Raw genomic sequence first — 115343 nt, forward strand, 5'->3', positions numbered from 1 at the left:
ATTAATCACTTCATTTAAAAATAGAAATCCTTTTGTTTTTTAGCGATTTATTACCTTAACATAAGAAAACCTTTGGAAAAAAGGTAGTTTAACCTCGTTTTATTCCGTTTAACTAATATTTTTTTTAAAATATGGTAACCCATCATATATTTGCCTTACCATAACATAAGTAGGTTAAGTTCATGGTAGATTTGGGGCAAAAAGGTGAACTTAATAGGTTCGCCTTTTTCATTTTCTATAGTTTCTAACAAAAAAAATCGGACTATAAGAATATAGCCCGATTTCAATATAAAATATATTTCGTCTTATTTTGCTTCAGCGTAACGACGTTCAACTTCATTCCAGTTAATTACATTAAAAAATGCATTAATATAGTCTGGTCTTCTGTTTTGGTAGTTTAAATAATAAGCATGTTCCCAAACGTCTAATCCTAAAATTGGAGTTCCTTCGCAATCAACACCTGGCATTAATGGGTTGTCTTGGTTTGGAGTAGAACATACAGATACTTTTCCTCCTTTATGTACACATAACCAAGCCCATCCAGAACCAAATTGTGTTGCAGCTGCATTACTAAAAGCTTGTTTAAAAGCATCTACAGATTCAAAAGCATCTTCAATAGCTGTTTTTAATTCTCCAGATAAACGTCCTTTACCTTCTGGATTCATTACTTCCCAGAATAATGAGTGATTGTAAAATCCACCACCGTTATTTCTAACTGCACTGTTACTCATGTCTAAACCTGTAAGAATATCTTCAATAGATTTTCCTGCTAAGTCTGTTCCTTCAATAGCGCCGTTTAATTTGGTAGTATATCCTTGGTGGTGTTTTGTGTGATGTATTTCCATTGTACGTGCATCGATATTTGGTTCTAATGCATCGTAAGCATATTGTAATTTCGGTAATTCGAAAGCCATAATATTATTGTATTTATGATTAATAAAAATTCCTTTTTCAAATTTAAGTATAATACACGTCAATTAAAAATAATTAATAGTTATCAAATCATCGATAGTTTTTATCTTGTCTTAAATTTTTAATGAAGTATGGAGCCTAGTACAACTTTTTCTATTTATGATGCCTCTGCAGGGAGTGGAAAAACTTTTACACTTGTAAAAGCTTATCTAACAATCTTATTTAAATCTAAGAGTCACTTTCAGTTTAAAAATATTTTAGCTATAACCTTTACCAATAAGGCTGTGTTTGAGATGAAAGAGCGTATTGTAAATACGCTTAAAGAGTTCTCCAACGAAGATGTGCTTAATGGTGGTAATGATATGTTTGGTTTGTTATGTGAAGAGTTGCAAATGGAACCCGAAGCATTACATAGTAAATCTAAAATGTTGCTGCATACTATTATTCATAATTATGCAGCGTTCGAGATTTCTACTATAGATGGATTTACACATAGAATTATTAGGACGTTTGCTCACGATTTAAAGCTGCCTTTAAATTTTGAAGTCGATTTAGATTCAGAAAGTCTTCTAAATAAAGCGGTAGATAGATTAATTGCAAAAGCAGGAACAAATAAAGAAATTACAGAGGTCTTAGTACAATTTGCACTCGAGAAAGCAGACGATGATAAAAGTTGGAATATTGCTTTAGATCTTAACCAGATTGCAAAACTACTTATTTTTGAAAATGATATTCCGTATTTAGCCGAGTTAAAAGACAAAACATTGTCTGATTTTAATACCCTTAAAAAACAATTAAGGACAGAAATAAAATCTTTCGAAACAGAACTTGTTCAGGTTGGTGTTGCGTTTTTAGAACTTATAAAAAATAATGGTATCGAATTTGCCGATTTTTCAGGAAAATATGCTCCAAAATATTTTGAAAAATTAAGTGAAGGCGATTTAAATGTTAGTTTTAATACCGCATGGCAAAATAAACTAGAAACGCACCCATTATATCCTGCACGTGTAAAGAAAGATCCTGAACTGGCAGGCACAATAGATAGTCTTCAGCCTAAAATAGCAGAACAATTTAATACATCTAAAGCCTTATATTTTTCTCTTAAGCTTAGAAAAACAATCTATAAAAATTTAACCCAACTTTCGGTTTTAAATGCCATTAATCAGGAATTGATAGCGCTTAAGACGGAAGATAATAAAATGCTAATTTCAGAATTTAATACCTTAATAAGTAATGAAATTAAAGCACAACCTACTCCTTTTATATACGAGCGTTTAGGAGAGAAGTTTAATCACTACTTTATTGACGAATTTCAGGATACATCTACCATGCAATGGAATAATTTAATTCCGCTAATATCTGAAGCTATAGATGCGCATGATATTGAAAAAGATCCAGGATCGTTAATGCTTGTGGGCGATGCTAAACAGGCTATTTACAGATGGCGTGGCGGGAAAGCAGAACAATTTATAGAATTGTCCGACCCTGAGTTTAATTTTAATCCATTTAATACACCAAAAACACTTGAAAATTTAGATACTAATTATAGAAGTTTTAAGGAAGTTATTCATTTTAATAATACGTTTTTCGAGTATTTATCTGGTGTAGCTTTTAGTAACGAAACCTATGGTAAATTATATCAGCGTGCCAGTCAGCATCAAAAGAATTCAAATTCAGGTTATGTAGATATTTCTTTTTTAGATTTAAAAGATGAAGATCGAGACGTGCTTTATCCTGAACAAATTTATAATACAATTGTAACGTGTCAGGACAACGGGTTTCAATTAAAAGATATTTGTATTCTGGTTAGAAAGAAGAAAAATGCTGTAGCCACTGCAAATTATTTAAGTCAGAAATCTATTCCTATTATTTCTTCAGAATTATTACTTATTAAACAAGCGCCAGAAGTGCTCTTTATTACACATGTTGCTACTTTATTGTTTCAGCCAAAAAATGCAGAAATTAAAGCTGAAATTCTATATTTTTTAGCCGATAAATTTAAAGTTGAAGATAAACATGAATTCTTAACGCAGCACATCTCGCTAGACAATGAAGCTTTGTTTGCTAGTTTCAATCAATTCGGAATAGTTACAAACGCGAAGGCTTTAATACAATTACCATTGTTTGATATGTTTGAAACTTTGGTGAGAGAATTTAATTTAGTAGAAGATTCTAATGCATATGTTCAGTATTTTCTAGATGTGGTTTTAGAATATACTCAGAAAAAAGGCTCGGATATTTTCGGATTCTTAGAGTATTTTGAAGCTAAAATTGATAAAACTGAGTATCGTGTCGCCAGAAGGACAAGATGCGGTGCAAATCATGACCATTCATAAATCTAAAGGTTTAGAGTTTCCTGTGGTTATTTTTCCGTTTGCGGATTTAAATGTTTACGAAGAAATAGAGCCTAAAGAATGGTTTCCTATAAATGCAGATGCATTTAGTGGTTTTCCGTTTACACTATTAGATTATAATAAATCTAATTTCGAAGAATTTGGAGAAGAAGGTCTAGCTATAAGTACAAGACATCAATCGGAATTGGAATTAGATAATCTTAACTTGTTATATGTTGCTTTAACACGACCAGTCCAACAATTATACATTATAAGTAGCTTGGCTTTCGATGCAAAACAGAATGTAAATACTAAAAAGTATAGCGGTTTATTTATAGACTATTTAATGCAAAACGGATTGTGGCAAGACACTACTTATACCTATCAATTTGGAGATCCCAAAAAGATAATAGAACGAGAAAAAAATCCGAAAAAAAAGGAAAATAAGCCCGAGCAGCTTAATTTAGAGTTTATTTCTACTGCTAAAAAAGATCACAATATAAAAATCATTGCAAATAGTGGTTATTTATGGGACACCAAGCAGCAAGATGCCATTGAAAAAGGAAATTTAGTCCATAATTTAATGGCTAAAATAAAAACAGATGAAGATGTTGAGCTGGTTTTAAATCAAGCAGAACAATCTGGACTTATTTCTAAAGATCAGTTTGGAGGTCTTCACGATAGTATTTTACAAATTATAGACCATACAGAACTTCAAACATACTATACATCACATAATACCATTTATACAGAACGTGATATTATTAATGCAGATGGTGTTATATTAAGACCCGATCGCTTGGTTATAGCTCCAGACAATAAAGTTGTAATTATAGATTATAAAACTGGAACTGAATTAGAAAAACATAAAGAACAGCTTAACGATTACCAACATAGTATAGAAGCAATGCATTTTGAAGTCGATAAAAAGATTTTGGTTTATATAAATGATGATATTCAGGTTATGTACGCTTAAAAATACAGGTTATTTTAATATTCAGAATAAGGAATTAAGTGTTCTTTACATTGTAGTGTAATTAGTTCTTTAATTATAATGGTAAAATATGTTTATAATAACAGCTAATTAACATTATTGTTTCTTTGTGATTTGTTTTGTTAAATGATATTCTAATATGTTAAATAGCTTTTTGTAAAAAAGGCATTTATGGGCTTTTTTTGAGTTAAAAATCTGTAGTTAATTTTAAGATTTACAGAGAATAATATCTATATAATGTAATAGTTACAGTTATTAAGGTGTTAAAATTGCTAAGACTTATGTAAAACCCTTCTAAACACAGTGACTTTCATAAAAGTTGTTAATATTTTTTTATATTTGTCTTTGTTAATAATATTTAACAACTTACTTTTGTTGACAATTAACACTTAAAAATTAAACTTTTGAATATGAAAAATCTTAGCAGATTATTGTTCGCAATGTTGCTGGTATTTGGTTTTAGCAACACTTATGCGCAAGATGAAAACAACCCATGGGCGATTAGCTTTGGAGTAAATGCAGTGGATTTCTATCCTAACGGAGACGATGCACCATTTAGCGAAGGTTTCGGAGACGAATACTTCAACGTAGGTGATCACTGGAATATTTTACCTTCTTTATCAACTATTTCTGTAGCACGTCACATCACTGATGGGTTATCTTTTGGAGTAGCTGGTTCTATTAATAAAATTGAAAATTACGGAGATTCTTCTGTAGATGATTTATCTTACTACGGAATTGATGGTACTTTCAAATACAGTTTCTTAGAAACTAGTGTTTTCAATCCTTTCGTAGGAGTTGGTGGAGGTTACACTTGGGTAGACGAAATTGGTGCTGGTACTGTTAATGGTACTTTAGGTTTCAATGTTTGGTTTACTGATAACATTGGTCTTACTTTACAATCTTCTTACAAACATGCTTTCGAAGATTACTTAGATTCTCACTTCCAACATACTGCTGGAATTACTATCAAATTTGGTGGAACTGATACTGATAAAGATGGAATTTACGACAAAAACGATGCTTGTCCAGATGTATTTGGTTTAGCAATGTTTAATGGTTGTCCTGATACTGACGGTGATGGTATCGAAGACAGTAAAGATACTTGTCCTAACGAAGCTGGTACAGCTGAGTTTAACGGTTGTCCTGATACTGACGGAGACGGTGTAGCTGATCCTGATGATGCTTGTCCAACTGTTGCTGGATTAAAAGAATTAAACGGTTGTCCTGATGCTGATGCAGATGGTGTAGCTGATGGAGATGATAAATGTCCTAACGTTGCTGGTCCTTCTGAAAACATGGGATGTCCTTGGCCTGATAAAGATGGTGATACTGTAGTAGATAAAGATGATAAATGTCCAGACGTTCCTGGTACTGTTGCAAACAACGGTTGTCCTGAAGTTTCTGAAGCAGTTCAAAAATCTTTAAATGCTTACGCTAAAACTATTTTATTCCAAACTGGAAAATCTTCTATCAAAAAACATTCTGAAGAAGTATTAGCTAACATCATTGATATCTTAAAAGAATACCCTAATGCTAAATTTACAGTAGAAGGTCATACTGATAGTGTAGGATCTGATGCTTTAAACATGAAGTTATCTGAATCTAGAGCATTATCTGTAAAAGATTACTTAGTGAAAAACGGAGTTAACGAATTTAGATTATCTTCTAAAGGTTACGGTGAAACTAAGCCAATCGATTCTAACAAAACTAGAGCTGGTAGAGCTAATAACAGACGTGTTGAAATTAACTTAGTTAAATAAGACTAAATCTGTTAAAATATAATTTTAGAAAACGCCCCGTTTATTCGGGGCGTTTTTTATTTTTATGCAATGAGAACTTTTATAGAAGAGGTTATTGTAAACCTACAAGAGAAAGGGCTTAACCTTTCCGAATTAAAATTTATTCTTCCTAGTAAACGTGCTGGTACGTTCTTAAAGCATCAGCTTTCAAGATCGACTAAGCAAACCATGTTTGCTCCAGAAATATTAAGTATCGAAGACTTTGTTGAATCTATTTCTGGAATAAAAACAGTTTCGAATACAGAATTACTTTTTCAATTTTATCACACATACATTACGCTTAATACAGAAGCACAACCAGATTCGTTTGAAGTGTTTTCCAAATGGGCACAAATTCTACTTCAAGATTTTAACGAAATCGATAGGTATCTTATCCCTCAGGATAAAATATTCGATTATTTAAGTGCTATTCAAGAGTTAAAACATTGGTCTCTTGAAACAGAAAAAACAGAATTTGTTAAAAATTATTTAGCATTTTGGAATAAACTACATACATATTACACCCATTTTACAAACCATTTATTAGAAAATAATCTGGGATATCAGGGTTTGGTTTACAGACAAGCAGATGCTCATGTTGGTGAATATGTAGCAGAAAATAAAATACAACACGTGTTTTTAGGTTTTAATGCTTTGAATACAGCCGAAGAGTCTATTATTCAGCATATCTTAGAACATACAGATGCTTTAATTTATTGGGATATAGATAAAACGTTTTACGAGAACCCAATACACGATGCTGGTTTGTTTACACGGCAACATGCCAAAAAGTGGACGTATTTTAAAACACATCCTTTTAATTGGATTACCGATAATTATAAGGGAGAAAAAAATATTAATATTATTGGTGTGCCTAAAAATATAGGGCAGGCAAAATATATTGGTAACATTTTAAAAGACATTACTAAAACTAAAAAAAATATAGAGAGTACAGCTATTGTTTTAGGGAATGAAGATCTTTTACTTCCTGTTTTAAATTCTATACCCGATAATATAAAGAAATTGAATGTAACCATGGGGTTTCCTTTAAAATCGATTCCTTTGGCTTCATTGTTCGAGAGTCTTTTTAACCTTCATAAAAACAACCCGAAATCATTTTATTATAAAGAAGTTATTTCAATTTTGTCGCATCAGTTTATACGTCCTTTGTTTCTTCAGGACGATAAAGATGTTGCCACAGCATTAATAGAAACCATTCAGACAAATAATATTGTTTTTCTTACACAACAGCATTTAGTAGAGTTGTGTGGTTCTTTTAAAGACGTTATTGCGTTGTTATTTGGTTCTTGGAGTAATAATGCTACAAAAGCTTTAGAGCGTTCTAAATCGCTTATTTTTGCAATAAAAGATCATTTAAATATAAAGAAAGACGAGCATATTTTAAGTTTAGAATATACTTACAGGTTTCATGAGCTTTTTAATGAGTTGGAGCGTTTAAATATAACGTATAATTATTTTCAGTCTATAAGTTCGTTACACCAAGTGTATAAAGAGCTGTTAAGTAGTGAAACTTTAGATTTTCAAGGCGAGCCACTTCAAGGATTGCAAATTATGGGAATGTTAGAATCTCGTGTCTTAGATTTCGATACGGTTATTATTTCTTCTGTAAATGAAGGTGTTTTACCTGCAGGAAAAAGTAATAATTCGTTTATTCCTCTAGATGTTAAAATAGAAAATAATTTACCTACGTTTAAAGAGAAAGATGCTGTTTATACCTATCACTTTTATCGTTTGTTACAGCGCGCTAAGACGGTTTATATTATTTATAATACAGAGCCCGATGCTTTGGCTGGTGGAGAAAAAAGTAGATTTTTAACGCAATTAGAACTAGAGAATATTCATCCTTTAAAATATGCTATTGCTACGCCAACAGTGAGTTTAATGGAACAAAAATTAAAAACAGTTCCAAAATCTCCTTTGGTTTTAAAGCGTTTAAAAGAGGTTGCAAAGCGTGGTTTTTCTCCGTCTTCTTTAACTAATTTTATGCGAAATCCAATGGATTTCTATCTTCAAAAAGTATTGAAAATTCAGGAATACGATGAGGTTGAAGAAACTGTTGCGGCCAATACATTAGGTACGGTTGTACATAATACACTAGAAGATTTTTACAAACCGTTACAGGGTTCGCAATTAACGGTAGAACATATTACCGAAATGAAAACTAAAATTTCGAGTACCGTTTTACATCATTTTGAAGAGACTTTTAATAAAGGAGATATTAGTACAGGTAAAAATTTAATTAGTTTCGAAATCGCCAAACGCTATGTTTCTAACTTTATAAACTTAGAACTTAAAGAAGTAAAAGCGGGACGCGTTATTAAAATTATAGCTATTGAAGCCGATTTTAAACAAGTAAAAATTAATATTCCAGAACTTGATTTTCCTGTAACTATTGGTGGTAAAGTAGATCGCGTAGATGAATACGATGGCACAACACGTATTATAGATTATAAAACGGGGAAAGTAAACCAGTCTCAAGTAGAAATTGTAGATTGGGACGAATTAACTACAGATTATACTAAATACAGTAAACCTTTCCAGATTCTATGTTATGCCTTTATGATGCTTTCTGATGGTAAGTTAAAATTTCCCTTAGAAGCAGGAATTATTTCTTTTAAAAATCTAAACGGAGGTTTTTTAAAATTTACTAAGAAAGATAAACAAGGTTATGGTGCGAATAAAATAACAGATATAAATAAAGATACTATTCAATTGTTTGAAGCGCAACTTAAGGTTTTAATTTTAGATATTTTTGATGCAGAAAAAGACTTTGAAGAAAAGGAAGTAAGCCATTAAGATTCTTATAAAATGATAAAAAAATTATTTCGATTTTTATTTAAAATATTCTGTTGGTTTGTGTTCTGTTCCTTTGTTTTGGTACTTATTTATAAATATGTACCAGTGCCAATAACGCCGTTAATGGTTATTCGTAGTTTCGAAAATTCAGAAAATAATATACCAAAGGGGTGGAAACACGATTGGGTGCCTATGGATAAAATTTCTAATCCTATGCAAAAAGCGGTGATTTGCAGTGAGGATCAAAACTTTTTAAATCATAATGGTGTCGATTTTAAGGCTGTACAAAAAGCATTTATCGAGAACCTAAAAGGTAAGCGTATTCGTGGTGGTAGCACAATTAGCCAGCAAACGGCTAAGAATGTGTTTTTATGGCCAGGGAGAAGTTGGTTACGTAAAGGTTTAGAAACTTATTTTACGGTTGTTATCGAATTATGTTGGAGTAAACAGCGTATTTTAGAAGTCTATTTAAACAGTATAGAAATGGGTAAAAGTGTTTATGGATGTGAAGCTGCAGCAACATTTTGGTTTAAGAAACCCGCATCAGCATTAACAACTTATCAAGCAGCCGCAATTGCAGCTGTTTTGCCTAATCCAAGAGTGTATAAAGCAAATCCAGCTTCTACATATATCCAGAAAAGAAAAGTATGGATTGTTAAACAAATGAACTTTTTTGGACCTTTACGATTTGAAAATAATGAAAAATAATTCTGAAATAAAACAGGAACTTTTAAAGTGTTGTGATGCGTTTATAGAAAAACGTTTTGCAAATGTGCAACACAATATTGCCGAAGTTCAAGAGGCGCTAACTTCAGAAACCAAGAGTTCTGCAGGTGATAAACATGAAACCGGACGCGCGATGTTACAATTAGAACGCGAAAAATTTGGTGTACAACTCTCTGAGGTTAATCAAGTAAAGCAAGCTTTGTCTAAAATTAATGTATTAAAACAGTCTGAGGCCGTTTGTTTAGGAAGTGCTGTTACTACAAATGCTTCAAATTATTTTATAGCTATTAGTGCAGGAGAAATAGTGGTTGATAAGACTAAATATTTTGCCATTGCACCAAACACACCTATTGGTTTGCTTTTGCTTTCAAAACGAGCAGGAGAGGTTGTGACATTTAGAAATCAAGAATTTACGATTTTAAACGTTTTTTAGCTGTTTCTGTGAGTTTAATCATTACGTTTTTATCAATTTTTAATTCTGTTTTATGATAAAGGAAAATGGATTTTGAACGGTATTCTGCTTCAATTAAATAAATATTTCCTCTAAAATAATTACTTTTAATTTTAACTTTTAAGTCAGCATTTTTAGATAATTCCAATTCATGAGCATAAACAAATACCGTTTCTTCAGAAGATTCTAATGCCAGGTCTGAAGCTTTCATGGTATTAAATTCATCAAAAAAAGACGCAATTAAAGGCTTTTCTGGTGTTTTATATAGATTCTTAGGTGTATCGTAAGCAATTATTTTTCCGTTGTTTAAAACAATCATTTGGTCTGCATAAGGTAAGACGTCTTCACGATCGTGAGTAGCAACTACACAGGTAATATTTTTTTCCTTTAAATATTTAAATAAATTACGACGTAATGTTTGTTTCTGGAAGTTGTCTATGTGGCTAAACGGTTCGTCTAATAAAATAATTTCCGGCTGTCTGGCAATAGCTCTAGCTAGTGCTACACGTTGTTTTTGTCCGCCGCTTAATAACTTCACTTTTACATCTGTGAATTCTACTAAATCTACTAATTCAATCAATTCTGTGGCGCGTCTATCTTTCTCTTCAGGAAAGAAGTTAGATAAGAATTTTCCAATATTTTCCTTAACAGAAATAAAAGGCATTAAATCGAATTCTTGAGAGACATATTTCATGAAATCGTAACCAATAACCAGGTTAAATTTTGGACCTAAAATAGCCTGTTCTTTCCAGTAAACGTCACCTTCAGGTAAATCGTAAGTTCCGTAAAGAAGTTTTAATAATGTACTTTTTCCTGAACCACTTTCTCCAATAATAGATAACTGTTCGCCCTGTTTTACTGAAAAAGAAATGTTTTCAAGAATGGTTTTTGTATCGTAACCAAATGAAATATTTTGTACTTGAAGCATAATATTAAATCGCTATAAATTACTTTAAAATTAATTGTTTTTGAAGTAAGTAGATTTAAGTAAAAATAAAGGTTTTAAAACACTAAATCGCATGAATTTGTTGAATAAATAATAAAAATATATAAAATAACTTGGTGTTAAAAAGGCTAAAAACTTATTCTTTTGATACAATACCGGTTTTAATTTGGTAATATATCTAAACACAACTTCTGGTGTTTTTATAAAGGTAATAAGATGACTTATTGGACTTCCTAATTCTTGTTTTTCATATTTTAAACCCACTGTATTTGTACCTATATTTTGGTAAAACCCAGAGTTTAAATTTTCTATAAATTTTAATGTTTTTCTATTATAAAAGAGTCCTGTTTTAAGTGCTATTTTTGAAATAATATGCTGAATCATTTTCTGATCGTAACATATGTTTTCTAAATCTTTAAGTAAAACCTGATGAAAGCCTAGCATTTGTTTTTGATGCTTTTCTATGTAATTTTCATACAGCCATTTTTCTTCAGGATTATGTTTTTCAACAACATAATTTTCTTCACTTGTATATTCAACAGCACTTCCATGATTTGCAGCAGAAAATTGCTCGTAATATTGGTTATTTGCCATAAGCAAATAGTCTGTATACGAAGTAAATGGTAGTATTGAAAATATTAAGCCATCACGCTTTGTTTTTTCTTGAATATTATAAATATATCTTAAGCCTAAATAATAACCCGTAATAGGCACCTGTTCGTTATAGAACCCGAATAAAGATTCTTGCATGGTTCCGCCCCAACCAATATCTACAAGGCAAACGCCTTCTTTTTCAATATCTACTCCAAACGCATTTATGTATGCTTTAAAACTTTCTTTATTGGTTTCTCTATGTGTTTTGTAAAACGTAATAAAGGTTTTATTTTGTTTTAAATTTTCAAAAACAGGAGATTCAAAAAAGTTTTTAATTGGTACATTAGAACTTAATTTTAAATCTGTAATAATTGTATTTTGGGTGGCTTCTGGACAATTAAAAAAGATTAAGAAATCTTCTATAGATAATTCTGGATATTTATTTTTTAAGTATAAAAAAGGTTCGGTTTCTAGCGGCTCTAAATTAATTTGAATGGAAGCTTGTCTTGATGTTTTTAAGTAATGCGTATTGATTTTTGAGTGTTTATCTATAAGATGAAACTCTTGATAAGAATCGAATATTTTTTTTAAAAACTGACCTTCTCTAGCTAGGAAAAACATATTTTTAATCCCTTCTTTTTTACTTTTTAAATAGAGCCTTTCAATAAAAAAATGATAATAAATAATATATTGTGTAAAAGGCATTACATCCTTTTTTTTCGAACGGTTATAAATATTATTTACAACTTGTTTTGTGTTTTTTAAATCACTTCCAATAGCATTTAATTTATTTTTTTTAAGATACTTATCGTGCGGTAGTTTATAAGCGTTTAATCCGTTTTTAATAGCGTTATCATAATCACTTCTTTGGTTGTCGCCAATCATGACAACTTCGCTTGGATTTGTTATAGAAAGCGCGTCTAAAACTTTTTTATAAATAGTGCCCGCATGCTTACTTGTTTCTAGTACAGAAGAACTAAAAATGTTATCGAAAATATTTAAAATACCATGATAGTCTAATAACTTTTCAAACAACGATTTTGATCCATAAAAATCGGATACCAGATAGACTTTTCCTCCTTCAGTTTTAAATGCTTTTATAATATTTAATACATCCTTATTTAAGTACTGTACACTACTTTCTGTTTTAAAATCTATGCGTTCAAATAGATAAGAGAAATAGTCTTTTTTTCTGAAATCTATAAGGTTAGAATTTACTAACCGAATAAAAACAGCATCGATTAATATGTTGTAAGGAATCTCGACATTATTTTTTTTATACTTTTCGCATAAATGAGATAACGATTCTTGTCTTATAAAATAAAGCTCATCAATAGAAATGTCTAATCCTAACTCTGCGATCATGTATTTTGCCCATAATTTTAAAGTATAATTCGGATGCACATTTCTGTGAATAATGGTATCGTAATAGTCACTAAAAAGAATTTTAGTGTTTTGGTTACTCAATTTGATCTTTAAATTATTCAAAGACATTAAAGGTTAAATTTGATTAATATTTTGTTTTTGCGATAACGAAGATAAGTTTTAGTGCGTTAAACCAATAAAATTCTTTATTGAATTAGAATGTAGGCTAAAATTTATCCTTTTAAAAATTTACGAAATATAGACAAATTAATAATTTAATACAATTTCATGTTTTTAAGTCCTTGTTATTCTGTTACTTATTTCGGGTTGGTGTGAAATAAAAAAAGCCATTTAATAATTATTAAATGGCTTTAGTTTTAGAGTGAAGTCTATTTATTTTGTAACGCTTGTTTCTGTACTGTTTGGTAATTCATCAAATCCCATATTGTATAATGTAAATCCAAATATATCTGCGTACTGGTCTATAGTTTTACTTATTGGAGTGCCGGCTCCATGGCCTGCATCTGTTTCAATTCGAATTAAAATAGGGTTACCGCTTTTTTGTTTGCTTTGTAATTGTGCGGCAAATTTAAAACTATGGGCAGGTACAACACGATCGTCATGATCGCCTGTAGTAATTAATGTTGCTGGGTATTTTGTGCCTGCTTTTACATTGTGAACCGGAGAGTATCCTTTTAAATATTCAAACATGGCTTTGCTGTCTTCAGAGGTTCCATAATCGTATGCCCATCCTGCTCCAGAAGTAAAGGTGTGGTAACGTAACATATCTAAAACGCCAACTGCAGGTAGTGCTACTTGCATTAAATGCGGACGTTGGGTCATTGTGGCTCCAACTAATAATCCACCGTTAGAACCTCCTTTAATTGCTAAGAATTTAGACGATGTATATTTGTTATCAATTAAATATTCTGCAGCAGCAATAAAATCATCAAATACGTTTTGCTTGTGCATTTTTGTTCCTGCATCGTGCCAAGCTTTACCGTATTCGCCACCACCACGTAAATTAGGTACAGCATAAATTCCGCCAGCTTCCATCCAGACTGCATTAGCAATACTAAATGATGGTGTTAAACTAATATTGAATCCGCCGTAAGCATATAAAATTGTTGGATTTTTACCGTTTAATTCAGTCCCTTTTTTATACGAAATAATCATAGGGATTTTTGTCCCATCTTTAGATTTGTAAAAGACTTGTTTACTTTCGTATTGGTTGGGATCGAAATCTACTTTTGGTTTAACATACACTTCAGATTTACCAGTTTCTGGTTTAAAGGCATAACTTGTTGGTGGTGTTGTGTAATTAGAGAATGTAAAATACAAGGTTTCATTTTCTTTTTTTCCAGAAAATCCATTTACCGTCCCAATAGCAGGCAACTCAATGTTTCTTACTAACTTTCCGTCATAATCATATTGTTTGATTTGCGATACAGCATCTACCATATAATTAGCAAAAATATAATGACTTCCTGTAGATGGTGTTAATACGTTTTCTGTTTCTGGAATAAAATCTACCCAATGTTCTGGAGTCGGGTTAGCCGCATCTACTGTGATAATCTTGTTATTTGGTGCATTTAAATTAGTAAGTAAAAATAGTTTACTTCCAACATTATCTAACAAATAGGTGTCGCTATCTGTGTCTTCTAAAATAGGTACAAATGTGCTGTTTGGCTTTGTTAAATCTTTTATATATAATTTGTTTCCAGAGGTAGATGTACGTGGCGTAATAATTAAATAATGATCGTCTTCGGTAACATTTGCATTAATGTAACGGTGTTTTTGATCTGGAGTGCCTCCAAATATAAGTTTGTCTTGACTTTGGTTTGTGCCAAGTTTATGGTAATATACTTTATGCTGATCTGTTTTAGCAGATAACTGACTTCCTTTAGGTTTGTCGTAACTAGAATAATAAAATCCTTCATTACCTTTCCATGACATGCCACTAAATTTTACATCTACAAGAGTGTCTTCAATAACAGCTTTTGTTTCAGTATCTATAATAATAATTTTTCTCCAGTCACTTCCGCCTTCAGAAATGGCATAAGCAGCAATGCTTCCATCCTTAGAAAAAGATAATCCTCCTAAAGATGTGGTACCATTGTCACTAAACGTGTTAGGGTCTAAGAAGACATCTTCTGTGTTGTCGTTATCTAGAGTTCTGTATATTACATATTGATCTTGTAAGCCATTGTTTTTGTAGAAGTAATTGTATTTTCCTTCTTTAAAAGGTGCTCCAATTTTTTCGTAATTCCATAGCTTAGACAAGCGTTCTTTTATGGAGTTACGAAAAGGGATTTTATTTAAATACCTGTAAGTTACTTTGTTTTCTTCTTGTACCCATGCTTCTGTTTCTGGACTTTTATCGTCTTCCAACCAGCGGTATGGATCTTTTACTTCAGAACCAAAATAAGTATCTACAGTATCTGAAGTTTTTGTAATAGGATAGTTCACTATTTGATTTTTATTTTTTTTTAATTCCTGCTCATTTTTACAAGAATTAAAGAGTGTTAAAATAATTAGACTGGCTATTAATTTTTTCATAGAAAAAGTTTTTATAGTGAACCAAAAATAACTAAAAAGCTCCTAAGCGGTTAGGCTTAGGAGCTTTTTTTAAGATATATTTAAAGGACTTGCCTTTATAAAATTTTATTTTCAATTAAGTACTCAGCAATTTGAATTGTATTTGTTGCTGCACCTTTACGTAAATTGTCGGCAACAATCCACATGTTTATGGTATTCTTTTGTGTTTCGTCTCTTCTAATACGACCTACAAAAACTTCGTCTTTTCCATGCGCATATATTGGCATTGGGTACGTGTTTGTGTCTGTATTATCTTGTACAATTACACCAGGTGTTTCGCTTAATAATTTACGTACATCTGCTAAATCATAATCGTTTTCAAATTCTACATTTACAGATTCTGAATGCCCACCAGCAGTAGGGATTCTTACTGCAGTTGCAGATACTGAAAAAGAAGTATCGCTTAATATTTTTTGAGGTTCTAAAGCTAATTTCATTTCCTCTTTAGTGTATCCATTATCTAAAAACACATCACAATGTGGTAATGCATTTCTTCCAATAGGATAAGGATAAGCCATTTCACCTTCTATACCTGCTATTTCATTTTCTAGTTGCTTTACAGCTTTTACACCTGTACCAGAAACAGATTGGTAAGTTGAAACGACAACACGTTTCATTTTATATTTTTTATGAAGTGGTGCTAAAGCCATAACTAATTGAATAGTCGAGCAGTTAGGATTAGCAATAATTTTATCGTCTTTTGTTAATTCGTTCGCGTTAATTTCAGGAACGACTAATTTTTTTGAAGGATCCATTCTCCAGGCAGAAGAATTATCTACTACTGTTGTTCCTACTTCTGCAAATTTAGGAGCCCATTCTAAAGATGTATCTCCTCCAGCTGAAAATAAAGCTACATCTGGTTTCATAGCTACTGCATCTGCTAAACCTACAACCTTATAGTCTTCACCTTTATAAGAAATAGTTTTACCTACAGAGCGTTCTGAGGCAACTGGTATTAACTCTGTTAATGGAAAATTACGTTCTGCAAGAACTTTAAGCATTATTTCGCCAACCATACCGGTGGCACCAACTACAGCTACTTTCATTATAATATTAGTTTAAGTGTGTCAATCATTATTTTAAACAAAACTAACTATTAATAATTTAAAAAAAGCCTTAGTTTCTTTAAAACCAAGGCTTTTTAACAACAAAAAACATATTGTTAATTATTTAACAATATTATTTTTTTAGTAAATCTCTTATTTCAGATAATAATTCTTCTTGTGTTGGTCCAGCAGGAGCTGCAGGAGCTGCTTCTTCTTTCTTTTTAGATTTTTCGTAAGCTTTTAATACCATGAAAATACAAAGTCCAATAATAATAAAGTCAATTACCATTTGTAGAAAGTTCCCGTAATTAATAGATACAGCAGGTACTTCTACGCCAGCCGCATTAGTTGCTCCTTCTTTAAGGATGTACTTTAAATCTGCAAAATTCACATCACCAAGTAACATACCAATTGGAGGCATTATTATATCTTTAGTAAATGAAGTTACAATTTTACCAAATGCACCACCAACAATTACTGCAGTTGCAAGGTTTACAATATCGCCTTTTAATAAAAAGGACTTAAAATCTTTGAAAAATGCCATATAGTTTAGATTGATTAATTATGAGGCTAAAATATATAAAAAATTATAAAATAACTTGAGCTTACCTTAAAATAATGCGTTTAATACGCTGAGAGAGACCCGTAAGCAATTCGTAGGATATTGTATTTGCTGTTGCAGCAAACTCTTCGGCAGTAGGATAGTCTCCAAAAACAATAACTTCGTCTCCTTCTTGGCAGTCAATATTTGTAATATCAACCATAATCATATCCATACACGTATTACCAACAATAGGCGCTTTTTGTTCGTTTATAGCAACAAAGCCTTTACCATTTCCATATTCTCTTCCAATACCATCTGCATGTCCAAGCGGTAAGGTTGCGGTTACTAATGGTGCATCGCAAATATATCCGCGATTATACCCCACACTTTGTCCTTTTGGAATGTGGTTAATTTGAGAAATCACTGTTTTTAAAGTTGTAATAGGTTTAAAGTGCGTGTTTTCTTCTTCAGAATTTCCAAAACCATACATTCCTATTCCGCTTCTTACCATGTTAAAATGTGCCTCTGGATAATTAATAATTCCCGAGGTATTACAAATATGTAATAATGGTTTGTAGCTTAATTTTTCTAAAAAGGTTTCAGAAATACTTTTAAATGTATTTATCTGACTTAAAGTAAATTCGTTTTCGTTTAAATCTTCACTTGCTCCTAGGTGCGAAAATAACGAGGTTACCTTAATGGCATCTGTGTTTTTTAAGATTGTAATAATTTCAGGAATATCAGATTCTAAAAAACCCAAACGATTTAATCCTGTATTAAATTTTAAATGTATAGGATACTGTTTCTGGTTTAAACCTTCTGCAGTTGTAATAAATTCTTTTAATACTTTAAAGCTATATAAATTGGGTTCTAAGCAATTTTCTATAAGTGTATTAAAATAAACAGACTGTGCGTGCAGTACTAATATAGGTTTAGTAATGCCACCTGTCCTTAATTGTTCGCCTTCATAAGTGTAGGCGACGGCAAAATAATCTACATCTAAAGTTTCTAGATGTTTTGCAATTTCTACGGCATCATTTCCATAGGCATATGACTTTACAACAGCCATAAATTTTGTAGAAGAATCTATTATAGATTTAAGGTAAGTAACATTATGTTCTAACGCTTTTAAATCTATTTCTAAAAGGGTTTCCTGCGCTTTAAGCATCGGTGTTTTAAAAATTTAAATCGGTATTATCGGTTTTATTATTGTTAGTGTTATTCGCTTTTTCGTTACGCATGGCTTTATAGTATGCGCCACGACTAAGAGGTTCGTACTCTTCGGTTTCGCCCAGTAATACAAGTGCATCGCTCTGGGACTTTCTATAACTAAATTGAGCTAAATTTCCTGTTCTTGTACATATAGCATGTACTTTTGTAACGTATTCTGCCGTGGCCATTAAATTAGGCATTGGTCCAAAGGGGTTGCCTTTAAAATCCATATCTAATCCAGCGACAATTACGCGAATACCTTTATTGGCTAGGTCGTTACAGACCCGAACAATTTCGTCGTCGAAAAACTGAGCTTCGTCAATACCAACAACCTCACAACCATCTGCTAAAATAGGAATGTTTGCTGCTGCAGGAACTGGCGTAGAGCGGATTTCGTTGGCATCGTGAGACACCACCATTTCTTCGTTGTAGCGAATGTCTACCGAAGGTTTAAAAATTTCGACTTTCTGTTTGGCGAACTGGGCACGTTTAAGTCTTCGGATTAATTCTTCTGTCTTTCCAGAGAACATCGATCCGCAGATAACTTCAATCCAACCAAATTGTTCTTTATGATTTACTGTATTTTCGAGAAACATTTTGTAATTTTAACACTAAAATTCTACAAACTTTCGTTTGTTTATAAGCGTGTAAATTTATTAAAAATTAAAAGGCGAAAATAGTTTAAATATAAAAGTTATGAAGAAGAAATTAGAATCAGAGTTAATTAATATTGCATTAAGAATTATTAGACTTGAAGGCAAAGATGATTTAGATGCACTACATGCAGAAACTGCTATTCTTTTTGAAAAACTGTCTGTCTTAAAATTTCTTCAAGAAACACCTGAAGGTGAGAAGTTAACCATTGCTAACGATTCTTCTTTTTTCGGAATGTTAGACGATGCGTTTAATAATAAAATATCTGATAGCGTAGAGGTAGACGAGCATGTCTTTATTAGAGAAGACCAACAACAGCCTAACGAAGATGCAGAAGATATTGCAGAGCCTGTCATGGAAAAAATTAAAGATCTTGTCGCTCAAATGCCACACGAAGCAGATGAAGTAGACGATATTTTTGAAGCTATTGAGCCTAAACTTAGCTATGAAAAAAACGATTTTGAAGACATTACAGCTGGTTTTAAAGAAACTCCAGTTTTCGAACCCGTAGTCGAGCCTTCTAAAGTCAATTCTAAGAAATCTTTAAACGATAGATTAAAAGGTGGTGGATTAACCATTGGTTTAAACGATAAAATAGCTTTTATAAATCAATTATTTGGTGGTAGTAGTGAAGATTACGAGCGTGTAATTTCTCAAATTAATACCAGTGGTAGTTTTGATGAAGCTCAGAATTTAATTCAAAATGTTGTAAAAACAGATTACAATAATTGGGAAGGAAAAGAAGTCTTCGAAGAACGATTTATGCAAATAATAGAGGCTAAATTCAATTAGTTTTTTAAAATTTACACTTTTTAAACGTATTAACTTTACTTGTATTTAACTTCAAAAGAAGTTTTAAAACATGCCTTTAATTTTTAACACATGAGCAAACTTTACATCGTGCCTACGCCTATTGGTAATTTAGAAGATATGACTTTTAGAGCCATACGCGTTTTAAAAGAAGCCGATTTAATATTAGCTGAAGACACGCGAACTTCTGGAAAACTTTTAAAACATTTTGAAATTAGTACGCATTCGCAATCACACCATATGCATAACGAGCATAAAACGGTTCAGGGGCTAATAAATAAATTAAAAGGAGGAACCGTAATTGCATTAATTAGTGATGCAGGAACACCAGCCATTTCCGATCCTGGATTTTTATTGACTCGTGCATGTGTAGAACATGGTATAGAAGTAGATTGTTTGCCTGGAGCAACAGCATTTGTGCCTGCTTTAGTGAATTCTGGATTGCCAAACGATAAGTTTGTGTTTGAAGGATTTTTACCCGTAAAAAAAGGGAGACAAACCCGTTTATTACTTCTAGCCGAAGAAACAAGAACCATTATATTTTACGAATCGCCACACAAACTTTTAAAAACACTAACTCATTTTTGTGAGTATTTTGGAGAAGATCGCCCTGTTTCTGTCTCTCGTGAATTAACAAAATTATACGAAGAAACCGTTCGTGGTACAGCAAAAGAAGTTTTGGAACATTACACCAATAAACCACCAAAAGGTGAGATTGTTGTTGTGGTTGGAGGAAAAAAATAGATATAAATAGCCTTAATAAAATGACATTAGATATATTTAAAGAAAAAGTACAAAATATCCCTAAATCTGTTGTGTTTTCAGACACTATGGACGTTATAGATACGTATTACGAGTTCTCAAAAACGGCCTTTACAAATGGCGATTTACACAATAATGCAGGAGAAAATTCAGGCTCTTGTAAATTGTTTGCTTTTGCAAAACTTCAAGGGTTTACAAAAGAAGAAACATTAGCTTGTTTTGGTCAGTTTTATTATATAGATGTCTTAGGAGATCCAGAAGGAAACGGACATCAAAACATTAGGAATTTTATAAAAACAGGGTTTGAAGGATTAGAATTTGAAGGAGAGCCTTTAAAATTGAAATAAGCAATTATGGATGCGCTTTTATGTCAGATTAAGCAATGCACCATTTGTGCCGCCGATTTGCCTTTAGGTCCGCATCCTATTGTAACGGCGCATTCCGAATCTAAAATTGTAATTATTGGTCAGGCACCAGGACTAAAAGTGCATAATTCTGGAATTGCTTGGGACGACGCTAGCGGAAAGCGTTTAAGGGCGTGGCTAGATGTCACCGAAGATCAGTTTTACAATACCAAGAATTTTGCCATTATTCCTATGGGATTTTGTTATCCAGGAAAAGGTAAAAGTGGCGATTTACCTCCAAGACCCGAATGTGCTCCCCAATGGCATACCACGTTATTTAGTAAAATGCCACATGTAAAACTTGTGATTTTAATTGGGAATTATGCTCAGAAATATTATCTAAAAGCTGAGGTTGGAACGAACTTAACAGAAACCGTTTCTAACTTCGAATCGTATTTACCTACGTATTTCCCTATTCCGCACCCGTCGCCACGAAACCGATTTTGGATGTCTAAAAATCCATGGTTCGAAGTTTCTGTTGTGCCTGAACTACAAAAAAGAGTCCACGATATACTATAAAATCTTATTCTTCGATATCAAATAAATATTCAACAGTTACATCAAAAAATCGAGCCATTTTAATGGCTAAGATTACTGAGGGGTTGAATTTGTTATTTTCAATAGCGTGAATAGTTTGTCTGGAAACTTGCAATTTCTCAGCTAAATCTGCTTGGGTTAAATTGTGTCTTGCTCGCTCTACTTTTATGAGGTTTTTCATTAATACAATCGTTTTTTTATGGAAAATATAAAGAGGAATAGGATGATATAAAAGCATAGAAAATAATCCAAAGGCATATTTAGGTTTCTTTTGAAGGAATAAATTGCAAGTGATATTAATAAAAATATTAAAATAGAAATCTGAAATGAGTCAGCTCGTAACTTATTGATATAATCGTCTTCAATCTTTTCCTTGGAAATCATATAAATAATTAGTCCAATAATGTTTAAAATATTAAATAAGTGCATGAGTTCACTTCCAAAATAATTTGAAATTTTATGTGTTTTGGAATTTGATTGGATTTTCTCTGATTGACTATCAAGAGAGACTTCTACTTGTGTTTTTGGACTACTATATTCACGAGCGCCGTCATTTATGCCGTCCATAACACCATCCATTGCACTCGGTAGAGCAAATGCAATAAAGATAATAATGCCTAGTTTTTTACACCAATTTGGAAGTATTTGTATATTCATATTCTATTATTTTTATATAAAAGTATATAATACTTTACATTTAATCAAATATAATAGAAAAATAAATATTGTGAAATCAAATTTATTTAGTGAATTTCTAGACGATTTTCAGCCAAATATGCTGATTTTATTGAATAAATAAGAAGGAGAAAAATTACCGGATATTCTATAATTAAAAATCCATTTGCGTTAGCGATTGCAGTGGCATCCTTTTATGGTTATTTTCAACCATAAAAGATACAACGGAAAGCGCGCCCCAAAAGGGGAACGCCCAAAACCGTTTAAATATGTTTACCCTTTTCCCAGCCGTGTTTTCCTAAATGCTGTTCACCACTTTCTATGGCACCATTTTCCAGTGTAGTTCCCATGCTGTCGTTCCAACGGTTTAAATATCCGAATAGTGAAATCACTCCTAACATTTCTACAATTTCGCCTTCGTTCCAATAGGTGTTCAATCGCTTTTTTAAAGTGTCGTCTACAGCATTCGGTATTTGTGAGGCTGCCAAACTAAAATCTAAAGCCACACGTTCGGCCTCGCTAAATGCGGGGTGGGTGCGATACTCCCAAACGTTATCGAGTTGCTCTTGTTCGGCTCCATAGCGCTCTGCGGCACGAATAGCGTGTGCTTGGCAATAGCGACAGCCTGTAGCATTACTACTAACCCAAGCAATCAGGCGTTTTAAAGCGGAAGTTACGCGACCTTCGTTAGCCATCACGGCTTTGTTTAAATTAATGAAGGCTTTACTTATGGCTGGCCGGCGTTGCATGGTTAAAACCGAGTTTGGGCAGAAGCCCAATGTTTCGTTAAAAAAGGTTGCTAAATCTTGTGTTTCTAGATCGTGGTCGGGAGATAATGGTGTTATTAGTGGCATTTTATTCTGAATTTTAGTCGTATTTTTGAAGTATCAATTAACGAAAAATAATGCAATTATGACACATCTTGTTACAACTCAATGGAAAAAAAATGTTCAGTTTGAATCTGATAATCCAAGTGGAAAAACTGTATTAATAGATTTAGGAGCAGATAATGGTGGTAAAGGTGACGGATTGCGCCCTAAGGCATTAATGTTAACAGCACTTGCAGGATGTTCGGGGGTAGATATTACGCCAATGTTAGAAAAAATGAAGGTTGAGATAGACGATTTTAAAATTGTTATTGAAGGGCATTTAACCGAAGAACATCCAAAATATTATCATTTAGTTACTGTAGATTATCATTTTTATGGTACAGATTTAAATGAAGTAAAAATTAAAAGAGCTGTAGATTTGTCTGTCGATAAATATTGCGGTGTTATGGAAATGTTTCGTCGCTTTGCCGATGTTAAAGTACGTTCTCATTATCATAATAATTAAAAATATAGTCAGCTATAAACTATGCGTTGGACCATAAAACCAAAACCAGAATCTCAGAAAGTAAAAACATTACAAGAAGAGCTTCAAATAGATGAATTAACAGCATCGTTATTATTGCAACGTGGCATTGAGACCTTCAAAGACGCTAAATCTTTCTTCAGGCCGAATCTTAGTGAGTTACACGATCCGTTTTTAATGAAAGACATGGAACGCGCTGTGGCACGTATAGAACAGGCTCTGGAAACTGGTGAAAATATCATGGTGTATGGCGATTATGATGTCGACGGAACCACGTCTGTGGCGTTAATGAGTTCGTATTTACGAACACGTCAGGAGAATGTGATAACATATATTCCGGATCGTTACGACGAAGGTTATGGCGTGTCTTTTAAAGGCATTGACTTTGCTCACGATAACGATTTTACTTTAATTGTGGCATTAGACTGTGGTATAAAAGCAATCGATAAAGTGGCCTATGCAAAAGAAAAAGGTATTGATTTTATTATTTGCGATCACCACAGACCAGGCGATGCTATTCCAGATGCCGCTGCAGTTCTAGATCCAAAACGTGACGATTGTGAGTATCCATATAAAGAATTATGCGGTTGTGGTGTTGGTTTTAAACTCATTCAAGCCTTAGCATCTAAACAGGGTTATACTATAGACGATCTAGGAGAATATTTAGATTTAGTGGCTACGGCTATCGGTGCCGATATTGTACCTATTACTGGAGAAAACCGAATTTTGGCGTATTACGGACTTCAAATTATTAACGAGAATCCGAGACCAGGCATTAAAGCCATTTTAAATCAGGTAGATAAAACAGAGTTCACCATTACCGATGTGGTTTTTATAGTAGCACCTAGAATTAATGCTGCCGGACGTATGAAACATGGTACGTATGCCGTGCAATTGCTTACCGAAATGGATGAAGCTCAAGCTGAAATCTATGCCGCAGAAATTGAAAGTTTTAATTTAGACCGTCGTGAAGCCGATCAGGAAATTACAAAACAAGCTCTAGTCCAGATTGAAGAACTTAACGAGCAAGATCGTTTAACATCTGTAGTATATCAAGAAGATTGGCACAAGGGGGTAATTGGTATTGTGGCATCCAGACTTATAGAGACCTATTATAGACCAACGTTAGTATTTACTAAAAGTGGCGATAAATTAGCAGCTTCTGCACGTTCTGTTATTGGTTTCGATGTGTATAATGCTTTAGATGCTTGTAGTGAACATATTGAACAATTTGGCGGACATAAATACGCTGCAGGATTAACATTACTACCAGAGAATTACGATGCTTTTAAACAGGCTTTTGAAGATGTGGTGTCCAGTACTATAGATCCGAAATTATTGTCTCCAGAAATTAAAATTGAAGCGAATATTGAACTTAAAAATATTACACCTAAATTTTACCGCATTCTTAAGCAGTTTGCTCCCTTTGGTCCAGGGAATATGATGCCTGTGTTTATGACAGAAGGTGTTGTAGATACTGGTTATGGAAAATGTGTTGGGAAAGACGAAGATCATTTGCGTATAACCGTGAAGCAACCTAACGTAAATCCTATAGTTTGTATTGGTTTTAATTTAGGTAATAAGATTAACCTCGTGTCTACAAAAGTGCCATTTAGTGTTGTGTATTCTATAGATGAAAATCACTGGAAAGGAAATGTTAGTCTGCAATTGAAGTTAAGAGATTTAAAATAAATATTATTTTTATTTAGATTAAATATAAATAAAAACTATTTTAGTGGTTCAAAAGTCATTGCTATGGACCAAGATATCAATAAAATTTACCATAATGAGTTTGGTGTTTCTTTTATTTGGAAGCAAGAAGGACCTAAGAAACAGTCTCCTAAAATTCAAATTATTTTTCGTGATATGGGATTTTATCTTACGTATCGCGAAATTATTCAGTTTCAAAAACAGATTAAATACGTTAAATCTATACATCCATGTTCAAACTGTAAACACAAAGATCGCAGTCGGTGTATGTTATTAAAAACACCTTGTAATCAAGTCGATTTGGCAATAAACGCTTTGGAATTAAGAGATATAGACGATTTAATTAACGGGACGTTGTTTCATATTGAATTAGAGGATTATGTGAATGAAATTTGTAAGAATTAATTCGAGTCTCAGAAGTTTTTAAAACGGTCACTTTTGTACATTTACGGCAACCTTAGCCATTTATGAAACAAAAAGATCCCTACGCAGCACTGCGGTACAAAGAATTCAATATATTTTTATTAGTCCGTTTTGCTATGGTATTTGCCTGGTCTATGCAATTTATTGTGATAGAATGGGAAGTGTATAGTATTACTAAAAATCCGTTATCACTTGGAATTATCGGACTTATGGAAGTGATTCCAGCTGTATCTATGGCGTTATTCGCTGGTCATATTGTAGACCAAAGTGAAAAAAAGAGTTTACTTATAAAATGTATACTCGGGTTTTCGGTGATTAGTTTTGGCTTGTTTTTATTGACTTGGCCAAAAGTAGTTGGAGATTTGTCTCAAAACGTTGTTTTATATTCTATTTACTTTTTAGTGTTTTTAGGCGGATTTGTGCGTTCGTTTCTAGGTCCAACCATATTCTCATTATTATCGTTAGTCGTTCCTAAAAAACTCTACCCGAATGCGGCAACTTGGAGCAGTTCGGTGTGGCAAATGGGAGCGGTTTTAGGTCCGGCACTAGCAGGATTTTCAATTCATTTAATTGGCGTACATTGGTCTATGTGCCTTATCGTTGGTTTTTCTATAACAGCATTAATCGCATTAACTCAAATTTCTACAAAACCTATTTTAAACCCGAAAATTGGAGAACCTGTTATGCAGAGTTTAAAAGAAGGGATCAAGTTTGTGTTTGATACCAAAGCTATTTTGGGTGCGATTACTTTAGATATGGTAGCTGTGTTATTTGGTGGAGCTGTCGCCTTATTACCTGTATTTGCTCAAGATATTTTAAAAGTTGGCCCACAAGGTTTTGGTGTGCTTCGTGCAGCACCAGCAGTTGGTGCATTTATAACGATGCTAATTTCGGCTTATGTCCCTCTGAATAAAAATGCAGGGATGAAATTACTAGTCGCTATATTCGGATTTGGAGTCTCAATAATTGTATTCGGATTATCTACTTGGTTTTGGATTTCGGTAGGTGCTTTGTTTTTTAGTGGAATGTTCGATGGAATTTCTATGGTTATCCGTCAAACCATTTTACAGCTTAAAACACCCGACCATATGCGCGGACGTGTGGCTTCTGTAAATTCTATGTTTGTGGGATCGTCTAACGAATTAGGTGCTTTTGAAAGTGGTTTAACAGCCAAACTTATGGGAACAGTGACTGCAGTTGTTTTTGGAGGAAGTATGACGTTATTAATTGTTTTAACCACAGGGATTTTCTCTCCAACCTTTAGGAAATTAGATTTACGAAAGGATTTGGAGGAGCATGAGAATGAAGATTGATTTTTGAATATTTAGTTTCTTGTGCGATGCTGAAATAAATTCAGCATGACGTTATAATGCAACATTTTATTTTAATGGAAAACGATCGTCACCCTGAACTCGTTTTAGGGGCTCATTCGAGTAAGTACATGATTTAAAAAATTAATTGTCTACTAGTAGTTTTTTTAAGCTCATTTTTTCACCATCAAATTCGCCATACGTAAAATATCCAATCCAGTCGCCTAAGTTTATATATTTAGCTGTTTTGTTTAATTTTATTTCCATTGGTAAGTGTCTGTGTCCGAAAACGAAATAATCGTAAGCTTTAGTTTCTAGCTTGCGCTTGCAATATTGGACTAACCATTCGTTGTCTTCTCCTAAAAATTTAGCATCTTCGTCTCCAGAAATGAGTTTGTTTTTAACCGACATATATTGCGCTATTCTTACTCCAATGTCTGGGTGTAACCAACGAAATAACCATTGAAAAAACGGACTGGTAAACACTTTTTTCATGCGTTTGTATCCTTTGTCTCCAGGTCCTAATCCGTCGCCATGTCCAATTAAAAAGGTTTTATTATTGAAGATGAATTCCTTGGGTTTGCGGTAAACGGGAATATTAAGTTCTTTTTGAAAATAATCGTCCATCCATAAATCGTGATTTCCAACGAAAAAGTAAATGGGAATTCCAGAGTCGCGTATTTCGGCTAGTTTTCCTAAGGTTCTTACAAAGCCTTTTGGGACTACGGTTTTGTATTCGAACCAGAAATCGAATAAATCGCCTAGTAAAAATATTGCTGCTGCGTCTTGTTTAACTTCGTCTAGCCATGCTACAAATTTTTTCTCTCGAGGTGCAGATGCTTCGTGCGTTGGTGCTCCTAAATGATTGTCTGACGAGAAGTATATTTTTTTGCCTTCTGGAATTTGCATGTTGTAAATATAAAGATTGTTCTTGGTTAGAATGAGCGTTAAGGATAGAGCAATTGTTGGAGCTCTTTTTAATGTTTTTTTTACATTAAAAAAGCGACTTGCGAAAGCCTGACCCGAAGCTAAGTGTAGGGTAACGCCCTATAAATTATCGCTAGCATACCATTCTGCAAAGCTACTGTCTGTTTCTTGAAGTCTTAAGGAATGCAAGGCAATGTGGCTTGGTAAATAGGTTTTTATTTTTGCAGCAAAGTCTATAACCATCATCTCGCTGGTTGGCTGATAGTCTACTAAAATTACGTTATGATCGCGTTTTTCTAGTTCTCTAGCTAGTTCGATGTGTGGTGTGTTTTTATTAAAAACGGTGGCATGATCGAAAATATCGACAATTTCTCGAGTGACAATTTTTTTTAAATCGCCAAAATCTATAACCATACCGTACTTAACGTTGGTGTTATCTGTAATGGGTTTCCCGATAACGGTAACAAAAAGTTTGTAGCTGTGGCCGTGTACGTTTTTACACTTTCCGTCGTAGCCATAAAGGGCGTGCCCGGTTTCGAAAGTAAATTGTTTGGTAATTCGAATATTACTCATGGTTTGATTTTTTAACACTGCAAAGGTACCGAATTTGTAAAAGCAATTTGTTTTTAGATTACATTTGCGCACTTTTTATACGAAAAATGAGTTAAGTTTTTAAAATATAGAGAGTTAACTAAAATGAGAATATTCCTTTAATGACTGCTCTTTTTGAGGAGTTGGTTGTTGCTGAACATCCGTTATACGAGAAGATTATAGATGATCTTCTGAGTCAGCAATACAGTATTATTGATAATTTTTTTGATGAAAATGAAGTATCGCAACTTCGTGATTCTATACTTTTAAAATACGAAGAAGACGCTTTTAAGAAAGCTGCTATTGGTAATCGTGTAAATGAAACTGTAGCCAAAACAATTCGTGGAGACGTGATTATGTGGATTGACGAGCAAACAGCTAAGCCACCTGAGACTTTATTTTTTAATAAGATAAACGCATTGGTTGCGTACTTAAACAGAACGTGTTTTTTAGGGATTTTACATAAGGAGTTTCATTATGCTGTTTACCCTGAAGGAACGTTTTATAAGCGCCATTTAGACACCTTTCAGAATGATGATAGACGAAAATTATCGTTTGTGTGTTATTTAAACAATGAAGTTTGGAAGCCTGAAAATGGTGGTGAATTGGCGATTTATACGAATGAAAATGGCGTTGAGGTAGAACAAAAAATTTATCCGTTTCCGGGACGTGTGGTTATTTTTGAAAGTCAGATTTTAGAGCACGAGGTAAAACCTGTAAAAACAAAACGTTTGAGTATTACGGGCTGGTTAAAAACGAGATAAACTATCTGCGTCTGCCTTTGTTACGATTGTATACATATATAATAACTAGTATTATAGCAAGTACAAGGAAGATGCCGTTACCGCTTAAGAAATTTAGTACATTCATGGGTTTTTATCTTGATTTTTTTTGTTGTAATAATACATAAGATAAGCTAAAAGTACTAAAACAAGAAACGGTATCATAGAGCCAATAAATACGCCAATTTCGTAGTTGGAATCTGGTGCGTTTTTTAATTTGTCTTCTATGTTTAGGTCTTGAATTAGCGCAATCATATGCTGTTTGTGTTTTAGGCTATAAATTTAGTCCTTTTTTTGAAAGGGGAACATTGTTTTAATGTAACAATGTGCTAATTTAGAAATATACCAATTTGAAGATTTAATAACAGCCTAGATTTTTTAGCTTGGCCTGTCTGAGCGTAGTCGAAGGTTTTTTTATGAATGAAAAAATGAACAAATATAACTTATAGATTTAACTATTGTATGTTCTTACTCTAATGAGATGCTGAAATAAATTCAGCATGACGACGAACTCTATTTGAAATAGAGTCTCCGATAGGCCATAAACAGTTTTGAAATATATTGTTAGAATTGATTTAAAGTGAGTTTATTTATGAACTAAAAACAACTGTCTAAATTTTATAATTAAAGGGATTCCACGAGCCGCCATCCAAAGTGTAAAAGCGATAAAAATAGCATAGAGTTTATAGTCGTAATAATCGAATATTAGCAAGGTTGGAATGAATACCAAGAACGTTGAGGTGAGAAGTACATTTCTTAAGTATTTCATTTTTCCTAAACCTTTAAACATCCCATCGAAAATAAAAGCCAGAGCACATAGTGGTTGCATGGCGAGTACAATCCAGAATACGCTATAAAAGGCATTTAAAACTTCGGGTTGTTTTGTAAATATGCGTCCGATAGGCTCGTAAAATAACCAGCCAATTCCTGCTAATATAAAGCCCGTTAATATACCTAAAACAATAAGTTTATTACTTAGTTTTATTAATAGATCGGGGCGTTTTGCACCAAATAATTTTCCTGAAAGAATATTTCCTGCGCTTGCAAAACCATCTATTAAGAAGGCGCCTAAAAACCAAATGTTAATGGCAATGGTGTATGCAGCTATGTAGTTTTTTCCGTAGCCTGTGGCATAAGAACTTGCAAAGTATAAAGCAGTATTTAAAGCTAGAGTTCTAATAAATAAATTGAGAATCATGAGTAAGAAATTCTTAATCTCTTTATTAAAAGGTAAGGTGAGTTTTAAAGGGATATCGGTTTTTTTGTATAAATAATAACCAGATAAAATGGCCATAATTAGTTGTGCAATTACACTAGCATAAGCGGCCCCTTTTATGTGCATAGCAGGTATGTAATTCTGTATACCGTAAACTAAAGCAAAATCTAGAACAATGTTTGAAACCGATCCAATAATTGCAATAATCATCGGGTAATAGGTGTTTTGTAATCCGCGAAAAGCTCCGAAAATAGCAAATGTAAAAAGTGTAAAAGGAAAGCCAAATACACGTATTTTATAATAGTCTTGCGTATATTCTAAAATGAGTCCTGAGGCATTATAAAGCTTAAAAATAGATTCTGCTAAAGGAAATGTGATTAGAATAATAAGTACACTTAATGACGTAATTAAAAATATAGCTTGAGCTGGAAGGTTTTTTACCTCGTCTAATTTATCTGCTCCAACAGATTGTGAAATGATTGATGAAATAGCACTTCGGCTTTGTCCAAGAACCCAAATTAACATAGATATAAATGTTCCTACAATACCAACAGCAGCCAAAGCTTCGGTAGGGTTTATATTTACATTTCCAATAATAGCTGTATCTGTAATGGAAAGTATAGGCTCACTAACGCCTGCGATAATAGCAGGAACAGCGAGTTTGTTAATATGTTTTAAAGAAATGGATGTATCCAAGAGGTGTGTTTTGTAATTTAGAAGTTACGAAGGTCGGATTTTTTGACTATATGTGATAAAAAAACGTAATTTTATAATGTCTTTTGAATTAGGTGTTAAAAGTGTTTTAATATAAAAATGGGGATGTAGCTCAGTTGGCTAGAGTGCTTGACTGGCAGTCAAGAGGTCGTGGGTTCGAGCCCCATCTTCTCCACTAGTGTTAATAGGGGTTTCAAGAGATTGAAGCCCTTTTTTGTTTTTTCATTTGCACGCGCTTTAAAATTTGTTTCATTTTTATTCATTTATTTTCTTAAAGTTTATAGTTGTAAGTTTTTTTCTTTAAAAAATGATTTTAGAGATTAAATTGTAAACTTTTGAATACGTTTATTCCAATTTTAAAAACTACAACTTGAATTAGATGTTAAATCTTTCTTTATACATTATTCTCACTAAAATCTTTAAAACACTAATTATTCTTTAAAATTGAAACAGTATAAATGTTAAAATTCCAAGTCTAATGATTTGACTTGATGTGTCTTCCTAATTTGATTTCGAATTTAAAAATGAAATCATATGGAAACTCATTCAGAAGTAATTACGTTATTAGAAGCGATTAGAAACATTTTATTGCACGACAAAAAAGGATTAAATGTAAATGATTTGGCTGTTTATACTGGATTGTCTAAAAGTAAGATCTACAAGCTTACACATTTAAAACAAATCCCAATGGGGAATAATCCGCATATACGCCAAAAGTTTTTCGATAAAGATGCCATTGATGAATGGCTGTTAGGTAACCCAGACTTGTCTGATGAATATCTAGAACAGCAATTCGATGAGTTGCTAAATAAGACTACATATTTTCCAAAACTTTAATTCTTAGGCCATGGTAGATACCAAAAAAAACACTTCCAACATTCAGGAGAATGAAAGAAGTGGTCTTCGAATTTCACATAAAGAAGATACGAAAATTACATCACATATTGATGTAATAGATCTGGAAAACGTTTTTAAAAAACGAATAAATGGAATAATTGCAATTTTGAAGAACATTGAAAAACACCAAACGAAGCCAGCAGTTGCTATGTTACAAGCACTTTTTGAATAAGCAGAGGCTACTAAAAAACCAATTATGGAACAGAAGGTTCGATTCGAAGAGAAACTGAAACGAAATGAAAATTAGCAATAGTTATGATTCCAATTTCAAATCAAAAACATAAATGCGCCCTATGCTGTTTTTACTTCACGTTTATCTATCAGAATACTATAAAAACAGCACAGGATCCAGTCGCAGATAAGTTATGGTGATTTGGGGGCTAAAATATTCCTATTTCAGGATAGTTATTCAGTAGCTGAGTTTTTACTGGTTTTCGTATTGCAGCCTTTGTGTCTGAGTAGCCCAAAATAGAACTTATGTTGAGTTTTTAATTAAGCTAAATAATGTTATAAAAAATTGAGTTTGAATTATAATCGGTTTTGATGAGTTCGATCCAATACATATGTATTATATTAGCACCTAATATTTATAGCTAATAATGATTGTTATGAGAAAGTATTTTACCGTTATCCTATTCTGTTTATGTGCCTCTTTCGCATATTCACAAAAGACAAAAGTAAAAACAGGAAGTGTGAAAAATTTGAAAGATATTAAAGAGTATACTGTCGTATTTGATTATGAAAATTTGGAAATTCCTAAATTCGATTCTGAAGAAGATTTTTTAGAAGAAAAAATGGCAAAAAGAGAAGCGAAGGAGGAAGGAGCAGGAGAGGTTTTTAAAGCATCTTGGTTTGCAGATAGGGAAGATCGTTATGAGCCTAAATTTATAGAATCTTTTAATAAAAGGTTTGATGAAGGTGAGATGAAAGTGGTTAAAGGCGAAGAGAAAAAATACACTATGTTAATAAAAACAACTTTAATGTATGCTGGTTATAATGTTGGTGCGTGGCGTCAAAATTCAAAAATAGAAGCTACAATCTCAGTCTTCGAAACAAGTAATCCTAGTAATGTTTTATATTCTGCAGATTTTACTAAAATAGAAGGAAATGGAGCTATGGGGTATGATTTTAATTCTGGATATCGTATTTCTGAAGCTTATGCGAAGTTAGCAAAAGTATATGCTAAACAAATAAATAAGGTATTGTAAAAAAATATTTACCCTCTAGATTTATCTAAATAAACTTAGAGGGTGAATTTTTTTTTTATTTTGTTTCCATATCTATAACATGCGCTACTGTCTTAACTAATCTATTATGGTTTTTTACGAAGGGATTGGTTTCGTCCCAAACATATCCTGCGAGAACAGAACATATTTGTTCCTTTATTTTTGGGTTTTCAGGTCTATGAAAAAATAATTTTTGAAGATTTCCTGTGTACCATTCTTTAACATAGGTTGCAAAAACATCTACTCCATTCTTTATGTAATCAGAATATTCAATTTCCCAGTTTACAGTTTCACCTTTTAGTTCTTTTGTAATTAGTTTAGCGGCAAGTAAAGCCGATTCTGTTGCAAACGTTACACCTGAAGAAAATACTGGGTCCAAAAATTCTGCACTATTACCGGTTAGAGCATAGCCTTTACCATAGAGTTGTTTTACAGATTTAGAATAATTTTTTATTTCAATAGGGTTAAATAAGAATTCTAAGTTTTCAAATCTTCCTTTAAAATAATCTGATAATTTAATCATTTCACGTAGTTTTTCAGTGGAAGTTCCTGAAAAAGATTCCATAAATTCTGTTGCTCCTACAAAACCAATACTTGTATTTCCATTAGAAAAAGGAATAACCCAAAACCATGTACGTGTATCAATTACATCAAAGGTAATTCGTGTTCCTTCTCTGTCTTCAGGACGTCTAATGTCTTTTATGTGTGTAAATATTGAAGATTGATTAACTATATCTGACGTTTTTTCTAAGTCTAAAATTCTAGGTAAGACACGTCCATAACCACTTGAATCAATAACATATTTAGCAGATATATTGTAAATTGAGTTGTCTTTGTTTTTAATAGATGTTATTGAAGATCCATCTTTGTTAAAAACAACATCAATTACCTCTTGTTCAAAAGTAAGATCTACGCCGTTATTTATAAGTTCGTTTGTAAGTACGTTGTCAAAATGTTCACGTGGTACTTGCCAAGTCCAATTCCATCCTTTAGTGTGCTTTTTGCTGAAATCAAAATCACAAATCACATTGTTTTTTATAAATCTAGCACCGTCTTTTACTTCGTAATTCTGTGATTTCAAACAATCTAATAAACCAACTTCTTCAAAATGATCCATGCATCTAGGTAGTAAGCTTTCTCCAATTACAAATCTTGGAAATTTATTTTTTTCAACTATTTTTACGGAATATCCCTTGTTTTTAAGGTAAGAAGCTGCGACACAGCCAGATGGTCCTGCTCCGATAATTAGTATATCTATATTTTTATCATGCATGTTCTTAGTAGAATAAAAGAATTAATTATTTTAAATTTGTACTCTAAAATAACTAGTTATATTTAATTGTTAAATATAATAATTTCAAAAATTTCGAATACAATATTGATGTTAAAACTAAATGGGAACTTAGGGATTAAAGAATTTTATGAAATTTTATTTAAAGGTCAGATTATAGATATTGATGAGCAGGCTTATCAAAAAATAGAAGAGAGTTTTAGTTTTTTAAAAGATTTTTCAGAAAATAAAACCATATACGGTGTTAATACGGGATTTGGCCCGATGGCGCAATATAAAATAGCCGATTCAGACCGTGTAAAATTACAGTATAATTTAATTAGAAGTCATGCGTCTGGTACTGGTGGGATTTTACCTGCCCGATATGTTAAAGCAGCAATGCTAGCTAGATTAAATACGCTTTCTTTAGGAAATTCTGGTGTACACAAATCTGTGATTGAATTAATGAAAGCTTTAATAAATAGAGATATTATTCCTTTAATTTATGAACATGGAGGTGTAGGAGCAAGTGGAGATTTGGTTCAGTTAGCGCATTTAGCCCTTGTTTTAATAGGAGAAGGAGAGGTGTTTTATAAAGGCGAATTAAAGCCTACACAGGATGTTTTTAAAACAGAAAATTTAAAACCAATCTCGGTTGTTTTAAGAGAAGGTCTGGCTTTAATGAACGGAACATCTGTAATGACGGGTATAGGAGTTGTAAATACAATAAATGCAAGACGATTATTAAATTTGAGTGTTTTGTGTGCTTCTGCAATTAATGAAATTGTTGAAACTTACGACGATCATTTTTCTTCTCAGTTAAATGAGGCTAAAAAACATAAAGGACAACAGGAGATTGCTAAACAAATGAGAGCGCATTTAAGTGATAGCAAACTAACAAGAAAACGTGAAGATTTTTTATATAGTAAAAATCTAGATGTTACTGTTTTTGAAGATAAAGTTCAAGAGTATTATTCCATTCGTTGTGTGCCTCAAATATTAGGACCTGTTTTAGATACATTAAATAACGCGGAAAATGTTTTAGTTAATGAAGTAAATTCTGCAAACGATAATCCTATTATTAGTGTAGAAGACCAGCAAGTATATCATGGAGGAAATTTTCATGGCGATTATGTGTCTTTAGAGATGGATAAGTTAAAACTTGTAGTGACTAAGATGAGTATGCTTGCAGAACGTCAGCTTAATTATTTATTAAATCCTAACCTTAATAATATATTACCTGCGTTTGTTAATCTTGGAATTTTAGGTTTAAACTTTGGTATGCAAGGTGTGCAATTTACAGCAACTTCAACTACTGCAGAAAATCAAATGTTATCAAACCCAATGTATGTGCATAGTATACCTAATAATAATGACAATCAAGATGTGGTTAGTATGGGAACAAATGCAGCTGTAATTACAAAAAAGGTTGTTGAAAATGCTTACGAAGTAATGGCTATAGAGATAATTACTTTAATACAAGCAATTGAATATTTAAAGATACAAGATAAAGTGTCTTCTAAAACTAAAAGAATGTACGATGCTATTAGAAAAATAGTTCCTGCTTTTACAGAAGATATTATTATGTATCCTTACGTAAACGAGGTAAAAGCATCTCTAATGAATCATGAAAATAGCATAGATTAACAAAATGGTATTTTTAAAATAAACAAAATAAAAGCAATACTTAAATGAGCGAGAAAAACGAAAAAGACAAATGCGCTTTAATAACAGGTGGCTCTAGAGGTATAGGAAGATCTATTTGTATACAATTAGCAAAAGATTCAGATTATCATATTTTAATTAATTACCAAAGTAACAAAGAAGCTGCATTAGATACGTTAGAGGCTGTTAAAGAAGCGGGTGGGACAGGAGAATTATTACCCTTTAATGTTGTAAATATAGAAGAGGTACAAACGTCTTTAGATGCATGGCAAGAAAATAATAAAAATTCAATTATTGAAGTCATAGTAAACAATGCAGGAATTACAAAAGATGGTTTATTTATGTGGATGAAACCTGAAGATTGGAATGCTGTTGTTAATACAAGTCTTAATGGTTTCTTTAATGTTACAAATCATTTAATTCAGAAACTATTGGTTAATAAATATGGTAGAATCATTAATTTGGTTTCTTTGTCTGGTTTAAAAGGGACGCCAGGACAGACTAACTATTCTGCAGCAAAAGGAGCAGTAATAGGAGCAACTAAAGCACTGGCGCAAGAAATAGCTAAACGTAATATTACGGTAAATGCTGTTGCACCGGGTTTTATTAAAACAGACATGACAGGAGCGCTAGATGAAAAAGAATTAAAAAAAATGATACCTGTAAATCGTTTTGGAGAGGCAAAAGAAGTTGCACATTTAGTTTCTTTTTTAGCATCAAGAAAAGCGTCTTATATTACAGGTGAAGTCATTAATATAAATGGTGGAATTTACTCCTAAATAGATTGAATATGAGAAGAGTTGTTATAACAGGTATGGGAATTTATTCCTGTATAGGACAAAATTTAGAAGAAGTAAAAAAATCATTATATAACGGAGATTCAGGAATTGTTTTTGATGATAAGAGAGTGTCTTATGGGTACAGGTCCTGTTTAACAGGTATGGTAGATACTCCAAATTTAAAAAAACAACTTAGCAGAAGACAGCGTATCAGTTTAGGGGAAGAAGGAGCATATGCATATATGGCAACTATAGAAGCTCTTGAGAATGCTAAAATGACGCAGGAGTATTTAGATGCGAATGAAGTAGGTATTCTTTATGGAAATGATAGTACTGCAAAATCTGTAATTGAATCTGTAGATATTATAAGAGATAAGAAAGATACAACTTTAGTTGGTTCAGGTTCTATTTTTAAAGGAATGAATTCAACTATCACCATGAATCTTTCAACAATATTTAAGCTGAAAGGAATTAATTTTACTATTAGTGCAGCTTGTGCTAGTGGATCTCATGCTATTGGTATGGCTTATCAGCTTATAAAAAGTGAACTTCAAGATTGTATAATTTGTGGCGGAGCTCAAGAAATTAATGAACTTGCTATGGGGAGTTTTGATGGTTTAGGAGTGTTTTCTGCTAATAGAGAGAATCCTGGTAAAGCTTCTAGACCGTTCGATAAAGATAGAGATGGATTAGTGCCAAGTGGAGGAGGAGCAACTTTAATAGTAGAAAGTTACGAGTCTGCAATTAAACGAGGAGCGCCTATTTTAGCAGAAATTATTGGTTATGGATTTTCTTCTAATGGAGAACATATTTCTACTCCAAATGTAGATGGGCCAGCTCGTGCTATGAAAAAAGCAATTCAGCAAGCAAATATTTCTACAGGAAGTATAGATTATGTCAATGCTCACGCAACATCAACACTTGTTGGAGATTCTAATGAAGCTAAAGCTATTTTTGATGTTTTTGGTGAAAATGGTCCGTGTGTAAGTTCTACAAAATCTATGACAGGGCACGAATGTTGGATGGCTGGAGCAAGTGAGGTTATTTATTCTATGATCATGATGCAAAATTCATTTATTGCTCCCAATATAAACTTAGAAAATCCTGATGAAGATGCTGCTAAATTAAATTTAGTAAGTAAAACATTAGATAAAAAAATTGATGTATTTTTGTCAAATTCTTTTGGATTTGGAGGAACAAATTCAGCATTAATTATAAAAAAATTGTAAACAGAGATGGAAAAAGAAGTTATTATTGAAAAAATAAACAACTTTCTTGTTGATGAGTTTGAAGTTGAGTCTGAGAATATAACCCCTGAAGCTAATTTAAAAGAAGCTTTGGAATTAGATAGTTTAGATTTTGTAGATTTAGTAGTTGCAATTGAATCAAGTTTTGGTGTGAAATTAGTAGGGGAAGATTTTGTAGGCGTATTAACTCTTCAAGATTTTTACGATCTTATTGAAAATAAATTTCAATAAAATTGAATGGCTACGGAATGGCAAGGAAAGTCTAGAGGCTCAGTATTAGGGTATAAAATATTTGTATTTTGTATTAAAAACCTCGGTTTACACACGGCTTATTTTGTGTTAGTTTTTGTAGCTTTATATTTTTGTTTTTTTGCAAAAGACAGTACGAGGTCGATTTATTGCTACTTTAGGAAACGACGTCAGTATTCCAAATTAAAAAGCCTTATTAGCATCTATAAAAGCTATTTTGTTTTTGGACAAACAATTATAGATAAAATAGCTATTTCTTCAGGGCTTAGAAATAAATTTACTTATGATTTTGATGGGATTGATCAGCTTGATACTGTTTTAAAGTCTAAAAAAGGAGGTATATTAATTAGTGCACATGTTGGTAATTTTGAAATTGCCGAATACTTTTTAAATGAATTAGAAGAAGCTGTCACTATTAGTTTATTGACTACCGATTCTGAACATGGAGACATTAAAGCCTATTTAGAAAGTGTTACTCATAAATCTAAAATTAAATTTATAATCATTCAAGACGATTTATCACATATCTTTGAAATAAACGCAGCATTATCTCGAAATGAAATAATATGCATTACCGGAGATCGTTATGTGAAATCTTCAAAATCGTTATCACATAATTTATTAGGCAAAGAAACCTTTTTTCCTGCGGGCCCTTTCTTGTTAGGGTCACGATTAAAAGTTCCAGTGATTTTTGTTTATGTGATGAAAGAAACCACAAAACATTATCACCTCTATGCTAGAACAGCTAAAGTAAAACAACGCGACCAAGTGGCTTTACTAGAAACATATACCGAAAGTTTAGAATGGATACTGAATAAATATCCATTACAATGGTTTAATTATTTTGATTTTTGGAACGATTTAAACGATAAACATTAGCATGAACCTGCTTAAAGAACCTATAACCGATCAAAATATAATTTTAAAATTAATACCACAACGCACTCCAATTATTATGGTAGATACTTTGTTGTTTTTTAATGAATCTAAAGTAGTTTCTGGATTAACAGTTTTAAAAGATAATATGTTCGTGCAAAATGGTTATTTTACAGAACCAGGACTTATTGAACATATGGCTCAAACTGTTGCGCTTTATACTGGTTATCATTTTTATATAAAAAACATACCAGCACCAGAAGGTTATATAGGTGCTATAAAAGGAGTTACCATAAATAAAATACCGAAGGTTAACGAGCAATTAGAAACCGAAGTTGAAATTTTACAAGAAATTATGGGAGTTACCTTAGTCAAAGGAACAACAAAATTAAATGGAGAAGTGATTGTAACGGCCCAGATGAAAACAGTTTTAAAAAAGTAAGCCTAAATGAAGTCAAGAAAAAAAGATATTACTTCAGAAACCAATTTAAAAGTATCTCACAATATTAGAGTTCGCTTTAATGAAACGGATGCTTTAGGGATTGTTTGGCATGGCTATTATTTAAATTATTTTGAAGATGGGCGAGAAGCTTTTGGTAGAATACATGGTATAGGTTATTTAGAGTCTAAAGCTAAAGGTTATGTTTCCCCTATAGTTAAATCGAGTTGCGAGCATAAATTACCATTACGTTATGGAGATCTTGTAACTGTAGAAACTACTTATATAAATACACCTGCAGCAAAAATAATTTTTAGATATAAAATTTTAAATACAGAAGGAAAAACGGTTTGTACAGGAGAAACTGTTCAGGTCTTTGTAGATGATAATAATAATTTATCACTTACAATTCCTCTTTTTTTTAAAGCATGGAAAACTAAAAATAATCTTTTATAAGTTAATATGAAAGACGTTTTTATCTCTGCAGATACAATTATTTCCCCGCTAGGATTTACTTCAGAAACTAATGTTTCTGAAATAACTCAAGATCACTCAGGAATTACTTTACATAACAATATTGCTACTTCGCCTTGTTATGCTTCAATTATAGATAATAGAAAGTTAGATAAAGCATTTAGTAAATTTGGTAATGCTAAGGCATATACTAAACTAGAGAAAATGATGATTTTGTCGTTACAAAACACCATTTTTAAAGCTACATTTTCAATTTCAGACAAAACTGTTTTAATTATTGCAACTACAAAAGGTAATATAGATGCTTTAAATAATGATTTTGATGCTGAGCGTGCTTACTTGCCTGTTTTAGCAGGTAAAATAAAAGAGTTTTTTAGTTTTAAAACAGAACCTATTATTGTATCTAATGCATGTGTTTCTGGTGTTTTAGCCATTGCTGTTGCTAAACGATTTATTCAAAATGAATATTATGATAATGCTTTTGTTGTTGGCGGCGATATTGTTTCAGAATTTACGATATCTGGTTTTCAATCGTTTCAAGCAATAAGTGAAATACCTTGTAAACCGTTTTCAAAAGATAGATCTGGAATTAGTATTGGTGAAGCAGCTGCTTCTGTAGCTATTTCAAATATAAACACAGAAAAAGAAGCCATTCAAATTATAGGAGACGGAAGTTGTAATGATGCCAATCATATCTCAGGACCTTCAAGAACTGGTGAAGGCTTATATTTAAGTATACTTTCTGCTTTAAAAGAAGCAAAATTAGAACCTCAAAATATAGATTATGTTTCTGCTCATGGAACAGCTACAGCTTTTAATGACGAGATGGAAGCTATCGCTTTTAATCGTGCAAAATTAGAACATGTGCCTTTAAATAGTTTAAAAGGGTATTACGGACATACGTTAGGCGCATCAGGATTATTAGAAACCATTATTGGAATGCATTCAATAAAAAATAATAGACTTTACAGTTCATTAGGATTTGATGAATTAGGTGTTTCTATGCCTTTAAACATCATTAAAAACATAACCAAAACGAAGGTTAATACCTTTTTAAAAACGTCATCTGGTTTTGGTGGTTGCAATACAGCTGTGCTTTTTAAAAAAGTAAATTTATGAGAAATAGAATAAATACAGAAGAACAAAAGAAACCATTAAGAGCTATTGATGCTATACAAGAAGCACAAAAAATAGCATTTGCACCATTTGTATTTCAAACAACTGTTTCTCTTAAAAAGTTAGGTGTTCTTGATTTTATTTTTGATAATGACAAAGATGGAGGTGTAACAATTCATCAAATTTCAAAAGAATTATCACTTAGCGATTATGGTATTGGTGTTTTGTTAGAAATTGCTGAAAGTTCTGAAATTGTAAGTAAAAATATAGGCGATAAATACCAACTAACTAAGATTGGTTATTTTCTTAATTATAATAAAACGGTTAATATAAATTTAAACTTTACACAAGATGTTTGCTATAAAGGCTTATTTCATTTAAATGAATCTATAAAAAACGGAAAACCAGAAGGGTTAAAAGAACTTGGTAATTGGAAAACAATATATGAAGGTTTGTCAGAGCTAAATCCTAAAGCACAGAATTCTTGGTTCGAATTTGATCATCTTTATTCAGATGAAGTTTTTGAAGAAGCTCTAAAAGTTGTTTTTACCAAGCAACCAAAAGTAATTTTTGATATTGGTGGTAATACAGGAAAATTTGCAATAAGTTCTTGCGAGTATAATGAGAATGTTCATGTAAAAATAATAGACTTACCAGGACAACTAAACATGGCGCTTTTAAATACTAAAGAACATGCTTTTGAAAATAGAATTTCGGTTTATGAAATAGATTGGTTAAAAGAAAATCCTGAAATTCCTAATGGTGCAGATACCATCTGGATGAGTCAGTTTTTAGATTGTTTTGATAAAGAAGAGATTTTAAAAATACTTAAAACCTGTGTTAAATCTATGGGAGAGCAAACAGAATTGCTTATCATGGAAACATTTACAGACAGACAACGTTTTGATAATGCTAAATTTGTTCTAGAAGCAACTTCCCTTTATTTTACAGCTTTAGCGAACGGAAACAGTAAAATGTACAAGTCTAAAGAACTTATAGAATTAATAGAAACTGCAGGATTGTATATTACAGACGATATAAATGTTGGTGAATACCATACCATATTAGTTTGTAAAAAAAGTAAAAACTATTGAGTAAAAAACTAAACATACTAAGCTATTGCAAAATTAAGGACGATAAAATATCTTTAAATGGTAAGGTTATTTACCAAGACCATTCCAACGATTTAAAGTCTTTTTTTAAAAACTGTTATAAAAATTTAGGAATAGAATATTCTAAGTTTTTTAAAATGGACAACTTATCTAAATTAGGATTTTTAGCTTCAGAAATTCTTTTTAAAGACCTAAATCTAGATTCTAGTATTAAAGGAAATGTAGGCATTGTACTTTCAAATAAATCGGCAAGTTTAGATACCGACAGAAAGTATCAAGAAACCATTAATGATAAAGATAACTATTTTCCGAGTCCTGCTGTATTTGTTTATACCTTAGCCAATATTATGATTGGAGAAATTAGCATTAGACATCAAATTAAAGGTGAAAATGCTTTCTTTGTTTCAGAAAAATTTAATGAAACACTTTTAGAACAATATGCTTCAAGTTTAATTCAAAATGAAAAAAGCAGTCATGTTTTATGTGGTTGGGTAGATGTAGATAATGACAAATATGATGCTTTTATGTACCTTGTCACAGAAGAGGAATCACAGAATTATTCAAAAGAAATTATTAAAAAATTATATAAAGAAAATTAATGGACGCGTTAAAAAAAGAACTTAAAGAAAGTATTATTGAGCAATTAAACCTAGAAGATTTTAGTGTTGATGATATTGCTGACGATGATGCTTTATTTGGAGATGGTTTAGGATTAGACTCCATAGATGCTCTAGAACTTATTGTAATGCTAGATAAAGATTATGGCATAAAATTAACCGATCCAAACGAAGGTAAAGCTGTATTTGTTTCTGTTGAAGTTTTAGCTAAATACATTACAGAACACCGTACTAAATAATATGTCGCAAAATCGTGTTGCTATAACCGGAATGGGAATTATGTCTTCTATAGGAAACTCTGTAGAAGAGAATTTGCACGCACTTTTAAATAATAAAAAAGGCATTGCACCTATTGTAAATATTGAAACACGACATAAAAATGAAATTAAGGTTGGTGAAATTTTACAAACAAATGAAGAACTTTCTAAAATGCTTAATTTACCAGAAGAGCATAATTATTCTAGGACTGCTTTATTAGGTTGTATTGCTGCTAAACAAGCCGTAAAACAAGCCAATATTAGAGATATTGAAGCCTTTAAAACTGGTTTAATATCATCTACAAGTGTTGGCGGTATGGATTTGACAGAAAAACATTTTCAAAATTACAACGCAGAAAGCAGACGGTTAATTAATAGCCATCATGCGGTAGATAGCACCGAAAAAATCGCTGAACTTTTAGGAATTACAGATTTCACTTCAACCACTAGCACCGCGTGTTCATCAGCGGCAAATGCTATAATGCTAGGTGCTAGATTAATAAAATCTGGGCAGCTAGACCGCGTTATTGTTGGCGGAACAGATGGTTTAGCAAAATTTACCATCAACGGATTTAAAACACTAATGATTCTATCGGATACCGATTGTACGCCTTTCGATGCGAACAGAAAAGGTTTAAATTTAGGGGAAGCAGCGGCGTATTTAGTATTAGAATCTGATGCTGTTGTAAAACAAGAAAACAAAACCGTTTTAGGCTATTTAGCAGGTTATGGTAATGCTAATGATGCTTTTCATCAAACGGCTTCGTCTGAAAACGGTGAAGGTGCTTTTTTAGCAATGACTAAAGCTCTAAAAATTGCAGAAATAAAACCCGAAGACGTTAATTATATTAATGCACACGGAACGGCAACACCTAATAACGATTTATCTGAAGGTAAAGCCATGAAACGTATTTACGGAGATTTTGTTCCCGACTTCAGTTCTACAAAAGCTTTTACAGGACATACGCTAGCTGCAGCAGGTGCCATTGAAGCTGTTTATTCTGTTTTAGCACTTCAAAATAATGTAATGTTTCCGAATCTAAATTTTAAAACTGCGATTCCGGAGCTTGATCTAATTCCTGTTACCAAAGTCACTAAAAAATCCTTAAACTACGTACTTTCTAATTCTTTTGGATTTGGTGGTAATTGTTCAACACTTATATTTTCTAAAAACTAATGAAACCTTGTTATATAAATAGTGCGGTTTCAATTTCTGCACAAGACACTTTAAATGATTCTAGCTTTTTAGAAAATACAATTTCTTTTGAAGGGAAGTTAGCTAAAGCTATTCATCCTAATTATAAAAAATTCATAAGCCCAATTGCTAGTAGGCGAATGGCAACTGCTGTAAAAATGGGAGTTGCAGCAGCAAAAAAAGCATTAGAGTTAGCTGAATTAGAAATACCCGACGCTATTATTACAGGAACAGGAATTGGTTGTATAGAAGATTCTGAAAAATTCTTAAATACCATACTCGATAACGACGAACAGTTTTTAACACCAACATCATTTATTCAATCTACACATAATACAGTTGGTGCTCAAATTGCATTAACTTTAAATTGCAAAGGTTATAATGTAACCTATGTACAAGGTGCTGCTTCTTTTGAATCTGCTGTTATAGATGCTCAATTAATGTTTCATGAAAATGTAGCAAACACAATTTTAGTTGGAGGCACAGACGAATTAGGTAAATTTCTTATTAACGACATTATTCTTGCAGAAGCAGCAGAAGAACAACCCATACTAACACCTTTTGGAGAAGGTGCTCACTTTTTTACCCTATCATCTTTAAAGCAAAATAACAGTTTCTGTGTTCTTAAAGGGCTTAAGATTTTTAATAAAGCCACAACAGAAACTATTCAAACTAAAGTAGAAGCTTTCTTAAAAGAAAATCATTTAATACCTGAAGATATTGATGCTATAATCCTCGGGAAAAACGGAGATGCTTTTGATATTTTATATCAATCACTTCAAGATTCTATATTTAAAGATACACCACAACTACATTACAAACATCTTTGTGGTGAGTTTTTTACAGCTTCGGCATTTGGCTTTTGGGCAGCAACAATCATTATTAAGCAACAATATATCCCTGATGCTTTAAAGCTTAATTCTATAGATAAATCTAGCTACAAAAATGTACTGCTTTACAACCAACTTAAAGGACAACAACATAGTTTTACCTTACTAAGCTCATGTTAAACTTCAAAAATATAAATGTTCTAACATTCATTCTTTTTCTTGGCTCACTACTATTTAGTCAGTTTTTCAACATATCTATTTCCTTTTTTATAGTTCTCTTTTTAGCATGGCTTACGCTAACAAGTATTGGTAGTTTTTATATCGGTTGGAACTATCATTTAAAAGCCTTCAATTCAAAAAAAAATCACACAAAAAATCAAGTTGCCATTACTTTTGATGATGGTCCAAATGCAGAATTTACGCCACAAATTCTAGAGTTACTAAAAGCACATCATGCAAAAGCTACTTTTTTCTGTATTGGTAAACATGCCGAACAACAGCCTGAATTGGTACAACAAATCATAAAAAAAGGTCACACTATTGGAAATCACACCTATACGCATTCCGATTTTTTTGATTTCTACAATAAACAAAATGTAATTGCTGAAATTAAAAACACGAATGAAATTATTTATTCGATTATAAATAAAAAAATGAAATTGTTTCGTCCACCATATGGCGTTACAAATCCCGCCATAACTAAAGCCCTAAAACACACCAAACACCATGTTATAGGCTGGAATATTCGGTCTTTAGATACGATAAAAAAAGACGAAGAAGATATCTTTAACCAAATTACTAAAAACATCAATCCTGGTGCTGTTATCTTATTGCACGATTCACAAGAAATCACAGTGCGAGTTTTGGAACAATTGTTGTTATTTTTGCAAGAGAACAATTATCAATCCGTAACAATAGACACCTTATTTAATATAGAAGCTTATGCGTAATATTTACTTTTTTCTTTTTTTAGGTATCGGAATTCAGATTGCTAGTGCTCAAAAGTCACTTACAACAGAAGAAATAAACACTTTTAAATCAGCGGTAGAAAAACTAGATAGCAATACCCAAACCATTGTTAGTGATTTTATACAATATAAGCATCTTAGCTTTTTAAGTAATGATGTTGAAACAAAAGGAAAGCTTGCTTTTAAAGTTCCTGGATTGGTAAAATGGGAATACACATCGCCTTATAAATACAGTGTTATTTTTAAAGATGACAAACTATTTATTGATGACGAAGGAGATAAGAGTAAAATTGACATTGGCTCTAACAAAATGTTTAAAGGTCTAAACAGCCTTATTACAAATAGTGTAAAAGGAAATATGTTTGATGACAATGCCTTTGAAATTTCTTATTTTAAAGTTGATGAATTTTATTTAGTGAAATTTATTCCAAAGGATGAAACCATGCTTCAATTCATTGCTAAATTCGAATTGAAGTTCGATATAAAGACAAGCGATGTTGTAGAGGTAAAAATGATTGAACCCTCAGAAGATTACACAAAAATTATTTTTAAGAATAAAACAAGAAACACAACTTTAGATGAAGCGGTTTTTAATAATTAATCTATTTATTCTTTGTCTTTTCTCCTCTTGTGCAATTTCTACAGTAAAAGGGCTTTCGGAATATGATGCTGAGGTTACAGAATTTTCAAATCCATATTTTTCAAATGCAGATATAGATTATGTGTATAAAACTAAAATCAAAGCTTATAATAATGATTTTGGTGGTATTTTAATTATCAAAAAAATTAAAGAAAACAATCATCGTATTGTGTTTACCACCAATTTTGGAAATAAAATATTTGATTTTAAATTGATTAATAATGAAATGAAAACACATTTTATTATGAAAGAATTAGATCGAAAAATTATAATTAACACGCTTAAAAGAGATTTTCAAACGTTAACTCAAGAGCACAATAAAATTAATAAAGCTTTTACTGATGATGAAGGACATCTTATTTTTCAATCTAAAGCAGAAAAACGATTTAATCATTACATAGTTAATCAGCAAACAAAGCAACTTACACAAATTACAAATACAAATCATTCAAAAGAAAAAGTTATCTTATCCTTTTCTAATATTAAAAAGTCTATTGCTGAAAACATTAACATTCAACATCTAACAGCTCCTATAGAAATTAATTTAAGCTATTTAAATTCACAAGAATAAACACTATATTACTTCTTGTTTATAAGATAATTTATCACATTTGCACTCCATTAATTTAATGGTTGAATGCAAAAAAAATATTTATTACTGAATATATAGTCTAACAATAAGCCCATGCTAATTAAGGATTTTTACACTAAATTAACAACTTCTATTGTTGATACAAACGCAATTCATGTTACTATTAACCTGAATAAAGATCACGATGTGTTTAACGGTCATTTTCCTGGAAATCCGGTAACACCTGGCGTTTGTATGGTTCAGATTATTAAAGAAATCACTCAAGATTATGTCAATACCCCTTTATTCTTACAGAATATTTCTAACATAAAATTCACAGCATTAATTAACCCAAATGTAAATGCAGAACTCATTTTAGAGCTTTCTATTATAGAAGAAAACGATACGGTTAAGATTAAAAATATCACTAAATTTACAGATGGTGCTGTTGCTTTAAAATGTAATGGTACATTTATAAAAACAAAGAATTAGTTTAATCTTACGCCTAATTCTAACAACAAAATGAAGGATATTACCACACATCATAAACTAAACAGCTTAAAATGTTGTGTAATTGTACCAACCTTTAACAATTCTAAAACTTTACAACGCGTTATTGAAGGTGTTTTAAATTACACAGAAAATATTATAGTTGTAAATGATGGTTCTACGGATAATACATCAAAAATTTTAGAAAGTTTTTCTGAATTAAAACAGATTCATTTTGAAGAAAATAAAGGAAAAGGAAAAGCTCTACGTACCGCTTTTAAACATGCCGAGAATTTAGGATATCACTATGCAATAACGATAGATTCTGATGGGCAACATTTCCCTGAAGATATTCCAGCATTTAGTGAAGCGTTAGAAAGTTCGGAGGATAAAAATTTACTGCTTATTGGCGCAAGGAATATGAACCAAGAAAGTGTCCCTAAAAAAAGTAGTTTTGGTAACAAGTTTTCTAATTTTTGGTATTGGGCAGAAACGGGGATTAAACTGCAAGACACACAATCTGGGTTTAGACTTTACCCTATTCAACATTTGAAAGATTTAAAATTTTACACTTCAAAATTCGAATTTGAAATAGAAGTGATTGTAAAAGCTGCCTGGTCTGGTACTAGCGTTAAAAACATTCCAATTCAAGTTTTATATGATGAAGACGAACGTGTTTCTCACTTTAGACCTTTTAAAGATTTTACACGAATAAGTATCCTAAATACATGGCTCGTTATACTTACATTACTTTATATAAAACCTCGTGATTTTTTCAGAAAATTAAAAAAAAAAGGATTTAAGCGTTTTATAACCGAAGATGTTATTGGCAGTAAGGATTCTCCTCAAAAAAAAGCACTATCCATAGCTTTAGGTATTTTTATTGGTATTGCTCCACTATGGGGAATTCAAACCGTGACCGTTATTTTTTTAGCTCTGATATTTAAACTGAATAAAACTATTGCTTTTGCTTTTTCAAACATTAGTCTTCCGCCTTTTATTCCCTTTATTATCTTTACAAGCTTTCAGTTAGGAAACTTTATTCTAGGCGAAAATGTAACGTTTCATATTACTGAAATTGTAGCTGATTTTGAAGTTTTAAAACATCTTAAATCTTATATCATCGGAAGTTTAGCTTTAGCATCTCTATCAGCAATATTTATTGGAATTTTAAGCTATTTACTTTTTTTGATTTTTGAAAAGAAAAATGTAATCCCAACTAATGGATAATATATTTTACAGTACATACAACTATTTTAATTCTAAAAAATGGCTTGGTTTAGGCCTTTTAGGAATTTTGCTATTGACTTTAGTTTTTGTGGCTTCTAAAATTGAATTTGAAGAAGACATCACTAAACTAATACCTAGTAATGCAGAAAATTCAGAACTACAGAAGGTTTTAAAAAACGTCAACTTTACAGATAAAATTATTGTAAACATCACTAAAAGTAAAGATGGTTCTGTTGAAGATTTAACCCAGTACGCATCGCAATTTATTGACAGTATCAATGCGTCTTCAAGTCCATATATAAAAAAGATTCAAGGACAGATTGATGATAAAGAAATTCAGAAAACAGCCAGTTTTATATATGATAATTTACCGCTTTTTCTAAATGAAGCAGATTATAGAACTATTGCGAACAAAATTGAGAAAGATAGTATTGATGCTATTACTCTAAAAAACTATAAAACACTAATTTCCCCTTCGGGCATTGTTGCTAAAGATTTTATCTTAAAAGATCCTTTAGGATTATCATTCATTGCTTTAAAAAAGTTACAAGAGTTGAGTTTCGGTGAAGATTTTACGCTACAAAACGGTTTCTTAGTTAGTAAAGATAAACAGCATATACTCTTATTTATCACACCTGCTTTAGGTTCTAACGAAACCGCTGAAAACACACAATTTGTAAAAAATCTCTACGATACTAATGCGAAATTAAATCTCACTTTTAAAGATAAGGTTAATGCTGAATATTTTGGAGGAACTTTAATTGCTGTCGCAAATGCCAATCAAATAAAAAGCGACATTCAACTTACGGTTGGGATAGCTTTAACGGTTCTATTACTCATATTTATACTTTTCTATAAAAAATTAACAGTCCCAATTATCTTATTTGTGCCTACTATATTTGGTGGACTTTTAGCCATTGCGTTACTCTTCTTAATCCGCGAAAAAATATCTGCCATTTCCTTGGGGATTGGCTCAGTACTTCTCGGTGTTACACTCGATTACTCTTTACATATCCTTACCCATATTAGAAGTAATAACAATGTAAAAAACCTCTATCAAGAGATTACAAAGCCTATTTTAATGAGTAGTCTAACTACGGCTTTAGCGTTTTTGTGTTTGTTATTTATCAACTCACAAGCTTTACAAGATTTAGGGATTTTTGCAGCCATGAGCGTTATGGGTTCGTCTTGTTTTGCTTTACTTTTTATTCCTCAAATTTATAAAGAGCAAACTAAAACGATTAAAAAAAGCACCGCTTTAGACAAAATAGCCTCTTACAATATTCATAAAAACAAATGGGTAATCATAGGCGTATTCTTGTTATGTTTTGGTAGTTTATTCACATACAACACCGTTATTTTCAATAATGATTTAAGTAAAATGAATTACATGCCAAAAGATATCGAGGCGGCAGAATTAAACTTAGATAAACTTATTAATAGCACCTCAAAATCTGTATACATTGCTGCTTATGGTGATTCTGAAGAAAAGACACTTCAAATTAATGACGCCATTTTAACGAAGCTTCAAAATTTAAAAACCGAAGGCAAACTTATTAACTTTAGTTCTATCAGTACATTTGTACATTCTAAAAAACAACAAAAACAACAAATTGAACGTTGGCAATCTTTTTGGAATAGAAATACTATTGAAAACACAAAACAACAGATTATAGAAAGCGGAACTGCTTTAGGTTTTAAACCCGAAACTTTCAACTCTTTTTACACGCTTTTAAACACCAAATTCAAACCTCTAGAAAGTAAAGATTACAAAGCAATAAACATCTTTTCTGTGGATGATTATATTGCTACTAAAGACAATTACACCACCATTACAACTTTAGTAAAAGTAGAACAAGCAGATGCTGTAATGGATGCTTTTAAAGCGGATTCTCAAACGTTAGTGATTGATAGAAAACAAATGAATGAGACCTTATTAGGGAATCTAAAAAACGATTTTAATAGTTTAATTGGGTATTCACTAATTGCAGTCATTCTTATTCTTTTACTTTTTTACAGAAGCCTTTCTTTAACTTTAGTAACAGGAATTCCTATTTGTTTAACTTGGTTATTAACCATTGGAATAATGGGATTATTTCATTTAGAATTCAATATTTTCAACATTATTATTTCAACGTTTATTTTCGGGTTAGGGATCGACTATGGCATTTTTATGACCAACGGTTTATTACACGAATATAGAACCGGTGAGAAATCTTTAACCACACATAAAACGTCTATCTTACTTTCGGTAATCACTACCATTTTAGGTGTTGGTGTTTTAATTTTTGCCAAACATCCGGCATTATATTCTATATCGTTGGTATGTTTAATTGGTATTACATCTGCCGTTATGGTTGCATTTGCTATTCAACCTTTATTGTTCAAATTATTTATTGGTAGTAAGACCAAACGACCAATATCGTTACGATTATTAATTCATTCTATCGTCTCATTTACCTATTTTGGCTTAGGCGGTATTTTATTATCTCTGTTTAGTGTTACCATTTTAAAAATCATTCCACTTCCTAAGAAAACAAAGATGAAATGGTTTCATGTATGCATTTCAAAATTCATGAAATCCGTATTGTACACACATCTTTTTCTAGTAAAAAAAGTGATTAATGAACCGAAAGAGGATTTTAAAAAACAAGCCATAATTATAGCAAACCACACGTCGTTCTTAGATATTTTAGCTATTGGAATGTTACACCCAAAAATTATTTTCTTAGTAAATGATTGGGTTTACAATTCGCCTGTATTTGGAAAAGCCGTACAATTAGCTGGCTTCTATCCGGTATCTAGTGGTATTGAAAATGGATTAGACCATTTAAAGAAAAAAGTAGAACAAGGTTACACTTTAATGGCTTTCCCTGAAGGCACACGCTCTAAAACCCATAAAATAAAGCGTTTTCATAAAGGCGCATTTTATTTAGCAGAACAATTTAATTTAGATATTGTACCTGTACTTATTCACGGTAATTCTGAAGTGATTCCTAAAGGCGAATCTATGATTAGAGATGGTCATATTACTCTAAAAATAATGGATAGAATTACACCAAACGATTCTAGATTCAGCAATAATTATTCGCAGCGGGCTAAACAAATTGGCGCTTATTTTAGAACTGAATTTAGCACCTTCAGAAAAGAAAGAGAAGGTGCAACTTATTTTTATAAAACACTTTTAGATGATTATAGATATAAAGGAGATTTACTTTACAAATGCGTTAAAAACGATATTAAAATTAACAAAGATATTTATTTAAAGGTGCTACATACGGTTGGTGTAAAAGATACTATTTTACATTTGTCAGACGATGCAGGTCAGCTCGATTTCTTATTAGCTTTAGATGGTGTAGATCGAAAAATCGTTTCTTATATTAAGAATATTGAAAATAGAATTATTTTCAAAAACAGCTTTATCACCAATTCTCGAAATATTACTTGTCCAGATTCTATAGAAGAAACATTCGCTTTTAAACCAAATACTTTAATCATAAATAATATTGATATTACAGAAACACAACTAAAATCGATGCTACATCCTAACTTAAATTATATTATATTTTTGAAAGAAAACAGTTCTAAATTCACTTTAAATAAAATTGATTTGGGATTCGTTAGCACATACGAAACAGAAAATTTGACTATCTTATCAAAACAGTAAAAAAGCATGAAATCTCATTACGATGTTGTTATAATAGGAAGCGGTTTAGGTGGTTTAGTTTCTGCCAATATATTAGCAAAAGAAGGCTATAGCGTTTGTGTTTTAGAAAAAAATAATCAGTATGGTGGTAACTTACAGACCTTTGTTCGCGATAAAACTATTTTTGATACAGGAGTCCATTACATAGGAGGCTTAAACAAAGGTCAAAATCTATATCAGTACTTTAAATACCTAGATATTATAGATGATTTAAATCTAAAAAAACTAGATGAAGATGGTTTTGATGTCATTACGTTTGACAATGATGACAATGAATACAAACATGCACAAAGCTATGATAAATTCATTAAAAATTTACTAATTGAATTTCCTGATGAAGAAAAAGCCATTGTAACCTATTGTGATAAACTTCAGGATATTTGTAATCAATTTCCTTTATACGGATTGAAGCACGGCAAGCCTTACTATGAAAATACAGATATTTTCAGCTTAAAAGCAAAAGACTATATCGACTCTATAACAGATAATAAAAAATTACAAGCTGTCCTGGCTGGCACCAATTACCTATATGCTGGTGATGCCAATCGCACACCTTTTTACGTGCATGCGCTTACCGTCAATTCATATATAGAAAGTGCTTACCGTTGTATAAATGGAGGTAGTCAAATTTCTAAATTATTAATTAGACGTTTAAAGGAAAATGGTGGTGATGCTTTTAAGCATCATGAGGTGGTTAAATTTGGATTCGAAGACAAGAACATCAATTCTGTTTTTACCAAAAACGGTAAAGAAATTAAAGGAGATCTATTCATTTCTAATATTGAGCCAAAGCTGACTATAAAATTAGTTGGTGAAGATAAATTTAGAAAAATTTACACTAAACGCATCAATAATATCGAAAGTATCATCGCTGGTTTTAGCCTTTATATTGTTTTAAAACCAAATACTTTTAAATACCAAAACAAAAATATTTACCACATAAAAGATCCTAACAAGATTTGGGACGGACAAGATTACACTGCAGAAACTTGGCCTGAAGGTTATATGGCATCTATGGGGATCAATAAAAAAACAAATATTTATGGAGAAAGCATAACTGTAATGACCTATATGCGTTACGAAGAAGTAGAACCATGGGAAAACACATTTAATACTGTAGCAAATAAGAATGAACGCGGACAAACCTATGAAGAGTTTAAAGCTGAAAAAGCCGAAAAACTTATTCAAGAATTAGAAAAAAAATATCCAAATATTAGAAACTGTATTCAAGAAACATATACCTCAACACCATTATCGTATCGCGATTATATTGGCTCTAATAGAGGCTCTATTTATGGCTATGTAAAAGATGCTAATAATCCTTTAGCTTCCTTTGTTTCTCCACGTACAAAAATTAAAAACTTATTGCTTACGGGACAAAGTTTAAACATGCATGGCATTTTAGGAGTTACCATAAGCGCCGTACTCACCTGTTCTGGAATTATTGGTATGGAACCTTTATTAGAAAAAATATTAGATGCTAATAAAACCGAAAAAAGCATCGAAAATTAAATGATCATGAAGATTAAATCGAGTATATATTACGGGCTTTTACTTCTTCTTTTTGTAAGTCTAACCTCGTGCGGAATTTCAAAATCATTACATGATGTTCCCGATGTAAGTACTTATAATTCGGTAATTCCAGAACGTGTTAAAACTTCTGATTCCACCTTCACTCTAGGAAATAATCACCTAAGTAAAAACCAACAAGGTTTATGGGAGCTTTATGTTGAAGGAAATCCATATCAGAGAGGTTTAATTACAGGAAGTCTTACTCAAGAATTATTCCATAAGCAAGAAAGTATTTTTGTTTCTAAAATAGACAAATTTGTACCTTCTAAAACCAAACAAGCTATATTAAGACGCTTTTTGGCTTGGTATAATAGAAAACTATATCTTAATGTTCCATTAGAATATAAAACAGAAATTCTAGGTCTTTCTAAATATGCTTCCCCTGACTATAATTACATTGCAGATCCTTATTTAAGAGTTCTTTATTTTCATGGCGCCCACGATATTGGCCACGCTTTGCAAGATTTAGCCTTAGTTGGTTGCACATCATTTGCTGCCTGGGATGAAAAAACCACAGACGGAAGTCTAATTATAGGTCGGAATTTAGATTTTTATGCCGGCGATGATTTTGCTGAAGAAAAAATTGTATCCTTTACAAATCCTACAGAAGGCAATAAATTTATGTCGGTAACTTGGGCCGGAATGTTAGGTGTTCTTTCAGGTATGAATGAACATGGCTTAACCGTAACCATAAATGCAGGAAAATCTAAAATTCCGCTCATAGCAAAAACACCTATCTCTATTTTAAATCGTGAAATTTTACAATACGCTTCCAATATTAAGGAAGCCATTGCTATTGCAAAAAAACGTCAAGTATTTGTTTCCGAATCTATTTTAGTGGGAAGTGCTGAAGATAGAAAAGCTGTAATAATTGAAGTGTCACCTCATAATTTTGGTGTGTATGACGTTGAAAACTCAAATCAATTGATATGCTCTAACCATTTTCAAAGTGAAGCTTATGCAAATGATAAAAACAATTTAAAGCAGATTAAAGAAAGTCATTCGCAATACCGTTACGAACGCATGGAAGAACTTTTGGACCAAAACCCAAAATTGACACCAGAAATAGCCGTAGATATTTTAAGAAATAAAGAAGGCTTACATAACAAAGCTATTGGCTATGGCAATGAAAAAGCTTTAAATCAACTATTAGCACATCATTCAGTCGTTTTCAAACCCGAACAACGTTTAGTTTGGGTATCTTCAAACCCTTATCAATTAGGCGAATTTGTCGCATACGATTTAAATGAAATATTTAAAAGTCCTACAAAAAATTCTCTTGCAAATACAATTTTAAATATTGAAGAAGATCCTTTTCAATACACAGAAGCTTATAAGAATTATCAAACCTATAGACATCTTAGACATGAAGTACTCACATCAATTGATAATAATGACACTATAGATTTAGAAAAGCTTTTACAGTTAGAAAAATTAAATCTAGAATACTGGGAATCCTATTATATCGTTGGCACTTACTATTATAAAAAAGGATATTACACAGCAGCTTTAGAGGCTTTCAAAATCGCTAAAACAAAAGAAATTACTACTGTTCCTGACGAAGAACAAGTAGATAAATACATTAAAAAATTAAAAAGAAAGTTAGAATTATGATTCCTGAAATAGAATATGCTTCCAAAGCTGAAATAAATAACTTTCAAGTTGGAAAACTAAAGGTTCTTTTACAGTATTTAAATACAAATTCCGCTTTTTATAAGCGCTTATTTAGCACTCATAAAATTGATATTTCAACTATTAATTCGCTTGAAGATTTAGCTGCAATTCCAACGACCACAAAAGACGATTTACAGCAATATAATGACGATTTCATTTGTGTCCCAAAAAACAAAATTGTGGATTATGTAACGACTTCTGGTACTTTGGGAGATCCAGTACTTTTTGGACTCACAGATAGTGACTTAGACCGTTTAGCATATAACGAAGCCATCTCTTTTGCTTGTGCTGGAGTTGGACAGGATGATGTCATTCAGCTTATGACCACAATAGATCGACGTTTCATGGCAGGTTTGGCTTATTTTTTAGGAGCAAGAAAACTTGGTGCTGGAATTATTAGAGTTGGTAATGGTATTCCAGAACTACAATGGGATTCTATTTTAAAATTTAAACCCACATACATTATTGCAGTGCCTTCCTTTTTATTAAAATTGATAGAATATGCCAAACAGCATAACATAGACCTCAACAACTCAGGAATAAAAGGAGCAATTTGCATTGGTGAACCTTTAAGGGCTCAAGATTTTTCGTTAAACACCTTATCTAAAAAAATAAAAGAAAGCTGGAATATTGAATTGTATTCTACTTACGCTTCTACCGAAATGAATACAGCTTTTACGGAATGCGAACAACAAAAAGGAGGACACCAGCATCCCGAATTAATTATTACAGAAATATTAGACGATAACAACCAACCTGTAGCCAAAGGAGAATCTGGAGAACTTACCATTACCACTTTAGGTGTAGAAGGCATGCCGTTACTTAGATTTAAAACAGGAGATATTGTAAAAGCACATTATGAAAAATGTGAGTGCGGTAGAAACACCATGCGACTAGGACCGGTGATTGGCAGAAAAAAACAAATGATAAAATATAAAGGCACAACTTTATATCCGCCAGCAATGCATAATATTTTAAATGATTTTAACGAAGTAGAAGCCTTTGTTATAGAACTTTCTCACAATTCCATAGGAACAGATGAAATACTCATTAAAATAGCGGTAAATACACCTACAGAAAGCTTATTACAAAGTATAAAAAATCATTTTAGAGCAAAGCTACGCGTATTGCCAAAAATTGAATTTAGCGACAAAAAGGAAATTCAGAAATTACAATTCCCAAAAATGAGTAGAAAACCAGTAATGGTTATTGATAATAGAAATCAGGCGTAATGAATAATATTTAAAATTTACTGTTTTTAGTTTATTGTATTATAATCGAGGCTTAAAAGGGTTTGTAGAATAAAAAACTGAAATAATATTAGCAGTTGTATTATGTGTTTTAGAAGAGATAGATGTTATTGTACCTGTAATAATATTTCCAGCTTGGCAAAAACAAATTCTCGAGAGCAAGAGGTTCAAAAGTTATTAAAAAAGTATTGTTAAAGTTCATATTACACAAAGGGCAAACTTTGTTTGATCGGGTATATAGAAATATAAAAGAGTATTATTATGGATTATATTGTATGGTTTTGATGTTTTACTTCTGTAGAATTTTACACGATTATCAATAATATTTTCAAGCTTTAAAAAGGCTAAATCAATAAATGAGACACCATAAAGCATATAAGATGCTAAAAAGTAGTTTCTGTAATGGAAAAGGTTATCTGTTTCATTTAATTGTAATAGCATTATAGATTTTATGCTATCCAATTCTAAATCTCTCTTTTCTGTAGGTGTCGTTTTTATTTTGTAATTAGTAAATGGATAAGCCTCTTTTGAAACTAAACCGGCTTTAATAGCTTTATTAAAAAAGGCTCTTATGGTTTTCATGTATACAGCTAAACCATTAGTAGAATTACTCCTAGAATAATGAAATCTTTGTTTTTAGTAAATTTTAAAACTATTTTGGATACAGCATAATATGAGTTGGCATTACCGTAACGTTCAACTTTTTTAAGGTCTTTTATGATGTCGTAACAATATTCGAAAAAAGAATTGAAGTTAACTTTATTGGTGATTTTGTCTTTAACTTGAGAAATAGACAAGTAATTAAGTTCGTCTTTATCTTTTAATTTTTCAATAATTTCTAGACCTTTTACTTTTGCTTTTTGAAGATCATTATTTAATTCATTTACAACAATCCGAGTACCACAATGTTTAGTTATCTTTTCAGCTTTTTCATCCCAACAATTTAATGGAACGGATTGATTTAAGTTTGTAGAGGTCGTTTTTTCTAAAATGACTTAAACGTAAAATTAATGGAAAAGAATCATCTTTTTTTGTCTTCGTTTATCTATAGATAGCTTTAAATGAGTGTGTAACATAAATAAAGTTAATAAAAAAATTTGCACGTAACAGGGTGAAAATAGATGAAATCACAAAACAACTAAGTTATGTAATTAATTGTTAATCAGTAGTGTTGGGTGTTATTTGGTTTTGTGAAATAGCTATATCCCGACACTGGCAGTCAAGAGGTCGTGGGTTCGAGCCCTATCTTCTCCACTAATTTTTATGCGATTTCTTAAGGGGTTGTATCTTTTTTCTTGTTAATAAAAAGTTAATAAACTATATAATTGTGGTTTCCCGTAAGTAAATGTTATTCTTATTTTATAATTTAACCAGCTAATTATAAGAGCGTTAATTGTTTTAAATTCAAAGGGTTAAAATAAAAATTCATGAATTTTATTTAGATTGATTTTTTGTTTTAGCATTTGTCTTTAGTTATTGCTAAAGCAAAGTTGAATTTCTTGATAGCATTCGTTCTATGTTTTATTTTTAAATAAATTTTATTAACCTTAACCTACTATAAGCCTGTTTAATTTTAGTTCTATAAAAACTAGAAAAATATTTTATTATGTATTACAATTGTTTGTTAGATAATTTTCAGTTTTAAGGTTAATTTATCTTAAAATTATCATTAATTGTTATCTTTTTTTTTCAAATAGTTTGTTTTTCACTTTATAAAGTGTTAGTTTTAAGAAGCCTAACAAAATCTCCTCCCCATGAAATACGCCTTCCTATTTATCTTTCCGCTTTTTTTTTATTTTCAAAAGGACATTAATATTAAGTCTAATCAGTCACTATGTTGTGATCTTGCATTAGAAATTTCATCAGAGAACTCTTTAATCCCTATGCATGTTGCAGATTCTTTATTTGCAAATTCAGAAAGTGTAAAAAATCAAATGTATGCGTTAATACTTAAGAGTGTTATTTTAGAACGCGAAGAAAAAAGGGGAGAATCTATAGAGTTTGCTTTAGAATCTTTAGAGATGGCACAAAATGTAAATAATTATTGTTTACAAGCAAGAATCTATACTTTTTTATCTAGGCAATATCGAAAGATAGGTTTTGTAGATAAGGGGAAAGATTTAATTGCCGAAAGTGTTATTGCTAGCTCTAAAATACCGAATAAAGATCATGCTTTAAAGTTTATTACAATGGCTAATCTCGAGTTGGTTGAATACGATATTGAAGCTAAAGATTATGAAGCTGCTACAGAATATTTAAAATCAGCAATTTTTATATTGAATAAAAAAGAAGACGAGAACTTAAAATATTTTGATTTAGCAAACTGTGAGGAGAAACTAGCAAGGTGTTTTGTTGAAATGAATAATAAAGAACTTGCGCTTATTCATTACTCTAAAGCAAGCTCATTTTTAGAGCAGTCAGAAATAAGGCAGTCGTTATTGGCAAATAATATATATAATGGTTTAATTGGTTTGTATTTAGAAAATAAGCAATTGAACCATGCTAAGGTTTACGTGAAAAAAAACTTAATTATTGCTAGTTATAATTGTAATAGTTTTATAAAAGAAGAAGTTTATAAAAATACAGCAGAGTATTATCAGCAAGTTGGGGTTTTAGATAGTTTTAAATTATATAGATTTAAGTATAACGCAGTTGTTGCCGAAAACAAGAATCAGTTAAGGGGGCTTATAAATAAAGCATCTAATGAACTTAATGATTTTTCTGCGGAAATGCCTATAGATAAGCCTTCCAGTTCTGCACATATTATTGCAACTATGTTTTTTATTTTAATACCATCTTTAGGGTTTTATTATAAGAGGAAAATGGTATTTAATTATATCGGAGATGCGCTTAATGGTCATGAAAAAAAAGGTGCAAATGTAGTTTTGTGTTCTAAGAAAACAGAGAAAATACTTTTAGATAAACTAGAAGATTTTGAGGCTTCAAATCTTTTTTTAGATAAAAACATGTCACTATCTATTTTGGTTGCAGAACTCAACACAAACACAAAGTATCTTAGACAAGTACTTAAGAAAAATAGAAATACAGATTTTAATACATATATAAATAAGTTAAGAATATTATATATTGTAGATAAGTTAAACACGGATTCCGATTATTTAAATTATAAGATAAGTTTTCTAGCTGAAGAATGTGGTTTTTCTTCACATAGTAAGTTTTCTACAAATTTTAAGAAATTCACGAAGTACTCACCTTCATATTATATTAATGCTTTTAAAAATAAAACAGCTTAAGTGTTATTTTTGTAGTTGTTTACTTTTAATAAGGATTCTTTTTTTATCTATATCTGACCTATAGTCGCTTTTTTTAAGTGTTATTATACTTGTAGCGCTTTTGGAATATTAGGAGCTAATATGGTGGCTAATTACATTAAATATTTTAGTATATATACATGCGGTTTTAATCGTATAATCCATTCATGTTTTATTGAATAACTGAATGGATTTTTTTGTCTTCTAAATTTAGATGCTTGTCAATACTTCCCTCTTCTAATACATTCTGTTTTGTTTGTTGTTTTCTTAAAATTAAGAATGAATTTCTATTTCAAATATTTAAGATCTCTTCTGAAAACCTATAATTATTAAGGTTATATACAAATTCGGACAACTTTGTCTTTTTGTATTTTTTTTCTTACTTTTTTTAGACGAAATAGAGGAATATTTGACGTAAATAGAGTGTCAATTTTTAAAGGTGTTTAATTTAAAATATATTTAATATATTGATTGTTAGTATTTTATTTTTTTTATTCTATCCGTTTTCTAGAAAATGGCTAAACGATATCTCTTTTTCCTAATATTAAAAGAATACTTTAGGAATACGGTTTTTATGCTTAATAAAATGTGGTTTAATTAGGTGTTAATTTATTAAATCACATTTTATTTTAAGAAGAACTTGTTTAAGCGATATGTCAAAATAACCCAGATTTTATGAAAAAAATTTTACTATTACTCATTTTATTTATGGCACATGTTACCTACTCTCAAGTGGGGATTGGTACAGATATGCCGAATTCATCGACGCAGTTAGAAATTGTTTCTAGTAATAAAGGGGTCTTGATTCCTCAAGTGCCTTTAACTAGTCTAACAGATCAAACTAGTATTTCTGCAGGGAATATTGAAAGTTTGTTGGTTTATAATACAAATACTTCCGTAAGAATAAGTCCTGGATATTATTATTGGTATCAAGGAAGTTGGTTAAAATTTCTTGCTAAGCAAGATTTGCCAGATAATATAGTGTATTGGGATGTGGTTAATAATCAATATTCTTATATAGACGAGAATGGAGATGTGCAAATTATTACCAATAGTAATTTGGAGACCTTAACATTTCTTAGTCTTAATGAAGATGGAAAATCTTTAGATTATAAAGATGAAAATGGGGATGTAACAGAATTAGACATGACTAATTTGGTTAAGAATCTAGAAACCATAACAACTATTGTAGATAATGGTGATGGTACAATTACTTATTTTAATGAAAATAATGATCAGATAATAATTGATTTAGCTAATGGTCCTGCTGGAGCAGATGGAATAGATGGTGTTGGAATAGCCTCAACAGCAGATAATGGAGATGGTACATTTACCATTACATATACGGATAGTTCAACATTCACAACTTCAGATCTTACAGGTCCACAAGGTACTCAGGGAGTTGCTGGTGTAGACGGAACAAATGGAGTAGGAGTTGATTCGACAACAGATAATGGCGACGGTACATTTACAATTACATATACAGATGGATCAACATTCACAACCGTAAATTTATCAGGAGCTGATGGCGCTGACGGAATGGATGGTGTTGGAATAGCCTCAACAGCAGATAATGGAGATGGTACATTTACCATTACATATACGGATAGTTCAACATTCACAACTTCAGATCTTACAGGTCCGCAAGGAGCTCAAGGAGTTGCTGGTGTAGACGGAGCTGATGGAATTGACGGTACGAATGGAATAGATGGAGTAGGAGTTGATTCGACAACAGATAATGGCGACGGTACATTTACAATTACATATACAGATGGATCAACATTCACAACCGTAAATTTATCAGGAGCTGATGGCGCTGACGGAATGGATGGTGTTGGAATAGCCTCAACAGCAGATAATGGAGATGGTACATTTACCATTACATATACGGATAGTTCAACATTCACAACTTCAGATCTTACAGGTCCGCAAGGAGCTCAGGGAGTTGCTGGTGTAGACGGAGCTGATGGAATTGACGGTACGAATGGAATAGATGGAGTAGGAGTTGATTCGACAACAGATAATGGCGACGGTACATTTACAATTACATATACAGATGGATCAACATTCACAACCGTAAATTTATCAGGAGCTGATGGCGCTGACGGAATGGATGGTGTTGGAATAGCCTCAACAGCAGATAATGGAGATGGTACATTTACCATTACATATACGGATAGTTCAACATTCACAACTTCAGATCTTACAGGTCCGCAAGGAGCTCAAGGAGTTGCTGGTGTAGACGGAGCTGATGGAATTGACGGTACGAATGGAATAGATGGAGTAGGAGTTGATTCGACAACAGATAATGGCGACGGTACATTTACAATTACATATACAGATGGATCAACATTCACAACCGTAAATTTATCAGGAGCTGATGGCGCTGACGGAATGGATGGTGTTTGGAATAGCCTCAACAGCAGATAATGGAGATGGTACATTTACCATTACATATACGGATAGTTCAACATTCACAACTTCAGATCTTACAGGTCCGCAAGGAGCTCAGGGAGTTGCTGGTGTAGACGGAGCTGATGGAATTGACGGTACGAATGGAATAGATGGAGTAGGAGTTGATTCGACAACAGATAATGGCGACGGTACATTTACAATTACATATACAGATGGATCAACATTCACAACCGTAAATTTATCAGGAGCTGATGGCGCTGACGGAATGGATGGTGTTGGAATAGCCTCAACAGCAGATAATGGAGATGGTACATTTACCATTACATATACGGATAGTTCAACATTCACAACTTCAGATCTTACAGGTCCACAAGGTGCTCAGGGAGTTGCTGGTGTAGACGGAACAAATGGAGTAGGAGTTGATTCGACAACAGATAATGGCGACGGAACATTTACGATTACGTATACAGATGGATCAACGTTTACGACTTCAGATTTCACAGGAACACAAGGAGTTGCTGGAGCAGACGGAAATGGAATTTCAACAACTGTAGATAATGGAGATGGAACATTCACGATTACATATACAGATGGTTCAACCTTCACGACTTCAGATTTCACAGGTCCACAAGGAACACAAGGGGTTGCTGGTGCTGATGGAGCAGACGGAAACGGAATTTCAACAACAGTTGATAACGGAGACGGAACATTCACGATTACATATACAGATGGTTCAACATTTACTACTTCAAATTTAACAGGAGATCAAGGAGTTGCTGGAGCAGATGGAGCTGACGGAACAAATGGTATTGATGGTGTAGGAGTTTCAGCAACAACAGATAACGGAGACGGAACCTTTACTATCACATATACAGATGGTTCAACATTTACGACTGCAGATTTCACTGGGCCACAAGGTGCTCAGGGTGTTGCAGGAACAGATGGTACTAATGGATCAGACGGAACAGATGGAGTTGATGGAGATTCCGCATGACATGCTGTAGATTCACTGGACAGAACGATGGATTGCATTACGGAATGGATGGTGCTATGGAGACGGAACAGAGAGTTGATGGAGATCTGCATATGACATTGCTGTAGATGGTGTTACACTGGAACAGAACAGAGTGGATTGCTTCATTAACGGAACAGATGGAGTTGATGGAGATTCTGCATATGACATTGCTGTAGATGGTGGTTACACTGGAACAGAAACAGATGGATTGCTTCATTAAACGAATGGTGCTAAATCAGACGGAACAGATGAGTTGATGGAGATTCCGCATATGACATTGCTGTAGATGGTGGTTACACTGGAACAGAAACAGAATGGATTGCTTCATTAAACGGAATGGATGGTGCTAATGGATCAGACGGAACAGATGGAGTTGATGGAGATTCCGCATATGATATTGCTGTAGACGGTGGTTACACTGGAACAGAAACAGAATGGATTGCTTCATTAAACGGAACAGATGGAGTTGATGGAGATTCCGCATATGACATTGCTGTAGATGGTGGTTACACTGGAACAGAAACAGAATGGATTGCTTCATTAAACGGAACAGATGGTGCAGATGGATCAGATGGAGATTCCGCATATGATATTGCTGTAGATGGTGGTTACACTGGAACAGAAACAGAATGGATTGCTTCATTAAACGGAACAGATGGTGCAGATGGATCAGATGGAGATTCCGCATATGATATTGCTGTAGATGGTGGTTACACCGGAACAGAAACAGAGTGGATTGCTTCATTAAACGGAACAGATGGTACTAATGGAACAGATGGAGTTGATGGCGATTCCGCATATGACATTGCTGTAGATGGTGGTTACACTGGAACAGAAACAGAGTGGATTGCTTCATTAAACGGAATGGATGGTGCTAATGGATCAGACGGAACAGATGGAGTTGATGGAGATTCCGCATATGACATTGCTGTAGATGGTGGTTACATTGGAACAGAAACAGAATGGATTGCTTCATTAAACGGAATGGATGGTACTAATGGATCAGACGGAACAGATGGAGTTGATGGAGATTCCGCATATGACATTGCTGTAGATGGTGGTTACACTGGAACAGAAACAGAATGGATTGCTTCATTAAACGGAACAGATGGTGCAGATGGAGCAGATGGAGATTCCGCATATGACATTGCTGTAGATGGTGGTTACACTGGAACAGAAACAGAATGGATTGCTTCATTAAACGGAACAGATGGTGCAGATGGAGCAGATGGAGATTCCGCATATGATATTGCTGTAGATGGTGGTTACACTGGAACAGAAACAGAGTGGATTGCTTCATTAAACGGAACAGATGGTACTAATGGAACAGATGGAGGATGGGATTCCGCATATGACATTGCTGTAGATGGTGGTTACACCGGAACAGAAACAGAATGGATTGCTTCATTAAACGGAACAGATGGTACTAATGGATCAGACGGAACAGATGGAGTTGATGGCGATTCCGCATATGACATTGCTGTAGATGGTGGTTACACTGGAACAGAAACAGAGTGGATTGCTTCATTAAACGGAATGGATGGTGCTAATGGATCAGACGGAACAGATGGAGTTGATGGAGATTCCGCATATGACATTGCTGTAGATGGTGGTTACATTGGAACAGAAACAGAATGGATTGCTTCATTAAACGGAACAATGGATGGTGAACAGATGGAGTTGATGGAGATTCCGCATATGACATTGCTGTAAATGGTGGTTACACTGGAACAGAAACAGAATGGATTGCTTCATTAAATGGAACAGATGGTACTAATGGAGTTGATGGAGATTCCGCATATGACATTGCTGTAGATGGTGGTTACACTGGAACAGAAACAGAGTGGATTGCTTCATTAAACGGAACAGATGGATCAGATGGAGTTGATGGAGATTCCGCATATGACATTGCTGTAGATGGTGGTTACACTGGAACAGAAACAGAGTGGATTGCTTCATTAAACGGAACAGATGGTGCTAATGGAGTTGATGGAGATTCCGCATATGATATTGCTGTAAATGGTGGTTACACTGGAACAGAAACAGAATGGATTGCTTCATTAAATGGAACAGATGGTACTAATGGAGTTGATGGAGATTCCGCATATGACATTGCTGTAGATGGTGGTTACACTGGAACAGAAACAGAGTGGATTGCTTCATTAAACGGAACAGATGGATCAGATGGAGTTGATGGAGATTCCGCATATGACATTGCTGTAGATGGTGGTTACACTGGAACAGAAACAGAATGGATTGCTTCATTAAATGGGACAGATGGTGCAACAGGACCTCAAGGACCAACAGGTGTTGTAGAGGCTAAAAATTTAACAGCTGCTACAGGTGATACTTCTATTACGGTAACTAACGGAACAGGTGCTACGCTAGTAGATACTAATATTAAAGTAACAGACGGTGGTATTACTACTGTAAAATTAGCAGACGATGCTGTTACAACAGTTAAGATTAAAAATGGAGCAGTAGTTGCTTCAAAATTAGATGCAGGAACAAGTGCAGACGAAACTCGTGTAGGTGTAGCTGATGAAGATGGAGATGTAACTTATCAGAATCTTGAAGATTTAATTGATGAGCCTTGGAGAAATACAGACGACACTGCTGCAACAGACAGTTCAACAGATATTAATTATATGGGTGGTAATGTTGGTGTTGGTAAACTGTCTACAACCAATAAATTACACGTGAAACCAGATTTAGATACAGAGGATCCTGTTAGATTTGAAGATTTGCAAGCAAGTACAGACAGTGCAGATAAAGTTGTAGTTGCAACTTCAACAGGTGTTTTAAAAACAGTAGATGGAACAGTTAGTCAATTAAAGACTTTTATAAAATATAATGCTTCAAGTGGTAGTAGTTTGTTAGGGATTAGTCTTTTAGGTACTTATACGCCAGTAGGGTTTCCTTTAAGTGGAAGGGAGTTTGATGAGAACAGTGAGTTTAGTACAACCACAGGTGTTTTTACGGCTAAACAAGATGGTATATATAATATAAACTTTCAAGCAAATTCAAAAGGTCTTTTAGGAGCAGGTACATTAGGTATTGGGATTTTTAAAAAAGAGGCTACATCTTCTAGTTATACACTACTTGCTGAAGAATCATATGTAAATTTAAATGTATCCGTACTATTTATTGATTTAGATGTGTCTCCTCCAACGCGATCTACTCAAACTTTAGTAAAACTTAATGCAGGAGATCAAATTGTATTTGGGACAGATGTAGGTGTGGTTGGAGCTGCTTTGTTGAACGGTTTTGAATATCAGTTCTCAATACATCAAGTTAAATAAAGTAAATAATGCAAGGTGTTTCTTATAGGTATTAAAGTGCTTATGTTTTTTAACCTATAAGAACACTATTGTGTTAGAAGAGTAACCTTAATCGAGTTTAGAGTGTTGCATTTAAGGAGTGAAAAAAGGAACTTTTATTTAAAAGTCAATATAGATCCCTTTGAATAACAACAAGTCTTCAAGATTAAAAAAAATATAGATTTATGAAAAAACCTTTATTACATATATGCTTTTTATTGTGTGTTACTTCTGGTATCATAGCACAGACCTCTAACGATGGTGTTCTGTATATCAGTGAGAATACACAGTTTTCAACGGTATCTGGATTTAATAATTTAAGTCAGGGTACATTTAATAACGATGGAGAATCTTTTATATATAGTGATTTTAATAACGATGGTGTGGTAGACTTTTATGAAGACACAGGTATCACGCAGTTTGTAGGTTCCGAAAATCAATACATTAGTGGGAGTCAGGTTAGCTATTTATATAATGTAGTTTTTAGTAATGGTAGTAACGATAATCCTTTTCATTTATCAGGAGAAATTAATGTTAGTGGAATTGTAGATTTTGATGAAGGCATTGTCGATAATGATAATTTTGGTGGCGAATTTACCTTTAATATTTACGGAAATCATATTAACACATCAGATATTAGTTATGTAGATGGATTTGTAAACAAATTAGGAGATGAGGAATTTGTGTTTCCTATTGGAGATCAAGGACATTATAGATTAGCTGGTATATCTGCACCTATTGAATCAAATGACTTTTTTAAAATAAAGTATTATTATGAAAATTCTAATGCTTTGTATTCGCATGATCTTAAGGCCGATAATATAATGGAAATAGATCCCGAAGAGTATTGGGATGTACAAAACGTTACTGATAGTCCTAGAGGGTTAATTACATTGTCTTGGAGAGAGTATTCTATGACAGGAGGATTGATGGACGCAGTAGAAAACGAAGAGCTATCTATTGTTAGGTGGGATGAGTCTAGTAATATGTGGATAGATGAAGGCGGAGTTATCGATTTTGACGATCAAACCATTACAACTGCGGTGTCAGGCTACGGTATTTTTACTTTTGCCCGTCTAGAAACAGAACGGTTACCTTGTTCTTTAGAAGTTTACAATTATGTGTCTCCGAACGGAGATGGTAAAAATGATTATTTCGCTATAGAAAAAACAGACGATTCGTGTGTTAGAGAACTTAACGTTCAGATTTTTAATCGTTGGGGTGTTAAGGTGTATGAGATGAGTAATTACGGTGAAAATGGACGTGTTTTTGACGGGCATTCTTCAGGACGATTAACAGTGAAAGATTCCGATAAACTTCCTGCCAATACATATTACTATATTTTAAAATATAAATATGGAAGTGAGCAAGAAAATAACTCCCATAAAGAAGCCGGTTTTTTATACTTAAGCGATAACTAATATGAATAAAATTAGAATGACTTCAAAAAAAAGAAATATAGCTGTTTTAGTGTTCGTGTTGAGTTTGTTTTTTATAGCACCGACTATGGAAGCACAGCAAGATTCGCAGTACACGCAATATATGTATAATACGATTTCTATAAACCCTGCATATGCTGGATCTCGAGAATCTTTAAGTATGCTTGGTGTGTATAGAAGCCAATGGGTTGGTTTAGATGGCGCTCCGGAAACACTAAATTTTTCTGCACATTCACCTATAGGAGTTCAAGGTGTAGGTATTGGTTTAGGTGTTTTAAGCGATAAATTAGGGCCTACTTCAGAGAGTATCTTGTCATTAGACTTTTCTTATACTCTAAGGTTAGCTAAAAATTTAAAATTAGCTTTAGGAGTAAAAGGAGGTGTGTCTATGTGGAATTTAGATCCTACCAAATTAAATATCCAACATCAGAATGATGTTAGTTTAAATCAGCAAGACTACAGTTCTCCAATTATTGGTTCAGGAGTATATTTATATACAGATAAATGGTATGTTGGTTTATCTACGCCTAATTTTTTAGAAACGAAACATTATGACGATATACAAGCTTCTACATTTACAGAGAAAGCACATTTATATTTAATGGCTGGATATGTTTTTGAAATGAATCAGCGTCTGAAATTAAAACCTGCTTTTTTAGTTAAATCTGTTACAGGTTCTCCTTTAGCAGTAGATTTATCTTTAAACGCACTTATTAATGATGGACTAACATTAGGGATGTCTTATCGATTAGATGCTGCAGTTAGTGTATTGGCAGGGTTTCAATTAACCAATACAATTATGGTTGGGTATACCTACGATTATGATACAACAGAATTAGGAAATTATAACGATGGTTCTCATGAAATACTTTTACGATTTGAATTAGGTACCAGACGAAGAGGGATAGTGAATCCTAGATTCTTTTAATAAAAAAATAGATTAATGAAAAATAATATATCCTTTTATAGTTTGTTCTGGTTGTGTTTAAGCATGGTTGCTTTTACAAGCGTTCGTGGGCAAGAAAAAAAAATAATTCGGGCGAATCAGGATTATGAAACATTAGATTTTGTAAATGCTCAAAAAATATATTTATCAGTAGCAGAAAACGGTTATAAGTCTGAAGAATTATATACTAAATTGGCTAATAGTTATTATTTTAATGCGCAATATGATCAGGCCGTAAAGTGGTATGATGATTTGTTTTCTATGGTTGAAAAACCTAAAGAAGATATTATTTATTTACGCTATTCTCAAGCATTAAAAGCTTTAGGGAAATCTAAGCAAGCCATGAAGTATTACAATATTTTTGTAAGTAGAAATAATGTAGAAGAAACACCTTTATTGGCAGAAGATTATTTAAAATTAATTAAAGAAAACTCAGGGAGATATGATTTAGATCCGCTTAGGAAGCTATATAATAAAAATAAAATTTCTTTCGGACATGTCATGATCAAAGACACTTTGTATTATGCCTCTACAAAAGATTCTGATGATTTTTTAAATAAAAAAAGTGGCTGGGACGGTCTTAGTTTTTTATCGTTATATGAAATAGAACTGGATTCTTTAAATCAGGCTATTGGTGATCCTAAAATGCTAAAAGGGAATTTAAAAGGGAAGTATCATGAATCTTCACCTGTATTTACAACCGATAATAGAACGATGTATTTTACAAGAAGTAACACTAAGGTAGATAATAAAACAGCAGATTATAAGTTGAAGATTTATAAATCTGAAAAGGTAAATAATAAGTGGCAAGAAGCTGTAGAGTTATCTATTAATGGTGATGATTTTTCAACAGCTCATCCTGCATTAAGTTCAGATGGGACAAAGTTGTATTTTTCATCAGATCGTCCAGGTGGTTATGGCGAATCAGATCTTTATGTGGTTACTATATCTTCGGGCGGAGATCTTGGAGAACCTGTAAATCTAGGACCTGAAGTAAATACAGAAGGAAAGGAAACGTTTCCTTTTGTAACGGCTCTTAATGAGCTTTATTTCTCTTCAGACGGGCATTTCGGTTTAGGAGGATTAGATATTTTTTACATCAAGATTCTAGACAATCATTATGGACATTTATTAAATATAGGAGAGCCTTTAAACTCTAATGCAGACGATTTTGCATTTGGAATAGATTTAAAAACAAAAAGAGGTTTTATAAGTTCTAATCGCTCTAATCGCGATGGCGAATTTGTTTATGATAATATTTATGTATTTAAAGAAAAAGCACCAGTAATTGATGTATATCTTTCTAATATAGACGGGTATGTTATCGATAAACAATCTAAACAACCTATTCGAGATGCTAGAGTAAGTTTAACAGATTCTCATGGCGATGTGTTTCAGGAAGTTGTAACCGATCAGAATGGATTTTATATCGTTAAACCCGATAAATTTAAATCGTATTTCTTAAAGTCAGAGAAAGAACGTTATGATACTAATGAGAGTGTTGTTAAAGTGAATGCAGCACATCAAGAAATTAATTTTGAATTACAACAAAATGTAGTAGATCTTGTTCCTGGAATGGATTTAGCAGAAGTGTTAAATATTCCAATAATTTATTTTGATTATGATAAGTCAAATATTCGAGCGGATGCCGAAGTTGAACTGCAAAAAATACTTGAGGCTTTAATGACGTATCCTAATTTAAAATTAGAAATAAGAGCACATACAGATAGTCGTGGTAGTGACGATTATAATATGAAATTATCTGCGAGACGTGCACAATCTGCTCTAGATTATTTAATAGGGAAAAATGTAGATAGTGCTAGATTAAAAGCAACAGGTTTAGGCGAGACAGAAATGGTTAATAAATGTTCTAATGGTGTAGAATGCACAGAGGCAGAACATCAAAAAAACAGACGTAGTGAGTTTATAGTTACAAAGTAATTTTTAATAGCCCTCTTTTTCTGATAGTCTTATACATGTTTTGGTAGATTAATAGCAATAAATATCATTTTATATTTTATAGATTAATAGCACTTAAAAGGAGGGTTTTTTATATTTAAAAAGCAACAGATACTATCTTGAATTAAGACTGTATCTGTTGCTTTATTTATTATTATTTTAAAAATCCGATTACGGTATCCACAACCTCTTGTAGTTGTGCAGATACTTCTTTTTTATCCCAAGGATGGGAAGTACCAAAAACATGGTTGGCGCCATCTATAATTTTTAATGTACTGTTAGGATTCCATTCATGCAATTTATAAGCTTCTTCAATAGGTACGCTAGTATCTGCATTACCTTGAATTATAAGATATGGAATTTTTAAATGCGAGACGGCTCGCTTTATAGTTAAGCGCTTTTCGTTTGCTTTAAAATCTTCAAAATATTGATAGTAATGTGGCATATTTTGTTTTGTACGTCCGTTAATAACATATTCTACGCCATTTGCTTTCCATTGTTCTAAGGCTTTTCCGCTAGACATACGTTCAGCATAGTCACTTACGCCTGCTAAGGTTATTACGCGTGAAATTCTAGGGTCTTCTTCAGCTTTTATAGTTACTATACCACCAGCTCGACTATGTCCGAAAAGAACTATGTTTTTAGAGTCTGCTTCAGAGGTGTAATTGTGTTGTATAGTAATCCAATCTATAACAGATTTTAAATCGTCTAGTTCTATCGAGTAATTATTTTGTCCGAAAGCCTCTAAATCTGGAAAATCTATAGGCTGTTCTGGCGTGCCGCCATTGTGAGAGAAGTTAAATTTTATAAAGAAAAATCCAGCATTTGCAAAAGCTTCTGCCATTTGGTTCCATGCACCCCAATCTTTAAAGCCTTTGTAGCCGTGGCAAAAGATTATAATAGGTTTAGGAGTATTGTTTTCTGTGTAAAATACATCTGTTAAGATGGGTTTGTTATGTGTTCCTGGAATTAAAATGTTTGTAATACGTTTCATAACGCGATGGTGTTTTCTTAAAAATTAAGTACTATAAAATTAAAACTTTATAATTGCTTAATAAAACATTCATCTAAAAAAAAAGGCATAAAAAAAGAGTGAGATAACCAGTCCCACTCTTACAAACAAACTAACTAATTGACATAGTTTAACTAACTATCTATTAAAATTAAAACTATATTTTGAATTGCTCAACGTATTCTCTTCCGTTAGCATTTACTATTACTTTATAATTTCCTGAATGTTTTTTAGATAAAGAGTAGATACGATTGATATCTGCAGTATCTGAAAATTTTTCAGTGTGAATTAATTCATAATCTAATTCACTATTGTTAGTAGTGTAATAAATTTTTACTTCTACATTTTCTTTTTCTAAATCTAATTTAGAAACATATATTTTGTTTTCTTCAAATTTTACAACTGGCTTAAAAATGCTTTTTTCAGATGCTTCATTAAAAGTTACTGCTCCTAAAGATACTGTAAAAGGCATAATTTGAATTTCAAAACCTTTTTCATGTTCAAAAGAATAGTCACCGTCAGGTAAAGCTGTTAAATCAAACTTGTTATTGTAAAGACCAGAAGTTTCAATAGTCGTGTTGTATAAAACAATACCGTAATCATCTTTAATAGATAATTTTTGACCTTCTTTTACATTATTAAGTGTTAAAACAATTTCTGATTTTGTTCCTTTTAAATTATCCGAAGATGTGTTAGCGAAACTAGAAACACCAGTTGTTAAGGCTAACATTAAACTGAATACTAATACTTTTTTCATAATCATTAATTTTAATACTTAATTACATTACAAAGGTATGTGGCTTGTCTTGTGTAGAAAACATCGATATTGGCTATTTTGTATGCTATATTAACTGTAAATAAATTGTTAAGGTTATGATATGGTAAAATAGTACATATTAGGGTTAATTATACACATGCTATACCATATACATTTTGTATTTTTGCCACATAAATGTGAAAGTCTCATGAAGTTAAAACCAACTTACGAAAAGGTAACACCAAGTTTTGGAAGCTCGTTGGTGGTAAGGCAACATACGCAAGAAGCCCACAAGAGCAAGGCTTTCTGGCATTTTCATCCGGAATTAGAATTAGTATATGTAAATAAAGGACAGGGAAAAAGGCATATAGGGAATCACTTATCGTACTTTAATAACAGTCAACTTATACTAATAGGTTCTAATTTACCCCATAATGGATTTGCAGATAGGTTAACTGCACGTGGTTCTGAAACTATTGTCCAGTTTTTACCTAATTTTTTAGGAGATACGTTTCTTAAGCTACCAGAAATGGAGCGTATAGCCATGCTTTTTGAACGTGCTAAAAAAGGGGTGCTATTTAAACCTGAAACAAAATTGGTTGTCGGACCTAAAATTGAAGCTTTAATAGAATATCAAGGTTTTAATCGTGTTTTAAAATTACTAGAAATTTTAAACGACTTGGCAATGTCTGAACATTACAGTTTATTAAATGTAGATGGTGTCGCTTTTGAAACAGAACCTCAGGATAGTGCTAAAGTAGATGTAATTTTTAGATATATAAACAATAATTTTCAGCGTCATATTAGTTTAGAAGAAATTGCTGATCAAGCAAACATGACGGTGCCTGCATTTTGCAGATTCTTTAAAAAAGCAACTGGTAAAACCTTTACTAAATTAGTAAATGAATACCGTGTAGTGCATGCAACTAAATTATTGCAAGAAAGTGAAATGAGTATTACCGACATTTGTTTTGAATGTGGTTTTAATAATTTTTCTCACTTTAATAAATTTTTTAATGAAATAACAGGAACTAGTGCTTCTAAATATAGAAGTGAAATGACACGTATTATCCAGTAAATAAATTGAGTTTATGAATGGCAAAATCCTCAGGTTAATTATTAATCTGAGGGTTTTGTTTTGTAATAAAGTATAATTTATTGCTTAAGTAATTATTTTTCTCCATTCCATTCTGCATAAAACTGATCTAAGAAGTTAACCATGTAATCATGTCGCTTAGTCGCTATTTCTTTTCCTGTTTTAGTATTCATCTTGTCTTTTAAAAGGAGAAGTTTTTCGTAAAAATGATTAATTGTAGGGGCAGTAGATGCTTTATATTCTGCTTTAGTCATATTTAAATTCGGAGCAATCTCTGGATCGTGAATGGTTCTGTTTTTAAATCCGCCATAATTAAATGTTCTGGCAATACCAATAGCGCCTATAGCGTCTAAACGGTCTGCATCTTGCACCACATCTAATTCTGGAGATGTAAAAGTGGCTTTAAAGTTTCCGCCTTTATAAGATATGTTTTCAATAATATTAGTAACATGAGTTGCTGTGGCTTCATCAATATTAATTTCTTTTAAAAACGCCGAAGCTACTTTTGGTCCCACGGTTTCATCGCCATCATGAAATTTACTATCGGCTATATCGTGAAGCAAAGCACCAAGTTCAACAACAAACAAATCAACATGTTCTGTTTTTGCTATTAATTTTGAATTTTTATAAACACGTTCTATATGAAACCAGTCGTGTCCGCCTTCGGCACCTTCTAATTTTTGTTTTACAAAGTTAATTGTAGTCTGTATTTGTAAGTCTTTAGTCATAGCTATAAAAGTAAAAATTCCTAACTGAGACAGAAAGGAATTTTTGAGGTTTAATTATGTTTTAGTTGTATATCGTCATTCTGAACTTGATTCAGAATCCCGTGTTTCTATTTGTTTGATGCTGAAATAAATTCAGCATGACGTGACCGAAACAAAACTAAGCGTAAGTTTCAATACTATATTTTAGCAGGTTCTACCCATTTAAATTCAAACGAATTTTCTGGAATCTTCATACGCTCTGCAACACGCATCATACGGCTTGGGAGTTTTATAAGATAATCTCTAGCCTTTTCAGCTTCGTCTGTTAAGCCGGTAATTTTATCGATTTCCCAACGTTTAAGTAATTTTTCTAGAATCTCTATATAATCCATAGATGTGTAAACTCCAATACGCTGTGCTGTGTTAGAAAATTCTTCGAAAGCAGAACTTACTTGTCCGCCAGATTCTCTTAAAAAGTGAGCAGGCATTGTAATTTTTTGTTTCATCATATAATGAAACGCCATCATCATTTGGCTAGGATCTACTTTAAAAATACGTTCTACAAATTCGCTATACGCATTATGGTGTCTCATTTCGTCTCCCGAAATAATTCTACACATTTTACCTAGCTGTTTGTTGCCGCGTTCTCTTGCAAATTTAGCTACTCGGTTATGAGAAATGTAAGTGGCTAGTTCTTGGAAACTGGTATAAACAAAGTTTTTATAAGGGTCGCGATCTGTACCAATATCAAAACCATCAGAAATTAAATACTGAGTTGTTTTTTCAATTTCTTTCATGTTTACACGTCCAGAAAGGTAAAGGTATTTGTTAAGTACATCTCCGTGTCTGTTTTCTTCGGCAGTCCAATGGCGTACCCATTTAGACCAGCCATTACGTTCTACTTGCCCAACGCCTTCTACATCCATTAACCAGGATTCGTAGGTTGGTAAAGCTTCTTCGGTAATCATATCTCCAACTAAAACTACCCATAAGTCGTAGGGTAATTCTTTAGCTAATTCTCTTATTTCTTTAACTTCTTCAAAAAAGGTTGGACCTTCAGAGTTTGGTAAAAAATCTGTAGGTTGCCAAATGGTTTCTATCGGAATTAAATATTTTTCTATTAAAGCGTCTACGTCTTTTTCTAAAAACTGCATCACTTCTAACCTTACATTTTTTAATGACATAATGTTAAGTTTTAAGGGTTTATATTCTCTGTCACAGTACGTTCAATTTCGTCAATCAAAGTTTCTGTAGAGTCAACAAAGGTAGATAAATTTATGGGTTTATGGACTGTTAATGTAATATGTGCGCCTAATCCCATAGGAAATTTACCATACTTTAACGTTTTCCATGAATTATTAATTGTTAATGGAACTATGGTTGCTGTCGGAATTTTCTTTATTAATGTTTGTAAACCACGACGTTGAAACGGTTTTGGTGTGCCATCTTTACTGCGTGTACCTTCGGGGAAAATAACGGCCGCATATTTTTTATCATTTATAAAATCTGAAAATTCACTAATTGCTCGTATAGACTGTCTTGGATTCTTTCTATCTATTAAAGCAGAGCCACCATGGCGTAAATTATAAGACACGCTAGGTATGCCTTTTCCTAATTCTATTTTGCTAATAAATTTAGGAGAATATTGTCTCATATACCAAAGTATAGGAGGAATATCGTACATGCTTTGGTGATTAGACACTATAATTAAAGGTGTGTCTTTTGGCATCTCGGCATCAAAATTATTAGTATAAGTAAAACGTGTTCCTAAAATATTTAAGCAACGTAATAACGTAAATTGTAATGTATTTACACTGTGTTGTAAAGCACTATAGCCAAATACACGATGGCTAATCCATAAAATGGGGTGGAATATACATATAGATAGTAAAAAAGCTAAAGCATATAATACACTTAAAGGATACGCTATAAGTTTCATTATTTAGGTTTTGGAAGTTTAGAATTTAAACAAAAATAAGATATAAAAAAAACCACGCAAAAGCGTGGTTTATATTTTTTACAAAATCCGACTTAACACACTTGGTTAAAAGCATCTTTAAGATTGTCTGCAATCATTTCTGCAGGACGACCCTCAATATGGTGACGCTCTAACATATGTACTAATTCGCCATCTTTAAATAAAGCAATACATGGAGAACTTGGAGGGAAAGGAATCATATAACCTCTCGCTTTATCTACCGCCTCTTTATCTACTCCTGCAAAAACAGTTACAAGATGGTCTGGGTGTTTATCGTTTTTTATGCTCATGCTTGCTGCTGGACGTGCATTTGCTGCAGCACAACCACAAACCGAATTTACAACCACTAAAGTTGTTCCTTCTTTTGCTAGAGCAACATCTACAGCTTCTGCTGTATGTAATTCTTCAAAACCAACTTTGGTTAAAATCTTCGCGCATTGGTTTAACTAATTCTGCTGGATACATATTTTAAATTTTTTGTTTATTAAATAAAGGCCAAATATACATAATTAAAACAGAAACAATCACGACTTTAACGTAACCTAAATAAGTATGAAAATCTAAGTGCTTTGGGCGTTTCCTTGCTTGGGCAAGGTCGGGCTATACGCTATATCTTTTTGTTTTAAGGAAACAAAAAGGATGCCGTTGCTATCCCTAACGCAGAAGTAACTAGAACTGTAAAAAACATTTTAGTTAAAATTACATGTAGTATATTTGCGCAACTAAAATAAAAATATGGGTATTTCAAAATGGTTAGGAGCTACTTTAGGTATGTCGTTTGGTGGGCCAATAGGCGCCATTCTAGGATTTGCATTAGGGAGCATGGTAGATGGTTTTACTAATGGAAGCATTAAAGTTAATACGGGATCTTCTTATCAGCCGCAACCACAAACAAGAACCAAGTCTAGTGAGTTTGATGTTAGTTTATTAATATTAGCAGCCATTGTTATAAAAGCAGATGGAGTTAGCGATAAACGCGAATTAGATTTTGTACGCGCTCAATTTGTTGGTATGTACGGTAAGGAACGTGCTAACGAAGCGTTTAAATTATTCAAAAATATAAGCAAACAAAAAGATATTCCAGTTCGCGATGTGTGTTTGCAAATTCGCCAGATGATGGATCATCCGTCTCGTCTTCAATTACTTCATTTTCTTTTTGGAATCGCAAAAGCAGATGGTAATGTAAGTAGTGTAGAGGTAGATGCTATTTTTAGTATTTCTAACTATTTAGGTATTCGTGCTATAGATTTTGAAAGTATTAAGGCTATGTTTTATAATAGCAGCGATAATGCATACAAAATTCTTGAAATTGAAAAAACAGCAACAGCTAGCGAGATTAAAAAAGCTTATCGTAAAATGGCTAAAAAATACCATCCCGATAAAGTGTTACACTTAGGGAAAGAATATCAGAAAGGTGCCGAAGAAAAGTTTCGTCAAGTTCAAGAGGCTTACGATCAGCTTCAAAAAGAGCGTGGTTTTAAATAAATAAAGCTTTAATAAAAGGTTTACACTTAAGACGGATTTGATGGTAATACATCAGATTCGTCTTTTTTTTTATATGGATACTGATGTTAAGGTGTTTAGGTTGTTAGTGTTTAAAAGAGGAAGATTTTATCTTCATTTAAAATTGATTTAGAAGGATTGTGGCTGTTGGTTACGTTAAATTTTTACAAAAATATATTTAGTCTTATCTAAAAATATATTTGTATTCAGGTAAATTGTGTATCTTTGTTGTTAAATAAGAATTTAGTGGTTACATTATCTGAAGAAAATTATTTAAAAGCAATTTACCATTTGGGTAAACAAGGTTCGGTAGCAGTTAGTACAAATGCTATAGCCGAAAAAATAAAATCAAAAGCCTCATCTGTTACCGATATGGTAAAAAAATTAGCAGATAAAAATTTGGCTAACTATGTTAAATATCAAGGGGTGACTTTAACCGAAAAAGGACGTTTAATAGCGGCTTTAGTCATTCGGAAACACAGACTTTGGGAAGTGTTTTTGGTCGAGAAATTAAATTTTACTTGGGATGAGGTACACGATGTTGCAGAGCAATTAGAACATATAAAGTCGTTAAAACTCGTTGATGAATTAGATGCTTTTTTAGGGTGTCCAACACACGACCCGCACGGAGATCCTATTCCTGATAAAGATGGAAATTATTCGCCTATAAAAAGTGTGAATATTTTAGAAATTAAAAAAGGCGAACAAGGTGTTTTGGTATTGGTAAAAAATTCATCCGACTCATTTTTAAAGTATTTAAATAAAAATAATTTAGCACTAGGAGATGCTATTAAAGTAATAGACTTTGAACCTTTCGATAAGTCTTTAACTATAGAAACATCTGATAGAAAAATGATTATCTCTAATGAAGTTGCTAAAAACTTATACTTAAGCTTATAATTATGGAAAACTACAGCCCTTTATTAGCGCTCTCAATATTTTTTATAGTAGTAGCATTATTGTATGTTTTATTTAGGCCTACAAAAGGGTGGTTTTGGATTATTAGGAAAGCATTTGAAAGTAGCGAAAAAGTAATTATAGAAGATGTCTTGAAACAGCTTTATCATTTCGAAACTTCGAATAATAGAGTGGATATGAAAACATTAGTTCAGATTCTAGATTTTAAAAATACGGATATTGTCGAGGCTGTTAAAAAAATGACAATTAATGATTTGATTTATTCAGAATCGGATGTTTTAAAGCTCACAGAAGAAGGTCGTGATTATGCGCTTCGTATTGTTCGGGTGCACCGTCTTTGGGAGCGTTATTTAGCAGATAAAACAGGAATACACAAGAAAGAGTGGCACGATAGAGCTGAATCTATGGAGCATAGATTAAGTCATGATGAAGCCGACGAGTTAGCTGAGCATTTAGGACATCCAAAATTTGATCCGCATGGAGATCCTATTCCAACAAAAACAGGAAAAATGGCATCTGTTCATGGTGTAGAGTTACCGCTTTTACCTGTGGGTTCTATTGGGAAAATTACACATATTGAAGATGAGCCTGAAGTGATTTATAAACAAATTTTGGCAGAGCATATTTATATGGGATCTCTACTAAAAGTAATAGAAAATAATTCGACAAGAATAGTGTTTGAATCGGAGGGGGAAGAATTTAAATTAGCACCAATAGTTGCAGCAAATTTAACCGTAGCACTTATAGAAAAAGAAGTTGTTCTTGAAGATAACATAACTCGTTTATCTAGTTTAGAAGAAAACGAAACTGCTAAAATTATTGGAATTTCTAAAGAGAATAGAGGAGATAGTAGAAGACGTTTATTAGATCTTGGTTTTGTGAAAGGATCAAATGTTAGTATCGATCTTTTAAATCCGTTAGGCAATCCTAATGCCTATTTAATTAAAGGAACTTCTATTGCTTTACGAAAAGATCAGGCTTCTAAAATCTTAATTAAAAAAGATTAAACTATGGAAACAAAAGTAAAGAGCGCTTGCGATACGTGTGCGTTATATAATAAAGATGGTTTAAAGCGACTAGGTATTCATACTGATAATTTTGATTTTATAGTAGCTTTAGCTGGAAATCCTAACACCGGAAAAAGTACGGTTTTTAATGCATTAACAGGGTTAAAACAACATACTGGTAATTGGCCAGGAAAAACGGTTACACGTGCAGAGGGAGGTTTCGAATACAATACTGAAAAAATACAAACTGGTAGATTTACCAGGAACATATTCATTACTGTCAACCTCTGAAGATGAAGAAGCAGCACGAGATTTTATTCTTTTTGGAAAACCCGATGTCACTGTAATTGTTGCCGATGCAAACCGGTTAGAACGTAATTTAAACTTAGTGCTTCAAATTCTTGAAATTACAGACAAGGCGGTGTTGTGTTTAAATTTAATGGACGAAGCGAAACGTAATAAGGTTGATATAGATGTAAGGACATTATCTCGAGATTTAGGTATTCCTGTTGTGCCAACAAGTGCACGATTTAATAAAGGTATTCCAGAATTAATACAAACCATTAGTGAAATTGCTAGTGGTAAAATTGTGTGTAAACCACATCGCATTAAAAATGTGCCCAAAAATATTGAACAAGCTGTAAAAACATTAACGGTTCAAATAGAAAAAGAGTTTCCTAATATACCAAACAGTCGTTGGATTGCTTTTAGATTGTTTAGAAGGTGATAAGCAAATTATAAATGCTTTAAAAACGGGAGAATTTCTTTAAATATTCAATCAGATGAAAGATAATAATATAGACAATATCATCGAGTTATCTAACGAGCTTCGTTGGCAAATTGGAGATGAGTTTCATGATAATTTAACAGAGAGTATTTACGCAGATGCTGCAGATATTGTTAAGGATTCTGTAACGACTCAGGACGGTGAAAAGCGTTTTCGTTTAGATTCTAAAATAGATAAAATTGTAACAAGTAAAACGTGGGGATTTCCCATCATGTTTTTAATTTTAGGAACGGGTTATGGCTTACCATTGTTGGTGCTAATTATCCGTCTTCTATGTTGGCAAGCTTGCTTTTAGATACGGTTCATCCCATTTTAAAAAGTGGAGCAGATAGTGTTCACATGCACATGCCTTGGTGGCTTGCAGGTTTTTTAATAGATGGTGTGTATTTGGCTGTTGCTTGGGTTATTGCTGTTATGTTGCCGCCTATGGCAATATTTTTCCCGATGTTTACGCTTTTAGAAGATTTTGGTTATTTGCCTAGAGTTGCTTTTAATTTAGATTCTTTATTTAATAAATCTGGAGCACATGGTAAACAAGCATTAACTATGAGTATGGGATTTGGTTGTAATGCTGCAGGTGTTGTGGCAACACGTATTATAGATAGTCCTAGAGAACGATTAATAGCCATTATTACAAATAATTTTTCGTTGTGTAATGGGCGTTGGCCAACACAAATTTTAATTGCTACCATTTTTATTGGAGCTGTTGTGCCTGACTCGTTATCTAGTTTTGCATCGTTATTAGCTGTAATTGGTGTAGCTGTTTTAGGGTTAGCTTTTATGTTTGGAGTGTCTTGGGCATTGTCTAAAACCGTCTTAAAAGGAGAAGTATCTACCTTTAATTTAGAGTTACCTCCTTACAGACCGCCACGTTTTTGGAAAACAATTTATACCTCTTTAATAGATAGAACTGTAATTGTGTTATGGCGAGCAATTGTATTTGCAGCTCCAGCAGGTGCAGTGATTTGGTTAATTTCTAATGTACACATGGGAGATGAAACTATTGCGGCTTGGTTAATTAATGGAATGGATGGATTCGGATTCCTTTTGGGGCTGAATGGTGTTATTCTGTTAGCTTACATTGTAGCGATTCCTGCAAATGAAATTGTGATTCCTACAATATTGATGCTTACAGTTATGGTTACCGGAATTGGAGGCGGTGCAGGAGCAGGAGTGATGTTCGAGTTAGATTCCATAAACGCAACTGGAGATATTTTAAGAGCTGGTGGTTGGACGTTATTAACCGCAATTAATTTGATGCTTTTTAGTTTACTTCACAATCCGTGTAGTACCACAATTTATACCATTTACAAGGAAACAAATAGTGTAAAATGGACTGTAGTAGCTTCTATTATGCCTGTTATTTTAGGGTTTGTAGTTACTTTTTTAGTCGCTCAAATTTGGAGATTATTTCTTTAGATTCAATTCGTTAAAAATTAAAAAGGAGACATATATTCAGTATTTTAATATTGAATACTTGTCTCCTTTTATATGTGAAATAAGATAGTGTTGAAACTTGTTTTGTTTCAATATAACATTAAATAAAAGTGTTAAAATAGAAAAGGTTATTAAGTGCTGTATGCATCTAATAACCTTTTCTTGTATCTATATAATTATAGTTGATAATGTTTAACTACAGCCACAGCTAGTACCGTCAGAACCACATGCTTTTTTCTTGGATTTGTCTTTTTTCCAAAAGAATTTTTTAATAAAAAATGCGACTGCTATTCCTAAAGAAGCAAAAACTAATATGTTTTGAATGATTGTATTCATAATCTAATAGTCGTTTTAAATAGTGATACTTTCAATGTTTATTTTAAAACTTGAAAAGCAATTAATGCCGATAAATAAGCCATCCCAGTCATAACCACTAACTGTAAAGCTGGCCATTTCCAACTGTTTGTTTCGCGTTTTACTATGGCTAGCGTACTCATGCATTGCATGGCAAAGGCGTAGAAAAGTAATAACGAAATTCCAGAAGCAAAGTTAAAAAGTGGTCCGCCTAAAATAGGATTCACTTCGCCTGCCATTCTGTTTTTAATTGTTTCTTCTTGGTCGCTACCAACACTATAAATGGTTGCTAAAGTTCCTACAAATACTTCACGAGCAGCAAACGAACTTACAATCGCAATACCAATTTTCCAGTCGTAACCTAAAGGTCTAATAATAGGTTCTATACCATGACCGGCAATACCAATGTATGAATGTTCTAGTTTATAAGAATCTATTTCATTATTTAAGTCTTCTTGAGATAAATTTTCTGAAGCATATTTTTCTGTAACAATGCTCTCTGCTTCATTAAAATGTTTGCCAGGTCCGTAAGAAGCAAGAAACCAAAGTATAATTGAAATGGCAAGAATAATTTTACCAGCTCCAAATACAAAAGATTTTGTTTTTTCTAGAACAGTTATGGCAACGTTTTTAAATAATGGTAATTTGTAATTTGGCATTTCAACAACAAAAAAGGTCTTGCTTTTAAGTTTCATTATGCGGTCTAAAATATAAGCTGCACAAATAGATGTTCCGAAGCCTAATAAATATAACAACATTAATGTAAGTGCTTGGTAGCCTAGTCCTAGAAAATTACCTTCGGGAATTACTAAAGAAATAATAATTAAATAAACAGGTAGTCTTGCAGAACACGTTGTAAACGGGGTAACAAGTATGGTAATTAAACGTTCTTTCCAGCTTTCTATGTTACGTGTTGCCATAATTGCAGGAATGGCACATGCTGTTCCGGAAATTAAGGGTACAACACTTTTTCCGCTTAATCCAAAACGACGCATTATACGATCCATTAAAAATACAACGCGACTCATATAACCACTTTCTTCTAAAACAGATATAAATAAGAATAGAAATGCAATTTGTGGAATAAAAATAACAACTCCTCCAAGTCCCGGAATAATCCCTTCAGACAGTAAATTAGTAAATACTCCTGGAGGAAGTGCGGTTTTAACCCATTCTCCTAATGTAGCAAAAGAAGAATCTATAAAATCCATTGGCGCATTGGACCAGTCGTATATCGCTTGGAATATGGTTAATAGTATAAAAAGGAAAATAACATAACCCCAAACTTTATGCGTTAGTATGCGGTCTAATTTTGAACGTAAATCTTTTGCTTTAGAGGCGTCTATAGTTTGCCCTTTTTTAAGCGTATTATTTATAAACTGATAGCGCTTTATGGTTTCTTTTTGTTGTAAACGCTTTAAGTCGGTTTTACTTTTTGTTTTAAAATCTGTTACCGCATCAAATTCATTTCTGTCTGTTTTTCCGAAATTAGCATCTTGGGTAATTACTAACCAAAGTTTGTAAAGTAATTGTTTAGGAAATACTTTTTGTAGACCATCAAAATATGATTTATCAATTTCTGAGGCATTTAAGCACGGCGTTGTAGATTGATCTCTGTAATTAGCAATAAGCTCTTTTATTTTGTCAATACCTTCATTTTTTCTAGTACTAACAACAGCTATTTTTGTTTTTAATTCGGCTTCTAAATACGGAATGTCTAATGTTATACCACGGTGAGACATACGGTCTGCCATATTAATAACAAGAATGGTAGGGATTTCTAAATCTTTTATTTGTGTAAAAAGAAGCAAATTTCGTTTTAAATTTTCGACATCACTAACAACAATGGCAATGTCTGGAAAATCTTTTCCTTTCTGGTTTAAAAGGAGTTCTATAACGACATTCTCATCTAGTGATGATGCATTTAAACTGTAGGTACCAGGAAGATCTATAATGTGTGCTTTAACGCCACGTGGTAATTTGCAAATTCCTTCCTTTTTTTCGACAGTAATACCAGGGTAGTTTCCTACTTTTTGGTATAGTCCTGTTAGGGCATTAAATACTGAAGTTTTACCTGTGTTAGGATTTCCTATTAAAGCAACGTTGATTTGTTTACTCATGTGATAATTTTTCAATTAAAATATGGCTTGCAGTATCTTTTCTTATAGCCAAATGTGTTCCGTTAATGTTCAGGTAAATTGGGTCCTTAAATGGTGCAATTTGTACAAGTTCGACTTGACTGCCCGGAAGACAACCCATTTCTAATAATTTTAATGGAATTTGACTGGATGAAACATCTGTAATAACAGCAATTTCTCCACGTTTTAGATGTGCTAAAGTTGTTTGCAAACTTATTTAGATTGATTTTAAAGAAGCAAAAGTAAGGTAAAAAGTAACGCTAAAAAAAAATTAAGCCTAAAACTACTTTTTATATTCCCTTTTTAAGATTTCTATATCTTTTAGTAATTTATTAATGGCTTCAGGATCTGTACCATCATAATATCCTCGAATTTGTTTTTTCTTATCGATAAGCATAAAGTTTTCGGTATGAATCATGTCAAATTCATCTCCGTTACCTACAGTTTTTACAGCCATGTAACTTTTTCTAGCCAATTCGTAGATCTGTTTTTTGTCGCCTGTTACCAAGTTCCATTTGGCATCATTAACCCCTTTTTCTATCGCATATCTTTTTAGTTGTGCAACAGAATCTATTTGTGGTGTTACGGAATGTGAGAGCAGCATAACCTCATCATCATTTAAAATTTCTTTTTGAATTTTTGCCATGTGGTCTGTCATGATTGGGCAAATGGTCTGGCAGGTTGTGAAAAAGAAATCGGCTACATAAATTTTATCTTTATAATCGTCTTGAGTAATTATTTTTCCGTTCTGATTAATCAGACTAAAATCGGCAATTTTATGATACTTTCTAACGTCTAAAAGTGTACTGTCTACTAACTCTTGGTCTACTTGAGACGGTTGGTATATGGGAAGTGGTTTTTCTACGTCTAGTATGTTATAAATAATGGCAATAATAACCATTGATATTATAGAAAAAACGATGGCGAAGTATTTGTAATCTTTAAAAAATGATAACATGTTTTAATTATAAATCGTGAGTACAAGCAAAAATACGAGTAAAATTAAGTTAAATAAAGACCTTTTAATAATAAAAACATGTTAAAAAAAGAAGGGTAAAAGGTGTTTATATTTTTTTACCACTTTAAAAAATGTATTTTTGCGCGTTAAAATATAACTGTATAAACTACATGGAGTTTCTAATTAAGATTTCTCAATTTTTATTAAGCCTTTCTTTACTTATTGTATTACACGAGCTTGGTCACTTTATCCCTGCAAAATTATTTAAAACGCGTGTTGAAAAATTCTACTTATTTTTCGATGTAAAGTTTTCTCTTTTTAAAAAGAAAATAGGAGATACTGTGTATGGTATTGGGTGGTTGCCGCTTGGTGGTTACGTTAAGATTTCTGGAATGATAGACGAGAGTATGGATAAAGAGCAAATGGCTTTACCACCACAACCTTGGGAATTTAGATCGAAACCAGCTTGGCAACGTTTAATTATTATGCTTGGTGGTGTAACGGTAAACTTTGTTTTAGCAGCACTTATATATATGGTTATGGCTTTTGCTTATGGCGAAACCGATATTGATACCGCTAGCATTAAAGATGGGTATTTAATTACCAACCCAATTCTTGAAAATATGGGCGCGCAGACTGGTGATAATGTTCTGGCTATTAACGGAGATACTGTTACGGGATATTCTGATATGAGATCGAAATTAATTGAAGCTAAAACGATACTTATTGAGCGTGACGGCGTGCAAAAAACACTAACGACTCCAGTAGATTTTTTAGGACAATTAAGTACAGGAGAAGATAGAACGTTATTCGAATTGCGTATGCCTTTTGTAGTTGCTCAGGTTCCTGATAGCTCTGCAAATAAAAATGTAGACTTAAAAGCAGGAGATATTATCACAGCCGTAAATAATACTAAATTAAAATATTTTGATGAATTTCATTCTGTTTTAGAATCCTCTAAAGGGAAAACGGTTAAGGTTGATGTTTTAAGAGGGAAAGAAGAATTTTCTAGAGAACTTAAAGTGAGTGAAGATGGTAAATTTGGAATTGCTTATTACCCGCAAGCTAGCGCGGCAACACTTAATGCTTTAGGTTACTACGATATTGTTACTAAAACATACGGTTTAGGAGAGAGTATTGGTGTAGGTGCTGTAAAATTTAAAGAACAAATAGTTGGTTATTGGGCACAGTTAGGTTTAATGATTAAGCCAAGTACAGGTGCTTATAAAGGTGTAGGTGGATTTAAAGCTATTTTCGATGTCTTTCCTAGTACATGGAGCTGGGAAGCTTTCTGGGGAATTACAGCCTTTTTATCTATTATGTTAGGTGTATTAAACTTGTTGCCAATTCCTGCTTTAGATGGAGGACATGTAATGTTTTTATTATACGAAATGATTTCTGGACGTAAACCAAGCGATAAGTTTTTAGAGTATGCACAAATGGTAGGATTCTTTATTCTTATAGCGTTAGTGCTGTTTGCAAACGGAAATGACATCTTTAAAGCGGTGTTTAAATAATTTTTTAAAAATTTTTTAAAAAAGTTTTGTGCAATTGAAATAAAGCTCTATATTTGCACTCGCTAATGCAAAACACTCCTTCTTAGCTCAGTTGGTTAGAGCATCTGACTGTTAATCAGAGGGTCCTTGGTTCGAGCCCAAGAGAGGGAGCAAAGCTAGCTAAAGCCTTACAGAGATGTAAGGCTTTTTTTTATGGACTTGGGTTAAACATAGGTTAAACATTTTTGGTTTATCTATATTTGTGATGATTACCAAAACCATTTTTATGAATTCTTCAAGCTCTGTACTTTCCTTTTATTTTGATATGCTATTTATTAATAGCATTCAATCTGTAAAAGATTCCTTTATTGGGAATTCTACATTACAAAAAAATGGTTATTCCTACCTCCAGGAATACAAGTATTATATCAAAGACGACATGATTGAAGATAATGGTTCAATGCCAATTTTATTAACTGATATAATTACTAGAGAAGATTTTTTAGACCGTTTACTAAATTTTGAAAATATCTCTATTTATAGAACTATTGAATCTGAAATGTCTACAAAGCAAACAGAGCAAGATAAAAAAACTTACATAGCTAATGTTTATGACGATATTCAGGTGCTATTAAAGCGTGTATTAAAACTTGAAGATGCCGATGTAAGGTTGATTGAAGACAATTTTATTAAAATAGTAAATAATTTAAAAGACAGGTACTCTGATTTTGTGGGATATCATAATGTTTACAAATATCTAATTTCTGAATCAGATGTCACATTTTTTAAGGACAAAGACCTTAAGTATTCATTTTATGCAGAATTATATGAAATGGCTTATACTTTATATTTAATTGACGATACCGAAATAGAAGAGGTAGATTTTATAAATGCTTTCAGTTCACCAAATCCACAAATATTGGAGAATAAAATCCGATTTTCTAAAAACAACTATGTTGTAGCTTACTTTTTGGAGTCATTAAAGCCATTTTTTAATGGTTTTACACATACTGCAATAGAAAAGAGCGAAATCTTTTTAAACAAACAAAATAAGCCTATAAAAAGCACTGATATTTATACTTCGTTATCTAGAGGAAAAAATAAAATAGAAGATGAAAAATCTAAAATAGACACTCACATCTTAAATCTAAAAAACGAGTATCTAAAGTAACCTTACACTAAACCTTACACATTGCCTTAACCCTTTATTACACTTCGTAAATAAAGGGTTTTTTCATGCCTTTCTTTGTTGAAGTATTAACAAGGGTAGGCGCCTATCCATAACAATTTTAAGTTATGGAATTTATCCAAAATGAATTAAAAGAAATAAAGGAATTGCTGAAAAAACAAATCATTCAGCAAAAGGAAATTTTAACAATTGAAGAAGCATCAGAGTTTTTAGGATTATCAATTTCTAGGCTATATAAAATGACAAGTAATAAGGAAATCTCTTATTGCAAACCAGGTGGAAAGAAAATATATATAAACCGCCAAGAATTAGAGCAATGGATTCTCAATAGTCGAGTTGCTTCTAATAGTGATTTTGATGATGAGTTGGATAGCTATTTAAGTGAAACTAACAAAAATCTACAGTCATGATAGATTTTGTTAGACTAAGATATTTAGATAAGAGCAGAATTGAATCTTTTGTTACAGATAAAGTAAATTTTGAAGAATTACTGACTGTTTTAGAATATCATTCTGGTGATATAAGATATCCATTTACTGCTAATATTGGGTGTATGGAGATTAAAATCAATAATGAATCGGTATATGTTAAGAATTCTATACATAAGCTCTACAATGAGTTGTTAAATGGTAAAGCTCAAAATCATAATGATTTTAAGTATACGTCACTATGTGAAACAATTAACTATTTAGATAATAAACTTGTTGACCTAAGAAAAACTCGAATTACACAGTTAGAATTTGGTTTAAATATAAAGTTGACTTCTCCAGCAGAGTACTTCATTAGGCAAAATATAATACTACATAAATTTAGATTGCATAGCCACAATGAGCAGTTTGGAGGGAAAGGAGAATACAAACAATTTAATCATTATAACTATTATTTTAAAATTTATGACAAGGCAAAACAATATGATTTAAAAGAACATATTATAAGGTTTGAAATCAAGCATATAAACAATAAAACTATACAGCAACTAGGTGTTTATAATATACATGATTTAAAATCTAAAAGTATACTTAAAAATCTATTTGACAATTTGCTAAAACGATTTGATGAATTAACTATAGTAGATAATCTGTCTACAGGCTCTAAGATGACTAAAAAAGATAAAAGAAATTTGGAGTCCTACCTAAGTTATGACTATTGGGGAAAGCTCTCAGAAAGGGGTTACAGGAATCAAAAACCCAAAGAAAAAAAGGCATTTGAAAGTTTGTTGATTAAATATAATTTACTCAAAACGAAAACTTTTTTTAGAGCAAGTTTAATCCAAAAGTTTAATGAATTACTAGATAGTTAATAAATATATAATGACAAATTCCTGACTTACTATAATAGGAATTTGTCACTTCTTAAAAACAGAAATATTATGGCTAGTATAAAGATATTATTAAGAAATAAACCTAATCAAGAAGGGTTGTACCCTGTAGTTCTAAAAATAATTAAAGATAGAAAACCAAAGGTGATTACACTTGGAATAAGTTGCCTAAAAAAAGATTGGGATAAGGCTAATGGTCAATTTAAAAAGAGTGAAAAAAATTATTTGCAACGGAACAGAGCTTTACTTAAAAAGAAAGAAGAGGCATTAAAAATTATAGATAACTTTTTTCTTGAAGACATAGATTTTACTCTAAATCAATTTGAAGCAAAATTTAGAGGTAAAAAATCTTCAAAAGTTACAGTTTCAGAATTCTGGATAGAAAAGATTTCAGATTTAAATAAAGCTGGTAGAACAGGAAATGCTAGAGCCTACAAAGATGTTTATAATTCGTTTTTCAAATTCCATAAAAACAAAAATTTAGTCTTTAGAGAAATCACACCTATTTTACTCGATAAATATGAAACTTATTTAAGAAGTAAAAATAATTCAGATGGAGGTATTGGGGTGAAAATGCGCGAATTAAGAGCATTGTTTAACGATGCTATAAAGAAAGGTGTTGTAGATGAAAAATATTATCCGTTTAAAATATATAAAGTTTCAAAGTTAAAGGGGAAAGGGATTAAAAAAGCATTAACACGAGATGAAATGAAACTTATGGAAGCACTTAATATTGAAGAAAACCCACACTTAATACATGCAAAAAATTATATGCTATTTAGTTATTATATGGGTGGGATGAACTTTGTTGATATGATGAAACTAAAATGGGAAAACATACAAGGGGATAGGGTTTTATATATCCGTTCTAAAACTAAAGGAAGATTCTCTGTAAAAATGTTGGAACCAGTAAAGCAAATTATAGCATTTTATAGAACTCAAAAAAGTTCAACAAAATATGTGTTCCCAATCCTGTTGAAAGATAACCTAACTCCAATGCAGATTGAGAATAGAAAGCACAAGACCATAAGTAAATTTAATAAACAGCTTAAAGAGATTGCAGAAATTCAAGGTGTGAAACAAAACGTTACTTCTTATGTAATAAGACACAGTTTTGCAACAAATTTAAAGTTTGCTGGGATTTCAACAGATTTGATTGGGGAATCTATGGGACATCATGATATTAGTGTAACCAAAGCTTATCTTAAAGAATTTGACGATGAAATAATAGATAATGCAATGAGCAAATTACTTGAAGAACCTAGGTTTAAATACGTGTCTTAAAACAATAAAAAAGGCTCTCATTTTATGAGGGTCTTTTTCAATTAAAACTGAATCTAATCAGATTTAACTTAAACAATACAATTTAATATTAACCATTAAAATATAAGATTATGCAATTAAGAAAATCAGAAAGAAAACAAGCAAAAATTAAAATGGCATTACAAGGCAGTAGTGGCTGTGGCAAGAGTTTAAGCTCTCTTTTGCTAGCTAAAGGGCTAACTAATGACCACCTTGATAAAGTAGCTGTAATTGATACAGAAAATGGTTCAGCAGACCTTTATGCTCATCTAGGTAATTATAATGTGCTACAATTACAGCCACCATATACACCAGAGAAATTTATTGAAGCTATTGAGGTTTGTGAAAAAGCAGAAATGGAAGTGATAATTTTGGATTCTATCTCACAAGTTTGGGATGAACTTTTAGATTACCATTCTAAGCTACCAGGAAATTCATTTGCTAACTGGAGTAAAGTTACACCTAGGCAAAAAGCATTCATTAATAAGATTTTGCAATGTGATGCACATGTTATTGCTACAATGAGAACAAAACAAGATTATGTCCTGCAACAAAAAGACGGGAAATATGTGCCTGAAAAAGTAGGACTTAAAGCTGTACAAAGGGATGATGTTTCTTATGAATTTACTATAGTATTTGATTTAGATATTAAACACTTTGCAATAGCGAGTAAAGATAGGACTAATCTGTTTACTGGTAGACCTGAATTTATGATAAACACCTCTACAGGAAAACGCATTTTAGAATGGTGTACATCTCCAGTCAAAGAGGTCGATATAAAACAAAAAATAGAAGATTGCTTATCAGTAAGCCAGTTAATGGAATTATATAAAGAGCATCCAAGTTTTCAACTACCATTAAAAGCTTTGTTTCAAGCTAAGAAAGATTTTTTAGAAAAATTAGTTAACCCACAAAATTTTAGTCAAAATGGAAATAATATCAGTAACAGAGCTTAATAAGCAACGTCAAGACGTATTTAATAATCCTGAAGGTATTCCTGAAATTGTGCATCCTTTGCAAATACCTGGAGAAAATAAAATATATCAGCATAACCCATTTATAGAGGCTAACACAAAAGAGGTTAGCCTTTCTGTTTTAAAGCATGATTGTATTATACCGGTATTTTCAAAAGATAATGAGAAAACTTTGGCACATCAGGAGTTTATCGAGATAGTGCAAAGCTGTGTTGGTAATGTGTTTTCCCATCATACAATTGAAGTGCCAGAGGTTAGAGTGTCTCACCAGATTAAGGGCAGAACAGCTGATGCTATTTACAAGCCAGTAAAAGAACTTTTAGAACATGAGAAAACCCAGTATTTTGAGAGAATGGCATTTATAATTAGAATTCCATCTATTACAGAGAATATAAATGGACATGATGTGTCACTAACTGTTGGAGGGGTAAGAGCCTACAATCAAGAAAACCTGTACAACAGAAAAACGTATGAGAAATTTAAGTTTTTTATAGGTTTTCAAAATATGGTGTGCTGTAACCTATGTATTTCTACAGATGGGTATCAAGATGAAATGCGAGTAGGGAACTATTCTGAATTACAGTCTAAAATCATGAATTTAATAGAAAATTATAATGCAAAATCTCACTTAGAGGGTATGAAGCAACTATCTAAATATAATTTAACTGAACAGCAATTTGCTCAGCTTATAGGTAGAGCAAGACTATATAACTTTCTACCTAAAGAGGAAAAGACTCTAATTCCAGAATTAATGCTTAATGATGGACAGATTTCTACGGTAGCTAAAGATTATTATTTAGATAATAGCTTTTGTAGAAACGAAAATGGAGATATTAACGTTTGGAATGTATATAATCTCTTCACTGGAGCTAATAAGAGCTCTTATATAGACTCTTTTCTGTCAAGAAACGTCAACGCCTTTGGTTTTGCAAAAGGTCTGGCTAAGGCTATCAATGGTGATTCTAAACATCGTTGGTTTTTGAGTTGAGTAGGACCCAGCCTCTTTAATTAGGGGTTGGTTTTTTTTTTTTTTTTTTAATGGAATAATGACATTCCAGACACTATCCAAAAAACATAATAATGTTTTTAAATATTTGTCTTAATAAAAATCATCTAAATCTATAATTGATGAAAACTCAATGTCATCATTCTTAAAAAAATAGATACCTTCTACATGAGATAATCCAACTTTTTGTGCTTCCCTTACATTTATACTCATCATAAAAGTTTTAATATGAGAATCTCTACCTTTTTTAGTTTTCAATGTTTTTGATAGTTCATTATATGGTATGTAATTTAATTCAGCTAAATCCTCAACTATAAAGTCTAATTCCAATGTGTCTTCATCCCAGTGAGAATCATATACTTCTTCCATATCCATGAATTGGTCATAAGTATACTTAAATTTAATATCAAATTCTCTGTCATTAGTTTCATGTATATAAATTGTAATAATAAACCAACCAATAATAAAAATTATTATTGAAATAAATATACGGGAAGCCAATTTTTTAAGTTTATATTCCATAGGTTAACTATTTTCTATAATATTAATTTCATCTTCTGTCAAATCATAAAGCTCATAAACCATTTGGTCTATTTCCTTATCAGTTTGGTTAATTTGGATTTGTAAACCAAATGGGATTATCAGCATAATGATTAAATATATGGCAAATTACTTTTGTTCTAAAGTTAATTTCTATCCTGTTGGTATATTTTATTAAAAGGTTTCTTAAATCGAAATCTAATTAACAAAGCTTTACTGCATTAGAAAACAATGTATTTTTTTTAAACCATAGATGTTACTTTTCATTTTTTTTCAATATTTCAAATCCACCACCAATAATAAACTCTTGCAATAAATCATGAACCTTAATATTTACTCTAAAAGCAGGAATTGATTTACCCTCCAATTTCTCAAAATATATCTTCGCTAAACTTTTGTCAACAGTACTTTTTAAATCATCAAAACGTCCATACTCATTTATGTTTTTCTCTGTTATGCCTGAATCCAACATATTACGAAGTTTTGATTCATCTAAACCTAATGTTTCTGAAATTCTAAATATCTGGTCGTTTTTAGCATTATAAAGATAATCTGTAATATATTCTCTAAAGGTTTTACCACTTTTAATACTCATAACACCACTTTGAACATCATGTATAAAAATGTTAGCGTATTTTTGTTCTTCTTGAGTTAATGTAGCAAATGACTTATGTAACTCATCTAGGGTATGTTGTAGTTGCTCATCATCAATATCACCTTTGAGTTCTTTAAGGTATTTCTCAAAGCGAGAATTCATATAGTCAGCATCAATTTTATCAGTGTCAATCTCTGTTAAATGACCTTCAATTTCAAAAGGAACCTCACTTGTTCCAGCTCCACCAACATCACCACTAAACAGCTCTTTATATCGTAAAGCTAGAATTAGGTACGTATTTTCATTAAAACTCATTTCAACTATAGCTCCACTATCAAATTCATATTTTAATTGGCTCCACTTAAAACCTTGAATTTTTGCAGCTTCTAAAAAGTCATTTAAAGTTTTATAAAGTGAAGCAAACCTTCCACGTTCTGGAATACCTTCAGGTAGTCTTTCAAAATTTAGAATACCTGCTGAACTAAACAACTGAGAAATTTCATGAAACACTAAATTTATTGTAGTCAGATTTTGTTCTAAGCGGTCAACAAATAAATCAAAAGGTCTATCTCCTGAATATAATTCTATAGCCACTTTAATATGTTGTTCCATAGTATGTGGATACCTATAATAACGAATGGTTCCAAAAGGTTTATCTGGACCAAATAGACGATTTGTTCTTGAAAATGCTTGAATAATATTTTGATATTTAAGAACTTTATCCAAGTAAAGTGTATTTATCCATTTAGAATCAAAACCTGTTAGCATTTGGTCTACAACAATTAGTAAATCAATTTGTTTTTCTGGTGTTGTTTCAATTCTTAAATAGGGTGCTTTGTGTGCTAGTCTTGCCGCAATATCTTTTTTAAATTTTGCGTGGGTTGCTAAAGTATAATCTTGCTCATATCTCTCATTATAATCCTCTAGTAGTTCAACTAAACCATCTTCTTTATAAGCAGCATTACCTACGTTATCAATTGTAGGATCAAATAATGCGGTTGTTTTTAACTCAGGCTTTAATCTTTTTAATAGTCTATAATATTCAATAGCTTCATTAATACTGCTTGTGGCAAAAATGGCATGAAACTTATTAAGCTTACTTAATCTAAGCCAGTTTTTTAAAATATCGTCAACTACTGTTTCTTGATGCGTATCAATTTCATATTGTGATTTAGGTACAAAATCTTCAATGCCACGAATATAATTCCCAGAAGGTTCTGTATAACCAGCCATGGTTAAATCATTCATGTATCTATTAAATACTTCAGCTTTTTGAGGGTCAGAAAGTGCTTCAGTTTCGTCCACAGCTCTGGCTTTTTCTAGAGCTATTACTCGTCTTAAATCTATATCTCTGTAGGTTGATATTTTGTACGGGTCAAAACCTAGTACGTTTTTATCGCTTATACCGTCACCAAGCGTATATCTATGTAACTCACTCCCAAATACGGTTGAAGTGGTATTCATATTTATCTGATTTTCATCTTTAATTGGTGTCCCTGTAAAACCAAAAAAGATGGCAGAAGAAAATGTATTTTTAATATCAATAAGCATATCCCCAAAAGTAGAACGGTGTGCTTCATCTACGATAAAAACCGTTCTTTTGCTATTCATTATCTCGATGTCTCTAGCGTTTAAACCACCATCTTCATCTTTAATATTACTCATCTTCTGAATAGAGGTAACAATTAAAGTATTGGTTGGGTCTGAACTTTTTAGTTTTGTAACCAAAACACCAGTATTCTCAGTTGCTTGCACATCTTCATTTTCATCTGAAAAACCTCGATACTCTTTTAAAGATTGTGTACCCAACTCTATTCTATCCATCAAAAAGATAACCTTGTCAGCATCTTTTGAGTTTGCAATCAATTGAGCAGATTTAAAACTAGTCATTGTTTTACCAGAACCTGTAGTGTGCCAAATATATCCTCCTAATGCATGTTTGCTTTTCCAATCTGTTTTAGCAACCTTATCTGATATGGCATTTGCTGCATAATACTGATAGCTACGCATGACCTTTAAAATCCCATCATTAGTATCTGGTACCGTATAAAAACCTATTAACTGATGTGCCATAGGAATAGATAGTAGAGAGGAAGCTATATCGTTCCAATCATTTTTTGGCTCATTATTAAAATCTGCCCAATGGAAATAAAAATCTTTATTGAATTTTCCATCTGGTCCAGGATTGGCAAAATAAACGGTTTCTTTAGGCTCCATAGCTACAAACACCTGAACTAAAGAAAAGATGCCTGAAAAGGTTCCTGAGCGAGCATAATTCTCTATTTGGTGATAGGCTTGACTTACAGATACACCACTTCTTTTTAACTCAATATGAATTAGTGGCATACCATTAATTAAAAGCATTAAATCACCACGTCTATCATTTAGTATTTTAGATTTTGTAGGAAACTTTGGTTGTTGTACTATTTGATATCTACTTTGTCCTGCGGCTATTTCGTGTCTGTCGTATATTTTTAGGCTGACTTCTTTACCAAAATGCAGTTTATCTTCTGGGTTATCTCGTTTTATTGCAACTGTTTTACCATTGATGAAACCATTTAGTTTTAATGGTGTCCTTAAAGCATTAATTTGCTCCAGTATTTGTTGCATTTCACCATTGGTTAATGGTGTATCGTTTAAGCGATCTATACCTCTGTTATTATCAAAAAGAATGTTTGCCCAATTGTTAAGTAAATCTTCTTCTGTTGGGTTTTTTATAACCTCATTTTCCCAACCTTTTTTACTTAGTGCCAATATTAAGGCTTCTTCGAGTTTAGATTCTTTGGTAAATGTCATTTTCATTTATTTTATAAAAGCAATATTTTAATCTTGTGGTACAGACATTTTTGCAAAACAGGCTTTTTTAATGTTTTTTAGTTTTTCTAACTCAACCAAATGAAGATTAATAAGGGAATCTATTTGCAAAAAATATTGTCCTAATTTCTTCTGTTCTTTCATTGTTGGGACCAACACTTCCGTTTCTCGAATAGTTTTTAGCCCTAAATTTTTAATAGTAGAACCCGTCAATTTATTTATAAAATATTTTCGAATTCTTGGCGATTGTAATAATGCATATGTATATGTCTTATCAAAACTTTCTAAAGTAATATACGCCACACTTTTTCCCAACATTACCTTCTCACCTTTGTACAATGCTAAATTCCCTATAGTTCCATTAATAGACATAAGTATAGTATTTGGACCTAACGTTTCATCATTTTTTGACATCTCTTTTTTAGATACTTGCTTTGTTTCATTACTTATATTAATTGTTCCTAAATTCAAATTATTTCCATTAATAAAATAGACCCCACTATCTTCGACATATTTAGGTGTGCCATGCAATCCATCACCTATTTTAGGAGCTCCATCACTTAATTTTCGAACATTCCAATTACCTAAAAATTCCTTGAATCGAATTTTGGGTACATCTGAACCCTCTTCAGGGAACATCTGCTTGAGAAAGACTTTTTTTAATGTCATGAATTTTTCATACTTGTTCTGGTGAAGAGTGATTAGATTATCTAGTCGTTCAAAAAGTATCCCAATTTTTTTCTGCTCATCCAGTGAAGAAGATATGCCTACTTTTAATGATAGTAGATTTTCAGGACTAACAGATTGCCTCTTTACTACAGTTCCTTCTTCATACTGCAAAGCTCTTAATTTGAACTTTTCACTTTTAACAATCAATTCTATAAAAGAGGGTTCTTCTTCTGTAGTAAATGTTACATAAATGGGAGATATTACACCCCTTCCATGCTTGTTTCTATCTATGGCTCCATATTTAAGGTTGGAAGGATTGTAAACAATATCATTAAGTTCTGTTAGTTTATAAACCTTATTTTCTTGGTCTAAAGTTAAATGGTCTCTGTTGTTAGATTTTCTTTCGCTTCTATCTATAACACCTTGTCCTGAAGCAAATGCCAAAATTGGGGCATCTTCAGATATTTTTTGCATTGATTTACGTTCTGTTAGTACTTCTCCTAATTCTAGGTGTTTCCAATCTTCAGTAAAACCCTTAAAACGAACTTCTGGATTTTTGTTTTTCTTAGCCATACTAGTCTTCGCTATTTAGTAAAACCTTCAATTCGTTTAATCCCTTCATATCAAATTCATTTCCTTCAAGGTCATCAATTAATTTAGACAAAGAATTTTCTGCCCTATTAATCTCTTTAGCCACATCAGAGTAGGTTGCACTGTATTTTTCAGAAAGTCTTAAAACCTTGCTTGTTAATTCATCAATAATTGTTTTTGGTAAATTATTTAAAGATGTTACAATTGGGTGTACCCATTTTAGTTCTAGTAAATTATAAACTTGCTCATCTGATAGTTTTTCAATAGTTTCTTTGGTTTGTAAGTGTAGTTTTGCCTGTTCTTCTTTTACCAGTTTTTTTACTTTTTTATCTTCGGTAATTAAAGAATCTACTTTAAGAACCTTAGCTTCATAACTATCTTTTTCTAACGTTCCGTTTGTCTTAATATCTACCCTAATTTGTTTGGATTCTTTTATAACCACAGCATTTACAAAACCGTCTTTAACTTCGTTTATGATTTCTTCTTCTTTTTCGTCTTCGGTAAATATCTCCAATATTTCCTCAAATTCCGAAGTAATTTCTAAAAGGCGATTTTCTTTCTTTTGTAAACTTTGCAATTCTCGCTTTAGGTATGTTTCTTGCACCAATTCAAAAGGCATAACACGACCTTTCCAACCTTCTTGCTTTTCAATCTCTTTTCCGTCTTTCTTTTTGAGCACCATATTTGGATCTACTATTTTAGTGGACTCAAAACCTTCAGTTTGTATAATTTCTAAATCAATTTTTATAGCTTCCCATTCATCATCCAACAATTGGTAAGCTTCATATTTATCAATTAAAGTTATCGTTTCAAGCCTTTTGAAAATATCATTACTTAATACCTCTTTTTCTCTTGGAACATTAACGGTTTCCATATTGGTTAGAAGTTCCTGTTTCAGGAAACCATCTAAATCTTTAAATGAATTATTAAACTTATTTTTAAAGGCTTTAACACTGGCTTGTTCTTTAATAGCAGCGTTTACATCTTCCACTTTTAATTCGGAATTAACTTCTGACGTTTTCGAAAACAATGTTTCTCTCAAATTAGGAAAGGCTTGCCAATAGTTGTCAAGCTCATCTATTTCTTTTACAGGAATACCTCCAAACATAGAAGCGTAAATATCCCAACTTTCGGGATTTGCCGAAGAGTCTACATATCTTGGAATATTAAGGTTGTACTCATTCCCTCTTATGGTATCTCGTTCTACTACTTTAGAAAATTTAGGAGTTGTCTGTCTATCACGAACTACATCTACAATTCTTTTAATATCTGAAGCTCTTAACTTGTTGTTTTTACCTTCTTTTTTAAACCCTTTAGAAGCGTCAATAACTAAAACATCTGTGTTTTTACGTTTTTGTTTTAAAACTAACACTACAGTAGGAATACCTGTGCCAAAAAAGATACTTGGAGGTAGACCAATTATAGCATCAATATGGTTGGCTTCAATTAGTTTTTTACGAATTGTACCTTCTTCACCACCTCTAAACAAAACACCATGAGGCAATACAATAGTCATAATGCCATCTGGCTTAATGTGGAATAAATCGTGTAAAAGAAAAGCGAAATCTGCTTTAGATTTTGGAGCCAATCCAAACCTTGAATACCTTGGGTCTGATTCCTTGTTAGCTGGGTCCCACTTTTGAGAATATGGAGGGTTTGAAACTACTGCATCTACATAAAGCGTGCTATAAGTCTGTACAGCATCACTTTCATCAAAGTATGGCCAGTCATCTTCTAAGGTATCACCATTACGAGTTACAATGTTGTTTGGTAAAATATCACGCATTACCAAGTTCATTCTGGTAAGGTTATACGTGTTCTTTTTTAACTCTTGGGCGTAGTATTTAATATTGTTTTTATCGTCTATATGTTTTGCTACACTATTACCAATATTAATAAGCAAAGAACCTGAACCACTACAAGAATCGTAAATTTGAATTTCTTTTCTGTCTTTTAAATGGTTTGAAACAATTTCGGATAACAATACTGAAACCTCGTGAGGTGTATAGAATTCTCCTGCTTTTTTACCTGCATTAGCAGCAAACCTTTCAATTAAATATTCATAGATAAACCCAAGTACATCATATCCTTGCTTGCTATCCATTGGAATGTCTTTAATCAAGTGTAATAAGTCACTAATGGCTTTGGTTTGTTTTGGAGCACTTTCTCCTAATTTGCTTAGACCTGTTTGTAATGTGTCAAAAATTCCATCAAATAGTTTTGTGTGAGCTTTACTAATCAAACGACTAAATGCATTTAAGGCATCTCTAACATTACCTACTTCAAAGTCTTTCCCTTTGCTAATCCAAGTACTAAATAAATCATCATATTTTATGAAGTAACCTATATTTTTTTTGATGTAATTGACTGTTTCTACATCATCTTCTGAAAGCGCCTTAATATCATCTTCAGCAAAGTCGTTATCCTTACAGAATTGTATTTCTTTATCAGATAGGTATTTGTAAAAAATGAAGCCTAATATGTAATCTTTATATTCATTAGCCTCAATTTTAGAACGCATTTGATTTGCTGATTCCCAAATTTTAGCTGCAAGCTGTTGTTTGTTCATGTTTATTTTATTTAAGGCTATAATTCTTTATGAATTTATTTTATAGCCATAATGGTATGTTTAGTTATTTAGAAAGTTACTTGTCTGTTTATGTGTTGTTGAAAGTTATACTTATTATTATAAAAAAATGAGTTCCATAAATATATAAAACCTTGTGAGGTTTAAATAACTTCAAAGGTCTTGAATAATGGATATGCCCTATTATTTTTAGATAATATGATGAAAAATTTATTACTAAAACATGTAAATACAAAAGTAATTAATAAAAGTAAGAATTTTATCTTACATCAATGGTTGCGAAAATCAATAGGTTGTAAAAATTCATTTCCAGTTATAGAATTAATAATCTCAATATGTTGTAATCTACCAATTATAAAAGCATGTTACGTTCCAAATTTTTTCAGCGTAAAACACAATTTCGTTAGTAGTTAGTGCTTTATTTTTATGTATTTCATTTTCTTCTTTTTCAGATAAAACAATGTTAGAAGCAAAAGTACCAGCTTCCTTTTTATATATTTCATTTTCACCTCCTGTATAAATATTTTCAATAGAAATATACTTTTTACCATGTATAAGTATTTGACCTAATTTCATGAAAAAAGTTGAGCCAAAAAATATTATTTCGCTTATATCTACTACTTAATTGTATTAATGGTACTCCATTAATACAGCTTGTAGCCATGAATGGTTGTTCTAGGTAAACAAGGTGTGTATATAACTTTTACAGCAATGATTTTAAGTTGATAGTTGATACTAGCTTGATATTAATTATAGTTGAGCTTATAACTAAAAATGAGCAGGGATTTCAATGCTTGTTTAAATAGCACAGTCATATCTTGTGTTATTGAACTTTCTCCTTTAATACAGATGTAATTGTTTTTTTTCTAATTTTGTTGTTTACAGCGAATTTTTTGACCCTAAACTTTTTTCTTCTAATGCTTCTTATAAGATCCCGCCTGGGTGTGTAACACTCTCAGGATAATACTGATTAATAGTTGCCATAGCTGTTGTTTGTATTTTTTAAATCTTATGGAGCCAGACTTTTTTTGTCAAACTTTATCAGTGTTGGCAAATTTTTCAAGTTTACTATTTTAAATGTTATATCCATAGCAGATTTAAAAAACAGTTATTGTTTTAAAGATTAAGCTTATTAATTTTTTTCTAATTAATAGCTAATACTTTCATACATCAAGAAGAATAAAACTAAGCCTAAATGGTTTGTTGTAAAAAAAAAATTGAAAATTTTTTTTTTATAGTTCATGAAAGCGTTAAGTACCTTACTCGTAGACCCCCACTCATTTCTGGGGATAAAGATGCCCCCTCCACTTTATATAGTGAAGAAAATTTCTAGGCAGAGTTAATAAATCCAAGTTGATAGCTGTGATTTATACGCTGTAGGTTATTGATTTTCTGTGTGTGGTGTACTACAACTCAAAAATTTTAGAAAAATGGTTAGAATCGTAAATTACAAAGAAAGAAAAAAGGATGATGGCACTTCATTCTTCGTTTTGGAACTGCAAGGTGGAATTGAAATGGTATTAAGCAAGGTTACGGGTAACTTCTACGCTACTGCGAAGAAAGCTTATATACCTTCAACATTTGATGAGCAAGTATGTACTGGGCTTATTGGTACAGAAATGCCAGGAAGCATCATTAAAGAGGATTGTGAGCCTTTTGAATATGTTGTAAAGGAAACAGGGGAAGAAATTACATTATCTCACAGATGGGTATATGTTACAGAAGATGCTGTAAAGCCAAAACAGGAAAATTATAGAGCTGAACGAAATGTATTAGCAAACTCTGATGTGTTTTCCAAAAATGGAATATTGGAGTCTGTTGAATAAAAAAATCAGTTCAATCTAAGTTTAGATTGAACTGATTTTTTTTGTAATTAACAAAGAGTTAAAAAAATCTTTTATAAAACGTGTAATACCTGGATAATAATAATAGTGTGTGTTACTGTCACTTAGAGAAATCAAGTGTTTATAATGTGTTATTTAAGATATTTAATTCTTCCAGGTAAACATAATCGGAAAATAAAATGTCTCAAAGAAAGAAAAGAACCAAAAGAAAGAAACTTTACTGGAGCTTTCCCTTTATAAAGTTTGTAATTGTGTAGAATGTTTTTTGAGAGTGTCTCGAAAGAAACTTCGTGCAAGTTACAGGTTCTGAAATTAAGATGCAAGCAAAATCGCAGTTATATTCCTAGGAAACTAAATTTTAAAATTATGAAAATTTCAGAAATAAGTGTCTCGTATTCAAATAGTAATAAAGAGAAGTTAAAAGCAAATAATAGCAAAGATAGCTTTGAAATCCTTTTAAAATCATGGAGTAAAAATACTATTGAATTACAGGAGGAATTCAAAGTTTTACTTTTAAACAAGGGTAATGTTGTTTTAGGGGTGTATGATTTATCAAAAGGAGGTGTGTCTTCAACGGTAGTTGACTCTAAATTGGTGTTTGCAGTAGCCTTAAAATGCAATGCAAGTAATATAATAATAGCACATAACCATCCAAGTGGAAATGTAAAACCAAGTGATGCAGATAAGAATATTACGCAAAAAATCAAAAAAGCAAGTCAATATTTAGATATAGTATTGTTAGACCATATAATTATTTCTAAAAATGACTTCTATAGTTTTTCAGATAATGGTATATTGTAACACTCCTGATATTTATATTATTAATTTGTAAGATAGCGTGATTGCCCATAATAAAGGCTAAAATGTATCGCCTAGAAATAATGTAAATTAGTATTAATAGCGAATTTTTAAAAATCAATTGATTTATTAGATGAAAAAATTACTTTATTTTTTACTGCTTATTGGTGTGTTTTCCTGTAAATCCCAAGATTGTGAAACAATACCTACCACATTTAGAAGTTATTCTGAAGCTTTAACAACTATACAAAACGCTAAATTTAACATTGCAAATTCTGTAGATACTTCAAAAAGTTCTTGGATTGAAGATGCTAATTATTATAGTTGTGATGGTGTAAATGGGTTTTTAATTATAGAAACTTCAAAGAAGGACTATATTTTTAAAAATGTACCAATTAAAATATGGAATAGCTTTAAAAATGCGAGTTCTTTTGGTTCCTACTATAGTGAAAAAATAAGAGGAAATTATCAGTTAGTTCTTTAAGTATGGATAACTTAAAAATTTGTAAAACAAAATCTAATTAAAATATGAGTTTAGAAGAAGAAGAAGAAGAAGATTCGTTTCTAAAATTAGTTGAATTAATGAAAGTAAGGGTTTCTCGTATGGAGAAAAGAAACGGAGTTAAGCCAACTTTTAATGACTATGTAGGAGAGATGCTTGTTGAAGGTGTTATTTCTTCGGATAATATATACAATCAGATTGAAGGCCATGCCATGGTATGGAGGGGTGCAAGACTAGGGGAAACTCATCATAAAAGACTCATTTCTGAATTAGATCGTGCTGCGGTATTTGCATTGAGGAATAAATCAAAAGTCAAAGAATCCGGTGATAATGTTGAAGAATGTAAAACTGAAGAAAAGCAAGTAAAAATATCTGAAGATGATGTTGTTATAAAGGGTGGTAATAAATTTTTTGACTTTATCCAATCTCTGTTTAAAAAAATCGATGATGATATTGTTGAGCTTTTTCAACGTGTAGGACTTTTGTACATAGCTGGAATTGCATTGATGCTATTCGTAATATTGTTTTTAGCTGACCTATTTGGTGAAGAAATTAATTATTATGTTTTATTGATATTTATATCAATAGGAGTTGTTTTTTATATTTTATTAAAAATTCAATCTGTTGCTCCAGAGAGTAAATTAAGTCTCGTTATTTCTTATGTGTTTACATTCTTAATTGGGGTGATTCTTATCAGTACTACTGTTTTAGGTCGGGATTTAATAATATTTTTTATAAATGTGTTTGATTAAATTTTAGAATAATGAATGAAGTTTTTCACATGCTAGAATCTTTATCTTCTGATAAAGGGTTGTATTCTAAAGAAAAAGTTGCTTGGTGGTTGTTAAAATATGAAAAAGAATATTATTCCCAATTGAGGTTTTTTGAAACCTTATCTATAAATTATAAAAGCCCAAGAAACTTAACAAAATACACGAAAGAATCCCAATTTCTTGAATTATACGAAATTTTAAACAAGGTTATGGGCTTTTGTAATGAAGAGGCTTATTACAAAGACCAATTAGATGTTTATGACTCAGTGAAAAATAATGTAGAACAGTCAAAAAAATGGTTTGAAATTCATAAAACAGATAGGAAGCATAAGTATTCAGAATTCGAGTGTTTATTTCAGGATACTAGTACTCCCTGTGGATTTAATTTTGAAGTAGGCTTTCCGCTGTCTGTTAAATTTAAAAAATCAGAATTTCAATACACACTTAAGTTTTTAGAAATAATAGAAATGTCTAGTAAAGTAGAAATTATTGGTGTTGTTGAAATAATAAATGTTTTGGAATTTATAAAATTGAATGAACATCATGTTTATAATAGAAAAACTATTGTAGTGTATGTAGATGATTTTAATGACAGTAAATTACTTGTTAGGTTTGTAAAAGGTAAAATAGGATTACTTGATAACGTTAAAGTGGGGCAAAAGATAAAAGTTTATGCAGACCTAACAGGAGGGGAAAATGAATTTGATAAATTGGGATATTCATTAAGTCTCCTAGGTTGGAAAATCGAAATTTTAAACTAAAAAAAATTATGGAATTAATAGGTAAAATAAAGTTAATAAATAAGACCCAAACAATAGGTAACAATGGTTTTAGAAAACGTGAAGTTGTTATTACAACAGAAGAGCAATATCCACAGCACATTTTAGTAGAATTTGTTCAAGATAAATGTGATTTACTAAATAATTTTATTGTTGGTCAGGAAGTTAAAATAGGCCTTAATTTAAGGGGGAGAGAGTGGATAAATCCACAAGGTGTAATAAAATACTTTAATGCTATTCAGGGGTGGAGAATCGAGATTGTAAATGTAGAAGAATCTATGTCTACAAAAGCAATTGAACAAGAACCTGTAAGCTTTTTGGATGAGTCAGATAATGATTTGCCTTTTTAGTTTTAAATGAGATGTTGTAGCATTCAGGTTAAACATAGGTTAAACATTTTAGATAAGAAGTGATACAAATAGCAACTAAGTGCAATTATATAAATCAATAAGTGATTGTTTTTTAAGTATATGCAAATATTAGAAAGAATTTGAAATATATCTTTAACTGACTGTTAATCAGAGGGTCCTTGGTTCGAGCCCAAGAGAGGGAGCAAAGCTAGCTAAAAGCCTTACAGAAATGTAGGGCTTTTTTTATGCGTTATGGTTTCGTTGTTAGGATTGTACTTGATTTTTTAAATGTTGTTTTGAGATTTAGATTTCTACATTTTGAACTGTTTTTATTAAATAAGGGGTATTATTCGGGTACCAATTTAAATCTTAGCTTTTTTTGAGTTGTAAAATAGATTGATTGCTCGCAAGGAAATAAGACTTATTTAGTAAAAATTATAAAACGATATTGTTTTTCATCTAAATCAAAAGAAATCAATAAAATATTTCATAACCTGACAAACATCATATAATAAACGAGTTTTAGGTTATATTTTTGAAATGTGTTTTTTAGGAGACAATTAACCTAAAAAATTAACTGGCAAATTTTTTGATTATTATTTCTTTTAACCTTCAGCTCAATGACATTTAGCTGAAGGTTTTTTTTGTGCCTAATGTTATTTAATTAAGTCGTCTTGTCTTAGCTGCTTTTAATGGTTTTAGGTCTTCTGTGTTTTGTTTGTGTAAAAAGAAGGAGGAATAAGCTTTTAAATGATCTTTTGCTTTGTTAGTCTTGAATGTTTTAAATTTAGAAGATTAATAGTTGTTAAAACAAACAAAGGCCATCTGTTAAATAGCCTTTGTGTTAAAAGTAAAATGTAAGCAGATTAAAAAGTTAATGCAATTTTTCCGCGAATGTAAAATGGAGTTCCTGGTGTAAAGTGAATTTCTTCTACAGATGTTGGTTCGTTAAACAGTCTGCTTTCTGTTGCAAATTGTGTTTCGTTCCATTCTGTATCAAATAGGTTTTCTATAATAACACTGTAAGTCCAATTTTTCCATGAATAATTAATGTTGAAATCTGTTACAAAATAGACTTCTGCAACAATAGAGTTGTCTTCGTTTGCAGGTCTGTCATCTACATATCTGTAGTTTATTCCTCCAGAAAAACCAGAAAGATCTTCAAAAGAAATACCTCCTACAGTTGTTAAATCTGGAGCTAATGGAATATAGTTTTCACCATCAGGATCGTCAATGCTTCTACCGTGAGAATAATTTACATCAGCAAAAAGATATAACCAATCTAAAGCTTGGTAACGTGCTCCAAAATCTGCTCCAAAACGTTGTGTTTTTCCGCTAGGTTCAACAATTGCAGCATCTCCTACGTATACAAATTCTTGTTCTAAAAATAAATACCAAAGGCTTGCGTTTAATGCTAGGCGATCTGTAGGTTTTAAAATGGTTCCTAAATCTGCGCCGTAAGCTGCTGGTAAAATAGATTTTCCGTTATTAGCAACCACTACTCGTGTGTCGTTAGAGTGAAATCCCATTCCTGCTTTTAAGAAAAACTGAGTGTTTTTGTTTAAAGAATAAATGGTGTTTAATTTCGGGCTCACTCGCATTTTTGTTTCTGCTTCGTCGCTATAGGTTTCAGATAATTTGTCTTCGTATTGAAATTTAAAATAATCTATTCTTGCAGAAGGATTAAAAGTCCATTTTCCTGTTTTAAATTCCGTATTTAAAAAGGCGTAGGTGTTTACTTCGTCAATATCTCCAAGGGATTTGTATTCTAAAACTGTTTTTCTGTTAACGGTGTGCGATAATTCTACATCGTCTACATTGTCGTATCTAAATCCTATTCCTGCTTGGTATTTAAACGTTGTGTTTTCGCTTAACTCTATATTTCTATGTTCGTAAACGGTACTTGCTCCTGTTGTTACTCGGTTTTCAAATTGTTTAATCTGATCGCCATTTACAGGATCGTCTAAGAAAAAGGTAAAGTTAGAATACAATTCAAAATTATATTGAGATACAAAAGCTGTGGTTTTAAAAGACTGATTATCGTCTATCACTTTTTTATGATTTATCAATAGGTTTGTTCTGCTAGTTTCACCACCTTCTGTGTCGTCTATAGATCCAAATCTATCAATACTACCATTATCTACAGAGCGCTGCGGAATTTGTCCTGAAGCATCCCATTTACTTTGAAAATGAGAGGCTGTAAAGTTTAATTCCTGGTCTCCTGCTAGTTTATAATTATAACGTGCTAAGACATTAAAACGGTTAAAGTTTTGTGGCGACTCGAAAGGGCCATCTGTTAAAGATAGTTCTGAAGCGATATAAGCGCTGCTCTTGTCGTTGTTTAAAACATTAAACATTCCCATAATACGGTTTGTATTAAACTGTCCTGCTTCTAGGGATAAATAATTTTTATCTATAGTTTTTTTAAGGCCTAGGTTAATATAGCCAGCAGTTGCAAAGTTTCCTTTATCTGCATTGTAAGGTCCTTTTCCAAAGTTAATATTGTCTATGGTTTCTGGAATAACAAAATGCAAATCAGAATATCCTTGTCCGTGTGCGTGAGAGACCATGTTTACTGGTAGGCCGTCTACTGTTATGTTAATATCTGTACCGTGATCTATATCGAAACCTCTTAAGAAAATCTGTTCTGCTTTTCCGCCACCTGCATGTTGTCCTATAATTAGTCCAGGCACTTTTCTTAAAATCTCTTGAGACGATTTTACAGGATCTTTTTGTACATCTATGTTTACAAATTTACTTAGTGCATCTATTTCTGCGACTAGCATAACTTGATCTAGAGAGATGTTTGCAGTGCTTAAAGTAAAGGTTGCAGGTTGGTCTATATTGGCTTGTGTAATACGAACAATTTTAGGTTCGTACCCTAAGCGTGACAGGTATAACGTGTCGTTTACTTGTGTTTTATTTAAAGTAAATGCTCCTGTTGCAGAGGTGTGTGTATGTATTTCTGTTGTTTTGTTAAATACGCTAACTTCTTCTATGGGTTTATTTTCGCTATTCACTATTTTTCCCGAAATCTGTTGTGCGTTAATTAAGCTAGTAAGCAACAAAGTACATGCTGTTAAAAAATGTTTCATTTCATGATTAGGTTGTCCTCTGTTAAGAGGAGTTAATATTTGCTTCTTTCCCTTTTAGGTGCTTTTTAGACATTATAAAGCAGCCTGAGTTTGGATGGTTTACGTGTACTTACGACAAACATCCAACTAGGGTTTTAAATTGATTTAAATATGTTATGAAATAAACTGAGGAGGCGGAGAAAGTGTAGGTAAATTAAAGTTATATACCGGTAAATAGGTATGCCATTTTTGTTTTAAAGCTGAATTGAATATGATGCTTTTAAAACGGAATTCAGACGTTAAGACGTGTTTGTCTATTTCTGTTTTAAAGATAGATTTCTGATGTTCTTTTTGTTTGTCTGAAGAAGATAATATACTGTTTAAAAAAGTAAGTAATTGGTGTGTGTGGTTTGTAGTTACTCTTTTTTCGTGGGTATGCGAATGAGTATGTTTTGCTAAATGAGAGGTTTCTGCATTTACATGATGGCCAAAAGCATCGTGTGTGTGATGTTTTGTTGTGGCCGATGTTGTTTTGTTGTGTGCTTGTATACGATCTTCAATATAATGTGACATGGAATGTAGCATGTCGAACATAGAATTTGTTAAAGGAGAAACCATGTAACAAATTGCCATAATAACAATGCAACATCTAAAAACTATCGGCTTTATATTTAACAGTGGCTTCACAAAACTACAATATAGTAAAACGCGAAAATACAGATATTTTCTAACCTAGCATCTTGTTTCTTTATGAACAAAATATTATTGTTTTAAAGAAAAGATAAACCATCTAGTAGTGGGCTATTTGTGTTATTTAAAAAAATATAAAATATAGCATAGCGATATTGAAGATACAAATATCCAAAGCGTAGAAGCGAAAATCATAGGTTTCCAGCCTGTGGTTTTTAAGTCTGAAATAGATATTGTTGTTCCTACTAAAAATAAAGTAACTACTAATAAGTGTTTAGATATAGTAACTATAGTTGTTGTTATAACTACAGGTAAAATGTCTGCGCTATTTATTAAAATAGCCACTAAAAAGAAAAGTATAAAAAGAGGAAATTTAATTTTTTGCCCGCTGTTTTTAAATAAAAACATAGAGAATATAGACATGGGTATAATCCATAATGTTCTTGAAAGTTTTACGGTTGTTGCAATTTTTAAAGCTTCTTCTCCGAAGGTAAGTGCGGCTCCAACTACAGAACTGGTGTCGTGAATGGCAACGGCGCACCATAATCCAAATTGATGCTGGCTTAAGCCTATAAAGTGCCCCAAATAAGGAAATATAATTAAGGCTACTGCATTTAAAAAGAAAACCACACCTAATGCCATACTAATGGTTTTTGTATTTGCTTTAATTATAGGAGATATTGCTGCGATTGCACTACCACCACAAATAGATGTTCCGGAAGTAATAAGGTGGCCGAGTGATTTGTCTAGTTTTAAATAACGAGATAATATTACACCTAAACTGACTGTAGAAAAGATGCAAAAAGAGGTAAGTCCAAAACTAGAAATACTTGTTTGGATGGTTTCTACAAGTGCCATCCCGAATCCTAAACCTACAACAGATATTTTTAAAAGTAAATGAATGCTTTTCTGATTCTTTTCTAAAAAAGGATGCTCGAAAAATAATGTAAATATAAAACCTAGTCCAAGTGCTATGGCGCTAGAAATAAATCCTGATAAAGCGAGAGCAATAACAGCGAAAAAATATATTTTGGATAACTGTGTTTTCATTGTTTTTAATTTTGAAGCAAATATACAATGCGACTATAATTAAAACGAGATGAAAAAAGTTATACGTAATAACTTTTAGTTATGATTAAGTTTAACGAGTTTCTCAAAAAAGTCTTTGGTTTTAGATTGATAGCCTTGTCGGGAAACAAAATAGAACCAGCGTTCGAAATTAAAATTCTGAATATCTATAACCTTTAGTTTGTTGTTTATTAAATCCTCGCTAACAGAATGTATAGAAAGCAGTGCGTAGCTTTTAGAATAGTATAAGTAGTTTTTTATAGCAATAGTGCTATTTAGCGTTACAGTAGATTTTAAGTGTTTAATGCCGTATTCGTGTAGTTTTTTGTAAATAATTTCGCGTGTTCCAGAGCCGTATTCGCGTTCTACTATGGGCAAATTTTCTAAATCGTTTAATTGTAAAACACCAGTTTTAAATTTTGGATTATTGGTGCTTGTAACCAAAACAATTTCATCTTTTATAAATTTTTCGTAATGCAATTGTTTGTTGTGGCTGCTTCCTTCTATAATACCAAAATCTAATTGTAAGCTGGTAATTAAATGTTCTATATGTTCGGTATTCCCACTAATTAACTGAATGGTCGTGTTGGGAGTGTTTTTTTTCGACTTTGCCAAAATTTGTGGAAGAATAAAATCGGCTAAAGTTGTGCTTGCTCCAAATTTAATATGTTTTTCTTCATCTTGATTTAAGGTTAGAAAATGATTGTCTAAATCGGCATGAAGTGCAAGAATTTTATCAATATATTCTAAAAGTTCAAGTCCGTCGGAAGTCAGTTCAATATTATTTCCTAAACGGGTGAAAAAGGTCTTTTTGTAAGTGTCTTCTAAAGTGCGAATGGTTTTAGAAACAGCAGGCTGAGATAGGTTTAAAATTTCGGCAGCTTTGGTAAAGCTTAAGTGAGATGCAACTTCCTTGAATATTTTAAATTTAACTTTCATAAGACATAGTATGGGCAGAACAATTTACTAATTCTAATGCGGTTTTTGCTAAAAAACAAAATCGGTTTGAATTGAATCCAAACCGATTTTGAGAATATATTGTAATAAAAAGTTTGAATTGTTTTATTTAAAACGTTTCAAAACTTTCTACATCTGTAGCTTTAATAATATCGTCATAATTTTCTACATCAACACCATTAATGTAATCTGCGGGAACAACAACAACTCTAAAGTATTGATTTTGGGTCCATTCGTCTCCAAGTGTGTCTAAATCAAAAGTTGCATCTAAGAAAATTCTAAAATCTTCATCGGTGAAATCATAATTATAAGTTAGTACGCCACCATCGTCAAAAAATTGGGTTTGTGGTACTAGTCTCCAGATTTCTGTTCCATCTACAGTTTCCCAAGACATGTATACTAAAACAACATCTGAAGGCACAATAGTAAAGCCGTAAGTTTGAGTAATTTCGTAGTTATTTGAAGCGTTAAAATCTACTTCAATTTCAAAAGCAGGAGCAACCTCTCCATCTATTCCGTCTAATCCATCTTCACCAGGAACACCTTGGTCTCCTTCGCATGAAGTGAATGCTAATGCTAAGCATAATACTGCTATAATATGTTTCATAGTTTTAATTTTAGACCGATAAAGGTCGTTTTTTTTATTTTAAAAATAAGATTATTTAACAGATTCGACAACTTTTGTTATTAAAGTAGTGTTATAATTTAGCTAAACTCTGTTTGTTTTAAATAGAAATTAATCTGTTTTTAGGTATTCATTTTGTGTTCTGTATTGGGAATTTTGCAAACGCTAAAAATTGGTGTTTTCTATTATTATAATAAATAACGTTAGTAATACTGTAGGCATCACCATATATTTGTTTTAAGAAGGGAAATAATTGTAATTAGTAATTTAGAGGTTATCTTATAATAATGTACTTTTTATAAATTGAATACTACTTTATATATTTACAAGAGAATTAGACGTATTTAAAAATGAAAAAAATAGGTATTATACTTATGTGTTTGTGTCTTTGGACATGCGATACTGAAGATAAAAAAGTTAAAAAAATAGAAGAAGTACCAGTTTCTGGTTTAGTGTTTCAAGACGATATTATAAAACTTAAATATGTAGAATATGGTTTAGATGCTAAAGCTAAAACGGATATTTTAATATGGGAAAAATTTGTTGAATTAGAAATTGTTATGTCTCAGTTAAAAACGGGAGATCTGTCTTATTTTCAGGACGAGTCTAAAGATATTGTTTTGTTAATGAAAGATTTAATAAACAGTATTCCGGATGTTGTTAATACGCCTTCTATACAAGCGCGCTTAGTTTCTTTAGAAACAAAAATGCTTAAATTACAAGGGACTTTAATTTTGAAAAACATCCCAAAAGAAGAGCATCTAGAAAATGTTAAAGAAGTTTTAGTAGCGTATTCTAACTTGAACCTTCAAATTAATAAAAAATACGAAAAAGATTCTCAGAAAATTGAAAAGCCATGATGCATTTAAAACAATTAGTAGTTGCAATAGTCCTATGTTTAGTTAGTGTTAGTCATATACAAGCACAAAACGAAGATGCTATAAAAAGTATAAATACAAATTTAGATGCTTGGCATAAAGCTGCTGCAGAAGCTAATTTTAATGCTTATTTTAATTTAATGACTAAAGCAACTGTGTTTGTTGGTACAGATGCTTCAGAGCATTGGGAGCGTGATGCATTTAAAGCTTATTGTAAACCTCATTTTGATGCAGGTAAAGCGTGGAGCTTCTCTACTTTAGAACGACATGTTTATATGGTTAGCGATTCTATAGCATCGTTCGACGAGCTGTTAGATACACATATGGGTGTAAGCAGAGGTTCTGGAGTTATGAAGTTTGAAGATGGTTCTTGGAAAGTTGCACATTATGTGTTGTCTGCAGCGATTCCTAATAGTAAAATGAGTGCTGTAAAGACGTTAAAAGCTGAAGACGATACTACTATTATTTCTTCTTTTGCCCAATAAAGTTTTAATTATATTGTTGCTTATATCTGTAATTTTGATTAATTAATAATATTTTAGCTACTAATTTAGTTAATTCGTAAAAATGCATTAGGTTAATTCACTATAATTCAGTAGTTTTAATTTTAAACTTAAAACAACATATTATGGGAATTAAAAGTTTTACAGGAGCCAGGAAGCAACAACTTAAAGAAGTAGATCAGGTATCTGTACTAGTTAGTGATTACATGAGTCGAGATCTTATTACATTTAAACCAGAACAAATGGTAGAAGATGTTATCGATAAATTAATTAACAATAAGATTTCTGGAGGTCCCGTAGTCAATGATAATTTTGAACTTGTTGGAATAATTTCTGAAGGCGATTGTTTAAAGCAAATTAGCGACAGCAGATATTATAATATGCCCATTGAACAAGACAAAGTGGAAACACGAATGATGAAAAATGTCGAAACTATAGATGGTAATATGAATATTTTTGACGCTGCAAATAAATTTTTAGAATCTAAAAGGCGTCGTTTTCCTATAGTTATGGACGGTAAATTGGTTGGGCAAATAAGCCAGAAAGATATTTTAAAAGCGGCACTTACTTTAAAAGGACATAACTGGAAATAATACCTTGTTTTTAAGCATCCCGTTTAACCAAAGCATAATAATCGCCTTCTAGCGGTAAATAGCCTTGGTTGTACACAAAATAATATGTTGTTCCTGCTTTTGTAATATATATACTAGTAAATAAACTAAAATCGAACCCTAAATTAAGTAGTTTTAATTTAGTGGTTTTTGTTTTTTTATCAGGATTAAGCGTTTCTAAAATGCGCCAATTCTTACGTAATTTATTATTTGTATTCCTAATTAAGTTTTTACTATCCTTGTTTATCTGGTTGTT

At 32.0% G+C, this 115343-nt stretch carries 105 protein-coding genes, 2 tRNA genes and 3 pseudogenes (1 of these 110 only partly in view); 71 read left to right on the plus strand and 39 right to left on the minus strand.

Annotation, left to right across the window (positions count from 1 at the left end; all coding sequences use genetic code 11):
- Positions 1-305: 305 nt before the first annotated feature.
- The gene (locus GQR95_RS05325; protein ID WP_159022177.1) at positions 306-914 is read right to left on the minus strand and encodes a superoxide dismutase; all 609 of its coding nucleotides are present in this window, start codon (positions 912-914) and stop codon (positions 306-308) included.
- Between the two features lie 129 nt (positions 915-1043).
- Between GQR95_RS05325 and GQR95_RS05330 the strand changes: the two genes are divergently transcribed.
- The 6 genes from GQR95_RS05330 to GQR95_RS05350 all read left to right on the plus strand — a co-directional run bounded on the left by GQR95_RS05330 (position 1044) and on the right by GQR95_RS05350 (position 9996).
- Positions 1044-3248 (plus strand): exodeoxyribonuclease V subunit beta, encoded by a 2205-nt coding sequence (locus GQR95_RS05330; protein WP_233266007.1) that lies wholly within the window; start codon positions 1044-1046, stop codon positions 3246-3248.
- Entirely contained in the window at positions 3202-4221 is a 1020-nt protein-coding gene (locus tag GQR95_RS16735) for a 3'-5' exonuclease (RefSeq protein WP_233266008.1), read from the plus strand. Before GQR95_RS05330 ends, GQR95_RS16735 begins: the two co-directional genes overlap by 47 nt.
- A 428-nt stretch (positions 4222-4649) precedes the next feature.
- Entirely contained in the window at positions 4650-6002 is a 1353-nt protein-coding gene (locus GQR95_RS05335; protein WP_159022178.1) for an OmpA family protein, read from the plus strand.
- A gap of 69 nt (positions 6003-6071) precedes the next feature.
- Positions 6072-8837: a PD-(D/E)XK nuclease family protein gene (locus GQR95_RS05340; RefSeq protein ID WP_159022179.1), complete on the plus strand. Its 2766-nt coding sequence runs from the start codon at positions 6072-6074 to the stop codon at positions 8835-8837.
- A gap of 12 nt (positions 8838-8849) precedes the next feature.
- Entirely contained in the window at positions 8850-9545 is a 696-nt protein-coding gene (gene mtgA, locus GQR95_RS05345) for a monofunctional biosynthetic peptidoglycan transglycosylase (protein WP_159022180.1), read from the plus strand.
- Positions 9535-9996 carry a 3-oxoacyl-ACP synthase gene (locus tag GQR95_RS05350; RefSeq protein WP_159022181.1) on the plus strand — a complete coding sequence of 154 codons (462 nt, stop codon included), beginning with the start codon at positions 9535-9537 and terminating at the stop codon, positions 9994-9996. Before mtgA ends, GQR95_RS05350 begins: the two co-directional genes overlap by 11 nt.
- Here the strand turns inward: GQR95_RS05350 and GQR95_RS05355 are convergent.
- From GQR95_RS05355 to GQR95_RS05385, 7 genes are all read right to left on the minus strand, one after another.
- Positions 9974-10942: an ABC transporter ATP-binding protein gene (locus GQR95_RS05355; protein WP_159022182.1), complete on the minus strand. Its 969-nt coding sequence runs from the start codon at positions 10940-10942 to the stop codon at positions 9974-9976. The genes GQR95_RS05350 and GQR95_RS05355 overlap by 23 nt on opposite strands.
- Before the next feature lie 30 nt (positions 10943-10972).
- The gene (locus GQR95_RS05360; RefSeq protein WP_159022183.1) at positions 10973-13021 is read right to left on the minus strand and encodes an HAD family hydrolase; all 2049 of its coding nucleotides are present in this window, start codon (positions 13019-13021) and stop codon (positions 10973-10975) included.
- Positions 13022-13312: 291 nt separating this feature from the next.
- Complete coding sequence (locus GQR95_RS05365; protein ID WP_159022184.1) at positions 13313-15478, minus strand: prolyl oligopeptidase family protein; 2166 nt, start codon at positions 15476-15478, stop codon at positions 13313-13315.
- 95 nt (positions 15479-15573) lie between these two features.
- Positions 15574-16563 (minus strand): aspartate-semialdehyde dehydrogenase, encoded by a 990-nt coding sequence (locus GQR95_RS05370; protein WP_159022185.1) that lies wholly within the window; start codon positions 16561-16563, stop codon positions 15574-15576.
- A 133-nt stretch (positions 16564-16696) separates the two neighbouring features.
- Entirely contained in the window at positions 16697-17107 is a 411-nt protein-coding gene (gene mscL, locus GQR95_RS05375; RefSeq protein WP_159022186.1) for a large-conductance mechanosensitive channel protein MscL, read from the minus strand.
- 61 nt (positions 17108-17168) lie between these two features.
- Positions 17169-18275: an alanine racemase gene (gene alr, locus GQR95_RS05380; RefSeq protein WP_159022187.1), complete on the minus strand. Its 1107-nt coding sequence runs from the start codon at positions 18273-18275 to the stop codon at positions 17169-17171.
- A 7-nt stretch (positions 18276-18282) separates the two neighbouring features.
- Positions 18283-18915, minus strand: a complete 633-nt coding sequence (locus tag GQR95_RS05385) for a thymidine kinase (RefSeq protein ID WP_159022188.1) — start codon at positions 18913-18915, stop codon at positions 18283-18285.
- Between the two features lie 100 nt (positions 18916-19015).
- Here GQR95_RS05385 and GQR95_RS05390 point away from each other — a divergent pair, with 100 nt between their 5' ends.
- The 4 genes from GQR95_RS05390 to GQR95_RS05405 all read left to right on the plus strand — a co-directional run bounded on the left by GQR95_RS05390 (position 19016) and on the right by GQR95_RS05405 (position 21468).
- A complete protein-coding gene (locus GQR95_RS05390; protein WP_159022189.1) occupies positions 19016-19765 on the plus strand; it encodes a hypothetical protein in 750 nt (249 codons plus the stop codon).
- A 90-nt stretch (positions 19766-19855) separates the two neighbouring features.
- Positions 19856-20527 (plus strand): 16S rRNA (cytidine(1402)-2'-O)-methyltransferase, encoded by a 672-nt coding sequence (gene rsmI, locus GQR95_RS05395; protein ID WP_159022190.1) that lies wholly within the window; start codon positions 19856-19858, stop codon positions 20525-20527.
- Positions 20528-20547: 20 nt separating this feature from the next.
- Positions 20548-20892 (plus strand): HopJ type III effector protein, encoded by a 345-nt coding sequence (locus GQR95_RS05400; protein WP_159022191.1) that lies wholly within the window; start codon positions 20548-20550, stop codon positions 20890-20892.
- A 6-nt stretch (positions 20893-20898) separates the two neighbouring features.
- On the plus strand, positions 20899-21468 hold the full coding sequence (locus tag GQR95_RS05405) for a uracil-DNA glycosylase family protein (protein ID WP_159022192.1): 570 nt from the start codon (positions 20899-20901) through the stop codon (positions 21466-21468).
- Between the two features lie 4 nt (positions 21469-21472).
- Here the strand turns inward: GQR95_RS05405 and GQR95_RS05410 are convergent, their stop codons facing one another.
- From GQR95_RS05410 to GQR95_RS05420, 3 genes are all read right to left on the minus strand, one after another.
- Positions 21473-21667 carry a helix-turn-helix transcriptional regulator gene (locus tag GQR95_RS05410; RefSeq protein ID WP_159022193.1) on the minus strand — a complete coding sequence of 65 codons (195 nt, stop codon included), beginning with the start codon at positions 21665-21667 and terminating at the stop codon, positions 21473-21475.
- Complete coding sequence (locus GQR95_RS05415; protein ID WP_159022194.1) at positions 21667-22143, minus strand: hypothetical protein; 477 nt, start codon at positions 22141-22143, stop codon at positions 21667-21669. The genes GQR95_RS05410 and GQR95_RS05415 overlap by 1 nt, the downstream gene beginning before the upstream one ends.
- A gap of 281 nt (positions 22144-22424) precedes the next feature.
- Positions 22425-23015, minus strand: coding sequence for a carboxymuconolactone decarboxylase family protein (locus GQR95_RS05420; protein ID WP_159022195.1), 591 nt, complete (start codon positions 23013-23015; stop codon positions 22425-22427).
- 58 nt (positions 23016-23073) lie between these two features.
- On the opposite strand from GQR95_RS05420, the gene GQR95_RS05425 reads away from it, so the two are divergent.
- From GQR95_RS05425 to GQR95_RS05440, 4 genes are all read left to right on the plus strand, one after another.
- Entirely contained in the window at positions 23074-23496 is a 423-nt protein-coding gene (locus GQR95_RS05425) for an OsmC family protein (RefSeq protein ID WP_159022196.1), read from the plus strand.
- A gap of 21 nt (positions 23497-23517) precedes the next feature.
- On the plus strand, positions 23518-25206 hold the full coding sequence (gene recJ / locus GQR95_RS05430) for a single-stranded-DNA-specific exonuclease RecJ (RefSeq protein ID WP_159022197.1): 1689 nt from the start codon (positions 23518-23520) through the stop codon (positions 25204-25206).
- Positions 25207-25269: 63 nt separating this feature from the next.
- Positions 25270-25629 carry a hypothetical protein gene (locus GQR95_RS05435; RefSeq protein ID WP_159022198.1) on the plus strand — a complete coding sequence of 120 codons (360 nt, stop codon included), beginning with the start codon at positions 25270-25272 and terminating at the stop codon, positions 25627-25629.
- Between the two features lie 62 nt (positions 25630-25691).
- The gene (locus GQR95_RS05440; protein WP_159022199.1) at positions 25692-26960 is read left to right on the plus strand and encodes an MFS transporter; all 1269 of its coding nucleotides are present in this window, start codon (positions 25692-25694) and stop codon (positions 26958-26960) included.
- Between the two features lie 141 nt (positions 26961-27101).
- Here the strand turns inward: GQR95_RS05440 and GQR95_RS05445 are convergent, their stop codons facing one another.
- Both GQR95_RS05445 and GQR95_RS05450 read right to left on the minus strand, forming a co-directional pair.
- Positions 27102-27866, minus strand: coding sequence for a UDP-2,3-diacylglucosamine diphosphatase (locus GQR95_RS05445; RefSeq protein WP_159022200.1), 765 nt, complete (start codon positions 27864-27866; stop codon positions 27102-27104).
- Between the two features lie 138 nt (positions 27867-28004).
- Positions 28005-28457 carry a 6-carboxytetrahydropterin synthase gene (locus GQR95_RS05450; RefSeq protein WP_159022201.1) on the minus strand — a complete coding sequence of 151 codons (453 nt, stop codon included), beginning with the start codon at positions 28455-28457 and terminating at the stop codon, positions 28005-28007.
- A 140-nt stretch (positions 28458-28597) separates the two neighbouring features.
- Here GQR95_RS05450 and GQR95_RS05455 point away from each other — a divergent pair, with 140 nt between their 5' ends.
- Positions 28598-29239, plus strand: a complete 642-nt coding sequence (locus tag GQR95_RS05455; RefSeq protein ID WP_159022202.1) for a 2OG-Fe(II) oxygenase — start codon at positions 28598-28600, stop codon at positions 29237-29239.
- A gap of 102 nt (positions 29240-29341) precedes the next feature.
- On the opposite strand, the gene GQR95_RS16585 is transcribed toward GQR95_RS05455, so the two are convergent.
- Both GQR95_RS16585 and GQR95_RS05460 read right to left on the minus strand, forming a co-directional pair.
- Positions 29342-29512, minus strand: coding sequence for a hypothetical protein (locus tag GQR95_RS16585; protein ID WP_199269642.1), 171 nt, complete (start codon positions 29510-29512; stop codon positions 29342-29344).
- A 331-nt stretch (positions 29513-29843) separates the two neighbouring features.
- Complete coding sequence (locus GQR95_RS05460; RefSeq protein ID WP_159022203.1) at positions 29844-31169, minus strand: MATE family efflux transporter; 1326 nt, start codon at positions 31167-31169, stop codon at positions 29844-29846.
- Positions 31170-31288: 119 nt separating this feature from the next.
- Here GQR95_RS05460 and GQR95_RS05465 point away from each other — a divergent pair.
- The 4 genes from GQR95_RS05465 (at position 31289) to GQR95_RS05480 (ending at position 33292) form a co-directional block, all read left to right on the plus strand.
- Positions 31289-31362 (plus strand) — tRNA-Ala (locus GQR95_RS05465).
- Positions 31363-31721: 359 nt separating this feature from the next.
- Positions 31722-32024: an AlpA family transcriptional regulator gene (locus GQR95_RS05470; protein WP_159022204.1), complete on the plus strand. Its 303-nt coding sequence runs from the start codon at positions 31722-31724 to the stop codon at positions 32022-32024.
- A 10-nt stretch (positions 32025-32034) separates the two neighbouring features.
- Positions 32035-32256 carry a BfmA/BtgA family mobilization protein gene (locus tag GQR95_RS05475; protein ID WP_159022205.1) on the plus strand — a complete coding sequence of 74 codons (222 nt, stop codon included), beginning with the start codon at positions 32035-32037 and terminating at the stop codon, positions 32254-32256.
- 520 nt (positions 32257-32776) lie between these two features.
- Positions 32777-33292, plus strand: a complete 516-nt coding sequence (locus GQR95_RS05480; protein ID WP_233266009.1) for a hypothetical protein — start codon at positions 32777-32779, stop codon at positions 33290-33292.
- 55 nt (positions 33293-33347) lie between these two features.
- Here GQR95_RS05480 and GQR95_RS05485 read toward each other — a convergent pair whose 3' ends face one another.
- The gene (locus GQR95_RS05485) at positions 33348-34583 is read right to left on the minus strand and encodes an NAD(P)/FAD-dependent oxidoreductase (RefSeq protein WP_159022207.1); all 1236 of its coding nucleotides are present in this window, start codon (positions 34581-34583) and stop codon (positions 33348-33350) included.
- Between the two features lie 108 nt (positions 34584-34691).
- Here GQR95_RS05485 and hutH point away from each other — a divergent pair, with 108 nt between their 5' ends.
- The 22 genes from hutH to GQR95_RS05595 all read left to right on the plus strand — a co-directional run bounded on the left by hutH (position 34692) and on the right by GQR95_RS05595 (position 57518).
- Complete coding sequence (gene hutH / locus GQR95_RS05490) at positions 34692-36227, plus strand: histidine ammonia-lyase (RefSeq protein ID WP_159022208.1); 1536 nt, start codon at positions 34692-34694, stop codon at positions 36225-36227.
- 44 nt (positions 36228-36271) lie between these two features.
- Positions 36272-37024 carry a 3-oxoacyl-ACP reductase FabG gene (gene fabG / locus GQR95_RS05495; RefSeq protein WP_159022209.1) on the plus strand — a complete coding sequence of 251 codons (753 nt, stop codon included), beginning with the start codon at positions 36272-36274 and terminating at the stop codon, positions 37022-37024.
- Positions 37025-37035: 11 nt separating this feature from the next.
- Entirely contained in the window at positions 37036-38253 is a 1218-nt protein-coding gene (locus GQR95_RS05500) for a beta-ketoacyl synthase (protein WP_199269643.1), read from the plus strand.
- A gap of 6 nt (positions 38254-38259) precedes the next feature.
- Positions 38260-38502, plus strand: a complete 243-nt coding sequence (locus GQR95_RS05505) for an acyl carrier protein (protein ID WP_159022211.1) — start codon at positions 38260-38262, stop codon at positions 38500-38502.
- Positions 38503-38508: 6 nt separating this feature from the next.
- On the plus strand, positions 38509-39399 hold the full coding sequence (locus GQR95_RS05510) for a lipid A biosynthesis acyltransferase (RefSeq protein ID WP_159022212.1): 891 nt from the start codon (positions 38509-38511) through the stop codon (positions 39397-39399).
- Between the two features lies 1 nt (position 39400).
- Positions 39401-39838, plus strand: a complete 438-nt coding sequence (locus GQR95_RS05515) for a hypothetical protein (RefSeq protein WP_159022213.1) — start codon at positions 39401-39403, stop codon at positions 39836-39838.
- A 6-nt stretch (positions 39839-39844) separates the two neighbouring features.
- Positions 39845-40291 (plus strand): thioesterase family protein, encoded by a 447-nt coding sequence (locus tag GQR95_RS05520; protein WP_159022214.1) that lies wholly within the window; start codon positions 39845-39847, stop codon positions 40289-40291.
- A gap of 6 nt (positions 40292-40297) precedes the next feature.
- Entirely contained in the window at positions 40298-41428 is a 1131-nt protein-coding gene (locus GQR95_RS05525) for a beta-ketoacyl synthase N-terminal-like domain-containing protein (protein WP_159022215.1), read from the plus strand.
- Positions 41425-42519, plus strand: coding sequence for a methyltransferase (locus GQR95_RS05530; RefSeq protein WP_159022216.1), 1095 nt, complete (start codon positions 41425-41427; stop codon positions 42517-42519). Before GQR95_RS05525 ends, GQR95_RS05530 begins: the two co-directional genes overlap by 4 nt.
- Positions 42516-43136: a 3-oxoacyl-ACP synthase gene (locus tag GQR95_RS05535; protein ID WP_159022217.1), complete on the plus strand. Its 621-nt coding sequence runs from the start codon at positions 42516-42518 to the stop codon at positions 43134-43136. The genes GQR95_RS05530 and GQR95_RS05535 overlap by 4 nt, the downstream gene beginning before the upstream one ends.
- On the plus strand, positions 43136-43393 hold the full coding sequence (locus GQR95_RS05540) for a phosphopantetheine-binding protein (RefSeq protein WP_159022218.1): 258 nt from the start codon (positions 43136-43138) through the stop codon (positions 43391-43393). The genes GQR95_RS05535 and GQR95_RS05540 overlap by 1 nt, the downstream gene beginning before the upstream one ends.
- 1 nt (position 43394) lies before the next feature.
- Positions 43395-44588 (plus strand): beta-ketoacyl synthase, encoded by a 1194-nt coding sequence (locus tag GQR95_RS05545; RefSeq protein ID WP_159022219.1) that lies wholly within the window; start codon positions 43395-43397, stop codon positions 44586-44588.
- A complete protein-coding gene (locus GQR95_RS05550; RefSeq protein WP_159022220.1) occupies positions 44588-45616 on the plus strand; it encodes a beta-ketoacyl synthase chain length factor in 1029 nt (342 codons plus the stop codon). Before GQR95_RS05545 ends, GQR95_RS05550 begins: the two co-directional genes overlap by 1 nt.
- A complete protein-coding gene (locus GQR95_RS05555) occupies positions 45610-46386 on the plus strand; it encodes a polysaccharide deacetylase family protein (RefSeq protein WP_159022221.1) in 777 nt (258 codons plus the stop codon). Before GQR95_RS05550 ends, GQR95_RS05555 begins: the two co-directional genes overlap by 7 nt.
- Positions 46379-47005, plus strand: coding sequence for an outer membrane lipoprotein carrier protein LolA (locus tag GQR95_RS05560; RefSeq protein WP_159022222.1), 627 nt, complete (start codon positions 46379-46381; stop codon positions 47003-47005). Before GQR95_RS05555 ends, GQR95_RS05560 begins: the two co-directional genes overlap by 8 nt.
- On the plus strand, positions 46983-47615 hold the full coding sequence (locus GQR95_RS05565; RefSeq protein WP_159022223.1) for a hypothetical protein: 633 nt from the start codon (positions 46983-46985) through the stop codon (positions 47613-47615). Before GQR95_RS05560 ends, GQR95_RS05565 begins: the two co-directional genes overlap by 23 nt.
- A gap of 114 nt (positions 47616-47729) precedes the next feature.
- Positions 47730-48107, plus strand: a complete 378-nt coding sequence (locus GQR95_RS05570) for a 3-hydroxyacyl-ACP dehydratase (RefSeq protein ID WP_159022224.1) — start codon at positions 47730-47732, stop codon at positions 48105-48107.
- 30 nt (positions 48108-48137) lie between these two features.
- Positions 48138-49334, plus strand: a complete 1197-nt coding sequence (locus GQR95_RS05575; RefSeq protein WP_159022225.1) for a DUF2062 domain-containing protein — start codon at positions 48138-48140, stop codon at positions 49332-49334.
- Positions 49327-53001 (plus strand): MMPL family transporter, encoded by a 3675-nt coding sequence (locus tag GQR95_RS05580; protein ID WP_159022226.1) that lies wholly within the window; start codon positions 49327-49329, stop codon positions 52999-53001. The genes GQR95_RS05575 and GQR95_RS05580 overlap by 8 nt, the downstream gene beginning before the upstream one ends.
- A gap of 6 nt (positions 53002-53007) precedes the next feature.
- The gene (locus GQR95_RS05585) at positions 53008-54552 is read left to right on the plus strand and encodes an NAD(P)/FAD-dependent oxidoreductase (RefSeq protein ID WP_159022227.1); all 1545 of its coding nucleotides are present in this window, start codon (positions 53008-53010) and stop codon (positions 54550-54552) included.
- Positions 54553-54558: 6 nt separating this feature from the next.
- Entirely contained in the window at positions 54559-56226 is a 1668-nt protein-coding gene (locus GQR95_RS05590; protein WP_159022228.1) for a C45 family peptidase, read from the plus strand.
- Positions 56223-57518, plus strand: coding sequence for a phenylacetate--CoA ligase family protein (locus GQR95_RS05595; protein ID WP_159022229.1), 1296 nt, complete (start codon positions 56223-56225; stop codon positions 57516-57518). The genes GQR95_RS05590 and GQR95_RS05595 overlap by 4 nt, the downstream gene beginning before the upstream one ends.
- 216 nt (positions 57519-57734) lie before the next feature.
- Here the strand turns inward: GQR95_RS05595 and GQR95_RS05600 are convergent.
- Positions 57735-58145: pseudogene (locus tag GQR95_RS05600) on the minus strand (phage integrase SAM-like domain-containing protein); the annotation flags it as partial.
- Between the two features lie 1145 nt (positions 58146-59290).
- Between GQR95_RS05600 and GQR95_RS05605 the strand changes: the two are divergent.
- The 8 genes from GQR95_RS05605 (at position 59291) to GQR95_RS05640 (ending at position 71884) form a co-directional block, all read left to right on the plus strand.
- Positions 59291-60790, plus strand: a complete 1500-nt coding sequence (locus tag GQR95_RS05605; RefSeq protein WP_159022231.1) for an AraC family transcriptional regulator — start codon at positions 59291-59293, stop codon at positions 60788-60790.
- 693 nt (positions 60791-61483) lie between these two features.
- Positions 61484-63238, plus strand: a complete 1755-nt coding sequence (locus tag GQR95_RS05610) for a hypothetical protein (protein ID WP_159022232.1) — start codon at positions 61484-61486, stop codon at positions 63236-63238.
- Positions 63189-64217 carry a hypothetical protein gene (locus GQR95_RS05615; protein WP_159022233.1) on the plus strand — a complete coding sequence of 343 codons (1029 nt, stop codon included), beginning with the start codon at positions 63189-63191 and terminating at the stop codon, positions 64215-64217. Before GQR95_RS05610 ends, GQR95_RS05615 begins: the two co-directional genes overlap by 50 nt.
- A 357-nt stretch (positions 64218-64574) precedes the next feature.
- A complete protein-coding gene (locus GQR95_RS05620; protein ID WP_159022234.1) occupies positions 64575-65951 on the plus strand; it encodes a hypothetical protein in 1377 nt (458 codons plus the stop codon).
- A gap of 935 nt (positions 65952-66886) precedes the next feature.
- A complete protein-coding gene (locus tag GQR95_RS05625; protein ID WP_159022235.1) occupies positions 66887-67540 on the plus strand; it encodes a hypothetical protein in 654 nt (217 codons plus the stop codon).
- A gap of 203 nt (positions 67541-67743) precedes the next feature.
- Complete coding sequence (locus GQR95_RS05630) at positions 67744-68979, plus strand: gliding motility-associated C-terminal domain-containing protein (RefSeq protein WP_159022236.1); 1236 nt, start codon at positions 67744-67746, stop codon at positions 68977-68979.
- A 1-nt stretch (position 68980) separates the two neighbouring features.
- Positions 68981-69925 carry a type IX secretion system membrane protein PorP/SprF gene (locus tag GQR95_RS05635; protein WP_233266010.1) on the plus strand — a complete coding sequence of 315 codons (945 nt, stop codon included), beginning with the start codon at positions 68981-68983 and terminating at the stop codon, positions 69923-69925.
- A gap of 15 nt (positions 69926-69940) precedes the next feature.
- The gene (locus GQR95_RS05640) at positions 69941-71884 is read left to right on the plus strand and encodes an OmpA family protein (RefSeq protein WP_159022237.1); all 1944 of its coding nucleotides are present in this window, start codon (positions 69941-69943) and stop codon (positions 71882-71884) included.
- A gap of 172 nt (positions 71885-72056) precedes the next feature.
- On the opposite strand, the gene GQR95_RS05645 is transcribed toward GQR95_RS05640, so the two are convergent.
- Both GQR95_RS05645 and GQR95_RS05650 read right to left on the minus strand, forming a co-directional pair.
- Complete coding sequence (locus GQR95_RS05645; RefSeq protein ID WP_159022238.1) at positions 72057-72896, minus strand: S9 family peptidase; 840 nt, start codon at positions 72894-72896, stop codon at positions 72057-72059.
- A 175-nt stretch (positions 72897-73071) separates the two neighbouring features.
- Positions 73072-73671 (minus strand): hypothetical protein, encoded by a 600-nt coding sequence (locus GQR95_RS05650; protein ID WP_159022239.1) that lies wholly within the window; start codon positions 73669-73671, stop codon positions 73072-73074.
- A gap of 208 nt (positions 73672-73879) precedes the next feature.
- On the opposite strand from GQR95_RS05650, the gene GQR95_RS05655 reads away from it, so the two are divergent.
- On the plus strand, positions 73880-74749 hold the full coding sequence (locus tag GQR95_RS05655; RefSeq protein ID WP_159022240.1) for an AraC family transcriptional regulator: 870 nt from the start codon (positions 73880-73882) through the stop codon (positions 74747-74749).
- A 92-nt stretch (positions 74750-74841) separates the two neighbouring features.
- Here the strand turns inward: GQR95_RS05655 and GQR95_RS05660 are convergent, their stop codons facing one another.
- From GQR95_RS05660 to GQR95_RS05675, 4 genes and pseudogenes are all read right to left on the minus strand, one after another.
- The gene (locus tag GQR95_RS05660) at positions 74842-75495 is read right to left on the minus strand and encodes an HD domain-containing protein (protein WP_159022241.1); all 654 of its coding nucleotides are present in this window, start codon (positions 75493-75495) and stop codon (positions 74842-74844) included.
- Between the two features lie 176 nt (positions 75496-75671).
- Positions 75672-76658 (minus strand): acyl-ACP desaturase, encoded by a 987-nt coding sequence (locus GQR95_RS05665; RefSeq protein WP_159022242.1) that lies wholly within the window; start codon positions 76656-76658, stop codon positions 75672-75674.
- Between the two features lie 11 nt (positions 76659-76669).
- Positions 76670-77413, minus strand: a complete 744-nt coding sequence (locus GQR95_RS05670) for a lysophospholipid acyltransferase family protein (RefSeq protein ID WP_370514532.1) — start codon at positions 77411-77413, stop codon at positions 76670-76672.
- Between the two features lie 92 nt (positions 77414-77505).
- Positions 77506-77917, minus strand: a pseudogene (locus GQR95_RS05675) (BrxA/BrxB family bacilliredoxin).
- Between the two features lie 270 nt (positions 77918-78187).
- Between GQR95_RS05675 and GQR95_RS05680 the strand changes: the two are divergent.
- From GQR95_RS05680 to feoB (GQR95_RS05695), 4 genes and pseudogenes are all read left to right on the plus strand, one after another.
- Positions 78188-78937 (plus strand): DnaJ domain-containing protein, encoded by a 750-nt coding sequence (locus GQR95_RS05680; protein WP_159022243.1) that lies wholly within the window; start codon positions 78188-78190, stop codon positions 78935-78937.
- A gap of 264 nt (positions 78938-79201) precedes the next feature.
- Positions 79202-79855, plus strand: coding sequence for a metal-dependent transcriptional regulator (locus GQR95_RS05685; RefSeq protein ID WP_159022244.1), 654 nt, complete (start codon positions 79202-79204; stop codon positions 79853-79855).
- Positions 79856-79857: 2 nt separating this feature from the next.
- Positions 79858-80880, plus strand: coding sequence for a metal-dependent transcriptional regulator (locus GQR95_RS05690; protein ID WP_159022245.1), 1023 nt, complete (start codon positions 79858-79860; stop codon positions 80878-80880).
- A 3-nt stretch (positions 80881-80883) separates the two neighbouring features.
- Positions 80884-83086: pseudogene (gene feoB / locus GQR95_RS05695) on the plus strand (ferrous iron transport protein B).
- 210 nt (positions 83087-83296) lie between these two features.
- Here feoB (GQR95_RS05695) and GQR95_RS05700 read toward each other — a convergent pair.
- From GQR95_RS05700 to GQR95_RS05715, 4 genes are all read right to left on the minus strand, one after another.
- Positions 83297-83440 carry a FeoB-associated Cys-rich membrane protein gene (locus GQR95_RS05700; protein WP_159022246.1) on the minus strand — a complete coding sequence of 48 codons (144 nt, stop codon included), beginning with the start codon at positions 83438-83440 and terminating at the stop codon, positions 83297-83299.
- Between the two features lie 38 nt (positions 83441-83478).
- Positions 83479-85578: a ferrous iron transport protein B gene (gene feoB / locus GQR95_RS05705; protein WP_159022247.1), complete on the minus strand. Its 2100-nt coding sequence runs from the start codon at positions 85576-85578 to the stop codon at positions 83479-83481.
- Complete coding sequence (locus GQR95_RS05710) at positions 85571-85807, minus strand: FeoA family protein (protein WP_159022248.1); 237 nt, start codon at positions 85805-85807, stop codon at positions 85571-85573. Before GQR95_RS05710 ends, feoB (GQR95_RS05705) begins: the two co-directional genes overlap by 8 nt.
- A gap of 72 nt (positions 85808-85879) precedes the next feature.
- The gene (locus GQR95_RS05715; protein WP_159022249.1) at positions 85880-86554 is read right to left on the minus strand and encodes an SCO family protein; all 675 of its coding nucleotides are present in this window, start codon (positions 86552-86554) and stop codon (positions 85880-85882) included.
- A 170-nt stretch (positions 86555-86724) separates the two neighbouring features.
- On the opposite strand from GQR95_RS05715, the gene rseP reads away from it, so the two are divergent.
- The 8 genes from rseP (at position 86725) to GQR95_RS05755 (ending at position 93821) form a co-directional block, all read left to right on the plus strand.
- Entirely contained in the window at positions 86725-88071 is a 1347-nt protein-coding gene (rseP, locus tag GQR95_RS05720; protein WP_159022250.1) for an RIP metalloprotease RseP, read from the plus strand.
- A gap of 76 nt (positions 88072-88147) precedes the next feature.
- Positions 88148-88221: transfer RNA gene (locus GQR95_RS05725), tRNA-Asn, on the plus strand.
- Between the two features lie 115 nt (positions 88222-88336).
- Positions 88337-89221, plus strand: a complete 885-nt coding sequence (locus GQR95_RS05730) for a hypothetical protein (RefSeq protein WP_159022251.1) — start codon at positions 88337-88339, stop codon at positions 89219-89221.
- Positions 89222-89346: 125 nt separating this feature from the next.
- Complete coding sequence (locus GQR95_RS05735) at positions 89347-89649, plus strand: helix-turn-helix domain-containing protein (protein ID WP_159022252.1); 303 nt, start codon at positions 89347-89349, stop codon at positions 89647-89649.
- Positions 89646-90539, plus strand: a complete 894-nt coding sequence (locus GQR95_RS05740; protein ID WP_159022253.1) for a hypothetical protein — start codon at positions 89646-89648, stop codon at positions 90537-90539. The genes GQR95_RS05735 and GQR95_RS05740 overlap by 4 nt, the downstream gene beginning before the upstream one ends.
- Before the next feature lie 69 nt (positions 90540-90608).
- Positions 90609-91841, plus strand: coding sequence for a site-specific integrase (locus GQR95_RS05745; protein ID WP_159022254.1), 1233 nt, complete (start codon positions 90609-90611; stop codon positions 91839-91841).
- A gap of 110 nt (positions 91842-91951) precedes the next feature.
- Positions 91952-92815, plus strand: a complete 864-nt coding sequence (locus GQR95_RS05750; RefSeq protein WP_159022255.1) for an AAA family ATPase — start codon at positions 91952-91954, stop codon at positions 92813-92815.
- Positions 92787-93821 carry a DUF3871 family protein gene (locus tag GQR95_RS05755; RefSeq protein WP_159022256.1) on the plus strand — a complete coding sequence of 345 codons (1035 nt, stop codon included), beginning with the start codon at positions 92787-92789 and terminating at the stop codon, positions 93819-93821. The genes GQR95_RS05750 and GQR95_RS05755 overlap by 29 nt, the downstream gene beginning before the upstream one ends.
- A 111-nt stretch (positions 93822-93932) precedes the next feature.
- Here GQR95_RS05755 and GQR95_RS05760 read toward each other — a convergent pair whose 3' ends face one another.
- From GQR95_RS05760 to GQR95_RS05785, 6 genes are all read right to left on the minus strand, one after another.
- Positions 93933-94361 (minus strand): hypothetical protein, encoded by a 429-nt coding sequence (locus GQR95_RS05760; protein ID WP_159022257.1) that lies wholly within the window; start codon positions 94359-94361, stop codon positions 93933-93935.
- 88 nt (positions 94362-94449) lie between these two features.
- Positions 94450-94554 (minus strand): hypothetical protein, encoded by a 105-nt coding sequence (locus GQR95_RS17070; protein ID WP_159024243.1) that lies wholly within the window; start codon positions 94552-94554, stop codon positions 94450-94452.
- An 81-nt stretch (positions 94555-94635) separates the two neighbouring features.
- Positions 94636-97770 (minus strand): type I restriction endonuclease subunit R, encoded by a 3135-nt coding sequence (locus tag GQR95_RS05770; RefSeq protein WP_159022258.1) that lies wholly within the window; start codon positions 97768-97770, stop codon positions 94636-94638.
- A 27-nt stretch (positions 97771-97797) separates the two neighbouring features.
- Positions 97798-99030: a restriction endonuclease subunit S gene (locus GQR95_RS05775; RefSeq protein ID WP_159022259.1), complete on the minus strand. Its 1233-nt coding sequence runs from the start codon at positions 99028-99030 to the stop codon at positions 97798-97800.
- Between the two features lies 1 nt (position 99031).
- Positions 99032-101617: a type I restriction-modification system subunit M gene (locus tag GQR95_RS05780; protein ID WP_159022260.1), complete on the minus strand. Its 2586-nt coding sequence runs from the start codon at positions 101615-101617 to the stop codon at positions 99032-99034.
- Between the two features lie 363 nt (positions 101618-101980).
- Positions 101981-102211 (minus strand): hypothetical protein, encoded by a 231-nt coding sequence (locus GQR95_RS05785; RefSeq protein WP_159022261.1) that lies wholly within the window; start codon positions 102209-102211, stop codon positions 101981-101983.
- 914 nt (positions 102212-103125) lie between these two features.
- Between GQR95_RS05785 and GQR95_RS05790 the strand changes: the two genes are divergently transcribed.
- The 6 genes from GQR95_RS05790 to GQR95_RS05815 all read left to right on the plus strand — a co-directional run bounded on the left by GQR95_RS05790 (position 103126) and on the right by GQR95_RS05815 (position 106681).
- Entirely contained in the window at positions 103126-103461 is a 336-nt protein-coding gene (locus GQR95_RS05790) for a hypothetical protein (RefSeq protein WP_233266011.1), read from the plus strand.
- Between the two features lie 384 nt (positions 103462-103845).
- On the plus strand, positions 103846-104280 hold the full coding sequence (locus GQR95_RS05795; RefSeq protein WP_159022263.1) for a RadC family protein: 435 nt from the start codon (positions 103846-103848) through the stop codon (positions 104278-104280).
- A 130-nt stretch (positions 104281-104410) separates the two neighbouring features.
- Positions 104411-104761 carry a KTSC domain-containing protein gene (locus tag GQR95_RS05800; protein WP_159022264.1) on the plus strand — a complete coding sequence of 117 codons (351 nt, stop codon included), beginning with the start codon at positions 104411-104413 and terminating at the stop codon, positions 104759-104761.
- Positions 104762-104805: 44 nt separating this feature from the next.
- A complete protein-coding gene (locus GQR95_RS05805; protein WP_159022265.1) occupies positions 104806-105531 on the plus strand; it encodes a hypothetical protein in 726 nt (241 codons plus the stop codon).
- 11 nt (positions 105532-105542) lie between these two features.
- The gene (locus tag GQR95_RS05810) at positions 105543-106313 is read left to right on the plus strand and encodes a DUF3127 domain-containing protein (RefSeq protein ID WP_159022266.1); all 771 of its coding nucleotides are present in this window, start codon (positions 105543-105545) and stop codon (positions 106311-106313) included.
- A gap of 8 nt (positions 106314-106321) precedes the next feature.
- Complete coding sequence (locus GQR95_RS05815) at positions 106322-106681, plus strand: DUF3127 domain-containing protein (RefSeq protein WP_159022267.1); 360 nt, start codon at positions 106322-106324, stop codon at positions 106679-106681.
- A gap of 866 nt (positions 106682-107547) precedes the next feature.
- Here the strand turns inward: GQR95_RS05815 and GQR95_RS05820 are convergent.
- The 5 genes from GQR95_RS05820 to GQR95_RS05840 all read right to left on the minus strand — a co-directional run bounded on the left by GQR95_RS05820 (position 107548) and on the right by GQR95_RS05840 (position 113077).
- Positions 107548-109776 carry a TonB-dependent receptor plug domain-containing protein gene (locus GQR95_RS05820; protein WP_159022268.1) on the minus strand — a complete coding sequence of 743 codons (2229 nt, stop codon included), beginning with the start codon at positions 109774-109776 and terminating at the stop codon, positions 107548-107550.
- Between the two features lie 153 nt (positions 109777-109929).
- The gene (locus GQR95_RS05825) at positions 109930-110388 is read right to left on the minus strand and encodes a hypothetical protein (RefSeq protein ID WP_159022269.1); all 459 of its coding nucleotides are present in this window, start codon (positions 110386-110388) and stop codon (positions 109930-109932) included.
- 177 nt (positions 110389-110565) lie between these two features.
- Positions 110566-111495 (minus strand): YeiH family protein, encoded by a 930-nt coding sequence (locus tag GQR95_RS05830; RefSeq protein WP_159022270.1) that lies wholly within the window; start codon positions 111493-111495, stop codon positions 110566-110568.
- Between the two features lie 75 nt (positions 111496-111570).
- Positions 111571-112452, minus strand: coding sequence for a LysR family transcriptional regulator (locus tag GQR95_RS05835; protein WP_159022271.1), 882 nt, complete (start codon positions 112450-112452; stop codon positions 111571-111573).
- Positions 112453-112579: 127 nt separating this feature from the next.
- Positions 112580-113077: a hypothetical protein gene (locus GQR95_RS05840; protein WP_159022272.1), complete on the minus strand. Its 498-nt coding sequence runs from the start codon at positions 113075-113077 to the stop codon at positions 112580-112582.
- Positions 113078-113445: 368 nt separating this feature from the next.
- On the opposite strand from GQR95_RS05840, the gene GQR95_RS05845 reads away from it, so the two are divergent.
- From GQR95_RS05845 to GQR95_RS05855, 3 genes are all read left to right on the plus strand, one after another.
- Complete coding sequence (locus GQR95_RS05845; RefSeq protein ID WP_159022273.1) at positions 113446-113955, plus strand: hypothetical protein; 510 nt, start codon at positions 113446-113448, stop codon at positions 113953-113955.
- Positions 113952-114458, plus strand: a complete 507-nt coding sequence (locus GQR95_RS05850) for a nuclear transport factor 2 family protein (RefSeq protein ID WP_370514533.1) — start codon at positions 113952-113954, stop codon at positions 114456-114458. The genes GQR95_RS05845 and GQR95_RS05850 overlap by 4 nt, the downstream gene beginning before the upstream one ends.
- Positions 114459-114601: 143 nt before the next feature.
- A complete protein-coding gene (locus tag GQR95_RS05855; RefSeq protein WP_159022274.1) occupies positions 114602-115069 on the plus strand; it encodes a CBS domain-containing protein in 468 nt (155 codons plus the stop codon).
- Positions 115070-115079: 10 nt separating this feature from the next.
- Here the strand turns inward: GQR95_RS05855 and GQR95_RS05860 are convergent, their stop codons facing one another.
- A protein-coding gene (locus GQR95_RS05860) for a hypothetical protein (RefSeq protein WP_159022275.1) crosses the window boundary here: on the minus strand, positions 115080-115343 show its 3' portion. The gene runs 87 nt beyond the window's last position; only the last 264 of its 351 coding nucleotides appear in the window; its start codon lies beyond the right edge, outside the window; the stop codon is at positions 115080-115082.

It is taken from the genome of Formosa sp. L2A11, assembly GCF_009796865.1.
Lineage (GTDB): Bacteria > Bacteroidota > Bacteroidia > Flavobacteriales > Flavobacteriaceae > Formosa.

Excerpts from the sequence above, each read along its gene's own strand:
- GQR95_RS05325 (WP_159022177.1), bottom strand. The coding sequence starts at position 914 with ATGGCTTTCGAATTACCGAAATTACAATATGCTTACGATGCATTAGAA.
- GQR95_RS05330 (WP_233266007.1), top strand. The coding sequence starts at position 1,044 with ATGGAGCCTAGTACAACTTTTTCTATTTATGATGCCTCTGCAGGGAGT.
- GQR95_RS05335 (WP_159022178.1), top strand. The coding sequence starts at position 4,650 with ATGAAAAATCTTAGCAGATTATTGTTCGCAATGTTGCTGGTATTTGGT.
- GQR95_RS05340 (WP_159022179.1), top strand. The coding sequence starts at position 6,072 with ATGAGAACTTTTATAGAAGAGGTTATTGTAAACCTACAAGAGAAAGGG.
- mtgA (WP_159022180.1), top strand. The coding sequence starts at position 8,850 with ATGATAAAAAAATTATTTCGATTTTTATTTAAAATATTCTGTTGGTTT.
- GQR95_RS05350 (WP_159022181.1), top strand. The coding sequence starts at position 9,535 with ATGAAAAATAATTCTGAAATAAAACAGGAACTTTTAAAGTGTTGTGAT.
- GQR95_RS05355 (WP_159022182.1), bottom strand. The coding sequence starts at position 10,942 with ATGCTTCAAGTACAAAATATTTCATTTGGTTACGATACAAAAACCATT.
- GQR95_RS05365 (WP_159022184.1), bottom strand. The coding sequence starts at position 15,478 with ATGAAAAAATTAATAGCCAGTCTAATTATTTTAACACTCTTTAATTCT.
- GQR95_RS05370 (WP_159022185.1), bottom strand. The coding sequence starts at position 16,563 with ATGAAAGTAGCTGTAGTTGGTGCCACCGGTATGGTTGGCGAAATAATG.
- mscL (WP_159022186.1), bottom strand. The coding sequence starts at position 17,107 with ATGGCATTTTTCAAAGATTTTAAGTCCTTTTTATTAAAAGGCGATATT.
- alr (WP_159022187.1), bottom strand. The coding sequence starts at position 18,275 with ATGCTTAAAGCGCAGGAAACCCTTTTAGAAATAGATTTAAAAGCGTTA.
- GQR95_RS05385 (WP_159022188.1), bottom strand. The coding sequence starts at position 18,915 with ATGTTTCTCGAAAATACAGTAAATCATAAAGAACAATTTGGTTGGATT.
- GQR95_RS05390 (WP_159022189.1), top strand. The coding sequence starts at position 19,016 with ATGAAGAAGAAATTAGAATCAGAGTTAATTAATATTGCATTAAGAATT.
- rsmI (WP_159022190.1), top strand. The coding sequence starts at position 19,856 with ATGAGCAAACTTTACATCGTGCCTACGCCTATTGGTAATTTAGAAGAT.
- GQR95_RS05400 (WP_159022191.1), top strand. The coding sequence starts at position 20,548 with ATGACATTAGATATATTTAAAGAAAAAGTACAAAATATCCCTAAATCT.
- GQR95_RS05405 (WP_159022192.1), top strand. The coding sequence starts at position 20,899 with ATGGATGCGCTTTTATGTCAGATTAAGCAATGCACCATTTGTGCCGCC.
- GQR95_RS05410 (WP_159022193.1), bottom strand. The coding sequence starts at position 21,667 with ATGAAAAACCTCATAAAAGTAGAGCGAGCAAGACACAATTTAACCCAA.
- GQR95_RS05415 (WP_159022194.1), bottom strand. The coding sequence starts at position 22,143 with ATGAATATACAAATACTTCCAAATTGGTGTAAAAAACTAGGCATTATT.
- GQR95_RS05420 (WP_159022195.1), bottom strand. The coding sequence starts at position 23,015 with ATGCCACTAATAACACCATTATCTCCCGACCACGATCTAGAAACACAA.
- GQR95_RS05425 (WP_159022196.1), top strand. The coding sequence starts at position 23,074 with ATGACACATCTTGTTACAACTCAATGGAAAAAAAATGTTCAGTTTGAA.
- recJ (WP_159022197.1), top strand. The coding sequence starts at position 23,518 with ATGCGTTGGACCATAAAACCAAAACCAGAATCTCAGAAAGTAAAAACA.
- GQR95_RS05435 (WP_159022198.1), top strand. The coding sequence starts at position 25,270 with ATGGACCAAGATATCAATAAAATTTACCATAATGAGTTTGGTGTTTCT.
- GQR95_RS05440 (WP_159022199.1), top strand. The coding sequence starts at position 25,692 with ATGAAACAAAAAGATCCCTACGCAGCACTGCGGTACAAAGAATTCAAT.
- GQR95_RS05445 (WP_159022200.1), bottom strand. The coding sequence starts at position 27,866 with ATGCAAATTCCAGAAGGCAAAAAAATATACTTCTCGTCAGACAATCAT.
- GQR95_RS05450 (WP_159022201.1), bottom strand. The coding sequence starts at position 28,457 with ATGAGTAATATTCGAATTACCAAACAATTTACTTTCGAAACCGGGCAC.
- GQR95_RS05455 (WP_159022202.1), top strand. The coding sequence starts at position 28,598 with ATGACTGCTCTTTTTGAGGAGTTGGTTGTTGCTGAACATCCGTTATAC.
- GQR95_RS16585 (WP_199269642.1), bottom strand. The coding sequence starts at position 29,512 with ATGATTGCGCTAATTCAAGACCTAAACATAGAAGACAAATTAAAAAAC.
- GQR95_RS05470 (WP_159022204.1), top strand. The coding sequence starts at position 31,722 with ATGGAAACTCATTCAGAAGTAATTACGTTATTAGAAGCGATTAGAAAC.
- GQR95_RS05475 (WP_159022205.1), top strand. The coding sequence starts at position 32,035 with ATGGTAGATACCAAAAAAAACACTTCCAACATTCAGGAGAATGAAAGA.
- GQR95_RS05485 (WP_159022207.1), bottom strand. The coding sequence starts at position 34,583 with ATGCATGATAAAAATATAGATATACTAATTATCGGAGCAGGACCATCT.
- hutH (WP_159022208.1), top strand. The coding sequence starts at position 34,692 with ATGTTAAAACTAAATGGGAACTTAGGGATTAAAGAATTTTATGAAATT.
- fabG (WP_159022209.1), top strand. The coding sequence starts at position 36,272 with ATGAGCGAGAAAAACGAAAAAGACAAATGCGCTTTAATAACAGGTGGC.
- GQR95_RS05500 (WP_199269643.1), top strand. The coding sequence starts at position 37,036 with ATGAGAAGAGTTGTTATAACAGGTATGGGAATTTATTCCTGTATAGGA.
- GQR95_RS05505 (WP_159022211.1), top strand. The coding sequence starts at position 38,260 with ATGGAAAAAGAAGTTATTATTGAAAAAATAAACAACTTTCTTGTTGAT.
- GQR95_RS05510 (WP_159022212.1), top strand. The coding sequence starts at position 38,509 with ATGGCTACGGAATGGCAAGGAAAGTCTAGAGGCTCAGTATTAGGGTAT.
- GQR95_RS05515 (WP_159022213.1), top strand. The coding sequence starts at position 39,401 with ATGAACCTGCTTAAAGAACCTATAACCGATCAAAATATAATTTTAAAA.
- GQR95_RS05520 (WP_159022214.1), top strand. The coding sequence starts at position 39,845 with ATGAAGTCAAGAAAAAAAGATATTACTTCAGAAACCAATTTAAAAGTA.
- GQR95_RS05525 (WP_159022215.1), top strand. The coding sequence starts at position 40,298 with ATGAAAGACGTTTTTATCTCTGCAGATACAATTATTTCCCCGCTAGGA.
- GQR95_RS05530 (WP_159022216.1), top strand. The coding sequence starts at position 41,425 with ATGAGAAATAGAATAAATACAGAAGAACAAAAGAAACCATTAAGAGCT.
- GQR95_RS05540 (WP_159022218.1), top strand. The coding sequence starts at position 43,136 with ATGGACGCGTTAAAAAAAGAACTTAAAGAAAGTATTATTGAGCAATTA.
- GQR95_RS05545 (WP_159022219.1), top strand. The coding sequence starts at position 43,395 with ATGTCGCAAAATCGTGTTGCTATAACCGGAATGGGAATTATGTCTTCT.
- GQR95_RS05550 (WP_159022220.1), top strand. The coding sequence starts at position 44,588 with ATGAAACCTTGTTATATAAATAGTGCGGTTTCAATTTCTGCACAAGAC.
- GQR95_RS05555 (WP_159022221.1), top strand. The coding sequence starts at position 45,610 with ATGTTAAACTTCAAAAATATAAATGTTCTAACATTCATTCTTTTTCTT.
- GQR95_RS05560 (WP_159022222.1), top strand. The coding sequence starts at position 46,379 with ATGCGTAATATTTACTTTTTTCTTTTTTTAGGTATCGGAATTCAGATT.
- GQR95_RS05565 (WP_159022223.1), top strand. The coding sequence starts at position 46,983 with ATGAAGCGGTTTTTAATAATTAATCTATTTATTCTTTGTCTTTTCTCC.
- GQR95_RS05570 (WP_159022224.1), top strand. The coding sequence starts at position 47,730 with ATGCTAATTAAGGATTTTTACACTAAATTAACAACTTCTATTGTTGAT.
- GQR95_RS05575 (WP_159022225.1), top strand. The coding sequence starts at position 48,138 with ATGAAGGATATTACCACACATCATAAACTAAACAGCTTAAAATGTTGT.
- GQR95_RS05580 (WP_159022226.1), top strand. The coding sequence starts at position 49,327 with ATGGATAATATATTTTACAGTACATACAACTATTTTAATTCTAAAAAA.
- GQR95_RS05585 (WP_159022227.1), top strand. The coding sequence starts at position 53,008 with ATGAAATCTCATTACGATGTTGTTATAATAGGAAGCGGTTTAGGTGGT.
- GQR95_RS05590 (WP_159022228.1), top strand. The coding sequence starts at position 54,559 with ATGAAGATTAAATCGAGTATATATTACGGGCTTTTACTTCTTCTTTTT.
- GQR95_RS05595 (WP_159022229.1), top strand. The coding sequence starts at position 56,223 with ATGATTCCTGAAATAGAATATGCTTCCAAAGCTGAAATAAATAACTTT.
- GQR95_RS05605 (WP_159022231.1), top strand. The coding sequence starts at position 59,291 with ATGAAATACGCCTTCCTATTTATCTTTCCGCTTTTTTTTTATTTTCAA.
- GQR95_RS05610 (WP_159022232.1), top strand. The coding sequence starts at position 61,484 with ATGAAAAAAATTTTACTATTACTCATTTTATTTATGGCACATGTTACC.
- GQR95_RS05615 (WP_159022233.1), top strand. The coding sequence starts at position 63,189 with ATGGCGCTGACGGAATGGATGGTGTTTGGAATAGCCTCAACAGCAGAT.
- GQR95_RS05620 (WP_159022234.1), top strand. The coding sequence starts at position 64,575 with ATGGATGGTGCTAATGGATCAGACGGAACAGATGGAGTTGATGGAGAT.
- GQR95_RS05625 (WP_159022235.1), top strand. The coding sequence starts at position 66,887 with ATGGGTGGTAATGTTGGTGTTGGTAAACTGTCTACAACCAATAAATTA.
- GQR95_RS05630 (WP_159022236.1), top strand. The coding sequence starts at position 67,744 with ATGAAAAAACCTTTATTACATATATGCTTTTTATTGTGTGTTACTTCT.
- GQR95_RS05635 (WP_233266010.1), top strand. The coding sequence starts at position 68,981 with ATGAATAAAATTAGAATGACTTCAAAAAAAAGAAATATAGCTGTTTTA.
- GQR95_RS05640 (WP_159022237.1), top strand. The coding sequence starts at position 69,941 with ATGAAAAATAATATATCCTTTTATAGTTTGTTCTGGTTGTGTTTAAGC.
- GQR95_RS05645 (WP_159022238.1), bottom strand. The coding sequence starts at position 72,896 with ATGAAACGTATTACAAACATTTTAATTCCAGGAACACATAACAAACCC.
- GQR95_RS05650 (WP_159022239.1), bottom strand. The coding sequence starts at position 73,671 with ATGAAAAAAGTATTAGTATTCAGTTTAATGTTAGCCTTAACAACTGGT.
- GQR95_RS05655 (WP_159022240.1), top strand. The coding sequence starts at position 73,880 with ATGAAGTTAAAACCAACTTACGAAAAGGTAACACCAAGTTTTGGAAGC.
- GQR95_RS05660 (WP_159022241.1), bottom strand. The coding sequence starts at position 75,495 with ATGACTAAAGACTTACAAATACAGACTACAATTAACTTTGTAAAACAA.
- GQR95_RS05665 (WP_159022242.1), bottom strand. The coding sequence starts at position 76,658 with ATGTCATTAAAAAATGTAAGGTTAGAAGTGATGCAGTTTTTAGAAAAA.
- GQR95_RS05670 (WP_370514532.1), bottom strand. The coding sequence starts at position 77,413 with ATGAAACTTATAGCGTATCCTTTAAGTGTATTATATGCTTTAGCTTTT.
- GQR95_RS05680 (WP_159022243.1), top strand. The coding sequence starts at position 78,188 with ATGGGTATTTCAAAATGGTTAGGAGCTACTTTAGGTATGTCGTTTGGT.
- GQR95_RS05690 (WP_159022245.1), top strand. The coding sequence starts at position 79,858 with ATGGAAAACTACAGCCCTTTATTAGCGCTCTCAATATTTTTTATAGTA.
- GQR95_RS05700 (WP_159022246.1), bottom strand. The coding sequence starts at position 83,440 with ATGAATACAATCATTCAAAACATATTAGTTTTTGCTTCTTTAGGAATA.
- feoB (WP_159022247.1), bottom strand. The coding sequence starts at position 85,578 with ATGAGTAAACAAATCAACGTTGCTTTAATAGGAAATCCTAACACAGGT.
- GQR95_RS05715 (WP_159022249.1), bottom strand. The coding sequence starts at position 86,554 with ATGTTATCATTTTTTAAAGATTACAAATACTTCGCCATCGTTTTTTCT.
- rseP (WP_159022250.1), top strand. The coding sequence starts at position 86,725 with ATGGAGTTTCTAATTAAGATTTCTCAATTTTTATTAAGCCTTTCTTTA.
- GQR95_RS05730 (WP_159022251.1), top strand. The coding sequence starts at position 88,337 with ATGAATTCTTCAAGCTCTGTACTTTCCTTTTATTTTGATATGCTATTT.
- GQR95_RS05735 (WP_159022252.1), top strand. The coding sequence starts at position 89,347 with ATGGAATTTATCCAAAATGAATTAAAAGAAATAAAGGAATTGCTGAAA.
- GQR95_RS05740 (WP_159022253.1), top strand. The coding sequence starts at position 89,646 with ATGATAGATTTTGTTAGACTAAGATATTTAGATAAGAGCAGAATTGAA.
- GQR95_RS05745 (WP_159022254.1), top strand. The coding sequence starts at position 90,609 with ATGGCTAGTATAAAGATATTATTAAGAAATAAACCTAATCAAGAAGGG.
- GQR95_RS05750 (WP_159022255.1), top strand. The coding sequence starts at position 91,952 with ATGCAATTAAGAAAATCAGAAAGAAAACAAGCAAAAATTAAAATGGCA.
- GQR95_RS05755 (WP_159022256.1), top strand. The coding sequence starts at position 92,787 with ATGGAAATAATATCAGTAACAGAGCTTAATAAGCAACGTCAAGACGTA.
- GQR95_RS05760 (WP_159022257.1), bottom strand. The coding sequence starts at position 94,361 with ATGGAATATAAACTTAAAAAATTGGCTTCCCGTATATTTATTTCAATA.
- GQR95_RS05770 (WP_159022258.1), bottom strand. The coding sequence starts at position 97,770 with ATGACATTTACCAAAGAATCTAAACTCGAAGAAGCCTTAATATTGGCA.
- GQR95_RS05775 (WP_159022259.1), bottom strand. The coding sequence starts at position 99,030 with ATGGCTAAGAAAAACAAAAATCCAGAAGTTCGTTTTAAGGGTTTTACT.
- GQR95_RS05780 (WP_159022260.1), bottom strand. The coding sequence starts at position 101,617 with ATGAACAAACAACAGCTTGCAGCTAAAATTTGGGAATCAGCAAATCAA.
- GQR95_RS05785 (WP_159022261.1), bottom strand. The coding sequence starts at position 102,211 with ATGAAATTAGGTCAAATACTTATACATGGTAAAAAGTATATTTCTATT.
- GQR95_RS05795 (WP_159022263.1), top strand. The coding sequence starts at position 103,846 with ATGAAAATTTCAGAAATAAGTGTCTCGTATTCAAATAGTAATAAAGAG.
- GQR95_RS05800 (WP_159022264.1), top strand. The coding sequence starts at position 104,411 with ATGAAAAAATTACTTTATTTTTTACTGCTTATTGGTGTGTTTTCCTGT.
- GQR95_RS05805 (WP_159022265.1), top strand. The coding sequence starts at position 104,806 with ATGAGTTTAGAAGAAGAAGAAGAAGAAGATTCGTTTCTAAAATTAGTT.
- GQR95_RS05810 (WP_159022266.1), top strand. The coding sequence starts at position 105,543 with ATGAATGAAGTTTTTCACATGCTAGAATCTTTATCTTCTGATAAAGGG.
- GQR95_RS05815 (WP_159022267.1), top strand. The coding sequence starts at position 106,322 with ATGGAATTAATAGGTAAAATAAAGTTAATAAATAAGACCCAAACAATA.
- GQR95_RS05820 (WP_159022268.1), bottom strand. The coding sequence starts at position 109,776 with ATGAAACATTTTTTAACAGCATGTACTTTGTTGCTTACTAGCTTAATT.
- GQR95_RS05825 (WP_159022269.1), bottom strand. The coding sequence starts at position 110,388 with ATGGCAATTTGTTACATGGTTTCTCCTTTAACAAATTCTATGTTCGAC.
- GQR95_RS05830 (WP_159022270.1), bottom strand. The coding sequence starts at position 111,495 with ATGAAAACACAGTTATCCAAAATATATTTTTTCGCTGTTATTGCTCTC.
- GQR95_RS05835 (WP_159022271.1), bottom strand. The coding sequence starts at position 112,452 with ATGAAAGTTAAATTTAAAATATTCAAGGAAGTTGCATCTCACTTAAGC.
- GQR95_RS05840 (WP_159022272.1), bottom strand. The coding sequence starts at position 113,077 with ATGAAACATATTATAGCAGTATTATGCTTAGCATTAGCATTCACTTCA.
- GQR95_RS05845 (WP_159022273.1), top strand. The coding sequence starts at position 113,446 with ATGAAAAAAATAGGTATTATACTTATGTGTTTGTGTCTTTGGACATGC.
- GQR95_RS05850 (WP_370514533.1), top strand. The coding sequence starts at position 113,952 with ATGATGCATTTAAAACAATTAGTAGTTGCAATAGTCCTATGTTTAGTT.
- GQR95_RS05855 (WP_159022274.1), top strand. The coding sequence starts at position 114,602 with ATGGGAATTAAAAGTTTTACAGGAGCCAGGAAGCAACAACTTAAAGAA.